The sequence below is a fragment of the Xenorhabdus miraniensis genome (genome assembly GCF_002632615.1).
This window is the reverse complement of sequence record NZ_NITZ01000002.1, coordinates 246,211-361,553: the sequence shown is the minus strand read 5'-3', so window position 1 is coordinate 361,553 and position 115,343 is coordinate 246,211. Positions and strand designations below refer to the sequence as shown.

Here is a 115,343-nt window from a genome sequence, read left to right as displayed (position 1 = left end):
ACGACACGTACCTGCGCCCCGCGATCACGTAATCGGCGTACCAGTTCGGCTGTTTTGTAAGCAGCAATGCCTCCGCTGATACCGAGGACGATTTGTTTACCAGAAAGCTGATTCCCAGAAAGTTGTGTGCCGGAAAATCCTGTCATTTTGATTGTCCAGATGTAAGTTGCAATTCCTTAAGATTCTACCATAAGAAAATATTGAGTTGAGAAGCGGGTCTATTTAGCTACTCGAAAATGATAAGTTTGCGAAGCGCTGCGCAAGCCATGAAAATGAGGCTGGCGATGATTTTTTCATCATGGGATAGTGAATATGTGAATGTGAGTAGGTGAATATTGGATGGATTATTGAGGGGGAGGGGTATATGGATATCATGATGATGGAGAAAAGTGATGAATTGCATTCAAACCTTGCTCCCCGGGAAAAGCTGCTGGCTTATGGTGCGGTTTCTCTAACGGATGCTGAGTTGCTGGCTATCTTTTTGCGTACAGGCGCCAGAGGTGTTCCTGTTGTGCAGATGGCGGATTATCTTTTGAAATCATTCGGCTCGCTTTATCACCTGCTGTCTGCTGATTATGCCGACTTTTGTTCACATAAGGGCATGGGAGCGTGTAAATATGTCCAATTGCAGGCGGTATCTGAACTGGCAAAACGTTTTTTCTCCAGCCAGTTTGTGCATGAAGATATTATGAGCAGTCCTACGATGACTCAAAATTATTTGCAGGACTTGTTGTCCTGGCAAGATCGGGAAGTATTTGTAGTGCTGTTTTTGACGAATCAGAATAAAGTCATCTGTCATGACGAAATGTTTAAAGGAACGATAAACAAAGTTGAAGTTCATCCGCGTGAAATTGTGAAACAGGCGGTTAAAGTTAATGCAGCATCAATCATCCTTGCCCACAATCACCCTTCCGGCAATCCAGAACCGAGTCTGGCAGACAAATTGGTGACAGAAAAAATTATTGAGGCTTGTGACTTAGTTGGCGTTAAAGTTTTGGATCATATCGTTATTGGTAAACAATATTGTGTTTCATTTATGGAAAGAGGTTGGATTTAATACGGTTTTTTCACGATACGATCAGATCTTAGTTGTTCGGGACTTGAGCATAAACGAATGAGGGCGTATACTACGCCACCTTTGAGGATCTTGGGTTTGACGAGAAGAGCCTATCTCAGTAAGTTTTTTACTGAGAAAATGTGAATCTTTTCAGTGCGTTCTTTTCGGTAAAGAGTAAAGGCGTTTTTTTAGTAGCGAAAATGTGCTGAGATGGGCTCCTAAGCCTGACGAGGCGGTCACACCCAATACAAAGCTCGAGCTGATTTGATTTTTGGAGAATAGACATGTCCCGAGTCTGCCAAGTTACTGGCAAACGCCCGGTGAGTGGTAACAACCGCTCCCACGCATTAAATGCGACTAAGCGTCGTTTTCTGCCTAACCTGCACTCTCACCGTTTCTGGGTTGAGTCTGAGAAACGCTTTGTAACTCTGCGTGTATCTGCTAAAGGTATGCGTGTGATTGATAAGAAGGGTATCGACACAGTTCTTGCTGAACTGCGTGCCCGCGGTGAGAAGTACTAAGGAGCTGAAAAATGGCTAAAGGTATTCGCGATAAAATCAAGCTGGTTTCTTCTGCTGGTACTGGTCACTTCTATACCACTACGAAGAACAAGCGTACTATGCCTGAAAAACTGGAAATGAAAAAATTCGATCCAGTTGTTCGTCAGCATGTAATGTACAAAGAAGCTAAAATTAAATAATTTTAGTGGATTAAAAAAACCCAGCATAATGCTGGGTTTTTTTATATCTGTTTGTCGATAGTGCCTCAATAGTCTGATGGAAATCAGGTTATGCGTGGACGCCATACACTGTTCAGTTATACTAACGCGCATTTTTAATTCTTAACCGTCAGGCGTGACTCTAAAATGGCTAAAAAAACCTTGAATATCTTACACACAGAATCATCGTGTGGTTGGGGTGGACAGGAGATTCGTATCCTGACCGAATCTCAGGGCATGATGCAGCGTGGTCACCATGTCGTTATCGTTTGTTGTCCAACTTCAACCCTTTACCGTGAAGCCCACCATTATGGTGTACCTGTCGTTGCGTTGCCGATTGAAAAAAAACGCCTTTCTTGCTTGCGGGTCATGCGTCGTTGGCTAAAGACAGAAGGCCGTCGATTTGATGTAATCAATACGCATAGTTCCACGGATTCCTGGCTGGTAGCTGCGGCATGTGCCACATTAAAAGATACGCCTGCAATAGTTCGAACCCGCCATGTTTCAACCCATGTTTCAACATCTATAGCAACTCGTTGGTTATATTTGGGCTCTTGTCAGCATATTGTGACAACCGGGGAAAAATTGCGTCAATATCTGCATTCTCATAATGCTTATCCACTTTCTCATATGACTTCTGTACCAACAGGGATCGATTTGACGCGTTTTCACCCTGAAAACAAGCAGCAGAGCCGTCAGCGTATTGGCATCAAAGATAAGCCCACGCTTGGTATTGTTGCTACGATGAGAACCTGGAAAGGACATCGTTATTTACTTGATAGTTGGAAAGTCCTGCACCAACGTTACCCAGACTGGCAATTATTGTTGGTGGGAGATGGCCCTCAGAGAAAGAACTTAGAACCCTATGTTCATCAGGAAGGTTTGACTGAGAGTGTTATTTTTCTTGGCAATCGGCAGGATGTTCCTGATTGTTTAAATGCGATGGATATATTTGCCTTGCCTTCTTTCGGCAATGAAGGTGTGCCACAAGGCATCATGCAGGCAATGGCATGTGGATTGCCTGTCGTATCTACGTCAGTGGGGGCGATTGCAGAGGCAGTGATTGATGGGGACACAGGATTTATTATCGAACCCAAAAATGTCGAACAATTAACAGAAAAATTGAATTTTTTAATCAATAATGAAGCGCTGCGCTTACGAATGGGAAATGCGTCATTAAAGCGGGCCACCGACTTATTTAGTATGGATAATATGTTAGAAAAAATGGAGTCTATTTTTTATCGTAGTATGGATAGTAAGTGATGATATTTTGTTTATATTGTATTAGTTAACAATTTGGGTTGTGTATTCGATATTTTTTAACCATATGAAATATATTCAATTTAATTTCATATGGCTGTCACGTTTATTTATCGTCAAATAGAACATCCAATCACTTTGTTGTATAGTGCTTCGTTATACCGTCTTTTTATATAGCGCTTTCAGGCCAATGCTTGAATTGACAACTTAATGTTCATTATTATGCAACCCAAAAATATTTTAATTATAAATATTGCCCGTTTTGGTGATACCTTACTGGTGACGCCCGTCATTCGTGCATTAAAAGCAAAGTGGCCGAAAGCAAACATTGATATATTTGCGCATAAAAAAACAAAAGAAATCCTTGAAAATATACCGGAATTAAATGAATTAAAGGCTTTTTCGAAAGGAAAAGCCAAGTGGAGCGGCTGGTTTTCTCGCCGGAATTATGATTTGGCCTTGGTATATGGCAATGATAAGTCACTGTTACAATACGCCAAACGTAAAGCAAAATTAACGGTGTATTTTTCGCTTATCGCTGAAGCAAAATCCAATGAGTACACTGTGGCGAAACCGCAGGAACTTATGCCAGCACAGCAAGAGCGAGCTTTATTGATTAATGCGCTTGGGGTTGAGGTAACTGATTGGCGTTTGCAGTATTGTATGAGCCTGAGTGAAGAGGAATATGCCAGAGATTTTCTTCGGAGGCAGGGATTAGAACAGCAATTGAAAATTGGTTTTCAGCTACAGAGTTTTCCAGCAAAAGCCTATCGTGACTGGCCTGTAGAACACTTTTACGAATTGGCCCAACGTATTTATCGCGATTATCCGCATGCGCATATTTTACTGTTGGGCAGTAAGGATGGTGAAGAGAGTGCGCAAATACTCGCTGAAAAACTGGGAACAAGCAGGTGTTCATCGTTGGCGGGCAAAACGACAATGCGCCAGAACGCGGCAATAATGAGCCAACTTAATTTATACGTTGGTGTTGATACTGGAACGACTCATCTGGCGGGGGCATTAGGGATACCCATGGTTGCCCTGTACCATAGCTTCCATCCCGGCCGTTTTCTCGCTCCTCAGCAACACCCCAAATTGGCAATAATTGAACATCCGGTAGATTACAATCAGGCAACCCGGAAAGATACAATGTCAGCAATATCAGTGGATCAAGTTTGGCATTCTGTTCAGAACTTGCTGGAAAGCGAATGAAAGGATATTGAATAAAAATGAAAATAGGATTTATCGATGTGACTGTTACCATGTCGTATGGCGGCATTCAAACTGCAGTTTGGGAGTTGGCTAAGGCTTTGACGGATGCTGGGCATGAAATCCATATTTTTGGTGGTACGGGTGATGTTCGCCCAGCATTAGGTGGACGAGATATCCATATTCATACTTTCCCGTTTGTTCCCAGAGAACGCGTGTTTAACATCGGACGTCGTTTTCAACGCATTGTTGAGCGCTATTCTTTTGCCCGCCATGCCCGCGAAGCCGTTATTGCCGAGAATTTTGATTGGGTGATTTTGACCAAACCCTTTGATTTCTTTTGGCCTGGAATGATGCCTAAAACATCCCGCACTAAATTTTGCTATATGAGTGGTGGAACCAGTTTTTTTAAAGGGGATAGGCTATTAGGTAAGAAAATATCTGCATGGGTTGCCTGTAGTCATTTCAATGCCTGGCAAATTCAGCATCACTTTAAGCAATTCCCAGGCGTCATTTATAATGGCGTGGATATCGATAAATTTAATCCTGCTGACTCTGGCGTTCGAACTCGATTAGGCATCAGTGAAGAAACGTTCCTGTTAACGTTTGCTGGCCGGTTGGTGGGCTGGAAAGGAATGAAAGTAGCCATTGATGCAATGGCTTTACTGCGGGATAAGGATATAAAGTTATTGATTATTGGTGCCGGTGACGATTTGAAACTGCTGGAAAAACGAGTTTCTGCATTGCAATTGGAAAAATCTGTCATTTTTCATCCACCTGTTGGCCATGATCAATTACCTGAATTTTACGCTGCGGGGGATGTGGGTATTTTCCCTAGTATTGGCGATGAGGCATTTGGTATCACTATTGCTGAAGCGATGGCATGTGGGCGTCCTGTGATTGCCAGTTATATTGGAGGAATACCTGAGGTAGTGGGTAATGAGAACCAGGCTGGTATTCTGGTCCCCCCTGGCGATGCCTCGGCTATTGCTGATGCGGTTAATCATCTCTTGTCTCTACCGGATAGAGGGCAAGAGATGGGCAAATATGCCCGTCAGAGGATTGAAACGATGTATACTTGGGAACATTCAGCGAATCGCTTATTAAACGCCCTCAAAAAATAATGAAAATCGCGTATATTGATCCTTACCCTGTCCCGGATTATCGGGTTGCATCACTGCAAATTTTGCAGAACGTAGATGCTTTTACTCGTCAGGGCCATAATGTTTGCTTAATTACCCCAAAAGGCCAAAGCCAGGTTGAGGAGATTCTTGGGAGATCATTACCGCCTGCATCAGAGCTAATCGCCTTGCATAATATACGCAGAAAATGGTATTTCCCTTTGAATACCCAGAAACTGTTTTATATTCAGGTTTCTCGCTGGCTCAAAGAGAATCAGGTTGATGCTGTTTTTACCCGCAATATAAAGATGGCGAATTACCTGTTGTGTAATCATCCGAGCATTCCTCATTTCTTTGAAAGCCACGAAGTATTTGCTCAGTCATTCAAAGAGTCCCATGATCTGGTCAGTCGCAGAAACCAGCGTAAATATCAGAAACTGAGAAAAATCGAACAGCAGGTTTATGAATGCTCTACGGCTGTTTTTGTTCTGACTTCACTATTGCGCGAAGATATTTACAGGCAGTATGGTGTCAAAACGCCTATTGTTGTGGCACCTGATGGTGTTGATATGCTGGCGGTTGAATCGACAAAACAGATGCTTTCTGACAGAGAACATAAAACAGGGGCTCCAACTCAGGTGCTTTATTTAGGCAGTTTACATCGCTGGAAGGGGGTTCCTACCGTAATGAAAGCGATGTCTTATCTTGATAATGTTGCGTTGAATATTGCCGGTGGTACTTCTGAACAAATTGAACGATTACGACAAACGGCCGAACAGATTGGCGTAAATGATAAAGTCAATTTCCTTGGTTTTGTCCAACCTAAAAAACGCTTTCAGGTTATCGCTGATAGTGACATTTGTGTTCTGCCACTAACAAAAACCAGTATCGGTAGTCGTTACACCTCCCCTCTCAAACTTTTTGAATATATGTCCATGGGTAAACCAGTGGTTATTTCTGACTTCCCTTCTATTCGCGATGCTGTCGATGAAAAAGCAGTAAATTTTGCTGATAGTGAGAATGCAGAAAGTTTTGCGGAACAAATCCAATGGCTGATTAATCATCCCGCTGAAATGAAAGCAAAAGTTGAGCATTCGCAACGACTGGTTGCGGAACGTTTTAACTGGGATCAACGAGCGAAGTTGATTACCAAAGTGATTGCGGAAAAGTTATTTCAGTGACCACCTAATTGAACTAAGAAACATATAAAACCAGTCCATGCACAACGAATGGTATGGACTGGTATTTTGTTGATTAATTTATTTTTTTTCGATTGTTTTTTTGTTATACAACGCAATCATTAAGCCAAATAAGATACCTATCTCATTGAGATAGGCGTTTTCAAAAGCGCCCCTGACAATGAACAAACTAATGAAAGCGGTTAGAAGGATAAGTGCCGCTTGTCGAGTGACGCCACTGTGTTGACGAATGATCCGGCTTCCCGTCAGTAGTGCTGAAACTGTCATCACGAATGTCGTTATCAGGCCGAGAATGCCTGCGGAGAACCAAAGAGATAAAAAGACATTATGTGGGCCAATTGAATTTCTAAATGTCCAGTCAGGATAGTCTGCCACTCGGCTATTATAAACTTGGTGATAAACTTTATTGCCAAAACCATATCCCTTGACGGGGTTTTCCATGATCAGAGACCATGCAGAACCTTGAGTGCCGTTGCTATAGCGATAACTACTGTCTGTTTGGGTGAGTTTATGGAGCAATAACCGGGTATTTGGGTTAGATGCAGTTACCCAGTGTGTGGCACCAGCCAATAATCCCAAACATATTACAGCGGTGAGAGTGAGTTTCCACTCTTTGTTAATTGTGATGATAAATACAGTCGCTGCCACAATGGCAACCCAGGCCCCACGAGAAAGTGTTCCAAGCAGTAAAAATAGACTAATCGCTGAGGCGATAATCAAGAGTGACCAACTTAGCAGTGAGTGTTTTTTCCATAACGCCCAAGTACATAACAATACAGGGAAATAAAAAATAAACCCGTAGGAAAATTCACGGTGATTGTAATTTATAAAGGGCATTTCCTCCGTTGCGTAGTAGTTGATGATGTATTTCACAATATCTGCCAGCGAAATAGCGATCATCCCGATGATAAATGTAACCAGAATCATCTTCGCAATACGTTCTTTGCTTTCTTGATACAGCACAATCGGGAAAGTAAAACTGAATAGCAGTAATCCATTTAAGATGGGTTTGTTCATTTCTTTGAAACTCAAAGCAGAGTCAATTGAGATTCCAACAGAATAGAACATCGCCAGAACGAACAGTAAAATGGATAAGAATAAATGACCCCGTAGTGAACTCACTACTTGGCGAAAGTCTTTTACCAAATAGTATAGTGCTGTTATACAAATTAGGGTCATAACAAGATTTTTATATCTTGTGATATCAGGTAGATAAACAAGAATAATATACAGCCCAACAATGGATAAATTCCATAAGGACTTCTTGCTGTTAATTATGTCAAAGCTATTTTTTATATTAAGCATAGTGATTAATCTATTTTCTCGACTATCCCAACCAAATTTGGCTGCAAATAATACATGAAAACGGTATTGTAATCTGCTGAGATGCAATGTCGTAGATAATTTATTTAAGGAGCCGGTATGCCGGAGCTACCAGAGGTGGAAACCAGCCGCAGGGGGATTGAACCTCACTTGGTTGGTAATGTAATCCAATATGCCGAAGTCAGAAATTCACGTTTGCGTTGGCCTGTTGCCGAGCAAATCATGAAACTTTCAGATAAGCCCGTGCTCAGTGTTCAGCGTCGGGCAAAGTACTTATTGCTTGAGCTGCCTGAAGGCTGGATTATTATTCATCTGGGTATGTCGGGCAGTTTACGTATTTTGTTGGATGAACTTCCGCCAGAAAAGCATGATCATGTCGATTTGATTATGGCTGATGGCAAAATTCTCCGTTATACCGATCCCCGGCGTTTTGGTGCATGGTTGTGGAGTGACAATCTAAACGCGTGTTCTGTACTGGCTCATTTAGGCCCTGAGCCTCTTTCTGATTTGTTTAATGGTGAATACCTTTACTCTCTTTCGCGTAACAAAAAGACAGCTATCAAACCTTGGCTAATGGATAACAAAGTTGTTGTTGGTGTTGGCAATATTTATGCCAATGAAGCGTTGTTTGTTGCGCGTATCTTGCCTGAGCGCCCCGTAAATTCACTGACGCAGCAAGAGGCCTATTTATTGGCCGATATCATTAAACAAATATTGCAACGTTCGATAGAACAAGGCGGGACGACGTTGAAAGATTTTCTGCAATCTGATGGCAAACCGGGATATTTTGCTCAGGAATTGTTTGTTTACGGCAAGAAAGGCGAACTTTGCCCACGCTGTGGCGGAGAAAGTGGTGAGAAAATTGAAAGTGTAAAATTGGGGCAACGCAGTACGTTTTTCTGTCGCCAATGCCAGCATTAAAGCGGCTTGGCGGCTAAGAAGGGAACTAAAGTGCCTGAGGCACGATCAAAGTTTTTGCTAAAGAAAACAAAATGGTGGGGATCCTCAGGCATATATATAGAAGAACTTTGCTGCTACGTCGATGACTTTTGCCAAAAATTTATCCCTCTCTGGCATCAACAGCTCATTGAAAGTGGATTACTCAAACGGCGCCGCGAACCCACTTTAACCCAGTGATCAAGATGTTTTATATTGGAAATTCACCATTCCAAAGCTCACAGATCAGCCAATAAATGTTGCTTTCGCCACCAGTCAAGCAAAAATAGTTAGAAAAAATGAATAATTATCTATAAAGTACCATCCGTAGTTTAAGGCGCTTTGCATCTCAGCATGAAGATCTTACGATACTAATTGACTACAGGATAACCTATATATGAGTACCCTCAAAGAGCACAAAACAGAGAGATAAGCCGCAGCAACCCTAGTTTTTTCGGTTGTTGCGGCGTCCTCAAGAACCACTCAATTCTATGAGCACGCCGCCAATTCCTTAACTTTAGGAGATGGATTCGTGCACTCAAAAGATTTTTCCTGGCAATATTCTCTTACCGCCACAATATTACTGTTATCACCATTCGATTTACTGGCATCACTGGGTATGGATATGTATCTGCCCGTCGTTCCTCTCATGGCCGATGTACTTGATGCCGGAACAGGGACGATCCAGTTAACATTGACTGCATACCTGATTTTGTTAGGAGCTGGTCAGCTTCTATTTGGCCCGCTATCAGATCGGTTCGGTCGCCGCCCTGTTTTACTCAGCGGTGGGATTGCTTACATTGCGGCTTCATTCGGTCTCTCCATGACTTCATCATCAGAAGTCTTTTTGGGTTTCCGGGTTATTCAAGCCTGTGGGGCTTCGGCATGTCTCGTAGCCATGTTCGCGGCTATACGCGATATCTATTCGGGTCGTAAGGAAAGCAACATCATCTATGGCCTGTTCGGCTCTATGCTTGCCATAGTTCCGGCAGACACCATTATTAGTAGTGAAGAGCATGACTAATAAATCTATATATAGAATGTAAATTTACTAAAATTTTTCTTCACATTATTGACCTTACCCTTAGGGGAAGCTTTATCTTTTTAAAAATAACCTAAGGAGAACCGCATGAAAAAAACGTTAGTTTTTGCATCAATAGTTGCCAGCACACTTATTTTCAGTGCCGTAGCAAATACAAATACCGATACGATGAAAAAGGAACTTAATGCTTCAATGACAAAAATGCATGATGATATGCATAAAAGTATGGTGGCAGATAATGCTGATCAAGCTTTTGCTAAAGGCATGTTGGCGCATCATATCGGAGCGGTTGAGATGGCTGAAATAGAGCTTAAGTATGGCAAAGATCCAGAAATGAGACAGCTTGCAGAAAATATTATCAGAGCACAGGATGCTGAGATTAAACAAATGCAAACATGGTTAGAGAAAAATAAGAAATAATCTTTTATCCCTCTGAATCTTAATCCTAAAAAGCCAGTGGGAAATCTGTTTCTACTGGTTTTTCTTATACCTCTTTCTTCAATTTATTGTCGTTATTAGTACGAATGTGATGAATATTGGCGATAATTCAATTTCATTATTATTAATAATAATGAATCTATTGATATTAAAAAACAATTTATATCGGCGGGGATAAATTCCCCACCCAAATACCAAAAAACAATTACCAATCGCCTGAAGCTCCACCACCGCTACTTCTGCCGCCACCGCCGGAAAAATTATCATCATCATTACGATCAGAACTACAGCCCCCAAGCAAGCCCCCAAAAAGGCTGCCGAACAGGCTTTTCAATAATGACATCACGGACGAGATCAGAAAAAACACCAGAATCACGGGTAACAGGATAATGAGCAGATAAAACTCTGCCGGAATGGAAGAAAATAACCCAATAAAGTTCAGTACATAGGTTCCTACCGCGATAGTCAGAACACTCTTGATAAAACGCTTAAACCAATGCCCTGTACGAAAAACTTTCAGTGGCAGTAAGATTATACTCACCAACCAAAAACCCAGTAGCATAAAGATATCTTTGCCGGATATCTTGCTGAATGCGCCATCGCCTTCTTCAAAAGCCTGAACAATCTTCGCCGTTTCTTTCTGTGCTTCCGCTTGTTCGGATTTTTTCAGCCACGTACCAATTGAATCAATTGCCTTGCTAATTCCCTGATAATAAGCGCCTTCTTTGAAAGCCGGTTTCACATCCTGCAACAAAATGAGTGTAACCTTGCCATCGGATAATTTACGTTCTAAACCGGAGCCAACTGCAATACGCATTTTATGGTCATCAGAAGCGATCACAAACAAGATGCCATCATTGCGTTCTTTATTGCCTAACTTCCATTTATCAAATACACGGGAAGCAAATTCCTCAACAGTATCACTGCCCGTCGTCGGAATAATCAGGACTGCCATCTGTACTTTTTCTTCAGATTGCAACTTTTTCAGTTTTCGGGTCAGGCCCTGACGCTCTTCTTTCGTTAGGACTTCAGAGATATCCGTCACGCGCTTGCTTAATGCAGGAATATCAACGGTTGTTGTTTCTTGTTTTATCTCTCTGGCTGATGCGTTGCTCATGCCAATGAGCAATAAAAACAGTATAAAAAATTGTTTAATTATCAATAAATAACTGCGTTTCGGCTCTGTCATTCGGATACGACAACCATTCTTTGGCCTAGGGGAAATAACTAACATCAAATATCCTTATCTCTTATTTATGGAATTAATCATCACTATTATATGAATATCTCCCTCTGCACATCATGAAAAAACGGCATTATTTTTTCGATAATGCCGTTAATAATAAATTTATTCCCCTACTTTAATTCTTGCTGATTTATACGCAGTCAATAATGCCAATACTGGTGCGATAGAGAAGAGTAGAAATAACCAATGGGAAGAAGAAGCCGCGCCCTCCACGCCACCGGGCTGATAAAATCCAAATATATTGGTGACCATCCCAGCCAGTGCGGAACCGAATGCGGTGGCAAATAGCTGAACAGTAGTAATGGATGAACCCGCAATGTTTTTATCAGCGTCACTGGAAACTTGCAAAATACGGGTTAAAAGATGAGGCCAACCAAAACCGACGCCAAAACCAAACAACCCCAATCCCAAAATGATCGATAATATTATTTGCCACTCACCTGCTGATTGATAGGGCAACATCACAAGCAACAGAAGCATGCCAATCAACATGAAGACAGGGCCACTCACAATTGAAAAACGCATTCTCGCACCATGCCAGCTAGCGCTGAGCATTTCCCCTAGCGTCCAACCCAATGCGGCGGTCGCAACCATATAACCAGACACCAAAGGCGATTGCCCATGCAGTACCTGCAAAAAATAGGGAACGAAAACATCACCCGCCAAACCTATCACCAGAAGTGATAAGGTGGTGAATAAGACCAAGTGGGGAGAGCGCAAACTCAACGCATTTTCGGGCAATAATCTCGCTGAAGTTCTGCGTTCATGGGCAATCAATAAAGATACCAATACCACCGCCGTCACTATGCCGATAATATTGATACGCACATCTTGTGACAAACTTCCTGAGGAAACAGCGAGTACGGAAGCGGATAACAGAATAAGCTGCACAATCGGCAATGCCGTTTTGGTTGTATCCTGTACCCGTTTTTTGGGCAAAATCTGATAAGTGAACAAAGCATACAGTAAGGTAATGGGTAACATAATGCCAAACGCATAACGCCACACGTTCATTTCAGCGAAAATGCCACCCACAGCCGGCCCGATTAAGGTTGCCACGCCCCACACCCCTGAAATCAATGCCATAGCCCGGGGCCAGAGTGATTGTTCAAACACCAGATTAACCATCAAGTAGGAAAGTGCAAATAAAAACCCACCCCCTAATCCCTGAATGGTTCTTCCAACCAGCATGATTTCCATTGTGGGTGCTAAAGTGCAGAATAAACTGCCGGTGAAAAAAACCAAACTCGCAACCAAATAAGCATTTCTTGCGCCTGATGCACTGAGTACTCTCGCGGAAAGAACAGAACCAATAATGGATGCCACAACAAATAATGTCGTATTCCAGGCATAAAGGTTCAATCCGCCAATATCTTTGACGACAGAAGGCAAAATAGTAATCGCGATTAAAGTATTGGTTGCCATTAACCCTACACCCAGTGAAAGTGCCATGGTACTAGGCGCATTTTTGCTGGAAAACAGATCCCTCCAGCGGCTTTCCTCAGTCATTATCATGATTGTTATCCTGAACACAGGTTGAGTTGTGAAAAATCTTACGTTAAATTAAACAAGATAAATCTTGGAATAAATTAATGTCGGGATCAACAATATGTCAACCTCTGACTTGGAAAATAAAATAATTGAGGGGCAAACTGTGAGTGAGAAGTTATTAATGCTTCTTAAAACTCAAGGTGCCTTACAAGCCTCTGATGCCGGCAAGATATTGGGAACAACTGGAGAAGCCGCCCGTCAACAATTTGTGAAACTGGCTAAAGAAGGACTGGTTGAAGCAAGATCCGAGGCAAGGGGAGTTGGGCGTCCTGTTCAGCTTTGGCATCTTACTGAGAAAGGCCATGCCCGATTTCCCGATACCCATGCAGAGCTTACAGCTCATCTGATTACGATTATTCGCAGTCAATTGGGCGAAACAGCCATTGATTTAGTGATCAGAGCCCGCGAAAAAGAGGCTTTTTCCAACTATAAAAAGGCAATGGAAGAGGTAGCAGGGTTGCAGGAAAAAGTTGAGCGTCTGGTAGCCATACGCTGCCAGGAAGGTTATATGGCTCATTATTCTGTCGAAGAAAATGGCGCTATTCTGTTTTTTGAAAATCATTGCCCCATCTGTGCGGCGGCCAAAACATGTCAGGGATTTTGTCGGGCAGAGCTGAAGCTATTCCGGGAAATTCTGCAAGCCAATGTGGAAAGAACCGAATATATTCTCAGCGGCGATCGGCGCTGCACTTATCTTATCACCCCATTAATCTAGTCCAAAAAAACCTACTCAACATCATTTGGGTAGGTTTTTTTGTTGCTTAATTTTTCAGATGATTCAGCCGAAGATAAAATCTGCCAGTTCGCTCTTAGTTGGCGCACCATTGGCACCCGGACGACTGACAACGACGGCGGCAACCCGGTTTCCCAGATCGACCGCATCCCGTAATGGCATTCCCTGAGACAACCCCGCCAGCATACCGCCACAATGTGCATCACCGGCTCCAATCCTATCCTCAACTTTGACCTTGTAAGCAGGCACGTATTCAGGATCACGATCTGGCTGGCATATCCATGCCCCCTCTGCACCTATACGCGCAATAATCGTGAAGCCATGTTCATTGGCATAGCGGCTGGCCTGTATCATTGAATCCCCGATACCACACAGCAAAGCAATCTCATCTTTATTCAAGCTGAGTATTGTTCTGTCTGCGGGCAGCGATTGAATAAATTCAGGGTCGATATCAATCAGGCGGGGGCCAAAATCCAGTACCAAAGTCAGTTCAGTAGGTGAAGCCAACAACCATTCACGCAATTCATCCGCTGTTGGGTTTGCCAATTCATAGCCGCTGGTGTAGACATATCCCTGTTCCGGGAGCGGGATAGTCTCCAATATTTCTCTATTCCAATTATCGTCACAACCGGGAACTGAGACATAAGTACGCTTACCATCAGGTTTCATCATGGCGAAACACCAACTATTGTCTTTTGTTGGATGGCGTAATGTGACTTTTAGCCCAAGTTTTTCCATTTCTGCGGTAACACATTCCCCCCAGATGCCATTACCAACAAATATGCCATTAATAACCGGGGATTGAAGACGACACAGTGCACGTGCAACATTGAATGCACAGCCACCGACTTGCCGATCAATTTCCTCAGCTTCCCAATATTCACTATCATGGGGTAATTCAGGCAATCTGAGAACAATATCCCCTGTCGCTGATCCCACCACCACCACAGGCAGTAAAGGCTCCTTCATTTTTTATACCTATTCAGCATTAAATACAGACCATAACAGATAAAACTGACGAAAAATGACAAGAATAGACCAAGGCTGGAATTCGCGAAAATTCCCACTGCCCACGGGCCACTGATGAAATCATTTTGCGTCACCAGAAAACCAGCCAATGCCCCCAATAGCCAGCACAATATGGGGATCCATTTAATGCCGCCATTCGGGCCAATGTAATTAAACAATTTGTCCGTGCAATAACCCTGATTACGACTGATGACAATATAATCAAGCAGGAATATCGCTTCCCACGAGACTAAAAACACGCCGCAGAATATCAGAAATGCGATAAATGGCCCCATAAAGTCACCGGTAACAAAAAGGGTATAAATCGCGACACTCAGCACAATCATCGAATCAATGGCAACCGCATGAACCCGCTTAACTTTTATCCCCAATGTCAACAAATTCAAGCTGGCAGAATAGAGGCTCATCACTGCCATGATGACTATGCCTGCGATTGCTGTCATTAAGTAAGGGATCAACATCCAATCCGGCAAAATAGAACCAATGTGAGCAATAGGATTCTCGGATTTGGGCAGGTCAGGTAATTGGACGGAAAGCAAAATTCCCGCAAACAAGAGCAGTACCAGAGGGATCATTCCGCCCGCGGTTACCGCTGTGAAAATTTTTACTTTGGAGGCGTTTTCATGCTGATAGCGACTATAATCAGCGCTCGTTGCAGCCCATGCAATGCCACTCCCGGCAGCAACAACAGAAACGGCTGGCAGGAACCCGGTTAACCAACTGCCCGATGGCATGGTCAATACCGCTTCCCATTTTGTTGTAAACAAAATATAGAACACCACAACCAGTGTCATTACACCAAAAATCTGGATAACCCACCGCTGCAAAGCAATGACCATCTCTTTTCCCAGCAAAGTGACACCAATTGACAGACCAGCAAATAAGACCATGCTAACCACCGTCAAAAATGGACTTTCGGGGAGCCCGCAGGCCTGAAATAAAGCGGAAAGTGTCAAAGTGCCGGTGACGATATTGATGGATTCCCACCCCATGGAGATGAACCAGAAGATCACCGTCGGGGCAATATTTCCCTTGATGCCAAAAATAGTGCGGGAAAGGGTGAGGGTTGTGGTTCTTCCCACTTTACCGCTGAAACTGAGGTAACCAACCAGTGCAAAACTGGAGAGACCAAGCAGCGCCGCGAGTACGGATTGCAGGAAAGAGAGCTTAAAGGAAACAATGATGGCACCGTAAACAATGCCGAGAATGCCAATATTGGCGGCTGACCAGACCCAAAACAGATCCAGAGGTGTACCTGTACGTTCTGAAGGAGGAACAATATTTATACCTGTGCGTTCTACCTTCCAAAACCGATGACTATCTTGCTGTGTACTCATTATGTTTTCCATCACTGAAAAACCCTATCTGAGTTGACGTTACTAACCTTATACCATTATCTCAGCAGGGAATATGAAGATACCGGATATCGTCCTGAAAAATGGCTCCGGGCATGGCTTCAATGGTTCTCTTTCCCTAGGTTGGCGCAAATATTTACACGCATGACCGGAGTACCACAAAAAATGACGCCATGACCAGAGCGCAACGTTTCGATTTGATTAACCAAAAGAAAGCGCCAATCAAATCTCTGTCTCTTCATACACAACATGGCAGCAGGACACCTTCCACCACGCTCCCCTAGGGCCGATGTATGACATCGGCCCTGAGATTGAAGAACACATAACGTTCCTATATACCCATCGTCTTTCGAGCTACAGCTTTGTGGGATGTAACCCGAAACATACTGGATATACATTTCTTGCAAATAGGCCGGGTAGTTTCAGAAAAACTCCCGGCTTCTTATATAAGCAAGACTTATACTTTATCGGGCCGTGAAGGCCAATGAAAGTCCAATTTTGTCATTATGTGATGCCAATCTAATTCCAATACACTCTATACCTTGCTGTACAGGCTAATGTACACTTACGCCATCAAATAACTGGGGTTAAAAAATATGCTGAATCACTTTGTTGACTGGATACACGAACAACTTGAAAAGAAAAGCAATAGCCCTCGTTATATACAATTGCAAAAAGCCATCGAAATGGCGATTGAAAAACAATTATTGGCTGTAGATGAGTTTTTACCCCCCGAACGCCGATTAGCAGAACGGCTCAATATATCCCGAGTCACTGTCAGTAAGGCAATGCAGCTTCTGGAAGAAAAAGGGGTGATCATACGCCAGCAAGGAATTGGTACTCAGGTTGCAAAACCGGGGAATTCTTCTCTCAATCAGGCGGTTGGCTTTACTTCCCAAATCATTAAAGAGGGAGGAACGGTATCCAATTATTGGTTATCAAGAAAGATTATCCCCGCGCCGGAAGATATAGCGAAAAAATTATCGATTAACACGGGCGAGTATATTGCCAAACTGCGCCGCATCCGCCTTGCTAACGGCACTCCGGTTTCCCTTGAGAATACCTACATTCCCCAAGCCTACCTGCCTCACCCAGAATTATTGGAAGGTTCCCTGTATGCTCATTGGGAACAACAAAATATTCACCTCACCAACGTGCATCATAAAATCAAGGCCATTGCCTGCCATGCAGAGCTTGCCATATTGCTCAATATCGCCGAAAACTCACCACTGCTGCAAATTCACCAAATCAGCCTGAATAGCCAAAATGATGTCATTGAATTCAGTGAAATTTTGTGTCGTGGTGATATTTATGGGTTGGATTTCAATTCTCCTCAGAATATTGACATCAACTATAAACCATAAAAATCATTAATATATATTATCGTTCATCAAGGTTATTTCCCCTTTTTTTGGGGGATATTTAATCCCTCTTCTATACATCATTTTTTAACCTAACTTATATTCTTATCATTAAAAATATTACTTTTTTGTTAAAAAATAACCTTTACCGAATAAAAAAGGATCAACATACTATTAAATCATAAAAATATTACTTTAGTATTTATAAGAGAAAATCCTTAATAGAAATCGGCCGGCACAAACAAAATAATCAATAAAAACAAAACATTAAAATCAAAGCACTTCTATAACCAATCGATTTCAAATCATTAGGGAGAAATAAAAACAGCAGACAAAGCAGTGCAAGAAACGATAAGGGCCATATCACCTTTTACTCAAGGGATTATTTATGAACGATATTAGCCAATTATATTCAAAACATCCTGAGTTATACGACGCATTTTCAACCCAAAGAGAATTTCTGGCAGAATGCCGCTCCCTTCTTGATCTCTCATCTCCCAGCGATCCCCATGAAATAACCACATTAGAATTACTCGCCGGGCCAGCAAGACATTCACTGACATTTAATCAATTAGGGTGTAAAGCTTATTCACTTGATGGTTCTGAAGGAATGAAATCCTATTCCGTCGCAAAAGGTATACAACGCGAAGAAAACTACTTTGTTTCGAGTTTACCTTCTGATGAGCCGATTATTCCTCCTGATTTGAAATTTAATATTTTCACTTTGCTCAGATATTCTGTTGGTTACTTTACAAAAGAATCCATTCAATGGTTATTAAAATGGTGCCAACGTCACTCCCATAAAAACGGCATACTTTTCATTCAGGTACATAAACCCAGCACATTCACTGCCATTATCGAAAAACATGAAGAAACACGTGTTATCAGTGACACTGAGCTGGGCAAGGTGGAAAGCTATTGGCCAATCACGCCGCCTGAATGGAGCGACACCGCCTGGGAAGCCATAATGACAGTAAAAGTGATTATTAATGGTGAAACTCATTTATATGAGTCCCGAGAAATAATCCACTCTTATGAGGATATTAAGCATCTTGCTGAGTTAATGGGGTGCAGGGCAGAAATCATTCCGCCGCAAAAATTATCTGGATTTACAACCAGCGCCCATATCGTCGCCATATATCTATAAACATATTCCTTCTGCCAGTCTGAATCGCTGACAGAAGGAATAGTATAATGAGGAAGCAACTACAGAAGAAGAAAGTAAAAACGCGGTTACTCCTTACTTGCCGAATTCAACTGCTGGTAAATATAGTGCTTATAACTCTCTACCAACGCGTTGTCCTGACAATCATCCAAAGCACCATCACACAAATGACGCATGGTCATATTGGCCTGATAAAATGGCGGCGCAACCAAGCGGGCCCGCTCCAGTATCATTCCACCCAGGAAAGAAATATCCGTCAGTTTACCCGTCGTGATTGAAGTTCCCTGTTTTAAATTATCCCGTAAGGTAAATTGGGTAATATGCGCGGGATCAGGTAGTGAAGAGTGATAATGATCAAAATGGATGTTCGGTTGATGATCGCCAAAATAGAGGAAAACCGTGGGCTTATCGCGCTTGGCAACAAATTCACTGAAATCCTTGATGGCCGGATCGGAGGCGATAATTTTTTCCATGTAATGACTAAATTTGCCTACTGCTGTCGAATGTTCAACACTGCCAGTCAAACCATAGTCATCATGATGGTTCTCATCATAAGGGCCATGTTCAAACATTGTCAGAGAGAAGATAAAAATTGGCTTATCGGTTTCCTGAGCCAAAATAGTTTTCACATAAGACAACATATCCTGTGTCGAAATCGTCCATAGGTTTTCACCCATACTGGCGGGATAGCCTAACTCTTGTGGCTGGATCACCCGGTCAACGCCTAATGTCTTGTAAGCGTGCCCTGCATGATAAGCAGATTTATTAAATGGCGTCAGCACAACGGTGTAATAACCATTGTCTTTCATCGCACGGAATAAACTGTTTTGCAGATGATCGACAACAAAGTAAAACACGGCATTTTTGCGTGAGCCGAAATCATCCGTATTCAATCCCGTTAAAACAGAGAATTCAGATAACCATGTTCCGCCACCAAAAGTTTGTACCCTTAGCGGGCCTTGGGCGCTGACACCCGCATCGCGCTGGAACATATACAAATCTGGCAACTTAACCTTAGCGGGTAATTGGTAAAGATGGGGATTAACGGTGGATTCTTGCAGTAAAACAACCACATCAGGTTTCACGGCTGACTGTGGTTCAGGCAGGATCACTTTTTTCGCCTGTTGCAAGAAATAATCAGCAGATGTGCCAAACTTCGGTGGCTGATATTCGGCATCCATGGCCGACATCACCATATTAGTCATCGTTCCCCGCCCTTTCGGCAATTCATTCTGCCATTGAGCGTAATAGGCTTTGACCGTTAAATTGATACCCCAAATACTGGCGGCCATCAAAACGATACTGGCAAAGCGCCATTTGATACCTCGTACAGGAGAAGCCGCTTTCCAGCTCAGTATCATATTGAATATCAACCAAATAACCATCGCCACTACCGCAATACCCGCCAGCCAATAATGGCGCAAGGTTTCCTGATTTGAGGGGTCCAGCATGACATTCAAATCGGAAAACATCAGTTGTTCTTTGTAGTAGTGGACTTTTATCTGATTGAGGAACTTGAGGATAATAAATAAGGTTCCCGTTAACACCGCCGAAAATAACCAACGCGCTGAAACTAAGAAAACCAGACCAAAGATGATGCTAAATACGCCGACAGACACCAGTGCAGGATAAATATCTCCGCCCTTTTCAAACACTAATATCAAGGAAGCAATCAACAGCAATCCAAGATAAATCTTCGAGATTATCTTTTTCTTCATACTCTATTGGATTCCACACATGAGTTCATTTTGACATCACTCGCTGAAAATAGCATAGGTTTTCAAATATGCCGTAAATAAAATGCAGAAAATTCGCTCAATGAAGACAACGAAGATTCAAAGGAGTTCAACGGCCATTTTGTGAAATAGATATTTTATGACAAGCAGCTAAAAAACGTCCTCATCCCGTAAAACGTGCAAGTTTGCTTTCCTGCGGGTAAAACCTGTGCGGTCAAAGTACTCAAGAATTTGGATCGCTAATTTCCGGCCGATACCTAACTCATTGCGAAAATCTATCGCGGTAATACCTCCATTAGCCTGATCATATTGACGGATCAAATCAGCAAATTGCTGGATATACCGACGGTGATAATAACGGTCGGGTACGATAGCAATAACAAGCCCCAATTGTGCGGCAGTACGCAAAAGGCGGCGTATGGTTTCTTCCTCTTCCCCCATTTCAGTTGCCAAATCGCGTATCCACCACGCTTCCTCCTTGAAATGCGATTCTGCTTTTGACCACAAATTTGCCTGTTCTGTGGTAAACGCCAACCCATGTTCAGGCAAATGCAGCCCGCCATGCGTTTGCTTTAGCGCTTTCCGCTCAAGTAAGCGATTGATCAAGGTATAAACCAGCGTTTCATCCAATGTTGGCAGCGCCATCCGTTTCAGGCGGGCTTTACCCAAGCCCGGTTGATCGGGGTGCTTTTCGTGATATTCCGCCAAAACCTGCAATAACTTTTGCTCCGCTAACGCCGCATTATGCTGCGATAATGCCCAATCATCCGCAATAACGACCTTTGCTTCTGCCAATAGGCTATTGATCTGGCTTCTTGTCAACTGACGCGCCCAGGCAAAATGGCTAAGAGACAGTGCGCCATTCGGTAAATGCAGCATGAGATGCTCTGCATGACTGACAGCCCGGGCCAATTGTGATAGCCAATTCAGGAATGCAGGCTGGCGTTTTCCCCTGCGCGGAGAATTCAGGTTAATGACCCTTGCACCTGCCAACGTTTTTTTGGCACTGATATCACGCAATATCAGGAGATCATTTTCAACTAACCACAAAGGGCGATCCAACACCAATTCAGCCAATACCGGCGTATCAGCCAGCGAGTTCAGCAATGAAATTCTTCCGGTGATATGGCTGGCGGCATGATGGATATGGAGAGATTGCCAATTTTGCAGTGGTACATCCGCTTCAATTTCCACCAGCACTTTTTCAGACGCGGACAATGACTTTTGTGATGCCCAGATTTTTTGAGAAAATGGCTTTTGCGCTAATAGCCAATCACCACGGGAAATGTGCTCTTTTCTGATATCACCGACAATATTCAATGCAATACGCTGGCCTGCCTGCGCAACCTGGGCAGGTTGATTCTGGGCATGTAAGCCACGAACCCGGACAACTTGGTCACAACCCGTCAGCCATAACGTATCACCGACATGAATACTCCCCGCCAATGCCGTTCCTGTGACCACCAATCCCGCACCTTTAACCGTAAAGACCCGATCGATTGCCAACCGAAAACGTTGATTCAGTTTTTCCTGCTGCGGGTTTTGAAGAAGGGAAGAATGGCGATTTTGATGGACAGACAGTAAGTGTTCTCTCAGCGGGGCAATGCCATCACACGTTGTTGCCGTCGTCACAAACAGAGGCACTGATTGCCAGCCTTGTGATGCCAATAACTGTCTCACCTGCTGCCGGACTTCCTCGATCCTTGCCTGTTCGACACTATCGGCTTTGGTCAGTACAACCGTGATATCAGGCCGCCCGATTAAACGCAGGATCGCCAGATGCTCCTGAGTTTGCGCCATGACTCCGTCATCACAGGCGACAACCAACAGAACATGATCAATGCCCCCCATTCCCGCCAGCATGTTAGACAGGAATTTTTCATGCCCCGGTACATCGACAAAACCTACCGAAGAGCCATCTGGCTGTGGCCAATAGGCATAACCGAGATCGATAGTCATGCCCCGTTTTTTCTCTTCCGGTAAATGGGTCGTATCAACGCCTGTGATTGCACGAATCAGGGTCGTTTTACCGTGATCAACATGTCCCGCTGTGGCAAAAATCATAGTCATCGATCCTATACCTATAACAACGATTCTGAGGAATTTTTATGAAAATAATGCCTGAAATAACGCATTTCCATCTTCAAGGCAACGCAAATCCAGCCATAACCGCCCATCATACAGACGCCCAATCACGGGCTTGTTCAAATTACGCCATTGATGAGCCAATTTCTCCAATGTACTGCCACGCCCATCAATCGCAGTAAAAGTCAGCGCCCAACTGGGCAAGCGATCCACAGGTAAGGAACCACTGCCAATCTGGGAATAGCAAGGTTCATCGCGAACAATGAATTTGTCGCTGTAGTATGCCTGAATGTTGGGCAGTAACTGTTGCGCCATATCATGGATTTCATCTTGCGGACGAGTCAGTAAACGCAGTGTCGGTAACGTTTGACGAAGCTGCTCAGGATGTTGATAAAGACGCAATGTGGCTTCCAATGCAGCCAGTGTCATTTTATCTGCCCGCAATGCACGTTTCAGGGGATGGCGTTGAATGGCATCAATCCACGGTTTCTTACCGACAATTATTCCGGCTTGCGGGCCACCCAACAATTTATCACCGGAGAAAGTGACAAGATCGATGCCGCGGCTCAGATAATCCTGTGGCATCGGTTCCGCCGGCAAACCATATTGCGCCATGTCTGTCATGGAACCACTACCGAGATCGATGGCAGTTGGAATTTGAGATGCGATACCCAGCTTCGCCAGTTCTTCACCCGATACTTCGGCAGTAAAACCTTCAATGCTGTAATTGCTGGTATGCACTTTCATCAATAAACCCGTTTCGGGGTTAATTGCCTGCTGATAATCTTTCAAGTGCGTTCGGTTAGTCGTCCCCACTTCGACCAAACGACAACCCGCTTGCACCATCACATCGGGAACACGAAATGCACCGCCAATTTCCACCAGCTCGCCACGGGAAACGACAACCTCTTTTCCCTGCGCCACAGTTGCCAATACCAGCAAAACCGCAGCAGCGTTATTGTTGACGATACAGGCATCTTCTGCCCCCGTCAGGGTACACAGTAGATCAGCCAGCGCGCGATCACGATGCCCACGAGCGGCACCATCAAGGGAATATTCCAACGTAACCGGCGAACGCATCACCTGTGTCACTGCCTCAATCGCTGACTCTGCCAGCAATGCCCGCCCCAAATTGGTGTGAAGCACCGTGCCACTCAAGTTAAGCACGGGTTTCAACGCTGACATCTGATCCTGTTCCAATCTTTGGCGTAATGGTATGGCCCAATTATCACTCCATTCCGGCAAGATTTGATGTTCCCGAATATTGAACCGCGCCTGCTCCTGCATTTCCCGCAATATATCTACCACTCGCGTCTGCCCATGATGCGCTGTCAACGAGATGATTTCTGGCTCCCGCAGCAATCGATCAATAGCGGGTAATTGACGGTACAGTGAGTTTATTGCTTGTGTCATCGTTTTATCCATCACCATTTATTCATTGGGAACACTTATTCATTGGGCAATAGAAAAGGGTTCAGGCTGCTACGGGCAAAACCTTCCTCTTCCATTTTGGCATCCAAAATCAGCGATGCCAGATCATCCGCCACGGCATCTACATTGGGATCTTTTTCCTGATAAAGAATTTTCAGGTAACTGCCGCAATCACCACAACTTTCCGCCTTGACTGCTGCTTGTTCACTATCCAATGACCAATAATTCAGATCACGAGTCTGCTCACAATTGCTACATTTGATTCGCACAACATGCCACTCGCTTTCACATAAATGACAATGCAAATAGCGCAAGCCTTGGCTTGCGCCGATTTGCACCATACTGACAACGGGCATACTGCCGCAAACCGGACAAAACTGTCGGTGTTCACCATATTCCGCCCGCGCTTTGCCGGGGATCAGGCTGGCCATTTGAGCCCAATAAACAGACAATGCCGCCCAGATAAACACCGCCTGATCGGCACTGACTTTGCTGAATTCTCTGTTAAGCAGCGCACTTGCCATCTCTTCCAGCTCTTGTTCTGAGTTTTTTACCAGATTTTCGATGGCAGGTTTTACATGTTCTGGCACGGTGGGCAACAATTCTGCTATCAGGGAATGCAGGATATTTTGCCAGTGCTGAGTACGGGGCAGGGTTTTACAATCTAGCGGGATGCCATTCTCTTGTCGGGAATGACCGATAATTTCATCCAACGCCACATCCAGCGGATTGTCATACAGGGCTTTTTGCTGGGCCTGTACGATTTCAGCAACAAAATTTAGGTAGTTTGAAAATGGATTGTTTTCTGTCGCCAACGTTCTCAAACGTTCGGCACGACGTTGATACAGATTTTTCAGATTGGCAAACAGCAAGGGAGGAATAAAACCAGCACCTCTTTCATTTAAGCGCTCTTTGCCTAACTGCTCTTTAGGAACAATGCGAATACTCATTACCTTCACCTTCCCATTATGTTTATACGTAAGTATCCAACCATCTTACCTTGCCAAACATTACCTTACCAAACAACGGGTATTACCATGCAAGTTTACTGACATCACCGTAACAATTCAGGTTAGACTATCAGTGCTATAAAAAGGGGGGAAGGGTGGATTTATCTGCATAATCATTAACACTCTTCTGGGTTGGCCTATCAATAAATTGAAGAGATTGATTATGAAACTAACACCTGAAAAATTACGGGCGGCAATAGAAAAATATGCCCAATTACCTGAGAAACAGAGAAATTTAACCCAAAAGCAGATGGATTGGTTTACCAATCCAGAAAACGTATTCCTGCTGATAAGTCTGGTATTAGCCCTGCCCAAAGAAACGATGACCGAGATGGGGGACAGCATTAGCAGTTGGGTTGAAGTTGCCATCGCAGAACTTGCGTTAACGACGAACAAGTTACCAGCAGAAGCAAGACAACAATTTGAAGAGACTATTGAATACATTCTGGCTTATGCCAAAGAAAGCGACGAGATCAACAGTGAGTGTGTGCTGCTTTGTTTATCAATATTGAAGAGACATCAGTTTCACATCAATACTGACATCACTTATTTGCTGGATGCTCCAGAATATGCAGATAGCACCAATATCGCGGCTTTTCCCCAGAAACAGCCCAGATTAAGCCAACTATTTGATCAATTTGAGATCCAATCTGGCATTGAATTCATTGAGTTTTTCGAAACCGGCTTTTCTGTAGTACCTGCTGAAACCTTACCTTATTTACTGTCGGAAGTGGCTCACTGTCCATGGGGCATAGATGCTCTGCTTTTACTGACTCAGTACTTTGAAGAGCCCGTTGCCCTTGCCAGTGCACAAGTGTTGGATAATTGCCCTTCCTCGGCATGGACAAATTTATCCTACTTGCAACTTTTAAACCTGTGTGCACGATTCAATCGCCATCCCTCTATTAAACACTGTTTTAAGCGCTGGAAAAAACGCGCACTGGCACACAATAAGGCCCGGAAGACAGCAGAAATACATGAATTATACGCCTCCCATGTTGATGGCAATGATTGCGCCAGTATGATGACAAAAGTGACACTGGATAATCAGGTATATCAGTTAAACATGATGCTGGATTTCAAATCGGGCATTCGGGAAACCTTACTGAATCTTGATCCTGAACAATCCCTCACTGAGCTGATCGCACAATTAGACCCTCATGTAGACTTTACATCGGTTTCTCCAGACTGGCTGCAACAAGTTTTACCGTGGATCCTTTCAGTACAGTCGAACAAAAACACGCCACTTGATCTCTACTCACTTTATTGGTTATCGCAACTCCCTTTCGAGTGGACACAACCAGAAGCGTTTGATTTTGAATACTGGAGCCAAAAACTGGGCTATCAAGCCAATCGGCAACGCCAGGAACGCAATCGCCTCAGCCTTATGACGGGGTATTCGCCATTAATTATGAGTTGGCTGGCACCAGAAGAATATATATTGGAAGCGAAAACACCTAAGGATTTATTGAAGCGCTATTACTATGCAAACCGGGAGCTGTTTACTGAACGCCTGACTTACTCGGCCGCAGTCGAACGGTATAAACTGCCGCCACAAGCGCAACGTCTGACGAATGATTATTTAGACTTGGCCCATACACTCAGCGATCCCACTTTGAATCGCAAAAAATTTGCACTATTTGATACCTTATCAGAGTTCAGTTTTGAGTACTTTACCAGCGCGATGAACCTTATCGATGCCGAGTTGCCACTACAAGGATTAGTCATCAAAGTCAGCTTACTTGATGCAAGCCCTGCGGTATGGCGCCGGATTCAAGTCAGCAACCAACTCACACTGAGTGAATTTCATGATGTGATACAAAATGCCATGGGATGGGAGAATGCCCACCTGTTCCGTTTTGATATTATGGGAATAGAAATTCCAGAAGAGCATTATGACCAAGTACGTATCGGAGTATTTCTGAATGATATCGACGATTATCTCAGCTACCAATATGACTTTGGCGATGATTGGTTCCATTTGGCGATAGTCGAGAAAGTACTGCAAAAAGATATTACCCTGCCTATAGTTACGGCAGGCAAGGGTATGTGTCCGGCTGAAGATTCTGGCGGTATTTTTAGTTGGAACCATTTACTCAAATTAAGGAAAAAGAAAGTTCTGACTGAAGACGAAGCGGAGCAATTGGATTGGGCGGGATTATCTCCAAGTGAAGAGCTTGAGCCTTTTGATAAGGAGCAGGCTAATCAGAGGCTCAAAAAATTATTCAGTGAATGATTTTTCCTTATTTATGGAGCATCAGCTACTTGAATAAATCAGCTTGGTGCTCTTTATATTTTGGCGGTAATGTCTGACAGGTCTGTAAAAGCGCAAAAGTCTCTAGAATAATCTCTTGCGCTTTCTTATTGTTGGCATATTTCTTAGCATCCTTTTCAAACCGACTTTAGTAAACGAGCGTCAACATTACTTACCAGCCCAAATCACGTCTTAACTCATCAATTGAGGCACGACAGAGAGACGCACCCAATGCTAATTGTCTATTTTCATTACAATTCTGCTAATAACCAAAAGTTAATATTTTTCTCTTTTTGGGGAAATTTTCTTATTGAGTTAATTTTTCCTTTTAGGTGTATTTTTCGCCAGGAGGAGCTAAAATGTTCAATGTGATAACTCACCCAGACGCACTGTTAGAATTAAAACAGTTACCGGACGAACTACGAGGTCGGATGTTCAAATTAATAGAGCGTCTACGAACGAACGGTAATCAGCTAAAAATGCCACATAGCAGAGTTATTGGTGGTGGTCTGTTTGAATTAAGAATAGGAGATAAAAACATTACCAGAACGCTATACGCATTTGAAATAGGCCAGAAAATTTACCTACTGCATGCGTTTGTGAAAAAAACGCAAAAAACCCCTACTGGTGCGATAGAACTCGCCAGAAAACGGCTGAAGGAGCTTAACGAATGAAAGGTATTGAATTTGACCAACTGAAAGCAGAGATGTTAAATACACCAGAGGCCATCCAAGCATACAACGATGCAGATAAAGAATTAGGTATTATTGAGCTACTATACCAAATGCGTGAACATGCTGGGTTATCTAAATCAGAATTGGCTAATAGATTGGGAGTTTCTCCATCTGCCATTACGAGGCTTGAAGGTAACCCAATGGGGGCCAGCATGAAAACGCTCTCCCGCTATGCCAGGGCCTGCGGTGCCAATATCGATATTAAAATGAGTTATTGATAAGAAATGGGTGCGGCCTCAGTCTCACTTCATTTTCAATATGCAAGAAAAAAGCAGGGTACACCAAAATACCCTGCCTCAAATTTACTCTTTTTCCTTCTGTTGCTCTTGCTTCACGATCTCACGATACCAGCGGGGATGATGTTTTTTCGCCCAGCCACGTGTGACCCAGCCTTCCACCATCGCCCGTACTGAGCCTTTCACCCAAAACGCCGCATAAGCGTGGACAATAATGGTCAGAATCAGGCCGATCGCTGACAGTGAGTGCACCAGCAAGGCAATTCTGATCAATGGAATCGAGAAATATTCGGCAAAATAAGGACGCCAGATAATAATGCCGCTGACCAACAAGAAAAACAGACAAACACTTACCGACCAGTAAATGCCTTTCTGACCGAGGTTATACTGCCCGATATCCCCCGCTTCTTCATTACGCAGCACTTTATGGACATTCTTCGCCCATTCAATGTCATCCCTGTCGATCAGGTTATGTTTGAAGTATCTGAAAAACATAAAGATAAACAGGAAGAACATTATCGAACCCGCAAACGGGTGCAGTATCCGTGATAGCTGTGGTGTACCAAAGATATTCATCATCCAGTTCAGGGAAGGAAAGAAAAAACCCAATCCACTGATAGCGGTGAACAAAAAGCAGATCACCACTGCCCAATGATTGACCCGCTCAACCGGAGAATGACGAATAATGATATCGTTACGCTTTTTCATTTCTTCACCTCCTGATCGCTGGAATCAACATCCTTGAGTGCGCTCTCTTCCTCTTCTTTAGAGACACGGTTCGGGCCAATGCCGACGTAATGGAAAATGGAAGCCGCAAAGGTCGCGGCAAAACCGATTGCCGCCAATGGCTTCCAGACACCTTTCCAGAATGTGACCGTCGGGCTGATGGTCGGGTTATCCGGCAGGCCGTGATAAAGCTGAGGTTTATTGGCATGGTGCAGAACATACATCACATGTGTTCCCCCCACACCTTCGGGATCGTACAACCCGGCATTTTCATAACCGCGCCCCTTAAGCTCCTCAACCCTCTCCGCTGCCAGCGCTTTCATATCCTGCTTACTGCCGAAATGAATCGCGCCGGTCGGACAGGTCTTCACACAAGCAGGCTCCTGCCCCACACCAACACGGTCAACACACAGGGTACATTTGTAAGCGCGATTATCCTCTTTGTTGATGCGCGGTACATTGAAAGGACAGCCCGCAATGCAATAGCCGCAACCAATGCAGTGCTCTGACTGAAAATCAACAATACCATTGGCATACTGAATAATCGCCCCTTCTGCCGGACAGGCTTTCAGACAACCCGGATCAGCACAGTGCATACAGCCATCTTTACGGATCAACCATTCCAGTCTGCCATTCTCCTCCACTTCGGAAAATCGCATCACTGTCCATGACTTCGCCGTCAGATCGGCTGGATTATCATAAACACCGACGTTATGCCCAACTTCATCACGAATGTCGTTCCATTCTGAACACGCCACCTGACACGCTTTACAGCCGATGCAGGTCGTCACGTCGATCAACTTTGCCACTTCTTGCTGGTGCTCCCGCACATGAGGTGCGGGAGTCAGTGAATTGGTGGCAGAGCGACGAATAATGTCTTGAGATTGCAATGACATGATTTTTCTCCCCTACACCTTTTCCACATTAACCAGAAATGCCTTGAATTCCGGTGTCTGCGTATTGGCATCACCGACAAACGGCGTCAGGGTATTCGCAAGGAAACCTTTCTTCGCCGCGCCTTCAAAACCCCAGTGAATCGGGATACCGATGGTATCTACTTCACGGCCATGAACATTCAAGGTACGAATACGCTTTGTCACCACCGCCTTGGCTTTGATATAACCACGTTTGGAGCTAACTCTGACAGTATCACCCTGCTTGATGCCTTTCTCTGCCGCCAACCGCTCACCAATTTCCACAAACTGCTCTGGCTGGGCAATAGCATTTAACAACGCATGTTTTGTCCAGAAGTGGAAATGTTCGGTCAGTCGATAAGTGGTTCCCACATAAGGGAATTTATCGGCCTTACCCATCGCTTCAAAATCACTCTTGAATACGCGGGCAGCCGGATTGGAAACCACATTCGGATGCAGCGGGTTAGTTCCCAGCGGCGTTTCGAACGGCTCATAATGTTCAGGGAAGGGGCCTTCAGCCATTTTGTCGATGGCAAACAGGCGTCCCATGCCTTCGGGCTGCATGATAAACGGCCCGACATCCGTACCGGGAGCCGCGTTGCTGTAGTCCGGGATATCTACACCCGCCCATTTATCACCGTTCCAGGCAATCAATTGACGTTTCGGGTCCCACGGCTTGCCCTGTGGATCGGCTGATGCACGGTTATACAGGATCCGACGGTTCAGAGGCCACGCCCATGCCCACCCCAGCGTATTACCGATGCCGGACGGATCTGCGTTATCACGGCGGGCCATCTGGTTGCCTTCCGGTGTCCAGCTTCCGGCGAATATCCAGCAACCACTGGCGGTTGTGCCGTCATCACGCAATTGCGCGAACGATGACAATTGCTGACCTTTTTTCACCAGCACATTGCCGTTGTCATCCAGCAAATCAACCAGAGCACGACCGTTATTTTCCTGCGCTATTTCTTCCGGGGTTGGATTGTCAGGGTCGAGATAATCCCATGTCATACTCAAGACTTGCTCTGGTGCAGCACCGCCTTCTTCGCGGTACAAATCGCGCAGGCGCTTGAAGATACCTGACAGAATTTCACCATCCCCAATGGCTTCACCCGGTGCATCCGCCCCTTTCCAGTGCCATTGCAGCCAGCGGGCTGAATTGACTATTGAGCCATTCTCTTCGGCAAAACAGCAGCATGGCAGGCGGAACACTTCGGTCTGAATGGCAGAAGGATCAACATCGTTAAACTCACCATGATTTTGCCAGAATGAAGACGTTTCGGTACTGAGCGGATCAACCGTGATCAAAAACTTCAGTTTCGACAACGCAGCAACCACTTTGTTCTTGTTCGGGAATGATGCGATGGGGTTGAATCCCTGACAGATATAACCGTTCACTTCCCCTTTCGACATCATTTCGAAATATTGCAGGACATCGTAAGGCTTATCCCACTTCGGCAGCAGATCAAAGCCCCAGTCATTCTCTTTACGGGCATTATCGCCATAGAAGCTCTTCATCAGGCTGACAAAGAACTTCGGATAATTTCCCCAATAATTGACCTGTCCCGGAACAGTGGATTTTGGGGTACTGGCCTGCAAATAAGTTTGCAGGTCGGCCTGTTTCTCCGATGGCAGGGAGAGATAACCCGGCAGGCTCTGCGACAGCAGCCCCAAATCCGTCAGGCCCTGAATATTGGAGTGACCACGCAGTGCATTAATACCGCCGCCCGCCATTCCCATATTGCCGAGCAACAATTGGATCATGGCCATGGTACGAATGTTCTGTGCGCCAATGGAGTGTTGCGTCCAGCCCAGTGCGTACAGGAAAGAAGTGGTTTTGTCTTTCGCACTGGTTTCTGCCAGATATTCACACACCCTGAGAAAATCTTCCTTCGGCGTACCACAAATATCAGTCACAACATCCGGCGTATAACGGCTGACGTGAGATTTCAGCAAATTCCAGACACAACGGGGATGGGACAGGGTTTTGTCACGTTTGGCAAAACCATTCTCATCCAGTTCGTAATTCCATGTCGTTTTGTCATACCTGCGATTTTCCGCATCATAGCCGCTGAACAAACCATCATCGAACGAAAAATCCTCTCGCACAATCAGGCTGGCATTGGTGTAAGCCTCGACATATTCACGATTAATCTTTTCATTGGTCATCAGGTATAAAATCACACCTGACAGGAAGACAATATCCGTACCGGAACGAATAGGCGTGTAAAAATCCGCCACGGATGCCGTACGGGTAAAACGTGGATCGATAACAATCAGCCTGGCATTGTTATGAATTTTGGCTTCCATCGCCCAACGGAAACCCACAGGATGTGCCTCAGCGGCATTCCCGCCCATCACGACAATCAGGTTCGCGTTCTTAATATCCACCCAGTGGTTGGTCATCGCACCGCGACCAAATGTTGGAGCAAGACTTGCTACCGTTGGTCCGTGTCAGACACGCGCCTGATTGTCTACGGCAAGCATGCCGAGAGCGCGACTAAATTTTTGCGATAAAAAACCCGTTTCATTACTGGCTGCGGAAGCACACAACATGCCCGTTGTCAGCCAACGGTTAACCGTAACGCCATCTTGGTTGGTTTTGATGAAATTGGCATCGCGATCTTGTTTCATCAATCTCGCAATACGATCGAAGGCTTCATTCCAGCTTATGCGTTGCCATTGATTGGAGCCGGGGGCGCGATATTCCGGATAGTGCAGGCGATTTTTGCTGTGGATAAAATCAACCAATCCAGCCCCTTTAGGGCACAAGGCACCGCGGTTTACAGGGTGATCCGGGTCCCCTTCGATATGAAAAATAGTGGATTTGGCATTTTTGGCGCCATCACCAAGGCTGTACATCAATAATCCACAGCCGACAGAACAGTATGTGCAGGTATTTCGGGTTTCACGCGCACGCAGCAATTTGTAGTTACGTGTTTGTGCAATCGCGGCGGTCGGGGCAAACCCCAGCGCGGCTGCCGTCGTACCCGCCATACCGCCAGCGCAGATCTTAAAGAACTGCCTTCTGCTGACTTGCATGGGGATCTCCTCACTCACATTGCTCATTAACACCCCCATCACGGGGATCCCGCGGGGGCGCTCGCTTTTTATCAATATATTATTGAGTAACCAGACTACATTGCCAGACTACATTGCCAGACTACATTGAATAACAAAACATCACCTGAATAATAACTTGATGAATGTTTTTTTTGATTTTGGATACCGTCTATTATAAACATTGTCCATTGTGTGATCGGGCTTTTTACCTGATAAATCCACACAAACAGTATTATGAATCAATCTACCGGGGAATTCACTAATGGATGATGCAAGGTCAGAAAATGAGTTAACCATAGAAGGCACTTGCGGCGCTTTTCGCATTAATGTTCAACAAAGAAACGCGAAACAAAACAACCTCCTGAGTCACCCAAAATTGGATTGGGTCGCTGAGGAAGTCCCCGTCGCATTGGTCTATAACGGTATTTCTCATGTCGTGATGATGGCCAGCCCGAAAGATCTTGACCATTTTGCCATCGGTTTTTCATTATCAGAAGGGATCATTACTTCCCCGCAGGAAATTCGGGGTATCGATTCGGTCATCAGTTGTCACGGCGGCATTGAACTGCATATCGAACTCTCCAATCGCCGTTTTGCCGGATTAAAGGAGCGCCGACGCAGTATGGCAGGCAGAACAGGCTGTGGTATCTGCGGCACCGAACAACTGACAGAAATCTTTCGTCCCATTCCTCCCCTGCCTTTCACCCAAACCTTTTCACTCTCTTATCTTGATACTGCACTTGCCCAATTACCCCATGTTCAGGAAATCGGTGCTCTCACCGGCTGTACTCATGCCGCGGGCTGGTTTGATGCTGAGGGGAAATTGCTTGGCGGCTGTGAAGATGTTGGTCGCCATGTTGCGCTGGATAAGTTACTGGGAATGCGGGCAAAAATGGGCTGGCAGCAAGGTGTGGTGTTAGTTTCCAGCCGCGCCAGCTATGAAATGGTGCAAAAAGCCGCCAATTGTGGCGTGGAAATTTTGTTTGCCGTTTCTGCTGCAACCTCACTCGCTATTGAAGTCGCGCAAAAATGCAACCTGACGTTGATCGGGTTTTGCAAACCGGGACGAGCAACGGTGTATACCCATCCACAGCGAATAATGGGTTAATCAAGGCAGGGAAACATCCGTTCCTATCGATTTTCCCCTTATTACCACCATGAAATTTGAGAACCATGGGTTATATAATGATTTAATAATATTCTGTAAAATAGGCGCTCTTATCGTAACTACATGATATTGCAGAATGAAAACTCCAAAAGATAAATTTAAAGAAAAACAAGATGCTATTTTGCATAGTGCTGTCAGTCTTCTTGTTCAAGAAGGAAGCCGTTCTTTTAGTATGAGAGCACTTGCTAACCATTATGGAATAACGCTGGGAAATTTACAGTACTACTTCCCTAATTTGGAATCTTTATTGGAGGCTTTGTTTAATCAAATTATTTTAGATACAACAACAAGATTGCAGCTTGCTGCTCCTGAACTTAACAAGTTTGATGTTCTCATTGATATCATTTTGACTAACTTACAAGACATCTCTTTATGCACATTGGCGTTAGAAGCGTTACTGGCAAGTCGTCGTTCAAAAAGTTTACATAAAACTTTAACCAAGTTTTATCAACACTACATTGAGCAGATAATTACTCTTCTAGATAATTACTGTTCAAATACGCCGGAGAATATCAAGAAAGAAAAAGCGCTAATGTTAGTCTCTTTATTTGAAGGCTTATCCATCTTATATTCCAGCCAAAATAAATCGACTTTTGATTTTGATATGAGTAAGCGTTTACGCTCTACTATCATTGCCATTATAGAATCAGAATAATCTCACCTTCCCAGATAGCATACCCAGATTATCTTATGATAATAAAATAAATGGTATCAAATTTCCGCTATGCAGAAATTTGATACCTACGAAGAAAAATTTATACTTTTTATGTCGCTTTGTAACCTATTGAATCTATAGCTCTTCACTATTTATGCTAAAATTAATACCTTCCGATTTTAACAACACTTTCAGTTTTTCAGCATCCAAGAACATTTCACCTGTTTTTAAAATATCTGGCATATTATTCTGTATATGTTCAGCCAACTGCATCACTAATGCTGCTGCTCCTAGTGAGGTTAAGTGCGTTTGCCCTTTGGGCGCATTGATTTGTAGATATAGATACTTACTATTTCCTTTTTCATCCACACCTCGTATATCAGTCCGAATTTGATGCTGGTGGCCTTTACCCGGATTATATAAAATCTTTCTACGAAGGCGTGTCGAGCACAATTTCCAAATACCTTTTCTGACTAAAAATGCGAGAAGTTGATTACTCTTAGGTTCATCAAAACCAATTCTGGTCGCGACCGTTTTCACATTCATAATTAAAGGTAAAATAAATTGCTCAGGCATATCTATCCGAAAAACTTTATGCTGGCTATTATCACTAAATAAAACTGTTTTTTCGTCAGAAAAAGGGAGGATTTTCTGGTATCGTCCATTTTGTTTTACCGTAAATGGTACTGTTAGCCTATCCATATAATCAACTGAATTTGGGCCTGCTTTATCATTCAAAGCATATAAGACACTCATATCGATACTATCAATACTCGAAAATGATTTACTGATATCATTAATGAGCGTCGCAACAATACTCGCCATCCATGATGATGAAAAAATCATGGAACCTGGTTTTTTATTCCGCATGATTACCGCTTTACTTAATGCGGTTTGCAAACGTTCAGTCCAACGAGTTATGTCCACATACGCAATATGATTCTGATGCGCAAAATCTAATAATTTATCTTGTGGATCATTAACGAGTGCTAAGACGATATCTATCTTTAGATCTTCTGGTAAAGCTGGTTTTTCAATATCAAACGCCAAAGCCTGTGAATTCTGCAAAGTTTGAGATAGTTCTTTTGCCTTACTTATGCTCCTGCCAGCAATAATTAATTCTAAATCAGGGCAATATTGATTGAGAATTTGTGCGACTTGCTGACCAACCACACCATAACCACCAACCAGCAATACCGATATGTTCTTCATTTACCAATCCTCAAAAATAGGTCACATGACCTATTTTTGAGGATCTTTAGATAAATTTCAACAATAATCGCAATGTTATGATATTAAAATCAAATAACCAAAATTATTATACTCAGCAGGTTTCAAGTTGCGACACAGCATCCCATCCATCATCAGGCAACTGATCTAATGAACAAGTGTATTAATAGCACCTTCAAGAGCTGTCCTTTCCTCAGCAGACTGAATAATGGTTTTTGCTTCCATGATAAAGTTCCCATTAAATAGCTTTCCCTTCTCACATTACCGTTTTTTAATATAGAACGTAAAGTCTGTAGTTAACGCCACAGAAAACAACAAGTTAACAATATATTATTATTTCAGGTAAATTCACCTAACATTAAGAAATGAATTACCAATAATAAAAAACAAAGTATAAACAATAACCAATTTAAATTTCATTTATTGGCTTTAATGCTATTATGAAAAAATATAACCATACATAGGAGCCAGTTATCCATGAAATGGTACATTGAGGAAGCCTCGAAAATAAACAACTCCATACCCTACGGTAAACAAATTAATATGAGTGCCGGATTCGGGCCAACAGGGCTGCCCCACATAGGAACACTTTGTGAAATCATTCGCACTAACCTGATCAAAAATGAACTAAACAGACTGGGTAGAGAGGTAAATTTCTATTTAATTTCAGATGACTTAGACTCCTTCAGAAAGATTCCATCCAATGTTCCCAACCCAGAAAAACTAAAACCATACTTAGGGCTGCCTGTAAATAAAGTCCCAGATCCTTTCGGTATTTACTCTTCATTCTCAGAGATGGCCGAAAGCCGGTTATTTGAATTGGCTAAAGAGTATAATGTAGATTGTAATATAGTAAAAAACTCTCAGGCCTATAAAAATGGAGATTATAATTCTCTAATAAAATTATTTCTCGAAAACTTTTCCAGTATAAATAAAATATGTAAAGAATCCACAGGTTTTTTAAGACAAAGAACCTATAATATTATAATGCCGATTTCTGAAAAAACAGGAAAAGTCCTTGAGCATATTATTATAACAAACATAGATATTAATAATGGAGAAATAACTTATTATATACCCTCAAATGAAATAGTTAATAAGCCCGGGCATGAATATGGTGTGGAGCTGCAAGAACTTTATCAAGAAGAGGTTTTAGACAAAGAACAAACTGTTTCAGTATTTAATGGAAAAGCAAAACTTCAGTGGAAAGCGGATTGGAGTATGCGTTTACTCTATAGGAATATTCATTTTGAAATGTATGGTGAGGATCTGACAGATTCAGCGTCTGTTGCCCGACAAATCTTCGCCACACTGCATAAGCCTGCACCACGTCTTTATAGATATGGTCTTTTTCTTGATGCTTCAGGGAAAAAAATATCTAAATCAAAAGGTAATGGCTTCTCTCTGGATGATGCCAAAAATCTTCTTACACACGAAGCCATCCAGACCCACTTATCAAAAGATCCCAAAAAATCCACTAAATTTTATATAGAACAATCTCCTAAATTAAACGATCAAGTAAATATCTCCAATAAAAATAAAAAACGCTTATCTTTTTTTAAAATATCCAGAATATTACAAGCATCAAAACCCACCAATATCTCCTCTGCAAGAAAATTTCTTGATTTATATCGGGAACATGGAGAAACCATATCAGAAAATGAACTTATAATTAGTTACAATTATTATTCAAAGACTAATAAATACAATAACCATGGATTAACAACAACGAGAGAAAAGGATTATTTCTCATTTATTGCCGAATCAATAAAACAAGAAGAAACTTTATCTAAGGAAGATATTTTAAAACTTATATGTTCCTCTTTCACAAAAAATTTCCCTGAACGTGATTCATCACAACTATGGATATTACTTTACAGAGGATTATTTGGTGATATCTGCGGCCCCAGAATTGAAACATGGATAAAAATCAATGATACAAAAGATATCATTGAACACTTCATTAATCCACACATAATAACCTTAGAAAACAAAGAAACTCGCAATGAAATAAAAACAACTGAATCTTCCATGAAGATAAATAAAGATAATGACAACGAAATAAAAATGACAAAATTACTCAACAAGATTGATTTCAATCAAATCAGGGAAAAATGTGACGCTCTGTCGTTACAGTTAAAAGAAAATAGCAATGCCCTGATTGATGCCTTATCAGGATACCAATGTAAAATGGTCACTGAAGATGAAATTTATCGCTCCGTGGATGTCCTGGAAAACATTGGTGAAAACAAAGAATATTTTAACCAGAATATTTATGGTGTCACCTCATTCCTGCCTCTTAACCAACCCATTTATGCGACTGTATGTTTTGGTTTCATTCCCTCTCTCATGGCGGAGAATGTTTGTATCCGTCCTCCTACAGCGATGCACCTTCATTATAAAAAATTTGAGAATATTATTGATCTGTCAAAAATATCTTCATCACTTTCAATTTCCTATGAAAACAAAGAGCTTTTTTTAAGTAAAAGGGTAAATGTAACTGATGCCGTTATATTTACAGGGACGCCAGAAAATGCAATTAAGGTTCGAAAACATTTCAGGAAAAATACCTTGTTTATCTTAAATGGTGCCGGACATAACCCATTAGTCATATCAAAGGATGCAGATATCAATATAGCTATTGAAAGCGCCAAACGGGTTGTTCTCTATAATCAGGGACAAGATTGCGCCGGACCCAATGCTATATTAGTACACAATGATATATATGATTCATTCAGGGATAATTTAATTACCAGTTTGAAAGATATTGAAGATAAAGTAGGCTCTTATTCTGATCAGAATAATATAATAGGCCCTAACAGCGATATAGACCATTGTATAAAGATAGCATCAATGTTTAAAATAAACCGGGATTATTGTACTTATGGCGGAGAAATAAATCCGATAACGGGCATGATAAAACCCACTATCTTTGAAAAATCGCTTTCTATGGGTGGGAATTACAAAGAATTTTTTGCTCCTGTTTTCTTTTTGCAGAAATACCAACAAGATCAAAATTTAGATGATTATTTTTCCAATCCAAGTTATCCTGCCAATGCTATGTATATTTCTTTATTTGGCACAAGCAATTATATCAGTAATGAATTAAATAAAAAGTTACACTTACCAGAAAGCATACTCAATAATACGGATCTCCATTTGGAAGAACGTGGTTATCTTCCATACGGAGGACAAGGGCCAGCAGCATCTTGCCTTTGGTATGATGGTAATAGAATTAATGGGAGCACGTTACCACAAAGGGATATATATCAATATCTGGTCAAACCACAGATATAAGTAACCATGAATAACTATAAGTAAAGAGATAAAAATGACATCCAGCTTTAATCAATCATATATGGTGTCCATCATATTGGGAGCATCTCTCGTAGGGTTAGCTATGGGATATACATTACCCATGGTCAGTTTAAAGCTAGCCGGACAAAAACACACTTCAACACTACTGGGTATCATATCGGCACTACCTGCGGTAGGAATGTTAATTTCTTCCATGGTGACCCCCATACTAGCCCGCCAGTATAGTTTAAATAAGTTATTGGGCTTTAGCTTAGTCCTACTTACGGTTTCAACTTTATTTTCTGTTCAGTTAAACCAAATATATTATCTTGCTATTCCCCGATTTCTGATGGGGTTTGCCTGTGGCGTTATAGTGGTTATCGGAGAATCATGGGTCAGCAGTAATACCAATGACCGACACAAAGGAACACTAATGGGATTGTACACCTCAGCATTCACCGGATGTCAATTGTCAGGGCCATTACTGATTTCGATATTTGGCATAACTTCACTGATTCCTGCAATATTACTGGCCATGCTTGCCCTCTTTTGCATTGCCCTTATATTGATAAATCCTTCTGCGTCAATATCATCACAACCAAAAGAAGAAAACAGCAGATTTCCCGTATTACCATTAATAATGTCTGCCCCCTGCCTTATCATTGGGGTTCTTTGCTTTTCCTCTTTTGATGCAGTGGCACTATCCATGTTTCCATTGTATGGCGTGTCATTAGGGATCCCCGAGGCAACAACCATTACATTAATAACATTAATCTTTCTTGGGGATGCTATTTTTCAGGTTCCTATCGGTTGGCTTGCCGACAGAACCAATTTGAAACAGATTCATATGATTTGCGGAGTAATTTTCACTCTTTCCTTATTAGCATTACCCTTTACAGTAAATTCCATTTTTTTATGGATTGATGTCATCATAATGGGAGCATTTGGTGGAGGTATTTATACCCTATCATTGGTAAGAGCAGGAAAAAAATATTCTGGTCAGATGTTAATTGCCATAAACGCCTTATTTGGTGTCATTTGGGGAATTGGCAGCCTTACCGGTCCCTTAGTAACTGGTGTAGCAATGGATTTATTTAATGAAAAAGGATTTATTATTACCCTTATTTCTATTGGGTTATTGTTTATAGTTTCACACTGGTTTCCCGGAAAACCTATACTTGATAGAAAATCAGGATAAATCCGCTCCCTTCCTCACAGTAAAAAACGATCAACTCTTGATGAGTTATCTTATCCGTTCTATCACACAATCTATCACACAAAAAAAACTTAACAAAATGACAACACATCGTCACTTATGATTCACATAACTATTTACTGAGTGTACTTTATTTCAAACGGAAAGCTAAAGGTATTTTTATGACGGGATAGCAACATATTCTTTATACTCAGTGAGGTTAATAATGAAAAAGATCAACATATTAATCGCTGTGTTAGGTATTTTGGGATTGATAACACAGGTTCAAGCAAAAGTTGGATATGGTATAAGCCAAACAGATACTGACCCACACCTTACAATCGGAGAGAAAAATGGCGAACCCGCCATTGGCATTAGCCTCTATGATAATGGCCAACTCTTCCCTGCTTCCTCTCTGAAAGCGTTCGCTACACGTGACAAGAATGGCGTCTATCGTTTCAAGCTGGAGGGCGGGTCAATTAAAAACCAGTATGCCGATATCGCTCAAGTTCCCAATTCAGAAGTTTACTTCGGTGAGTGGGCGCAAACCACCCCCGATAAATCGGATAAAACTCATACTGTTTTTTATGCAGGTAAAGATGTAACAACGAATATGCCAAAGGGCGGTACTGCAATCTATACGACGACAGGCATTAGCCAATATAACGGTAATAATCCCCTCACCGGAGAATTAACCGCAGACTTTGATCGTCAAAAATTGAAGGGTTCAATAAGCAACCGTTCACGAAAGATAGACATTGATGCCGACATAAATAGCGATGCCGGATTTTCAGGTAATGCCACTGCCGATGGTCATATTAATGGCCGCACCGAGGGAAAATTCTTTGGTGATTCGGCCTCCTCTCTGGCAGGTTATGCCACATTTGATAGCGACAGGAGCAAGGATACTGCTTTCGGCGGTACTAAAAAGTAATTGCCAATTTTACAGATAACAGTGCCTAAAATGGCGCTGTTATTTTCTCTTCCTCATCTGCTTTTCTTGGCCCTGTTTTTTGCCGTCTATATTGCTGTTCCTTTTCAAAAACATGGGCTTTGTGAGGGTATTTTTCTATGACTGACAAGAGAAAATTTCCTATATTGCTACTGGCTTCATTCCTCGCCTTATCAGCTTATGCCGATGAAAATATTAACCACAAACTTTGGAAACAAGCACGGTATAGTCAAAAAAATAATAATCAACAACTTAAAGACATTGGTCAGGCACTATACCTTGCCATTAACTATCAACAGTGGCGAGACGTTAGACGTCTTCAGGTAGCTTATCAAAAACTGCCCGGGTACGACCCGCTACTTGTTGATTTCGCTCAAGGTGGGCTAGCGCGCCTTGAGGGGAATTTGACGCTCGCAGCCTCTTATTACCAAAAGATCCTGCGCCAAAAACCGAATCTCACGCGCATCAAACTGGAACTGGCTCGTGTGTATTTTGAAGATCACAAAAACCGGGAGGCTGAACAGTTATTTGATGGATTAAGTAAACAGCGACAATTACCAAAAACGGTTTTGAAAAACATCGACCGTTATATAAAAGCAATAACCCTAAGAAATGGCTGGCGCAGTTCATTCTCATTAGGCTATGTCTATAACGATAATATAAATATATCTCCAAATCAGGAGCCGATTTGCCTGAAATTCAGGGAAGATACATGCGTATATAAACGGAAAGTACCAAAAGCTATCAAAGAGTGGGGGATCACTTATAACGCTACGTCAAGCCGCCGTTACCAACTTACCGGCCATCACGGTCTTTTTGGTCGCGTACTGATTTATGGTGAAAACTATCACCATTACCACGATGAAAACGAGAATATATTTTCGCTGGTCAGTGGCTACAACTATAAAAGCAGGAACCATGACTTATCCTTTGGTCCCCTATTTGAATATAAACAACAGGCAGGAAGTACCAAATACCATGCCATTGGTGCAAGAATAGAATGGCAGTGGGCTATAACCCCCCAAACCACGCTCAACGTTGAACTTGGACATAAGCAATTGAGTTATCAGCCGATTTACCGCAGTAAAGATGGCGCCCTTTCCTCATCTTATATCAGCCTATCCCATGCCATCAGCGATAGACTGGTTCTGTTTGGTGGCCCTAGCTGGAGCTATCGGAACAATCAACAACCCGCATTACGCTATCAGCAATGGGGAATCACTGCGGGGATAGCCGGACAGCTTTATTCCGGCATTGATGGCGCGTTGTTTGTCACACTGAAAAAGCAACATTTTGGGGCCTACAACGCATTATTGGGTGCCAAACGTCAGGATGATGAACAGATCTATACTGCTTCCATTAAATTCCCTGCCACCAAGATATTAGGTATGACACCATCTTTAATTTTCCGCCACTCACGTAATCACAGCAATGTGGGCTGGATGTACAGCTATGAAAAAAACGAAGTACAGATACAACTAGAGAAATATTTTTAGCTGAGGCGATGAAACACCCACAAATTAGGTTCAATGTAATAGGCCATCTGTTTTTCAACATCCACCACCAATGGCACTAGACCGCCCGGAATGATGTATTCCCCGCTTTGCGGAAATGTCATCCCTGTCCACTCCTGCCACTGTTCCACTGTGCCATAAATATCCATAGAACGGAGGGCTGGCTTGATGATTTTTGCGCCCAAACGGCAATGAGTGCGGATCCACGGGTCAAACGGTTCGCCTTTGTCATTTTTCCATTCACAATATTGTACAAAATCCTGCAAAGGGTATTTGCTTTTCAAACTTGGCCTGACGGGAACAACCAGCCCATCCAATCCTGCCTCACGAGCGGTTTGTTTTACGCTATTGATGAGTAAAGCAGGCACATTCTGGCCTCTGAATTCTGGATCAATCGTTACGGACAGTGCTGACACCATATTGGCTTTTTTCTTTCCCTTTGCTTCTCCACCCGCATAGAGCACAGCATCCCATCCCTCATCGGGCAACTGATCTAATGAACTATATTCCCAGGGAAAAGGGATTGAATCCATCAGACCAATCAGACGCTCTTCCTGCCCCTGTTGCAGGATGGCAAATTTTTGAAAGCGGCTGAAATCCGATTCATATAATTTATGCCAATATTGTTCAGCAACTGCATCATGATTCATAAATTCAGGCCAATTGCTATCAATAAGCGTATTAATAGCATCTCCAAGATCTGTCCTTTCCTCAGCAGACTGAATAATGATTTTTGCTTCCATGATAAAGCTCCTATTAAAACTCTCTTAGCCAGAAAAATAGATAAAAATCATAGAAAAATATATTTAAACTTCTTATCATCAGAAAATAAAATAACAAGTTAACAATATGTCATTACTTTATTCTTTGATATTTAATTTAATCATAGGCGATTATTTTCTACAACAAAGAGCTAATTACCCTTAACAAGAAAAAATAAAATCCAATTTATAAAATTAATTACATGAATATTTATATCAGTAACACTTTATACATAAGTTATTATTTGATTGATAATTATATTGTTAATAACACAATAATATTAGGTGATTAAATCTAACTGTATCACATTTTTAGCAAAAATTTAGATTATTCCCTTCTCACCAAAAAACAAAATAAATAATTAAAATTCAATTAATTGCACAAAAAAATCATCATTAAACCCCACACAAAGCGCCACAAATAGTAATAATTATCATTTACATTATCATCTGAACGGTGTACGTTTTTTTCGCGCAATATCTCAGGCCGTTTTTAAGATTGGGTAACGAGGGATCCCCCATTCCAAACGAGGATAATCATGAAAAAGATAAACGTATTAGTCGCCGCTTTAGGCACATTGGGATTTATGGCACAAGCTCAGGCAGCCGTTGGATTTGGTCAGAGCCAGATAAGCACGCCATCTTACATTACAGTTGGTGAAACCGAACTCGGTTCAGGCCCACACGGCGGCAAAAGTGGTGAACCTGGTATTGGTGTCAGTTCCGTTTATAGTGGTCAAATCACAGGCTTTGCCGGTTTGACTCGCATGGCATCTGCTGACAACAATGGTATTCATAATATCTCAATGGCAGGTGCACCCGGCACTCACAGCGGTATGGGGGTATTCCATTTCAGTAAAGTTGCCAATGCAGATGTTTACTTTGGTGAATGGTCACAGACGGGTGGCGCATCGGATAAAACCCATACGGCTTACTATTCAGGTAAAGACATTACCACCAATATTCCAACCGACGGTACAGCAACTTATACGGTGACAGGTATTAACCAATACAACGGTGACAATGCCCTATCCGGTACATTAACCGCAGATTTTGGTGAGAAAACTTTGATCGGTTCAATGGCAAATGCAGCGATGACGATAAATATTGATGCAGATATCTATGCCGATGCCAAGTTTGAGGGCGACGCCAAGATCGGTGATCTTAAAGGGATAACTGAAGGTCATTTCTTTGGTGACAGTGCCGCCAGTCTGGCCGGATATACCACATTTGATGGTGATCACTCCAAAGATACTGCTTTCGGTGGTTCTAAACAATAATCATTAATTTTTCAGAGAACAGTGCCATTTTTGGCACTGTTCTCTGTTTTATTTTTAATAACGTGAGCTTTTTGGTCTGGTTTCCCGATGTCTGACAATAGAACAACGCCAATATTATCAGTGGCACTGATGGCTCTGTGCCTCTCCCTGCCCGTTTATGCCGATGAAGATACTCCACGAAAAATCTGGCAAGAAGCACAACATAACCAACAGGAAAATGAAACCAATCTGATTACACCTGATCCTGTTTTCATTGGAAATGACGCTTCATTAATTGTGATTAATGGGCAAACATTTCAGGTTGAAAATAATATTGATGATATCGGTCAGGCTTTATTCCTTGCCATTAACCACCAGCAGTGGCCGGACGTCAAACGCTTTCTGGCGGCTTACCAAAAACTACCGGGGTATGATGTTATGTTGGTCAATTTTGCCCAGGGTGGGTTGGCACGCCTTGAGGGAGACTTAGCTCTTGCTGCCTATCATTATCAACAGATTCTGAATCAACAACCCGATTTTCCCCGTATAAAACTGGAACTGGCGCGTGTCTATTTTGAGGATCATAAAAATCGCGAAGCCGAGCAGCTATTTACTGGATTGAATAAAGAAAAGCAGTTACCCGAAGCCGTCTTGAAGAACATTAACAGCTATCTGGAAGCGATAGATCTGAGAAATGGCTGGCGCGGCTCTTTTTCGGCGGGTTATGCCTATAACGATAATGTGAATATGTCCCCTGATCAAGGACCTACCTACCAGAAAGACCCAATTACGAATCAACTCTTTAAACGACAAATACCCAAAGCCATTAAAGCATGGGGCATGTCTTATGACGCAACATTAAGCCGACGCTACCAGCTTGTTGGTCATCATGGCATTTTTGGCCGCGGCCTGATTTATGGCGAAAATTATCGTGATCATCATGATGAGAACGAAAATACGTTCCTGATGGTCAGCGGATACAGCTATAAAAGCAGAAGTCACGATTTCTCCTTTGGTCCTCTGTTCGAATATAAACAACGTGCAGGTGATACCTACTACCATGCCACCGGCGCCAAAACAGAATGGCGATGGATATTCACGCCCCAAACCGCTCTGAATGTTGAACTTGAACATAAAAAACTACGTCATCAGCAGAATCTCCGTCGGAAAGATGGTGCTCTTTCCTCAACTTATCTCACCCTATCCCATGCCCTTAGCAAAGATTTTGTCCTGTTTGGCGGTGGCGACTGGCTATATCGGGACAATAACCAATATCCTGTGGATCGCTATCAGCAATGGGGCGTTCGGGCAGGCATCGCCGGACAGCTCTATCCCGGTATTAATGGTTCGCTATTTGCCACGTTGAAGGAACGGCGTTTTGGGGCCTACTTAGCCTCATGGGATACCAGACGTCAGGATACAGAACAGATCTATACCGCCGTCATTAAAGTCCCTGCCGCTGAAATATGGGGAATGACACCTTCTTTCACTTTCCGCCATCGACGCAATCACAGCAATGTGAGTTGGTTGTACAGCTATAACAAAAACGAAGTGCTGGTAAGGCTGGAAAAGTATTTTTAATCAAAATCTGATGATTTTTATTTTTGATGATAATTGACAAATCGAGGCGAAAGATATCAATGGCATACCGAGTTAAAACACAATTCACCCCTATCACAATTGCATTGTCACTGGCATTTTCACTGGCAGCACCGCCCCTGTTTGCCGAATCCAAACCGACAGTCACAACCTCAAGCGGCAAAACAGATCTGGGCAAGATTCATGTCACGGATAAAAGCGATAAAGATGAAGAGGGTTATAACGCGGTCTATGACAAAGATATCGCCAATATTTATATCGGCAAAAAGGAAATAGAACGCTATAAGGGGACTTCTCCTGCCGATTTAATTAAAGGCGCGGTTGGCGTATACAGCGGCGATGCCCGTAATGGTGGCGCGTTGGATATCAATATCCGGGGTGTTCAGGGACAGGGGCGCATTCCCGTCACCATTGATGGTACAGAACAGGCGATTACCGTAGGGCGGGGTTATCATGGTGCCAATAACCGCAACTACATCGATCCAAACCTGATCAGTAGCATCGAAATCGAAAAAGGCCCCTCTCTGAACCGCAGAGTGAAAGGATCAATCGGTGGTGCAGTCTCCATCAAAACATTGACCATTGATGATGTCGTACCAGAAGGAGAAACCTTCGGTATCAATACCAAACTGGAAACCAGCAGCAACTCCGTGAGAGAACGTACGCCTTCCCTGTCATTGGGGCAGGACTACCGTGATATTCCCGGTTTTATCCACAGCGATGCCGAAACCGATCCTGCATTGAAAATTACCCCGCATTCGTCAAAAGACAATAAGCTGTTTGGCTTCAAAGATAATGCTTTCCGTCTCGCAGTGGGCACACGGCAGGAATATTTTGATTTAATGCTGGCCTATGCTTATCGCCGTCAGGGTAACTATTTTGCCGGCAAGGGAGGTGCTCATCGTTATGATGAACCCATTACAGCCGCTGATGAAAAACTCATGACAGGCGCCTTAAACAGTTTAGATCCTTATCTGCCATTTGCAGCCCGTATTTATCGCCCCGGCAATGAAGTTCCCAATACTTCCAGTGAAATGCGCTCCGTGTTAATAAAAAACACTTGGCATTTTACCGATGACCAAGCCCTGCAACTGGGTTTTCGCAATACGCGAATGGAGTTCGGCGATATTATGCCTTCAAGGCTGGCAATGGTATTTGCTGGAGACAATGTGGTTCCCCAATGGTCATTAGCCAATGCCCGTCAACAAGCCGCCTACCTGACCTATAAATGGCATCCCGCCAATAACCCCTATATCGATTTCGACATGAATCTGTGGACAACCCGCACGACGAGTAACACCAACACCGCAGGTGGATATCCCCGTAGCCCGGTTGACAGAGATTATAAATGGGAACTGGGCACCGCAGGCAGGAATCCCAATATTGATGGCACATTGATAAATACCTCTGTCACCAATGCTCAAAATAACCGTTGGGGACTGGATATCTCAAATAAATTTGAACTTACCCGTCATTTGGATCTGACTTTGATGGGGAATTTCCAACGTGAACGCCTTAACTCTAGTGATGGCTACAATCCCTATAATATGTATTTCTTCCAGTCACCAGCCAGGAAAGGGCAACGTCAGGAAATCAATCTTGCCTTTAACTTTGACTGGCGACCCACTTCATGGCTGGCATTGAGCGCTGGAGCCAAACGTGTTTCCTATTGGTCTAAAGATGATTTTCTCACTGAACGACGCGCCGCAAGAGATGGACGTTACGAAAAACAGAAGGAAATCATTGGGCATCAAATGAGTTACTTTCGAACACCGACAGCAGAAGAAGCTGATTATCTCAAGAAATGGTCGGATGACGACTACTATTCCAAACTCAGCAGGAAAGAAAAAAGAGAAATACGTAATAAAATAAAGGGAATATCCCTTGAAACAGAACGTGGTGGGCAAAAACGTTATATGGCTAAGGAAGGATTCACTTGGAATTACGATCCCAATAACGGCCAGCTCAATAAAAGCGATAACCCCTATTTCAATGGTCAACTGGATATGAATGAAAAGGTTATCGACCCAATAAGCGGTAAAGAAGTCTATAAATATGAATACGGCACAAGGGTTAATGCAAATGGTATATCAGGCCCTGATGTTGACGATCCCTGGGAAGCGCCTTCAAAGCGTAAGGATCACGCTTGGGCTCCAACCTTCTCTGCTACCGCCTATGTCACCGACGATTTCCGTATCTATACCCGTTATGCCGAAGCGGTCAGAATGCCCAGTATTTTTGAAGATACCGTCGGTTTTTCAGGCGCCAAAACTAACCGCGTAGGCCAACAGTTTAAACCTGAACGCGCCAAAACCGCAGAAGTGGGTTTCGTCTATGATTTCAGCCAATTAGTTGAGGCTGAACGCCATGCCGATATTAAACTCTCTTACTACAACACGGTCATTGAGAATGTTTTCGACAGGGATAATACTTATAAATTCTCCCAATTAGATAAACAGAAACTGGCTGGTCTGGAGTTACAGGCGCGTTACGATAATGGCAGTTTCTTCACCGATATGGGATTGGTCTATAACATGAAAAACAAAGTGTGTGACCATAATTCCGTCATGAGAATGGATTCCCAAAATCGCTACGGCATTCCTGAATGTATTGATGGCGGTTTTCCCGGTGGTTATTTACGTACCTCCATCCAGCCTAAATACTCAGCCAATCTGACCCTCGGTGGACGTCTGCTTGATGAAAAACTGGAGTTAGGCAGCCGGATGCTCTACCACAGCAAGGCAGAAAACAAAGATGAAAAATGGCTGATGAATGCTTTGCCGGATGTTTATAAAGGACAGTCCAACAACCCAATGCGCTGGAACCCGGTATTCACCGTTGATGCCTATATTAGCTATCAAATTACGCCAGCCATATCGGTAGAGCTGACGGGCACGAACCTGACCAACCGCTATTATCTCGATCCGTTGACCCGTTCGATGATGCCGGCACCGGGCAGAACCTTTAAACTCAGTCTGACCAGTCAGTTTTAGAGGCTAATTTTAGAGAATAGTATGAACACAGCCATATTGGATAATCCCATCACCTCTTTTCCATTAATGCCAAAAAAGGGCTTACTGGCGGGTATCCTGATCGCCATTTTAGTGCATACCAGTCTGATATGGCTGTTAAACCGACATGCTTCGTATGATGACACTGCTCATCATATCAACAACAACGCTTCTATGACGGAGCTATCCATTACGATGGTGGCCGCCCCATCTCGGGAGAATGAGCCGGAACCGGTTTCTCTCCCATTCCCACTGTTGACGGCACCGGAATCACCGACCAAACCGGCAATCGTGCTGGATAAGGTGGTTCACCCTGAAAATAAAGCGGAGAAACCGCTGGACACCAACAAACCGAAGAAACGCCAAAAACAGCAGAAAGAAAAGCCACAAGAAGTGGCAAAGACGAAGCCTGTTCAATCACCACAAATACAGAAAGATAATCATACAGAGCAACAAACCAATGGCAGTGATCAAATTCATTCAGAAGGCAGTATCAGCCGGGCTACAACTTCACAGCCTTTAGTGGGGCAAGGAAACAGTGTCGTAGATAATTATCACGCAAGACTGCGGCAGGAAATTGAACGCTACAAGGACTATCCCCGTAAAGCCAAAAGGATGAAGCAGGAAGGAGCAGTCACGATCAACTTTACCCTGCTTGATGATGGTACATTAAGCGCTGCCAGCGTGGTGAGTTCTTCCGGTAACAGCACATTAGATAACGCAGCACTCAATGCCATTAATCGTGCCAGTTCAGTTGGCCCCAGACCTGCCGGCATGAAACCGGATGTTACATTAACACTCGATTTTGCGTTGAGATAAATCAATCCTCGCTCCCAAAGGGAACGAGGATTTCGTCATTGTGGCTAACCTTTATGCTCCACATCCATCCCCGCCATCAATCACCAACCCTTGGGCAGTAATCATGGCTGCGTCTGAAGAAATGAAAAACATGACGGTACTGGCAACATCCTCAGGACTGACCAATCGCTTCAGCGGGATCCGTTTTTCGATGCGCCTGAGTAAAGCCGATGTTGAACATCCAAGCAGTTTTGCCTGTGGCGCTAAGCCTTCCAACAACATTGGTGTATCTACCCAAGAAGGTAATACCGCATTTACGGTAATTTGCCTTTCTGCCAAATCCAAAGCCAACGATTTCGTTAACCCAAGTAAAGCATGTTTTGATGCACAATAAGCGCTATTGTGTTTCTTTCCTGCCTTACCAAGAATAGACGAAATAATGACAATTCTGCCTCCAGAAATGATATTGGGCACAACATTCGACAATAGGCGTTGGACTGAATGCAGATTAGTCGCCAATATCGAATCCCAAATATCATTATCACAAATTTCATTGTCATTATCTTTACCATGACTAATCACTATTCCCTGTAATTTGATCTCCTTAAGCAAAGGCATCAATTGATTAGCTATGGCATTTTCATCAACTAAATTAATTTGAATTGTCTCAATTAAACCCGGAGATTGTTCTGCCAGTTTATTTAAGCCTTCGTGATTAATATCAATAGCAATAACTTGATAGCCAGCCGTCAGCAATTTCTGGCAGACCGCATAGCCTATTCCACTGGCAGCCCCCGTTACAATAAACGTCAACATGATATTTTCCTTCATTAACTCAATGCAAGACCACCGTTGACATTAATTACCTCGCCCGTCATGTAATGATTTTCCATCAGGAAATGAACTGCCGAGGTAATTTCGCTGACAACTCCGACACGTTTAAGCAATACTTTGCTATTAATTAACTCCTTGTGTGTTTTTAATAAGTTCTCTGACATCTCTGTTTGAATAATCCCGGGGGCAATTGCATTGACCCGAATATTCTTGGGTGCGACTTCAACGGCAAGCGCCTTTGTCAATGATTCTATTCCACCTTTAGTCGCAGCATAGATTGATTGTCCCTTATTCGGCCGTTGGGCTGAAATGGATGAGATATTGATAATATGCCCATGACGCTGCGGTATCATTGCCTTTAAGACTTCACGGCTACACAGGATATAACTTAATAAGTTGTTGTTTATCAATAACTCAATATCTTTGGTTTCCATCGTTGCCAATAACCCGTCCCTTGTAACCCCGACGTTATTGACCAGAAGGTCAATGCAGCCAAATGCCTCACTCACGGTTTTAATAAATGCGCTGACATCCTCTGCCTTGGCCAGATCCGCTCTTACAGGCAGGACACCGGGAAAATCATGCGTGATCTGGGTAATAAAATCGGCGGTTTGGGGAGTATCATGGCGATAACAGAAAGCGACCCGATATCCCCTCTCCAACAAACTCAAAACCACCGCCCGGCCAATGCCTTTGCTGCCGCCAGTGACAATGGCACAAGGTGCAGCAGATTCCGGCGTGGATGTTATTTTATCCCTGATATTCTCACTCATAAGCTGGAGTTCCCTTTGATTTCAGAGAGGGTAAACCGGTGTTTTCTGGCAAGTGCCATAATGTCGAGAACTTGTCTGGCGGAAATATTCCCGTATGAGAAATTCCCTTTGTACTGTTCCAGTGCCAGTAAAATGGTTTCCGTCATACAGGCATAAAGCTGCCCTTCCCCCAAGTAGGCTCTGACTCTGGGATCAAGACTGTCATGATAAGGTGTCTGGACAATGCCGCCCCGCAGGATTTGGATATCAGGCCGGTTAATTAAATCGTCATCAGACAGGTTATGCGGCACAGAAATATCACAAACAATGCCCCCTGTTTTTATCTTGTCTACCGGAATAAAAGCTTCTGAAGCATTAGCGGCACAGACAATGACGTCACAATGCTCAATATCAGAAATATTCTGGGAAATACGAACGAAGGATTGATCAACATGGTGCTGGTTCAGGTAGTGATCTATCGCCTCACCCACCGGTTTTCCTGTCAGGAAATTCGCGGGCATGGATGAAAGGCAATCCACTACACGTTTTGCCAATCCGCCCATAACAGGCTGAGAATTAACCACAAATTGCTCATGAATGTTTTGATAAATCTGGTATTTCACTTCATTCAGTTTTTTCACTGAACCATGATTATTACTGCCAACCAGTACCATTTCCTGAGATTGCGGCCCCAGAATTTCGGCATAAACACGGCCGATATTTCCCGCGCCCCCAATCACTGCTATGCGCATTTGGCTAATATCCTGATGCAACATGCTCTTTTGTAAGGCTTCAATCCCCATCCCCACAGTCAAAGCATTGCCCGTTGTCACGCTTATCTGGTTATTTTTTACTGACTTACCATTATTAGTAATGATTGAGGTAAACATGCCCAACCCAACCACGGTATTACCGGCCTGCGCAGCCTGAGCAACACGGATATCAATTTCATGCCGCAGCCTCTCTAAATCATTTTGTGCCAGCGCTGACTTGATCATTTTTGAGGTCACAGGGATCGGATACAGCGTAAAACTCACCGATTGACCATTAGCCGAGCGAATACGGGCGGGTTTAAACGGCTTGGTCGCAAGATTAAAGCTGGCATTTTCGACAAATAACGCCATTTCTTCGTCGCTGAACAGAACAAACGAAGGATCAACTTCTTTCAGCCAATCCGCCGAAATCAAATGATTCACAAAAGCGGCCTTATAATCTGCTTCACTGTCATCTTCTTTATCCTCATTTCTGCGGCGATAATCCGCAATCATGGATGGAAGTGGCTTCCCAAGCAAAGGAGCGACAATAAAGCCAGCGTTGGCATGATGAATAGCCAGACAAACGCGGGAAAGTGCTTCAATAAAACGGATAACCTGTGGAAGATCCAAAAATACTGAAGGCTCTACACGGATGACGTTAGCTGCACTACCGGAAGGGGCTACCCGAATATGGCTGCCACACAGTAAATGCCCGCTGATCACATAACCCAAACCACTTTGTACTGAGATATTTTGCAAAATATAGGAATCTGAATTAACCACATCATAAAACTCGATTCCCCAAATCAATCCCTTTCCGCGAACCTCCCGAATCACATCCGGGTATTGTGCTTTTAAATCCTCCAGCCGCGTTTTGAATTCATTTCCCAGTTGGGTGACTTGTGTCAGCAACTTACGCTGATCAGCATGCAGCAGGTTTATATAATCAAGCGCAACCCGACAGGAGAAATCATCTTCTCCAAACGTTGAACTTTGGATTAAATCGAATCCGGGCGTAAAACTTTCCTGACGGATAGCAACCACCCCAATTTTGACATATCCACCCCCCAATGCTTTGGAAAGCACATAATAATCTGCATCAATGCCCGCATCACTCGAAGCGACCAAGAATCCACACCGCCCTGATCCCGCCTGTACTTCATCAGCAATAACCGGACATCCAAGGATTTGTTTTAACCGGTTGATGTCAGCAACTTGTTCTGCATTGAGGGGATAAACGCCGCCTTCTCCCTGAACGGGTTCTACCAGCAATGCCGCAACGGTTCTGACTCTCTTTTTGCTCAAAACAATTTGACCGTTTACTTCCTGCGGCAACCATACCCAACCGTTTAAAATGTCATTGGTTTTTTCCCCCATTTCGACAAATTCCGCCAATTGGGCAGAAGAGAGGAAATGCGTGTTAATTTTCAGCCGCTTCAAATAATCGCGATACATGCCACCATGTGTGCAGTTCGCTGTCACCATCATCTTTCCATGAAAAGCATGTTCAAGAGCGAGAAAGGCGGGCTTTGAATCTAATTGAGCTTGATTGAATACAGACAAAGCCAGCTTGATCTCTTGAGCCGTAGGATTTTCTTCCAGCCGCAATTGCTGTTTCTGCTCTTGTGTCAGGACTATTTCAGCCCCGTTTTCCAGTATGTTGGCAGCCTGAGCCACTTCCTGCCCTAGTGCGAGCAATTGTGCATTACGTGTAAATTCGACACTTTTCAATGCAACTTCCATTGATTCTGCTCCCGTACTGGCAAAGCAGAATACAAAATCGCCACGGGTTGCAGTTTCTTCTTTCAACAACGCATTCAGTCTTTCTGCCAACAACGCAGCGGGCTTTCTGATAGAAAATTGGTTATGAACCGGTATTTCTTCATCAAGATAGCTTTTGATTTTTTCTCTGATAACAGGGGAATTGTGCCCAAGTAATGTTGCACCATATCCTCCCAGAAGATCCAATACCTCAATTTCCTGTCCATCTTCATCTTTGTAATAGAGAAAATTTCCAGAAGCCCGGTGGTAAGTCTTGTTTAAACCAATAGAAGCCAAAGCACGGGTAAGCAGAGGCTTACAAAATGCAGCATAACTTTCCATAGTGAACCCTATTGTTAATTAAAATTTTCAATCAATTCTGTTGAGGACATAACTTCAGCTATGTCATTGATAAAATTCAGTGTTTCGACGGAATAACTTCCTTCATGATACATGCGGCTCAGAGAGGCGATATCGATAATCGGGTAATCTTCCAGTGCTGAACGGGTTAAAATGAAGGTAACGCCAAACTCAACAAACGTTTCAGAAGCATCAGATTGCGGGGCACCGCCAACTCTCCCCATACCGGAAGCCACAACTAACGCATAATCAATGACTCCGTTATTCAGTAATAGCTCCGCTTCTTTAAACGCAGAAAGCAATCCCATATTTCCACGGAGAAACGAGGCACAATCCCCTTGAAGGCCCAGTTCCTGAGAAAGCACGCCCAGCAGGTTATTACTGAGCGACAGGGTGATTAAGAAAGGGTTGACCTGCTCTGATGTCCACATAGTCTGATAAATATCATTTTCACTTCTTATCTCATCGGATTCCCATTCAGGCAGCAGCTCACAAGGCATTGGATGAAGGTAGCCATATTGGGTGGCATACAATCCGAATTTTATTGTGGGATCGTCAATGTCCAGCCCCGCTGACAGTAATAGTTTTCTGGTTGCAATCAGGCACTTCTCCGTCCCGCGGGAATAAAAACGCCTGAGTTTGCTATTTTTAAGCAACGTCCTGTCATCCTTGTCAGAACCCGAACGGTTAAATTGTGGGTGATCACAGTTCAGGTGATAACCAATGAGTCGGATTTTTTTACTTTCCATCATATTCCCCAATAACCAGACACGAATTAATGCCACCGAACCCAAACGAATTTGTTATCGCGTTGCGCACAGGCACAGACCGCCCTTGTTGCGGGACGTAATCCAAATCACAAAGAGGATCAGGGACTTCAAGGTTGATGGTGGGGGGAATGAAATGTTTTTTCACAGTCAAAACCGTTGCAACGGCTTCTACCGCCCCCGCAGCCGCTATCCAATGCCCCAGCATGGATTTGATTGATGATACTAATGGCGGTTGAGTGCCAAAAATGCGTTTGATGACTGACGTTTCCAATTCATCATTCAGAGGAGTGGATGTGCCATGGGCATTGATATAATCAATCTGGTGCAGCTGCAATCCACTATCACTGATAGCCTGCCTGATAGCGCTTTCCGCGCCGATACCATCGGGATGGGGGGCAGTCAGTTTATAGGCATCAAGAGAAGCACCATAACCTTTAATCTCAGCATAAATTCTGGCACCCCTGCGCAGTGCGCTTTCTTCACTCTCAAGCACCAAAAACGCCCCGCCTTCACCCGCAACCAGCCCGCTGCGATGTTTATCAAAGGGGCGGCAAAGCTTGCTTCCCCATTTTTCTGTTACGGCAGTTGCTCCCAATAAATTCAATCCGACTAATGTACGCAGGCTAATGACGGAATCTGCCCCACCCGCCAGCATGATAGAAGCTTCCTGCCTTTTGATGGCCTGACATGCCAACCCAATGGCATGCGTTGCGCCAGCACACGCCGCATTCAAATTGGTAACAGGGCCGGTTAACCCAAACCGGCGGGCAATTGCCATGACCATGCCATCATTACTGCACCTTATGCCGGAATAGGGACTCAGATTATGACGTTGCTGAAACATAGCCTGCATGACCGATCCATCATGATGACGCCCCAGATGCCTGTCATTTTCAGTGATATCAGAGATTCCGCTGCATCCGTAAATCCCCATGCGTTCCTCTGCCAACCATCGTGGTTCCAACTCTGCATCTTCCAATGCCTTCGCTGCGGCAATCACTCCCATCACACCACGTTTGTCTGTAATGCCTGTCTCCGGCAAGTCGCCGGGGTTCCGGGCAAGCAAAGTATCAAAATCAATTTGGGCCGCATATTTAATTGGCAATGTCCCATTATCCGCAAACATTAAGGGCTTAACGGCAGACTCTCCATCACACAGTTTTTTCCAGAAAGCCTCAATATCAGTCCCGAAGGCACTGACGATCCCCATACCTGTTACCACCACACGATGTTCAGAAATCATCACTGTTCTCCTCCGTTAAGCATCCCCATACGAAGTAAAATGGCAGTACATTGATTTTCCAGCCCATGAAGTAGTATCCATGTCAAACCAGAAGAGTGCTGGCTGCGGGCATTTCGATTAACGTTATCGATAACCGTGCCTTTTTTATGTATCTCAATCGCCAGATTAATCGCTACAAAGGGAGCCGCTGCTCCGCAATATCCCAATGCGTTATCAAGATTAAATTGCGCCGCAGACGGGAACGTGTCATAAACCTGCGCGGTAAACCCATCGGTGATTTTCCCGACATGAATGATTTGAGCGGGTGAGCTGTTTTCCCCCGATATCTTTTCCCCCGACATCCAAGCCAGAAGGCGCCCAACATGATCACGATGGTGAAGGAGGGTGCGAAACACCTGAGAAATTTCACTGTCCGCATGATGGCTATCTTCGTGCAACGTAATAAATGAAGCTGCTTCTGCGGGTATCCACGGAACACCGTTAATGAGGTGCTCATATGCAAGGTAATACCATGTGGAGATCTTCTGGCTACCTCCCCCACACAACACAAACTGGCTGCGTTTTTCTTTAATACTGTAATAACCTTCCAAAAGGGCATTTCCCCCGGCATCGACATGAGGAGAAAAGAATCCATTATCTCCGGTGATATCGAGATGCTGAGATAGATGGCTGGCTGTTGAAGTATTTAACAGTGTCAATCCCATCAATGGGGGCGTTTCAATTAATGCCTTTACAACATAATCCTCATCATCTTTTGCATCAAAAGCGATGGGAGTTGAACTATCGTCGGCATCACTGGTTCCCAGTCCAAGGAATAATCCGCGTTGTTCAGGAGAAAACCTGTCGCCGATACTGTTTTCCCAAGTCTTAATTCCCGTATAAAGCACCCATCGGCTTTGTGCATTCGCGACCCGCCGGACAATCTTATCCATACGTGGCATGGCAAAAGCAGTTTCATCAATGTACCGTTCGCCTAAGATATTGGGCAAATGTGAGGGACTGGCTGGCAAATGAACGTCTTGTACTCTGCCATGAATAATGTCATCCACACTCAGGCCATCAGGCAGCAAACTCGTTCCACTGGTAATATAAATAGCCATGATTTATCCCCCAGCCCGTTTCAGGATCAAGCTGCTATTTTCCCCGCCAAAACCAAAGGAATTACTCATGATGTAATTGACGGACATAGCTTTTGCTGAATTGTTGACATTAATCACGCCATCCATTTTTCCTGAATCAGAAAAATTTAAACTGGGAAGAATAAGTCCATTTTTCAGTGTCTCAATGGAAAGTATGGCCTCCAATAACCCACTCACGGCGAGTGAATGCCCCGTCGCTGATTTGGTGGATATGACCGGAGGATTATGGGAGAAAAGCGCATTAATCGCTTTGCTTTCCGCAAGATCATTACTCACTGTGGAAGTGCCGTGAGAATTAATATGGTCTATCTCTTCCGGTAATAACCCCGCCTCTCGTAACGCCGCAGACATACAGGCGAGATAATATTGGCCAGATAAGTCCGTGGATGTCATTTTATACCCCTCAGACAGGCGGGATATTCCTGCAATTTCTCCCAATATTGGCGCTTTTCTGGCAACAGCATGAGAATAGCGCTCTACAACTAAAAACGCAGACGCATCGGCCAGAACACAGCCTGCTCTGTCTTTATCAAAAGCCCGTGAAGATTGATGTAAATCCGCAAATTTACCGTCATAAAGTGCCCTGACTTTTTTAAACAATACCTGCATGATCGGATGAGTGGCTTCTTCTGAGGCACCAACCAATGCGATATCAAGCTTGCCACTTTTGAGATTCTGATATGCGGAGTAAAGCGCACTCATACCTGCAATACAGGCATCACTGTAAACCTTTGGCAAAGCCGAAATATGCAAACGCTTCGCCAGCTCCTCAACAATTTCATAAGGGGGCACTAATGCCCCAACATGTTCAATATCAATATATTTTGATGACCGGGGTTTTTCTTCATTGACGTAATGAGACAAGGATTTACTGTCAAGAAACATCTTATTATTGGCAAAGAATAATTCACAGTTAGCCTGATTCAGTACTTCACCTGTTAATCCTGCCATGCGCAGACTATTTGATGCTGCACTATAGGCCATCAAAAAAACACGATTATTGGATAATTGTCCTGCAAAATTGAATTGACTACGTAACCTATCTATATCTTCCGACGATAACTTGGCACTAGGAATGTTTGTTATTCCATATTCCTTTAATAGCTCATCTTCACAGATAAGTGATTTCCCTTCTGCCAATGAATTAAATAAATCACTTGGGCAATCATGATTACGAACAATCAAACCATAACCGGTTACAACAATTTTATCTGTAGGTACACCAGCCATAGTTATTTCCACCTTAATAACATGCTATTAAAGCCAAACTTTTTCTATTTACGTTCAAAAATAAAACGTTATTTTTTTATACATTCAGAGCTAATCTTATGATTTAACCTGAATATCTGAACAATATTTTTCTATTTCACCAATAATGAGCTCATCGGCAGTTTTTCCATTAGATTCACACACTGCCTGACATAATGAAGCCCAGTTGTATACATTGGTTTCACCAAATACGTCACCCAGCGTATTAATCGTTTCCAACTGCTCTTCTGTATAGCTGTAACAGCTATTAATGAGTAACCCCTTACCTTCTGGTGTGAGGGAATCCCCATTCAATAGCCTTGACAATACACTTTCAGAGAGAATTTCTTGGGCATGAGCAAAAACACTTTTTGTCGGCATCGTTATTTTAAACTTTTTACCCAAATTAAATGACAAATCGATAACATCTAAAGAATCGGCCCCCAACTCGTTAATTAATGGAGAATTTTCTTTAATGTTATTTTCTTCCATAAAAAGAATAGAGGAGAGCTCCTCACATACAGCAGAGATATATTTATTCATACTACACCTGTTCTAAATTAAATTAATTAACAATCAGCACCAAGGAGAATATTAAATTCTCACAAATCGTTTATTTGTGTCAATTAATAAAAATTACTTGCAACAACAAAAATAATTACGCCAGGAATCAATTTTTAAATAATTAAATAAAAAGTGATAATCTGTCTATTGAAGAAGTTCAATCAAACAAAACAATCCCATTTAACTATTTGTTTTTAATAAAAAACACCAACAAAGAATATCACTAAAAGAAAAAATTATTCATCAAAAACATCAATGCCAATTTATTTATAAACGATGATAAACATCCGTAAACAACTTAATTTACCAAGCAAAATGAAAATAATTCATATTCAATGCAACACACATTAATAATAAAAGCCCAAATTACAGACTCACAATTAAACACAATAAGACAAATCCCATAAAAAATAACTAATTGACCTTTTATTAACTAGAATCAATATTGGAACAGGAAGTGTTATATTATTTTATTATTATCAAGTTCTGCTAGTGATTTAAGCTATAATTATAGCCTTTGTCACATATGCCGTATTGGAATGGTTCAATTTCATCTGGTAAAACACTATTGATCTGGTGATCTGGTAAAACACGATTGAACTGGCAAAGGATTATTGGTTACAGTGCGTCTACAAAAAAACCCGCTATTTGAACTAATTGAAGTGAACCCCATATATTGGACACTTTATATGGCGGTTGATGTGGCCTGAACCCGATATTATACCGGACTCAGGTCGTTTAACTTAAGATTGATCCGCTCATTATTGTAGTAATGGATGTATTCTGCTAATACATTTTCTAACGAGCTTATATCGTGGTATTCCTCATTGTGCCAACACTCTGTCTTGAGTAATCCAAAGAAGTTTTCCATCACTGCATTATCGAGGTAATTACCTTTTATGGGACATGCTTTGTTTCACATGACGAGATGTCAGTTTTTCTTGGATTTTGTAGCTCAGTTGAGCTACAGTGTGATTATTAACCAACATAGGAGTTTTAAAATGGCTGCAAATGCATTTGTTCGTGCTCGTATAGACGAAACATTAAAGAACGAGGCGGCTGAAGTACTGGCTAGCATGGGCTTAACCATATCCGATTTAGTGCGTATCACTCTAACTAAGGTGGCAAAAGACAAGGCGTTGCCATTCGATATGCGGATTCCAAATGAACTGACCACTAAAACCATTGCCAACAGTGAAAACGGTGTAGATGTTCATAGTGCAAAAAATGCCGATGATCTCTTTGATAATCTGGGCATCTGATAGACCATGGCGCAACGGAAAATCGAATACTCAGGCCAGTTTCAGAGGGATGTGAAATTGGCCCAGAAACGCCATAAAGATATGGACAAGCTAAAATCGTTAATGAAACTCTTAATTAACGATGAGTTGCCTTTACCTGCCGTATACAAAGATCATTCGTTACAAGGGAATTATAAGGGGTATCGGGATGCTCACATAGAATCAGACTGGATTCTAATCTACAAGATAACTGAAGATATTATTCGATTCGAACGAACAGGCACCCACTCTGACCTGTTCTAATCAAAATGCACATGAGACCGCGGTCCCACTCATTCTTCAGTAATCTCACCCTTTCCCAAACATTTCGGGCATTCCTGTACCACTACAGTGCGGAGACATCACGTATATTCGCACAAAAAAGGGATGTTCAGATAGTAAAGAACAACATGACGTTTAAATTCTAATGTGTATTTTTTCTACTCATTGAAGCATAAAACCCCTAATTGTTGGGCGTCCAACTTTCGGGGTTCATTTCAATTAACGGGCTTTTTTGCAACATTATTTTCCAATACAAAAACTGGAAAAAATCCGCCCTAACAAATCATCAGAAGTAAATTCACCGGTAATTTCGCTCAACGCTTGCTGTGCCAAACGCAATTCTTCTGCCAACAATTCTCCTGAGCGGGCGAAAACCAACTGTTGATGGCCTTCCTGCAAATGTTCTGCCGCGGTATTCAATGCCTGTAAGTGACGACGGCGAGCAAGGAAACCACCCTCAGTATTGCTGTTGAAACCCATCGCTTCTTTCAGATGATCGCGCAATAAATCAACACCTTCTCCGTCACGGGCAGAAAGACGGATTAGTGAGTAGCCACTGACTTCTGATACGCTCGTTGCTTCTCCCGTCATATCCGTCTTATTACGAATAACGGTCACTGGCAGGGATGCGGGTAGTCTGGCCATAAATTCAGGCCAAATTTGTGCAGGTTCAACGGCATCCGTTGTCGTACTGTCTACCATAAACAGCACCCGATCCGCCTGTTCGATTTCCTGCCAGGCTCGCTCGATACCAATGCGTTCCACTTCATCACTCGCTTCGCGCAATCCGGCCGTATCAATCACATGCAGCGGCATACCATCAATATGAATATGTTCACGCAAAACATCGCGCGTTGTGCCCGCAATATCAGTCACAATCGCCGCTTCACGGCCAGCCAGTGCATTGAGCAGGCTGGATTTACCCGCATTCGGGCGACCTGCAATCACGACTTTCATGCCTTCACGCAGCAAGCTACCCTGACGCGCCTGTGAACGGACGTTATCCAGTTCAGCGATCACTTCATCCAACTTGGCCTCTATCTTGCCATCGGAAAGAAAATCAATTTCTTCATCAGGAAAATCAATCGCCGCTTCAACGTAAATGCGCAAGTTAGTCAGCGCATCTACCATTTGATGAACCTGGTTGGAAAACGTTCCTTGCAGGGAATTCATCGCAGAACGAGCAGCCTGTTCAGAACTGGCGTCAATCAGATCCGCAATCGCCTCTGCCTGTGCCAAGTCGAGTTTGTCATTCAGGAAAGCGCGTTCAGAAAACTCGCCCGGATTAGCAATGCGCACACCAGAAATCGTCAAAATACGCTTTAACAGCAAATCAAGAATAACTGGCCCGCCATGCCCCTGAAGCTCCAGCACGTCTTCCCCCGTAAAAGAGTTCGGGCCGGGAAAGTAAAGAGCAATGCCCTGATCAAGTACAGAACCCTCTGCATCACGGAAAGGCAGGTAATCAGCATAACGAGGTTTTGGGAGTTTCCCCAATACCACTTGAGCGACTTCCGCCGCCTTGCGGCCAGAAATACGCAGGATGCCTACACCGCCTCGTCCCGGAGGAGTGGCCTGAGCGACTATCGTATCAGTGGTATTCATGAAGTTCTCTCTTTTGAGTCAGGACTAGGAACGGAAATAATAAAGGCGGCCAATGACCGCCTTCTACTTATTTTTTAACAGACTAATTTTTTAACAGACCTATTTTTTATTAAGGTCTACTTTCTTTTCACGGGTATGTAAACCGCGCTTTTCCAGACCGCGGAAAATAACCTGCTGCTGGATGATAGTCACCAGGTTACTGACGATGTAGTACAGCACCAGACCAGATGGGAACCACAGGAAGAAGACGGTGAACACAACCGGCATGTAAGTCATGATCTTCTGCTGCATCGGATCTGTCACCGTCGTTGGCGACAGTTTCTGGATAACAAACATGGTCACACCCATCAGCAATGGCAGGATGTAGTAGGGATCTTGTGCAGACAAGTCCTTAATCCAGCCAATGAATGGCGCATGACGCAGCTCAACAGAACCCATCAACATGTAGTACAGAGCAAGGAAGATTGGCATCTGAATTATCAGAGGCAAGCAGCCGCCCAACGGGTTCACTTTCTCTGTCTTGTACAGCGCCATCATTTCCTGACTCATGCGCTGACGGTCATCACCAAAACGCTCACGCATTGCCGTAATTTTCGGCTGTAACAGGCGCATTTTCGCCATTGAGGTGTATTGCGCCTTAGTCAGCGGGTACATGATACCGCGCACGATAAAGGTAATCGCAATGATGGAGAAGCCCCAGTTACCGATATATTCATGCAGGAATTTCAGCAACTTGAACAGAGGCTGGGAAATAAACCACAACCAACCGTAATCTACGGTCAAATCCAGATGTGGCGCAACCTCTGCCATTTTGTCCTGAATTTCAGGGCCAACCCACAGGGTAGAAGTGATATTCTGCTGGCTGTTTGGCGCAATATTGAAGTTTTCACCTTTGTACCCGATGATCGCCATTTTCTGGTTTTTCAGGTCAATGGTGTAGAAATTGCTGGTTTTGCCTTCACCCGGAACCCAGGCAGTAGCAAAATATTGCTGGAGCATCGCGACCCAGCCACCTTTTGTGGTTACAGCAAGCGCATTGCTTTCAATCTCATCGAATTTGTACTTTTCGTATTTTGCTTCTTCAGAAGAGTACGCAGCACCACGATAAGTATGCAGGGCAAAGTTGCTGCTACCGGTATCACGGTGTTTTGGCAAATCAACGCTCTGTTTCAACTGACCAAAGAACGCCATTTGCAGCGGTTTATCAGTGACATTATTGATGTTGTAATCAACCGAAACTGCGTAATTACCGCGTTTTAAAATGAAAGTCTTGACATAAACAACGCCATCTGGCGCAGTGTAGGTCATTGGAATACGTAATTCATCCTGACCATCAGCCAAGACGAAGCTATTCTGAGTGGTGTGATAAAGTGGGCGTTCTGCCCGATTATCCAGACCATTGAGACCGGTTAACCCACTTTGAGCCTGATAAGTGAACTCAGGGGTTGTTTCCAGCAGTTTGAACGGTTTTTGGGAACCGAGGGTATCAGGATAGGCCAGCAAATCAGCCTCCTCGATATCACCGCCACGGGTATTAATGTGCAATGAAAGCACATCCGTTTTCACGGTGATCAGTTTGCCTTGCCCACTGCTTGCTTCGCTACTCAGCGTGTTTGCTTGCTGCGTGATCTGGGCCGTTGGTTGTGGGTTCTTATCATTCTCCCACGCTTGCCAGACCAGAAACGAAACAAACAGCAAAGCGATGAGAAGAAGATTGCGTTGCGAATCCATCGTTAATGTTCTCTGTTATCGTTGTTTTTAGGTGGGACAGGATCATCACCACCTTTGTGTAAAGGGTGGCATTTTAATATGCGTTTCACTGTCAACCAACTGCCTTTTATCATTCCAAACCTACGCAATGCCTCTATCCCATAGTGGGAACAGGTAGGGTTGAAACGACAACGGGGCCCCAGTAGTGGACTGATCACTAACTGATAGCCCCTGATTAAGGCAATCAGGAGGCGCGAGCCAAGCGACAGTGACGACGCCATAATTTGCCCAAAGCTTCCGTTAGCTCACGGTTATCAAGCTCAGCGACCCCTTTCCTCACCAAAATCACAAAATCCATTGAAGGCAATTTATGCTGGTTTAAACGAAAACTTTCACGAGCCAATCGCTTGATACGATTACGCTCATGGGCGCGTTTTACATTTTTTTTGGCGATGGTTAGACCGATGCGGGGATGCCCCAGCTCATTCAGGCGTCCAAGGATAGTTATCTCTGCGGAGCTTGCCCGTTGTGGCTGCTGGAAAACATAAGTGAAATGCTCGGGAGTTAACAAACGTAACTCCCTCGGAAAAGCGAGCTTAACCACTTGGTATGGTTAGCTTTGTTACTTAGAAACGGTCAGACGAGCACGGCCTTTCGCACGACGGCGAGCCAGAACCTGACGACCATTTTTAGTGGCCATACGAGCGCGGAAGCCGTGAGTACGGTTACGCTTCAGTACGGATGGTTGAAAAGTGCGTTTCATAGCGATTTCTACCTAGCTTAAAATTTGTTACTGATTCAGCAAATGCGTTGGCGACCAGTGAGAATGAGTAGACACCGATGCCTCAATCGCAACATCAATATATAGAAAGAGGCAGGATTGTAATAAAATGTACCACCCTTAGTCAATCCAAGATGACGCGAGCCTGGTCGTTTTCCTGTCAGATTTTTTACTGCAACCAGACATTCACCAAACATGACCAGACTTTTTGCTACCCGAAGTGCTTACCCCAAATCCTCACCAGACATGACCGGAAAAAAATCGTTGGCATAACACGCAGGGTGCAAGATTATACGGACTGTGTAATAAAGCGCAAGGATCATACACAGATCGTTGTGATTGAATTAGTGATCATCATATTGTTTTCACATTAAATTTTAAACGATAGATAAACGAAGTTTGCTATATGCCATGATTACACTACAGTATCTCTTACGGGCCTTTATATTCAGCCAGTATCAAAGCATGGTGATCACCCTGTGGATAAAAAGCGTCAAAGCTGTGTAAAAGAATGAGGATCTATGTCGTCTTTTGCGTTATGATCGTCGGCCACGATCCCAACCTCTCTAATCTGCGGATCGTTGGGGAGCGATGATATTAAAAATCGCCACAAGGTACATGCTATCTTCCTCAGCATTGAGGAGTAATGCCTTGTGCCCAGTATAACGTATCTATTATTCCGGTTTCTTTTATTGGTCTCGTTTTAGGGGAGTTCGCCGTGTCACTTTCGCTTTGGCAGCAATGTCTTGCCCGATTGCAGGATGAGTTACCTGCCACAGAATTCAGTATGTGGATACGACCCCTTCAGGCAGAACTGAGTGATAACACTTTGGCTCTCTACGCCCCCAACCGTTTTGTGCTGGATTGGGTAAGAGAGAAATATATCAATAATATCAATTTGTTATTAAATGATTTCTGTGGTCCTGAAGTACCGTTGCTGCGTTTTGAAGTAGGAAATAAGCCTGTTTCACCTAACCAGTCTGCATCTCAGAAAATCATTGCCGATATGCCGGTAACTGCTGCGCCGTCCAGTACATCTGTACGCCCAAGCTGGGACACTGCAAAAGCCCAGCCAGAGTTATCCTATCGTTCCAATGTCAATCCCAAACACACATTTGATAACTTTGTTGAAGGTAAATCTAACCAGCTCGCCAGAGCGGCTGCCAGACAAGTTGCTGATAATCCGGGGGGCGCATACAATCCCTTGTTCCTCTATGGCGGGACAGGATTGGGTAAAACCCACCTCCTGCATGCTGTCGGCAATAGCATTATGGCACGCAAAGCCAATGCAAAAGTGGTATACATGCACTCTGAACGCTTTGTTCAGGACATGGTAAAAGCATTGCAAAACAATGCGATAGAAGAGTTTAAACGTTATTACCGTTCAGTGGATGCCCTGCTGATCGATGATATTCAGTTTTTTGCAAATAAAGAACGATCCCAAGAAGAATTCTTTCACACGTTCAATGCCCTGTTGGAAGGTAATCAACAGATTATTCTGACATCAGATCGCTATCCGAAAGAGATCAACGGCGTCGAAGATCGGTTAAAATCCCGCTTTGGTTGGGGATTGACCGTTGCCATAGAACCACCGGAGCTGGAAACCCGCGTCGCTATTCTGATGAAGAAAGCTGACGAGAATCAAATCCAGTTGCCGGGTGAAGTGGCTTTCTTTATTGCCAAACGCCTGCGATCCAATGTTCGTGAACTTGAAGGCGCTTTGAATCGAGTCATCGCCAATGCCAATTTTACAGGCCGTGCGATTACCATTGATTTTGTACGCGAAGCATTACGTGACTTATTGGCTCTACAGGAAAAGCTGGTAACCATTGATAATATTCAGAAAACCGTAGCTGAATATTACAAAATCAAGGTTGCAGACCTGCTTTCCAAGCGCCGCTCACGCTCTGTTGCCCGTCCGAGACAGATGGCAATGGCGCTGGCAAAAGAGCTGACAAATCACAGCTTGCCTGAAATCGGGGATGCCTTTGGTGGACGTGACCATACAACCGTACTTCATGCTTGTCGTAAGATCGAGCAACTGCGTGAAGAGAGTCATGACATCAAAGAAGATTTTTCTAACTTAATCAGAACATTATCTTCCTAGCGCTATGAAATTCATCATTGAACGTGAGCAATTACTCAAACCTTTGCAGCAGGTCAGCAGCCCTTTGGGCGGTCGCCCTACCCTGCCCATTTTAGGCAACTTATTATTGCAGGTCACTGAAGGCTCTCTGCTGCTGACAGGCACCGATTTAGAAATGGAAATGAAGGCACGGGTAACGCTTACCCAGCCTCATGAGCAGGGAGCAACCACCGTCCCTGCACGTAAATTCTTTGATATCTGGCGCGGGCTGCCGGATGGCGCAGAGATCAGCGTAGAATTGGATGGCGATCGCATTCTGGTCCGTTCCGGTCGTAGCCGCTTTTCACTTTCTACCCTGCCCGCTTCAGATTTCCCCAATCTTGATGACTGGCAGAGCGAAGTCGAATTTTCTCTGCCACAGGCCACACTGAAACGTCTGATTGAGTCCACTCAATTTTCCATGGCACATCAGGATGTCCGCTATTACTTGAACGGCATGCTGTTTGAAACCGAAGGGGAAGAACTGCGTACCGTTGCAACAGACGGCCATCGTCTGGCGGTCTGTTCCATGAATATCGGGCAGAATCTGCCGTCCCATTCAGTCATAGTACCTCGTAAGGGTGTCATTGAATTGATGCGTCTGCTGGATGGCGGTGATAATCCACTGCAATTGCAGATTGGCAGCAATAACATCCGCGCCCACGTTGGTGACTTCATCTTCACCTCGAAATTGGTTGATGGCCGTTTTCCTGACTATCGCCGCGTACTGCCAAAGAATCCAGATAAGACACTGGAAGCCAATTGCGACATGCTTAAACAAGCATTTTCACGGGCAGCAATTTTATCCAACGAAAAATTCCGTGGCGTCCGCATCTACTTAAGCGAAAACCAACTCAGAATTACAGCCAATAACCCTGAACAGGAAGAAGCAGAAGAGATCGTCGACGTCAGCTATCGAGGTACAGAAATGGAAATTGGCTTCAATGTCAGCTACGTACTGGATGTTCTGAACGCATTGAAATGCGAGCAGGTGAGTCTCCTGCTGACGGATGCCACATCCAGCGTGAAAATTGAGAACTCAGCCAGTCAGGCCGCGACTTATGTCGTGATGCCGATGCGTCTGTAAAGAATGCGCCTGTAACAGTATTAACTCACGCTTATGATTCTCTCGCGTTTGCTGATCCGCGATTTTCGTAATATCGCGAATGCTGACTTACCGTTGGCGACCGGTTTTAATTTTCTGGTTGGGCCAAACGGTAGTGGCAAAACAAGTATACTGGAAGCCATTTATACATTGGGTCATGGTCGTGCCTTTCGCAGCATTCAAGCCGGAAGGGTTATCCGCCATGATTGCGAGGAATTTATTCTTCATGGGCGGCTTGATCAGCAACCCCATGAACGTTCCTTATCGGTCGGACTGAGCAAAAACCGCCAGGGTGACAGCAAAGTCAGGATCGATGGCAGTGACGGGCATAAAATCGCCGAACTGGCGAAAATGTTACCCATGCAGCTCATCACACCAGAAGGTTTCACCTTGCTAAATGGCGGCCCGAAATATCGCCGGGCTTTTATTGACTGGGGCTGCTTTCACAATGAGCCACGCTTTTTCACTGCCTGGGGCAACCTGAAAAGGTTGCTCAAACAGCGGAATGCGGCATTGCGACAAGTCACCCGCTATAACCAGATCCAACATTGGGATCGTGAACTCGCTCCGCTGGCGACGGAAATAAGTCAATGGCGAGCTGAATACATTGCAGGAATTTCGGAAGATATCGAAAAAACCTGCCAACAATTTTTACCTGAATTCACCCTCAGTATCAGCTTCCAACAAGGCTGGGACAAAGAGAGTGAATATGCAGAACTACTCGCGCGGCAGTTTGAGCGCGACAAATCGCTAACCTACACCGCTTCCGGCCCCCATAAAGCTGATCTGCGGATCAGGGCGGACGGCACACCGGTAGAAGATATGCTTTCCCGTGGTCAGTTGAAGTTACTGATGTGTGCGTTGAGGTTAGCACAGGGTGAATATTTCACCCGACAGAGCGGGCAAAAGTGCCTGTATCTGCTTGATGATTTTGCCTCAGAACTGGATGCCGGCCGTCGTCAGCTATTAGCCGAGCGTCTAAAATCTACGCAAGCCCAAGTGTTTGTCAGTGCAATCACAACCGGGCAAGTTACAGACATGATTGATGTAAATAGCAGGATGTTTCGCGTAGAACATGGCAAAATAGAGGTTCAACCACAGGATTAAGATGAGCGAGAAACGTTGATGTCGAATACATATGACTCCTCAAGTATCAAGGTATTAAAAGGGCTGGATGCTGTCCGTAAACGTCCAGGCATGTATATCGGTGATACCGATGATGGTACTGGCCTGCACCACATGGTCTTCGAGGTTGTTGACAACGCTATCGACGAAGCCCTCGCAGGTCATTGTGACAAGATAGTTGTCACCATCCATGCAGATAACTCCGTTTCTGTACAGGACGATGGCCGCGGTATTCCTACCGGCATACACGAAGAAGAAGGTGTTTCAGCAGCAGAAGTCATCATGACCGTGCTGCATGCGGGGGGTAAATTCGATGACAACTCCTATAAGGTTTCCGGCGGGCTGCATGGCGTAGGGGTTTCTGTTGTTAACGCCTTATCAGAAAAACTGGAACTGACTATCCGTCGTGACGGAAAAGTCCACGAACAAACCTATCATATGGGTGTTCCACAGGCACCGTTGAGAGTTGTCGGTGATACCGAACAAACGGGAACCACTGTCCGTTTCTGGCCAAGCATGGAGACGTTCAAGGTTAACACTGAATTCGAATACGATATTCTGGCAAAGCGTCTGCGTGAATTATCATTCCTGAACTCCGGTGTTTCCATTCGTTTAGTCGACAAGCGCACAAATGCAGAAGATCTCTTTCATTATGAAGGTGGAATTAAGGCGTTTGTTGAATTCCTGAGCCGCAATAAAAACCCAATTCACCCAAATGTTTTCTATTTCTCTACGGAAAAAGACGGGATTGGCGTTGAAATTTCCATGCAATGGAACGATGGTTTTCAGGAAAACATTTACTGCTTCACCAATAACATTCCTCAGCGCGATGGGGGAACTCACTTAGTTGGTTTCCGTACCGCAATGACCCGTACCCTCAATAGCTATATGGATAAAGAGGGCTACAACAAAAAATCCAAAGTCAGCGCTACCGGTGATGATGCCCGTGAAGGTTTGATTGCGGTGATTTCCGTTAAAGTGCCTGATCCTAAATTCTCTTCCCAGACCAAAGACAAACTGGTTTCTTCCGAAGTGAAGACCGCCGTCGAGACCCTGATGAATGAGAAGCTGGTGGAATATCTGCTGGAAAACCCGAACGATGCCAAAACGGTTGTCGGTAAAATCATTGATGCGGCACGTGCCCGGGAAGCAGCACGTAAAGCGCGTGAAATGACCCGCCGTAAAGGTGCACTGGATCTGGCCGGATTGCCGGGCAAACTGGCTGACTGTCAGGAGCGCGATCCTGCCCTGTCCGAACTCTACCTGGTGGAGGGTGATTCTGCGGGTGGTTCGGCAAAACAGGGGCGTAACCGTAAAAATCAGGCGATTCTGCCATTGAAAGGCAAGATCCTGAACGTTGAGAAAGCACGTTTTGACAAAATGCTGTCTTCGCAGGAAGTCGCAACCTTGATCACGGCGTTGGGCTGCGGTATTGGCCGTGATGAGTACAATCCGGACAAGCTGCGTTATCACAGCATCATTATCATGACCGATGCCGATGTTGATGGTTCTCACATCCGTACCCTGCTGTTGACCTTCTTCTATCGCCAGATGCCAGAAATCATTGAGCGTGGCTATGTTTATATCGCTCAGCCACCACTGTACAAAGTGAAGAAAGGCAAACAAGAGCAATACATCAAAGATGACGATGCAATGGAAGCGTACCAGATGTCCATCGCATTGGATGGTGCCGCGCTGTATACCAACCCACATGCACCGGGATTGAAAGGTGAAGCACTGGAAAATCTGGTGACTGAATTTAACGCCACCCAGAAAATCATCCGCCGCATGGAACGCCTGTATCCGCTGGCTCTGCTGAATAACCTGATTTACCATCCAAAACTGACCGAAGATGCACTGAACGATCAGACAAAAGTGGAAGAGTGGGTCAGTGCACTGACTATTCGCCTGAATGACAAAGAGCAGCATGGCAGCACATACAGTTATCACATTCATGAAAACCGTGAACGCCAGGTTTTCGAGCCAATTTTGACCATTCGTACACATGGCGTTGATACCAACTACAATCTGGATTTCGATTTTATCCACGGTGGCGAATATCGCCGCATCACCAAACTGGGTGAATTAATCGGAAACCTGATTGAAGAAGGCGCATATATTGAACGTGGTGAGCGTCGTCAGGCAGTCAACAGCTTTGAACTAGCTCTGGAATGGCTGACCAAAGAATCACGCCGTGGTCTTTCCATCCAACGTTATAAAGGTCTGGGAGAAATGAACCCGGATCAGTTGTGGGAAACCACAATGAACCCTGAAACACGCCGCATGATGCGTGTCACGGTAAAAGATGCCATTGCGACCGATCAACTGTTCACGACCCTGATGGGTGATGCCGTTGAGCCTCGCCGTGCATTTATTGAAGAGAATGCGCTGAAAGCAGCGAATATTGATATTTAATCCTGTTACTTAACTCTAATATCCCAGATAACCTTCGTTATCTGGGATAAAAAAACTCAGATCAGCAAATGATATGAGTTTTTTATTTAGCCAATAACACATATGAAATAATCACATCAATCTTTTCTGGTTTTTCCAACCACTTATTAAACACATTACCCAGCCCTTTTTGTTTATAAGTGGTATCACAGCTTGCATATGTTCCTGCTGGACCTAAGCCATATGTTCCGCCCCCCTCGGCTTTAACCTGACATTTATGCAACTCAGTAAAATCATGATATAACCATTTAGGTTCTATGGTACTGAACTCAATGACGACGCCCGGATTTTTATTAGTCAAGTAGTCTTTTGAATAATCAAAACGAGGTGCAATACCACAAAATGCTTTTGCCTCTGTAACACAAGGAACCTTCTGGTATTTATTGGTATCAAATGCCTTATATTCCTTCATCTGCATTGCTCGATACCAAAACATTGCCTCTTGTGCCTCTTCATCAGCTTTTTTTGCTTTTTTACTGATTAAAGTCACTTTATTCGGCGTTTCGGTCTCAACAACCAATGTTCCATTTTTGTACAACGACATCACTTTCGTATCTTTTAAGCCATTCTTTGTGATTAAATCCTCAATCGCTCTGTCCGCCACACTAAAATGACTCACTCCTAACAAAATAGGCAGAATAAGAAGATAACTTTTTTTATTCAGTCTCATAAAAAAACCTCACAATTAAACTATAAAAATTTATAACGAGTTTATTAATTATATAAACCAACAATAAAAATCTAATTCAACTGTTAACATAAAACAAAAACAAATTAAGGTAGGCACAATTAAAATAAATAATAAAAATTACTCACCATAAAAAATCAAACATAGAACATTTCATGTCATAAATTAAATAAAACTTAACTATTACAACAGTGATTTTATTGCTATGATATATTATCGGTAAGTTTGAAGAGGATGAGAATTTAACAAAAACAAACCCTATACCAATAAAATAACACCACCATATTGATAAGGATTTTCATCATGCTAAGAAGAATAAATTTTGTATCAAAACTTCATGATTCAATCATTAAAGGTGGTTGGCTTGAACACATTAACAATACAGATAACTCAAAAGAAACTCAGAACAACGCATGGTCTTTTTCTTAGCCACAGCGGGTATAGGTTCAAAGGAACTTACTAAAAAAACCCTATTAAGAGGTCTTTATTATGTTTAAAAAAGCTTATTCTTTTAATAAAGAAATTGAAAAAATGCAGTCAAACTCTTTGGCTCGTTCAAAAAATCTATCCACCTCACTACCCGATAATCTATCTAATATAGACATTAATAAACAAATGCTTATACACAAGCTTCCCTTTATCGCATCAATAGAAGTTAGTCTACAAGTAGCAGAAAATGCAATCAATAAACTTCTCAACTCCATTCGCGAAGATAAATGGCTGGACCATATTGAAGATACTGAATATACATGGCGTAATATAGAAGATAAGAAATTAAAAACACCACAAGATTTATGGGATCTGAGATGCTGTATAACTGAACAAACACTAATTTCAATGCGATATGACATCAATGAACATAATCGAAACACTGAAAAGTATTTTTACTTTGTTTGTTATATTCAAACAATACCTATCGGAATAATTCAACTTAAACATTATGATATAGAAAAACAAAATTCTCTGACAGTCAACAACCTTATCACTCATCCAGGAATAAAAAACTGCTCCTATTTATTGATGGAAAAAGCAGTTAACAAATCCTATGAAATGGATTTTAATGGAAAATTACAGCTAATGACAGCAACTGATGAACTGAATAGAGTTTATCATAGAATGGGATTCATTGATAATGATGACTATATGACATTAGATCCAAATGGAAACAATTTTTGGACTTTCTATACAGAAGATGAAGTATACAAATTTAACAATTCTTCTATCCTCTCAATATAAAAAATAAATTCAGATGAAAAAAATAACAAATACCGCCAATTTCTCTATCGAATTGGCGGTATTATCCCAACGGATGCTGAACAGTCACTTCAATAAAAAACTTAACCCTTTTCTACAACAAAATACGCAGCATACGGCGCAAAGGTTCTGCCGCTCCCCACAGCAACTGATCACCGACGGTAAATGCAGAAAGATATTCCGGCCCCATATTCAGTTTACGCAGGCGCCCCACTGGCGTATTCAACGTGCCAGTCACCGCTGCCGGCGTTAATTCACGCATTGTCAGTTCACGATCATTCGGGATCACGCGAACCCAATCATTATGAGAAGACAGCAACGTTTCAATCTCATGAATCGGAATATCTTTTTTCAATTTCAGGGTAAATGCCTGACTATGGCAGCGCAAAGCACCAATGCGGACACACAGACCATCAATCGGGATCACATTATTGCCCGTATTCAATATCTTGTTGGTTTCTGCCTGACCTTTCCACTCTTCGCGGCTCTGCCCATTTTCCAGTTGCTTATCAATCCACGGGATCAGGCTTCCCGCCAAAGGTACGCCAAATTGGTCAACCGGCAATGCACCGCTGCGGGTAAACTCTGTGACACGTTTTTCAATATCCAAAATGGCGGAAGCCGGATCTTGCAACTCATCTGCAACCTGATTATGCAGCATGCCCATTTGTACCAGCAGTTCACGCATATGGCGAGCTCCACCGCCAGAAGCCGCCTGATAACTTGATACCGATGCCCACTCAATCAAATCATTGGCAAACAGACCACCCAATGACATCAACATCAGGCTGACAGTACAGTTACCACCAACAAACGTTTTGATGCCTTTATTCAGGCTGTTCTGAATATGTTGATGGTTAACGGGATCGAGAATAATGATCGCATCGTCATTCATACGCAGTGCGGAAGCAGCATCAATCCAATATCCCTGCCAGCCGGTTGCTCTCAGTTTGGGGTAAATTTCATTGGTATAATCCCCGCCCTGACAACTAATGATTATATCCAGCGCACTCAGCGCCTCGATATTAAAAGCATCCTGTAAGACGCCTGATTTACCTGCAAATTCCGGTGCAGGTAGCCCATGTTGGGAAGTGGTAAAGAAAACCGGATTGATTTCGTCAAAATCCCGCTCTTCCATCATTCTCTGCATTAATACTGAGCCGACCATACCGCGCCAGCCGATAAAACCTACACTCTTCATCATGTTTACCCTGCCTTGAAAGATGTTCGTCAGATACAACTGACATCCTTAAAACTGACAAAATATAACGAAAGGTGCAAGCATATTTATGCACTATAACACCAACATTTCTGCATGGATGCGTTTGCCATTTTTAAACCATACAGAAGTATGTATTCCCATTCGACTGGAACTGCGATTACTTATCGGTTTGCCTGGCACTTTGGGTCTCAAAAAAGGTTTTGGAGTAATAGGATCGACAGTAACTACCCTTGAATAAGCTTCTTTTTCTGCCATAAAAGCAGCTCTGGCATTTTGGTTCCGAGAAAGCTCTGAAAAATGAAGCTGACAAATATGACTTATTCTAAATACTTCTTCATTACGTTGAGTATCTTTATCATGCTCATAACTCAAGGTTTGTGGATTAAAATAATTATTGCGTACCCTAACCGATCCAATATAACCAATCACAATACTGTTTGAACACAACTTAGAAAACTCAGAAGCAAAAGATTCCTCAAAGTCATAGGGAGAGTCTCTATCCTTCTCGCAAGTTGCAGAATTACATACCACCAGATGAATATACCTAAATCTGTCTAATATTATTCCTCCGTTCTTAACTAATTGATCATATAGTTCACTAGGTGTCATGTTTTCTATAGTCAGATTTTCACTCAGGACGGTTAAATATCCCATGGAATAACTTTCATCATATTCACCATGAGAACAAACTGATAAACGAAAATGACCATGATAAATATCTTCAAATGTATAAAAACCACGAAAGACTTTAATATTTTTCATGATAACCATTCCTTATATGCTACTTTTGTTCTTACCATTACCATACCAAGCAGTATGAATGCGACAGCAATTTTGTGGATTACTCATGCAATTAATTACCATTCATTAGTTAGAACGAAATATTGCAGAAAAACAAGCAAATAAATTGACTGCATTAAGGATTGGGCTCTGATTTAATGATCAGAATATCAATGAGATGGAAATAAAGAATAAAAGAAACCTACAGCAAAACTGTAGGCTTTGGATCAACCTTTCTTTTTCTTACCCCGAATAGCCTTAAAAGGAAACATTAAGGTATAAAATAAATGGAAATAATGATAACCGTTATAGTGATTTTCTTCCTGATTATCAGTGGGATAATTGGAGGAGTCAGCCTTTATAACCGTTTAATTCTACTACGCAATAACGTTGATAATGCCTTTGCCAATATCGATGTTATCTTGAAGCAACGTGCTGACCAGATACCGGCTTTAGTGTCTATCGTTTCTAACAAAAAGGTGCTTTGGTAGATATTTTTTGCCTTGATGATCTCATTGCAAGTTTTTTATATGTTAAGTTATTATGGTCTTGATTAAGCCCATAATTTAAATAAAAAACTAGGATGGTAATTTTATGTCATATATGATTTATTTATCTTTAAATGGTAAAAAACAAGGTCTCATATCTGCGGGGTGTTCCACTCCAGATTCGATAGGAAATCGGTATCAAAATGGGCATGAAGATCAAATACAGGTACTCAGCCTGAATCATACAATTACACGACAACAGAATGTCAGTCATCAACCCATACAATTCATTAAACCTATAGATAAATCGTCACCATTATTAGCGATGGCAATAGATTCAAACGAATCTCTAAATGGCGCTTTTATTTTTTACAGAACAAGCCAAGCTGGACAACTGGAATTATTCTATGAAGTAAAAATCACGGAAGCCACTATCACTGACATATCCTGTGTATACCCGCATTCTATAAATGATTTTGATGCCATGCCACATGAAAGGATTTTTCTAAATTACAAATCAATTTCATGGAATCATATAACAGCTGGTACATCAGCCTATAGCATATGGGAAGACAGAACCTATTAAGCAAAAATCCCTTAGGAATGATCACCACCTCCGATAGAGGTGGTATAAAGCTGACAATAAAAACAAGCATGATTATTTGCATAGGGATATATCTTTTACATATTTATTAGGTGCTATCCATGATGATTTAGCACATGTAATGTAGTTTTCATTTTTTAGTTTAAAATCAACATAAAAAGAAAAAAACAAATTAAAAACAAATCCTATTACAGCTAAAAGACCAAAAACACTCCCTATTTTATTATTGAATACCACCTGTTTTTTAGTTAAAAGGTATTTAAATAATAATAAAGAAAAATACATACATAATGGACTAACCCAAATAAACCAAGCACTTTTAGCTGAAAACGTAACAATTTCATCTCTCTTAAGCATTAATTCAATTGCCCTATTTTAAAAACTCCAGGAACATCCTTTATGTTTCCAGCGAAATTTGACAATGGATCAGCTATTGAATAAACTTCATCTCGCAATGATTTAAAGTCACTCTCTAATGTTTTCAAGAAAATTATAGCTTCATCTTGATCTAATAAGGCATGATAATCTATATTTTTATTTAGTTGTCTTTCAAGTTCTTCATATCTTCTATCAAGGAATTGTCTTCGGTTTGCTGCCATGGCAACAAGGCATTTCAACCGAAGGACATATTTTTGGTACCATCGCAGGAGTCGTTTTCTCTTGGCTTACTAAAAAATGGAGCATTACACATCGCTAGTTCAGAAAAACAAAAAATACGGCTATTAGAGGAATCAGAAACCCTTTAGCCGTATATTAAAAAGTTACTTCCAGCGTAATGCCATATCATCTACTGGCTGCCCTATAATTTCTTTATCCTTTTTATAATCGTGTGAAACATACCAATTTGGGCTACGTCCTTGACGAGGAAGACCAAATTCACTACGTTGTACATACCCCGATCGCAACGCACCAAAAATATGCTCATTGGACAATGTTTCATCCGATTGAGCATGTGCTGTTACAACCGTGGCATGGCGACGATCCATCTCGTTTAACAAGCGACATATATATTCTGCTGAGAGATCAACTTTTAATGTCCAGGCATTATTGATATAACCAAACAAATAGGCAAAATTAGGGATATCTTGTATCAACGTCCCCTTATAGAACATTAGGTTATTGCTTTGCTGTTGTTGTCCATCAATTGAAAGCTCAATTCCACCCATCAGTTGTAATTGCAGCCCTGTCGCTGTCACTATGATATCCGCGGGAAGTTCCTTACCAGACTGCAACAAAATACCGTTTTCAGTTATACGTTCAATCTGGTCGGTAACGATAGACGCTCTACCTTCTCTCAATGCTTTAAATAGATTGCTATCGGGGACAAAGCACAACCGTTCATCCCATGGCATATACTTTGGCGTAAGGTGTTTCATGTCAAAATCAGGGCCGACTTTTCTGCGAGCTAAACCCAGCAAAAACGATTTCAATAGCTTAGGAGAATATCGGCTTATCCTATACAACGAACTGAAAAAGAAGATATTGCGACTTCTGCTCAACGCGTAAATCCAACGTTGCGGAATAATCCCTTTTAAAAGCTCAGCGAGCTTATCCCTTCCCGGTATTGAAAAAATGTAGCTTGGGGAGCGCTGAAGCATGGTGATGTGTTCAGTATCATTAGCCATTGATGGAAGTAAAGTGACCGCAGTTGCGCCGCTCCCAATCACAACAACCCGCTTTCCTTTGTAAACCAATGTTTCAGGCCAATGTTGGGGGTGAATGACCGGACCTTTGAATTCTTCAAGACCGGGAAATTTGGGTAAATAAGGATCATCATAGTTATAGTAACCTGTCGCACCGACAAGAAAACGACAGGTAAATTGCCGGGTATCCCCACTGGTTTCGTCAATCGCGGTAATAGTCCATTGGCGAGCTTCATTTGACCAATTAGTTTGGGTGATCTTTAATCCAAACTGGATTTTCTTATCAACGCCATACTCTTCCGCTGCTGAACGGAGATAGCGCCTGATTGAAGGTGCATCTGCAAAAATACTGGTATCTTCCCAAGGACGAAATTTATAGCCATAGCTCATCATATCGGAATCTGTGCGAATACCGGGATAGCGAAATAGATCCCAGGTTCCACCTATATTATGGCGACGTTCTAAGATCCCCACTTTCTTGTTAGGACACTCTCTTGCCAGATGACATGCCATACCAATGCCAGAAACTCCCGCTCCCATGATCAAAACATCATAATGGTTATTCATGTTACCCCTCCTGCAAAAAGACTTTCTAATCAGATAAGTAGCTTGTTCAACATGTCATGTTATTTTTTATTTGCAGGAACAACCATTTGCATTTATGTGGGGGGAGTATCACAGTTATATACTCTTCGTCTTTCAAGTTGCCTCTTTGTTGGCTGTACTCACTCGCGACAATAATTTCCTCTTGAATCGGACAAGATTTAAAGTGAGATTTCTACAATGTTATATGAACCTAAATTTATAGCGATCTAACCATGAGTGAATATCAATATTATCATTTTGAACGACTTGATGGCGCGCTGTCAGCGAAACAAAAAGCCGAGCTGAGAACTATCTCCAGCCGAGCCGAAATAAGCTCAAATCATTTTACTGTTCATTACAACTACAGTGACTTAAAGGCTGAACCCTCTGAATTAATGGCTCAGTATTTTGATGTGGGGATCTATTATGCAAATTGGGGGCAGGTTATTTGCTACCTGAAAGTGCCACAAGATGCGATCCCTTCGGTATTTATGAGCATTGATGATGGGGATTCCGTGATCTGTGAGAAAGGGAAAAACTATCTGTTATTCACCTTTTCCGTGGACGAAAATGATTACTATATGGACGATGACGATGCAAAAGATTATTTAGATCATTTGGTTGAGTTACGTTCTGAGCTCATGGAAGGGGATTATCGCCTGTTATATCTGCCCTGGCTGAAACGTGCATTTGATGGTGATGAGACGTTGGATAAACTGCCTCTGATTAATTTCAATTTTAAACAATTATCCGAAGCTCAATCTGCCTTTGCCGAATTATTCGGTATTCCACCAGAAGCTTACAGGGCCTTGGATATATTGCTTAAATCATCGCAGGCACATACCGCAAAAGTTGAACATCTGACCGCAACAGAGCAAATGAACAGGCTATCTGAATCAGATAAGGATTTGCTATTAAAATCTTTATTTGAGCAAGGACAGCTCACTGCAAATCAGGCTCGTGCGTTGGTTTATAAGCCGTTCACCAGCAATGATTATAAATACTGGCTGAGTCCTGCGTCACTTAATACCTATTTGCAAGCTGCGAATGAGGAAGTAACGCGCGAACGTTTATTGGCTGAACAACAAAGAATCGAACAAGAGCGGCTTGCAACACTCAAGCGGCTCAATGCTGTCTTTTCCTCAAGAGAGGTTCACTGGGAAAATGCGAAGAAATACAGTGAGCAAGGCCATGCCAGCGCTTATGATAAAGCGGCCAGAGAAATGAAAGATCTGTACGATGCTTATCGCGTTAATAACGCACTGGCAGAATTTGTTCCACTCTATCGGATATTTGCCAAACATATAGAAAGAAGGAGATCACTGGTTCAACGATTGGAATCACTCAATCAGGAAATCGGTAAATACCAAGGTAGTATTTGATTTTATCACTAAAGCAAAGCGCCGGATAAAAACCAGCACCTTGTCAATATCTAGAAGGCACTATTGCTAGTGCCTTGGCGCCATTAAGGTTAAAAATGAGCACTGAACGTATCAAAGTTATCGGCTTTGACAAATTTGGCAGCGTTGGGCATCTCTTTGCCACCTTTGTCTTTGCTTAGCGCATTGAAATGCTCAACGCCACACTTGATCTTAGCCTGTTCAGCCTCACGCAGATCATCTGAGAATATACTTGATTTCGTTTCAACCACGAAGTAAAGCTGTTCCCCGGTTCCATCATCTTTGTCAACTAATACCGCCCAGTCAGGATTGTAACTGCCCAGAGGGGTATCAATCTTGAACCAAGATGGCAGCTTGGAATAAATCTTCACTTCTTCAGCTCTTTCTAGCTTTTCGGCGAAGTTAAACTCAGTATCTGAATCGCAAATAACGTAGTCATATACCGACTTTTCAGCTTTCACCATATCCTTGAGGTAGCCAGTCAGCTCTTCTTCTTGGAAAAGCTCTTGGGCATAGTATGCTTCGTCACCAAGACGATGGTATTTAACACCATTTACAATGACAATTCGCATTTGTTTACGGATAGCTTCACCAACTAACTCGATAAAACGCTGAGGATTGTTTTTGAAGGCTTCCAGTTTATCGCCCAAACCCAGCAGAATATCGATAATTGTCTGACGGGTCAGATTGGTTTGATCGGTCAGATAAGTCACGATATCTGGCAACTGGAAGTTACGATTGCGGTAATATTGGATTTTTGTTTTCTCATCATAGGCTTCCAGTTCAGCTTCAGTAACCGCAACTTTAACCTTGGTGTACTGAAATTTGGCACTGGCTACCACCACGTTCGCTCTAATTTCCTTGATACAGTTTTCAACCAGTTCGTTGGTATTAAAGTTAACACGATAAGTCGTTTTGTATTTAATACGCCCCCAAAGAGCTTTAAAGGCCTCACCAAGTACAACCTGCTTACCATTTGTATCTTCACACAAAGCTACAGAGCGCTTCTCTTCGTGTTTTTTCACATTCAAACCTTTTGCCAACTTCTTCAATGTGGCAACGATGGTATTAGTATGCTCAGCGACACTGGAAGGAAGGCTCACCTCGTTATTATTGATGGCAATTTTCAGCGCATTCTGAATCTTACCTTTGCCATCAATATAACCTTGAGACAGAAGGTGCTGGAAGATCTCTTCTGACTTCCTCGCTCCCAAGAAGGTTTTCTGATCCAGTCCGCCAAAAACAATAATGTTGGCAAATTGGTGAGACTCAACAGCACCAAATTTAATGCCTTCTTCCGCTTCAATCTCTTTTTGCAGTTCAGAAACAAAGTCTTCATAAGATTCGTTTGCCATAACGGTCAGCGTATTTACCTCAAAACCGTAAGGCACACGCTCACCCGATTGATCAACAGCTAAACGTAGGCCACGACCGATTTCCTGTCGTTTTTTAGTGATTGAATTGGTTTCATTCAACGTACAGATCTGGAAAACATTCGGGTTGTCCCAGCCTTCTTTCAGTGCTGAATGTGAAAAGATAAAACGCAGCTTCTCATCTATAGATAGAAGCTTTTCTTTGTCTTTCATGATCAGATTATAAGCCGACTCATCGGCCGCGGTTTTCCCTCCTTCGCCTTTAGATGACAGCTTCGAGTCAGCGAACTGAGGGTTGCCAGAGGCATCTTTTTTCTTGTCCTGTGCAAAGTAGCCACCATGCACTGTTTGAGTGAGTTCTTGTAACGCGGCTTCGTTGATGGTGTATTGATCGCCATCTTTATCCCAGATTTTCGGGTACAACGCGCGGTACTTGGGCTTGCTAACCTGCCTGGCAAACTCTTCTTCAAACCACCTAGCAAACTTACCCTGCACAGGAACGCCATTTGTAGAGTAGCCGCGGTAGTTAGCAACCCTATCGATAAAGAACAGACTCAGCACCTTAATCCCTTTCTGGCTTAGGATCTTCGGGTGGTCGAGCTTGTCATAACCCGTTGTTACCTTGTGGTAGAACTTCAGCTCTTTTTCCAGATGCTCTTCGATAGTTTTGGCTATTTGAATGCGCTTAAAGGCCTCTGCATCCACTTCACCAATCGCTTGCCCAAGGCGCACAATTTCATCGCGACTGGTAAAATCAATATACTCATTACCTTCTTCGCAATAAATATCGTTTACGACATAGCCTTCATAAACACTACGCCTACCCGAAAGCTCGAACAAGTCATTGACTTGCCTATCTTTGATGGTGATTACCTTACGTGGTTGCAGCTTGCCAGTGCGCGTTTGAGCGTCAATTTCAATCTTGGCAGAAATGGGGGATGTCTTATTATCAACACTCACTAGCTTAATGTAGGCTTGGTTGTGCCCATCCTTAACATCCAGAGAAGCAACCTCAATTTGCTTAACCAGTTTGCGTTCGTAGGCATCAATAGCGTCAAGTTTATACAGCAAGTGCGGCGCTTCCTTCAATGTGGCTGAATAACGGAATGTACACAGCGGTTTTAAGCTACCAATCGCTTCTTTTCGGTTTTCCGTTGATACCACTGACTGTGGTTCGTCAATAATGACGACTGGACGAGTCGCCTGAATAAATTCAATAGGCTTCATTCCGTTCAATCTGTCATCGGTACGGTGAATCAGATTCGCTGTAGTTTCTTTCGTAGGATCGGTGAATGACTTACTGAACGCATCAATATTGATCACCATGATTTGGATGTAATCATTGGTCGCAAAATTACGGATCTGTTCGCGTCTTGATGAATCATAGACAAAATAGTCATACTGGACGCTTTTATACTGCTCACGGAAATGCTGCTCAGTAATTTGCAGTGATTTATAGACGCCTTCTTTAATCGCAATAGACGGCACTACGATAATAAACTTTGTTAGTCCATGACGCTGATTTAGCTCAAAGATAGAACGCAGGTACACATAGGTTTTACCTGTACCCGTTTCCATCTCAACACTGAAATCCAGACTGGGCAGTTCTTGCTTTGCGTTTTCAACCTGTGGCAAGCCATTCTTTAACTGGACATTACGCGTGTTGGCATAAATTTCATCAGGCAATAAGGTAAGAGCATTTCCGACACCGAGGTCGTTATTTTTACCAAAGATATTTAGTTGCTGATTCGCCAACATATTATCAATAACAGTGAAATTAGATTGAAATGTTTCTTGCCCTGCAAACACACCTAAGACAGCTTCAACCGCATCGATTTGGTGTGATAAATCCGATCTAAATTGAATCTTCATCATCACCACCTTAAATGCTCTTCACATCGTTGATACCATGCTGCTTCAGGATCTGAATCACATTGGTTTTAACTACACTGTCTGCAAAGCCTTGGTCTTTAAAAACGACTTGGGTACTTTCTGGATTGAGTTTTTCTTTCAGTTTAGCGATACCCTCAACCACCTGTTCCGTGATGCCATCGTCCAGGCAAACCATTAAGGTACCTGAGCCAATAACAAAGACTTTTTTGCCCTCTATGATTTTTTCATCTACTTGCGTGGTTAATTCAAGGCCGTATTTAAGTAGGATTTCATAAAGAACGTCTTCTGCCGAGCGATCATCTTTAATTGATTTTAATGCAAGTTTAAGTGCTGGCTCTAAATTATCGAAGTTAACATCCCAAGAGCGGATATTAGTTTCATCAAGCTTAAATACTTTAAATCCATATTTTTGGTTAGGTTCTGTTAGTTTCATCCGTGCCTTTGATACATCAGAAATCCTCTTGTAACCATTTTTCCTTGCAACGCTTTTCTCAGGTGTCATTTCAGGAAGCTGCACACCAATAAAGTGAATATTTGTTCCAATTTTTTCATTTAAATTATTAATTGCACAAAAAGCTGTAGCACTACCAGAGAAAACGTCTAGTACTATATCAGTATCTTTGGTTCCAGAGGCCTTAATCAGATGCTCCATTAATGCCACAGGTTTCGTATAATCGAATACACTCGCACCAAAGACCTTTATAATATCTTGATTTCCTTGGGTCGTGTTACAAATTGAAGAAGTAATTACACTACGGTATGGATAGTTTCTCTCAACCACATTGTTATTATGATCAACCTTTTCATATTGCTTTGAATAAACAGCCCATTCACCATTAGTGCCTTTTTTTATCTCAAGGAATTTACTTTCAATCCCCCAATGATATTTTTTTTTACTCCATCGCCAGTTCCAGTCTGGAGATTTTTCATTTTTCCCTCCTGGCCAAATTTGGCTCCCATCTGGGGCTACAATTGGATAATTAAGTGCTTCGCTGTAATGACTTGGCTTCATACTCCTATCTAGCTTGTTTAGTAGATATTTTCCACGTTCAGAAATAAATTCATCTTGTAGTTTATAATTTGAGTTTTCTATTTCATATCTACCGAAATACACGCTATTTTTATTCTTTGCAAAAACAAGAATATATTCATTCTCACGAACTATATTCTTTTCATCATGGCCACCACCACTTTTTGATTGCCATACCATCTCAGCTACAAAATTCTCTTCACCAAAAACTTCATTACATATTTGGCGCAAATTGTGGATCTCTGCATCATCAATAGAGATGAAAATATTCCCATCTTCTCGCAGTAGGTTTCTCGCTAATTTTAAGCGAGGATAAATCATATTTAGCCAATCAGAATGATATCTGCCCGACGTTTCAGAGTTGGTAGATAGTTTATGACCATCACTATCTACTTGTCCTGTTATCGAAAGATAATTTCTAATGTTATCCTGAAAATTATCTTTATAAACAAAATCCTTACCTGTGTTATAGGGCGGATCGATATAGATCATCTTTACCTTTTTATGGTAAGACTTCTGTAATATTTTAAGTACTTCAAGGTTATCACCTTCAATAAACAGATTTTCAGTAGTATCCCAATTAACACTCTCCTCCTTGCATGGACGTAGCGTACCTGTTGATAGAGTTTGGGCAATTTGACGCGCGCGAGCCTTACCATGCCAAGTGAAGTTATAGCGCTCATCTGAATCATCAACAGCTTCACCAAGAATAGCTTTTAAGGCTTCAAAATCGATTTTTCCTTCAAAAAATGCGTCGGGAAAGAGTTGTTTGAGTTGATAGATGTTTTCTTGAGTGATATCTGTACTTTTGGATTCTGGGTAGTTCAGGGTGATTTTTTCAATTGTCATCAGAGGAATTCCATTTATTGCCAACTGAGCAAAACTCATGCTCGTGGTTCATATTCTTCGTTAAACAGTTAAATCATTGCCTTAATCACAGCAACTTACTGTTTAAGCGTAGTCAAGAATCCCTGATACATCACAATAAATACTGACACTCTTATAACATAAAAATAAAATGTGAAACTAAAACCATCGGATCGCCAACATTCCGCCGAATTGAAAACAGCGCCTGTCTCGACGCCACGAGCCCAATAAAAATCCAGTCAGCTTACGTATAGCTGATGGTATCCCTAAGAATTGTGCAGGAAAAATGAGACAGCACATTGAAATTTAGTTATTCAAAAAATAAACAGCTGTTACTTTATAGCTGCCAATAAATCCTGAATTTTTAAAAACATGGGGATTGTTCCATTGGATGCAGGAATTCTCAATTCAACAAATCCGAGAAGTGTGTAAAATGCAACAGCATCAGGATCAGCATCCAAAAATATTCCCTTAATTGGCATCACATTATGAACTTTAATGACATGCTCTAAAAATTCCCTCATTAAAATATGACCATATCCTTTCTTTTGGTGTTTAACTGATACTCCCAGCACCACCAAACGAACGACAGAAAGGTCACTTGACATCGAGCCGCTTAATACGCCACTGAGCCGAGATTTTGCCAGTGAATAGCCAGTAAAACTACAGACTCCAAGTAATTTCCCAGTTTTGGTGTCAATTAGGACTTTGGCAACACAATTTCCATTGGCGACGTTACTCTTAAGACTATTGCGAACGTAACGATTAATAACATGATTGCCACAATCAAAGGCTTTTTGACCCGGGTATGTCATATCGTTCTGATAGTTTACACAAATGTATTCAACCATGATTTCATTTAGTCGCTTTTCCATCTTTGTTCTTTCTCATCAAAGCACATAAAGCAAGTGTTGGAGAGGCAGGTTCAGCAATCAGTACATTCAAGGTACGCCAGTTTTTTTCATCTAACTCACGCCGTTTTTGGTTTTCTAGAACTTCTTCAGCTCGTTCGAAAGCCGCATTCAAGATAAAAGCACTTAAATCAACACCGGCAACCTGCGCGGCCTGACGTAAGATTTCTTTTAGTTCTGTGCTGGTTTTTAACTCTACACGGGCATTTTTAGCCTCTTTGAGCGTTTTTTCCACTGATATCGTTGCCATTTATAGTTACTCCAGTTTTACTCGTTGGGTGGGTTTTATTGTAGGACTATCCTCTGTGAATGCTTATTTATCGTACTGATGGAAGATAGCATTTGGTGGGATAATAAGCAATTATGTACGGCTTACAGCCGTACATATAATATGAATGATTTAAAAAGTATTCAGTTTTACCATATGCCTATATTAGTGGCACATAATACGGTTACTCCACCGTCACCGATTTCGCCAGATTACGTGGCTGATCCACATCTGTACCTTTGATCAATGCAACGTGGTAAGACAGCAATTGCAGTGGCACGGTATAGAAGATCGGTGCGATCAACTCTTCTACGTGTGGCAGGGAGATGATCTTCATATTTTCACTGTCGGTGAAGCCAGCATCCTGATCGGCGAAGACGTACAGTAACCCGCCACGGGCACGGACTTCTTCGATGTTGGATTTCAGTTTTTCCAACAGTTCGTTGTTCGGTGCGACGATGATCACTGGCATATCCGCGTCAATCAGTGCCAATGGGCCATGTTTCAGTTCACCGGCTGCGTAAGCTTCTGCGTGAATGTAGGAGATCTCTTTCAGTTTCAGCGCACCTTCAACTGCGATCGGGTACTGATCGCCACGGCCAAGGAACAGCGCATGATGTTTTTCAGAGAAATCTTCCGCCAATGCTTCAATGAGTTTGTCTTTCGACAACATGCTTTCAATGCGGCTTGGCAGGGCGTGCAGGGCATGGACAATGTTTTGTTCCAATGCAGTATTAGCATCTTTCAAACGTCCCATGTAAGCCACCAGCATGAGCAGCACAGTTAGCTGCGTGGTAAAAGCTTTGGTGGATGCCACGCCGATTTCTGCGCCAGCTTTGGTCATCAGGGTAAAGTCAGATTCGCGTACCAGAGAGGAACCCGCTACGTTACAGATGGTCAGTGACGTCAGGTAACCCAATTCTTTGGATAAACGCAATGCAGCCAGAGTATCCGCCGTTTCGCCAGATTGGGACAGAGTGATCAGCAGGCTGCCTTTACGGCGCGCGGGTTTGCGGTAACGGAATTCTGAGGCGATTTCCACATCACAGGGAATACCTGCCAGTGATTCGAACCAGTAGCGCGAAACCATTCCCGCATTGTAGGAGGTGCCGCAGGCAACAATTTGGATATGCTCAACCTGGGACAGTAATTCTGCCGCATTAGCGCCCAGTTCTGACAGATTTACCTGACCGTTGCTTAAACGACCTTCCAATGTGCTTTTGATCGCCATTGGCTGTTCGTAAATCTCTTTCTGCATGTAGTGACGGTACACACCTTTGTCACCCGCATCGTATTGAACGTTAGATTCAATTTGTTCGCGCTCAACCGCTTCGCCCTGTACATCAAAGATACGAACGGTACGGCGGGTGATTTCTGCAATGTCACCTTCTTCCAGATAGATAAAGCGACGAGTCACTGGCAGTAATGCCAGTTGGTCAGATGCAAGGAAGTTTTCCCCAACACCCAAACCAATTACCAATGGGCTGCCGGAACGTGCTGCTACCAGTACGTCAGGATGACGGCTGTCCATAATCACGGTGCCATAAGCGCCACGCAATTGTGGGATCACTCGCTGAACCACTTCCAGCAATGAGCCGCCTTGCTGCTGTTCCCAATGAACAAGATGGGCGATAGTTTCTGTATCTGTATCAGAAGAGAAGATGTAACCACGCGCTTTTAACTCTTCGCGCAGTTCTTCGTGGTTTTCAATAATGCCGTTATGCACAACCGCAATATGTTCAGAAAGATGAGGATGGGCATTGCGTTCGTTTGGTTCACCGTGAGTCGCCCAACGAGTATGAGCAATCCCTGTGCCACCAATGACTGGCTGTTTATCTGCTTCATCAGCCAACATTTGTACTTTACCCGCTTCACGCAGGCGGGTCATACAGTTTTCACTGTCAACGACAGCCATACCCGCAGAGTCATAACCTCGGTACTCCAGGCGACGAAGACCTTCGATCAGAATTTCTGCAATATCTCGTTGTGCTACTGCACCAACAATTCCACACATTTTGTTTTATTCCTAAGAACAGGGCAAATAAAGCCCTTTTTATGTCGCCAGCCTGATTGTGTTTCGGCTATTGCCGTCCCCGAGCTTTGTAGAGATGGGGATTATTATTATGGATATATCTTTATTTATTTTTTCTTAACAGGACGTTGCCAGTTCTGAATATGGGTTTGCTTCACGCGGCTGATAACCAATTCGTTCTCAGCAACGTTTTTTGTTACTGTGGTTCCTGCACCAATAGTTGCGCCTTTCGCTACCGTAACCGGTGCAACAAGCTGGGTATCAGAACCAACAAATACATCATCGCCAATGATGGTTTTAAATTTATTGGTACCATCATAGTTGCAGGTAATCGTTCCCGCACCAATATTCACATTATTACCAATTTCAGAATCACCAAGGTAAGTCAGGTGACCCGCCTTGGAACCTTTGCCAAGAGAGGATTTTTTCATTTCGACGAAATTGCCAACATGCGCTTTTTCCGCCAGTTTAGAACCGGGACGTAAACGGGCAAAAGGCCCAACGGTGCACTCAGCAGCAAGTTCAGAATCTTCGATTACGGTATAAGGGCTAATTACCGCGCCATCACCAATAATGCAATTTTTCAGGATACAACCAGAACCGATATGAACATTATTTCCCAGTGTGACATGGCCTTCAATAATCACATTGGTATCAATCACTACATCGCGACCGTGTTCCAATGTTCCACGCAAATCAAAACGGGCAGGATCTAATAACATAACACCCGCCAGCAATAGTTTATCAGCCTGTTCAGACTGGTAAATACGTTCCAGTGCGGAAAGTTGAAGGCGATTATTGACCCCTTCCATTTCACTCAATCGGCTTGGGTGTACTGCCTTTATTTGGCGACCTTCTTTATGTGCGATCGCAATAACATCGGTAAGGTAATATTCGCCCTGTGCGTTGTTGTTTTCCAACTTGGATAGCCAACGTTTCAAATCACCACTATTTGCCACCAAAATACCGGTGTTAATTTCGTTGATTTTACGCTGTTCTTCCGTCGCATCTTTCTGTTCGATAATGCCCGTTACTTCGCCATTTTCGCGGATGATCCGGCCATACCCGGTTGGGTTATCCAAAATAGCCGTTAATAAACCAATACCGCCTTCTGGTTTAACGTCGATCAGACGCTCTAAGGTATCTTTCGCGATCAAAGGGACATCACCATAAAGGATCAGAATATCTTCATCATCTGAAAAATGCGGGGCGGCCTGCTGCATGGCATGACCAGTACCAAGCTGTTCAGCTTGCAGTACCCAGTTTAAATGTTGGTTGGAGAGTGTTTGTTTCATCAGGTCACCACCATGTCCATAAACCAGATGAACATTTTGTGTGCCTAATTCCATTGCGGTATCAATGACATGCTGAACCATCGGTTTACCAGCCAGCAAGTGCAGAACTTTAGGAAGATCAGAATACATGCGCGTTCCTTTACCTGCGGCAAGGATCACAACACTTTTTGCACCGATACTGTTTTCACTGGCACGGTTTTCACTAATAGACATAAGAAACCTAACAATTCCAATTTTAAGTATGAAAGTAAACCTGTTTACGAAATAAATTGCTACATATTTCGCAATGCAAAAAAGCCAGTTAGCTTTCACTAACTGGCTTTTTATCTCACTGCCTATACCCGTTATCTTTCAAGTTGCAGCTCAGTTGGGCGCAATTCAAAATCTATTGGGTATTTATTACATCATTTTTTTTGTCAATTCGATAACGCGAAGTTTCGCGATCGCTTTCGACAATTCAGCAGATGCCTGAGCATAATCAACATCGCCGTGAGAATTACGGATATGTTCTTCTGCCTTGCGCTTGGCTTCAAGCACTTTAGCTTCGTCCAAATCCTTACCACGGATCGCTGTATCAGCCAGTACGATAACGCCGTTTGGCTGAACTTCAAGAATTCCACCTGACAGGTAGATAAATTCTTCTTCACCAAACTGCTTAACAATACGTATCATGCCCGGTTTTATGGCAGTAAGCAGTGGTGTGTGCTGAGGATAGATCCCCAGTTCACCTTCACTGCCTGTCACCTGAATTTTCTGTACCAGTCCTTCAAACATCTGTTTTTCAGCACTGACTACGTTCAGGGAGAACGTCATTGCAGCCATATCAACCTCCCGTCAGCCGTATTAAAGCTTTTTCGCTTTTTCCACAGCTTCGTCGATGGTACCAACCATATAGAACGCCTGCTCTGGCAGGTGGTCATAATCACCGTTCAGGATACCTTTGAAGCCACGGATGGTGTCTTTCAGAGGAACGAATTTACCTGGTGAACCGGTAAAGACTTCTGCAACGAAGAATGGCTGAGACAGGAAGCGCTGGATCTTACGGGCACGTGCCACAACCAGTTTGTCATCTTCAGACAGTTCGTCCATACCCAGAATAGCGATGATGTCTTTCAGTTCCTGATAACGTTGCAGGATAGACTGAACGCCACGGGCAACATCATAGTGCTCCTGACCAACAACCAGTGGATCAAGCTGACGGCTGGTTGAATCCAGTGGGTCAACCGCAGGGTAAATACCCAGAGACGCGATCTGACGGCTCAATACGACAGTTGCATCCAAGTGAGCAAAGGTTGTCGCTGGTGATGGGTCAGTCAAGTCATCCGCAGGTACGTAAACCGCCTGTACGGAGGTGATAGAGCCAGTTTTGGTTGAAGTGATACGCTCTTGCAGAGCACCCATCTCTTCCGCCAGTGTCGGCTGGTAACCTACCGCAGATGGCATACGACCCAGCAGTGCAGATACTTCTGTCCCTGCCAGGGTATAACGGTAAATGTTATCAACGAACAGCAGAACGTCACGGCCTTCATCACGGAATTTTTCCGCCATGGTCAAGCCAGTCAGAGCAACGCGCAGACGGTTTCCTGGTGGCTCATTCATCTGACCGTATACCAGAGATACTTTATCCAGTACGTTTGAATCGGTCATTTCATGATAGAAGTCGTTACCTTCACGGGTACGCTCACCAACACCGGCAAATACGGAGTAACCTGAGTGCTCGATCGCGATGTTACGGATCAGCTCCATCATGTTAACGGTTTTACCTACACCCGCACCACCAAACAGACCCACTTTACCGCCCTTAGCGAATGGGCAGATCAAGTCCATGACTTTGATACCGGTTTCCAGCAGTTCCTGAGAGTTGGACAGCTCTTCATAGGTTGGTGCTGTACGGTGAATTGACCAGCGCTCTTCTTCGCCGATCTCACCTTTCATGTCAATGGGATCACCCAATACGTTCATGATACGGCCCAGTGTAGCTTTACCCACTGGTACTTCGATTGGGTGCCCTAAATCAGTTACATCCAAATGACGGCGCAGGCCATCGGAGGTACCCATTGCGATACAACGAACGATACCACCACCTAACTGCTGCTGAACTTCCAGCACCAATTTTTCTTCACCGTTTTTAACCTCAAGGGCATCGTATACTTTCGGTACGCTGTCCTGAGGGAATTCGACGTCCACTACGGCGCCGATTACCTGGATAATCTTTCCAGTAGCCATCTTGAATCCTCTACGTAATTCGTAAACCTAGCTGTTAAACCGCAGAAGCACCCGAAACGATTTCGGTGAGTTCCTGAGTGATGCTGGCCTGACGAGCCTTGTTGTAAACCAACTGCAACTCTTTGATCAGGTTGCCACCGTTATCGGTCGCGGCTTTCATCGCTACCATTCGTGCGGCCTGTTCACTAGCCAGGTTTTCAACGACGCCCTGATAAACTTGCGATTCTATATAGCGGCGCAGCAGGGTATCCAACAGCGCCTTAGGATCAGGTTCATACAGATAATCCCAGGACTTCTTCTTCAGTGTTTCATCGTCTCCGGCTGGCAGAGGCAATAACTGAGTGATCGTCGGAACCTGAGACATTGTATTCATGAACTTGTTTGTCACTATATACAGTTTATCCAGACGCCCTTCGTCATATGCTTGCATCATGACGTGGACTGGCCCGATCAATTCGGACAATGATGGGTTATCTCCCATCCCTGTTACTTGGGCAACAATGTTGCCGCCAACAGAAGAAAAGAAAGAAACCGCTTTCGATCCAACAAGCGCCAAGTCAACCTGAACGCCTTTATCAGACCAGTCTTTCATTTCTATCAGCAATTTTTTGAACAAGTTAATGTTCAAACCGCCACATAAACCACGGTCGGTCGAAACAACCACATACCCAACACGCTTCACTTCGCGCTCTTCAAGGTATGGATGTTTGTACTCCAGATTACCTAACGCAAGGTGTCCAATCACACTGCGAATGGTCTCTGCATAAGGACGGCTGGCCGCCATGCGATCCTGCGTTTTACGCATTTTGGACGCGGCGACCATTTCCATCGCTTTAGTGATTTTTTGCGTGTTTTGCACACTGGCGATTTTGGTACGTATCTCTTTTGCGCCGGCCATTTCTGCTTCTCCTCATTAACCAGACGGCCCATGTTTTTTATTCATCAACGGAATCAAACAGGGCCGAATAGTGTTACCAGGACTGAGTCGCCTTGAAGGATTCCAACAGAGCTTTCAGCTTAGCTTCAATCTCTCCGTTGTAATCACCAGACTGGTCAATCTCTTTCAGAAGATCAGCATGTTCACGGCTAGCATATGCCAACAACGCAGCTTCGAAACTGACCACTTTCGCGATTTCGACATCTTCCAGATAGCCACGCTCAGCAGCAAACAGGGACAGAGCCTGTTGTGCAATAGACATCGGCAGATACTGTTTCTGTTTCAACAGTTCAGTTACTTTCTGACCATGATCCAACTGCTTACGTGTTGCATCATCCAGATCAGAAGCAAACTGGGAGAATGCAGCCAGTTCACGGTACTGAGCCAGAGCGGTACGGATACCACCAGACAGTTTCTTGATGATCTTAGTCTGAGCAGCACCACCTACACGGGATACGGAAATCCCTGGGTTAACCGCCGGACGGATACCTGCGTTGAACAGGGAAGATTCAAGGAAGATCTGACCATCAGTAATAGAGATAACGTTTGTTGGTACGAACGCAGAAACGTCACCCGCCTGAGTTTCAATGATTGGCAGTGCAGTCAGAGAACCTGTTTGGCCTTTCACTTCGCCATTGGTGAATTTTTCAACATATTCAGCGTTAACACGCGCTGCACGCTCCAACAGACGGGAGTGCAGATAGAAAACGTCACCAGGGAATGCTTCACGTCCAGGTGGACGACGCAGCAACAGGGAAATCTGACGGTATGCAACAGCCTGTTTAGACAGGTCATCGTAAACAATCAGTGCATCTTCACCACGATCACGGAAGTATTCACCCATCGCACAACCAGAGTATGGTGCCAAATATTGCAGAGCCGCTGATTCTGAAGCGGACGCAACAACAACGATGGTATTTTCCAGCGCACCGTGCTCTTCCAGTTTACGAACTACGTTAGCAATGGTAGAGGCTTTCTGACCAATCGCAACATAGATACATTTGATACCAGAATTACGTTGGTTGATGATCGCATCGATAGCCAGAGCAGTTTTACCCGTCTGACGGTCGCCGATTACCAGCTCACGCTGACCACGGCCGATTGGGATCATGGCATCAACAGATTTGTAACCTGTCTGGACAGGCTGGTCAACGGATTGACGATCGATAACGCCCGGCGCAATCACTTCAACAGGTGAGAAGCCATCGTGCTCAACAGCGCCCTTACCGTCGATTGGCTCACCCAGTGTGTTAACAACACGACCAAGCAGACCACGACCAACAGGTACTTCCAAAATACGGCCAGTACATTTGACTTTCATGCCTTCAGCTAAGTCAGCATACGGACCCATGACAACCGCACCTACGGAGTCGCGCTCCAGGTTCAGTGCAATTGCGTAACGGTTGCCAGGCAGAGAGATCATTTCACCCTGCATGACATCGGCTAAACCGTGGATACGAATGATACCGTCGTTAACGGAAACAATCGTACCTTCATTGTGAGCTTCGCTCACGACATTGAACTGAGCAATACGCTGTTTGATCAGTTCGCTGATTTCGGTGGAATTCAGTTGCATATGCTCCAGTCCCCTTAAGACTGCAAGACGTCTGTTAAACGATCCAGACGGCCACGAATACTGCCATCGATCACCATGTCACCTGCGCGGATAATCACACCGGCAATAACAGACTTGTCAATTTTGCAATTCAGCTTCACTTTGCGTGACAGACGTTTTTCCATCGCCGCAGAAATTTTAGCCTGCTGCTGCTCATTCAGTTCGGACGCAGAAATCACTTCAACATCAATGGTTGATTCAAGTGACGCACGCAATTGGATAAATTGCTGGAAGACTTCTGGCAGTACCAGCAAGCGACCATTTTCTGCCATTACACGAATAAAGTTCTGAGCATGCGCATCAACCTGCTCACCACAAATGGTGATGAAGGTTTTGGCTAACGTTTCCGGTGCCAATGAACCGGAAAGCAGCTCACCAACCTGCTCATTGCGAGTGACCTCGGCAGTGAACGCCAGCATATTTTGCCAGTGTTCAAGAGATTGGTGTTCTACAGCAAAGTCAAAAGCTGCTTTGGCGTAGGGGCGAGCTACCGTAGCGAATTCAGACATGCCCCTCCCTCCTTACAGTTCAGCGACCAGTTTATCAACGATGTCGCTGTTAGCAGCTTCATCCACGGAACGTTCGATGATTTTCTCGGCACCTGCGATAGCCAGCATCGCAACTTGTTTACGTAACTCTTCACGAGCGCGCTTGCGTTCAGCTTCAATTTCAGCATGAGCTTGCGCGACAATTTTGTTACGTTCCAGCTCGGCTTCTGCTTTAGCATCATCAATAATTTGGGCTTTTTGTTTATTAGCCTGCTCGATGATAACTTGTGCATCAGCTTTCGCTTTTTTCAGTTGGTCGGACGCATTGGCTTGCGCTAAGTCCAGGTTCTTTTTGGCACGCTCTGCTGAAGCCAAACCGTCAGCAATCTCTTTCTGACGTTTTTCAATGGCCGCCATGATTGGTGGCCATACATACTTCATGCAGAACAAAACAAACAGGACAAACGCGATGGCCTGGCCGAGGATTGTTGCGTTAATATTCACGGCACAATACCTCTATTTCAATTAATGAATTGGCGTAATTTGCAGTTCTGCTATTTTATTGACCACCAACAGCGAACATCATATACAAGCCCAGGCCCACAGCAATCATCGGGATGGCGTCAACCAGACCCATGACGATAAAGAACTGCGTACGCAGCAGAGGAATCAGATCAGGTTGGCGAGCAGCGCCTTCCAAGAATTTACCCCCGAGGATGCCGATACCGATCGCAGCACCGATAGCCGCCAAACCCATCAGAATAGCGGCAGCTATGTACAGCAGATCCATGTTTATATCCATGACAGTCTCCAGTTTGTTTCAGTTAAAACACGATTAATGATTGATAAAAATTAATGCTCTTCAGATGCCATCGAGAGATAAACAATCGTCAGAACCATGAAAATAAAGGCTTGCAACGTAATAATCAGTATGTGGAAAATCGCCCACGGCAGGCTGAGTAACCACTGTGACCAAAACGGTAAGAGAGCCGCAATAAGAATAAAGATCAATTCGCCGGCATACATATTACCAAACAGTCGCAGACCGAGTGATATAGGTTTAGACAGCAAGCTAACCCCTTCCAAAATTAAGTTAATTGGAATAAACAGTGGATGGTTGAAAGGCTGTAATGTCAGCTCCTTCGCAAAACCACGAATTCCTTTCATCTTAACGCTGTAGAACAGAATGAGGACAAAGACGCCCAGAGCCATCGACAAGGTAACACTGACATCTGCTGTTGGAACAATACGCAGAGCAGGTAAGCCGAAGACATGTTCACCGATCAAAGGAATGAAATCGATTGGCAGTAAGTCCAATGCGTTCATCAGTAACACCCAAACAAACACAGTCAAAGCCAGTGGGGCTATCACTTTGCTCTTTCCGTGATACATATCACGAACGGTGTTATCAACGAAACCGATTACCATTTCTACTGCAGTCTGGAATTTACCCGGAACGCCATCAGTAGCACGAACCGCGACTCTTCTGAATACAAATAGAAACAACATCCCTAATACGATAGAGAAAAAAAGCGAGTCAATGTTCAGTGTCCAGAACGTCGCCTCATAACCACTAGCGTGGGGATTGACCAACTCAAAAGTACGCAAGTCCAACTGAAGATGCCTCAGGTGGTGGCTTATATACTCCGAAGTTGAAACTTCTCCTGATGCAGACATGATGCTTTTTACCCTTTTGTTGTTAAAAACGCTAACCGTTCATTACGGCAGGTGCGATGATCTGCACAATCAGCACCGCTAAATAGGCCACACCAAGTGGTGCAAATGCCGCTTTGAACACCCCTAAAGCGACTATCAGCACAGTTATCGTAATGATAACTTTAACCCCTTCGCTAATCGCGAAAAACCATGCAATCCGTACTGGAACACCTTCTTCTTTCGCTTTTTGGAAGCGGATAAGCAGCATGAAAATGACATTTGGTAGCCAACATGCCAACCCACCTGCAAAAGCAGAAGCGCCCCACTCTATACTTTTGGTACAAAAAGCTACACTGAGAATAACAAAAGTCATTAACTGCAAAAGTAACAGTTTCAGTGCCGTTCTACCGCTGTAAAGGGATACAGACATGACTTTTGTTTTCTCCCTGAGGTACACCATCACATATCAGGTCTTGCTGAATGTTGTATAAAACTGGCTTTGCTTAAGAGTGTCAAGTGACAAAAACGTGCAAATTATACGGGCCGCCAAAATGAATTCAATCCATAAGTAGCGAAAAAGTGAATAATTATTTAAATTTCTAACTTTGGTGCTAGATTGCTCACAAATACCCTTTAATATTCTGCAACGATTAATGGGATAAACGCGAAATTAAACGTGATACGTATCACACCAAACAAAATCCATCAATTATTTTTATCATTAAGTATGTGATAAAAATTTTTTATTTTTTTTACTTAAAATCAATCAATTAATATTATACCTATAAAATTTTATCTGATATATCGATGAAAAAGGTTAAATGTTTATTTTGCTCACTTTCTCTAAATTTTATTTATAAAGAAAATCGATAGCTATCATCAGAAAGAAAAATCATATCAATATAAAAATAACGTTGTTTTTCTGTGAACAACCAGTAAATAAAATTAAAACCATGGAAAGGAATAATTAGTAATGCTAGCAACATCTTAAATGTGGTTAGCATCACTAATTATTTATATTTTTATTGACAAATAACAAAGTTAGTTTGACTTAAGAATAACCAGATGACGCTGTTCATCCAACTCTGCAACCTGAAGAGAAATCGCTTTCTCAAGGACGATCCCTGTGGGCAATTGAGCCAACTCATCTTCCGGTAACACACCTTTCAGTGCGTAAAAACGTCCTTCAAGCGGCTTAGGAAGATGATGGCACCATGAGAGCATGTCTTGCAGAGATGCAAATGCACGGCTAATCACACCATCAAAAGGCGGTTCAGGGATAAATTCTTCAACCCGGCTTTGCACAGGTTCGATATTGGCTAAACCTAATTCATGCTGAACCTGACGTAAAAAACGAACACGTTTTCCCAAACTGTCCAATAAAGTGAAATGGGAGTCTGGTCGCACAATAGCCAATGGGATGCCCGGCAAGCCAGGCCCTGTTCCCACATCAATAAATCGCGTTCCCTGAAGAAATGGGTTAACAACAATGCTATCCATGATATGCCGAACCAACATCTGCTTTGGATCACGAACAGAGGTCAAATTGTAGGCCTTATTCCATTTGTTGAGCATATCAACGTAGGCTACAAGCTGCTGTTTCTGTTCCAACGATAACTCAATGCTGGTTGTCGCCAACAGCGATTCCAATTTGTTAAGCAAAATCTTTCCCCTTAGGCGCTACGACGCAATAAACCTTGTTTTTTCAACCATACCAGCAAAATAGAAATGGCCGCTGGTGTAATGCCTGAAATACGTGAAGCTTGACCAATAGAGCTTGGTTTATGGTCATTCAATTTTGCAATAACTTCATTGGAAAGCCCGCTGACTTGCTGGTAATCCAGATCAACCGGCAATGCAGTATTTTCATTACGCAGTTGTTTCTCGATCTCTTCCTGCTGACGAGCGATATAACCTTCGTACTTCACTTGGATCTCAACCTGATCTGCGGCTTGCGGCTCTGTGATCCCAGGCGCAAAACGCGGCAGGGATGTCAGCAATTGGTAATTCATTTCAGGACGACGCAGTAAATCTTCACCATTAGCTTCTTTTGACAGTGCTGTTCTCAAGATCTGGTTGATATCCCCCAAACTATCAGAGTGAGGATGTACCCAGATATTACGCAGACGCTGACGTTCTTGTTCGATCATTTCAACTTTACGGGAATAATGTTCCCAACGGAGATCATCAACTAATCCTAGTTTACGGCCTTGTTCTGTCAAGCGAAGATCAGCATTGTCTTCGCGCAGCATCAAGCGGTATTCCGCGCGGGATGTAAACATACGGTAAGGTTCTTTCGTCCCCAGCGTGCATAAATCATCAACCAGAACGCCGATATAAGCCTGATCACGACGTGGGAACCACCCTTCTTCACCAGCGGCATAGCGTGCAGCATTGAGACCTGCCAGCAATCCCTGTGCTGCGGCTTCTTCGTATCCTGTGGTCCCGTTGATCTGACCTGCAAAGAACAAACCGTGGATAAATTTGCTTTCCAGTGTCTGTTTTAAATCGCGTGGATCGAAGAAGTCATATTCGATCGCGTAACCCGGACGAATGATGCGAGCATTTTCCATCCCTTTCATTGAATGGACGATCTGCATCTGTACATCAAATGGCAGACTGGTTGAGATGCCGTTTGGATAGATTTCGTTACTGGTAAGTCCTTCTGGTTCCAAGAAGATCTGGTGAGCGTTCCGATCGGCAAAACGCATGACTTTATCTTCGATGGAAGGACAGTAACGAGGGCCGATCCCTTCGATGATCCCTGCGTACATCGGGCTGCGATCCAAGTTGTTGCGGATCACTTCATGGGTTTTTTCATTGGTATGAGTGATATAGCATGGAATTTGTCGTGGATGTTGATCCACATTCCCCATGAATGAAAATACAGGTGTCGGATTATCACCTAATTGTTGTTCAAGCTGGCTGAAATCAATGGATCGCGCATCAATGCGAGGTGGCGTACCTGTTTTCAGGCGTGCTACGCGTAGAGGCAGTTCACGCAAGCGGTGAGATAATGAGATCGCAGGAGGATCTCCGGCACGTCCGCCACTGTAGTTTTCCAATCCGATGTGAATTTTTCCATCAAGGAAAGTTCCTACAGTCAGAACGACTGATTTGGCCTTGAATTTTAATCCCATACGAGTAACAACACCTGTAACAGTATCGTTCTCAACAATGAGATCTTCGACCGGCTGCTGGAAGATCATTAAGTTAGGCTGATTTTCCAACGCGGTTCTTACGGCATGTCGGTAAAGTACTCGATCTGCTTGTGCCCGCGTTGCCCGAACAGCAGGGCCTTTGCTGGCATTGAGTGTTCTAAATTGAATACCTGCCTGATCTGTGGCTTTTGCCATCAGACCGCCAAGTGCATCGATCTCTTTTACCAGATGCCCTTTACCGATCCCACCAATGGCTGGATTACATGACATCTGGCCCAAAGTATCAATATTGTGAGTCAGTAGTAAGGTTTGGCGCCCCATACGTGCGGCAGCCATTGCTGCTTCTGTACCGGCATGACCTCCGCCGATAATGATGACGTCAAAGTGCTCTGGATAAAACATGTTCGAACCTTCAATTGTGAGAATGCTTCATATGCATTGGGGAGAGAATTCTACTCAAGTTTGGACCTCAGACCAAGTAGGGAGAGATCATCATTATTTAAAAGAAGATCTTTTTATTTAAAGATCTCTTTATTGGATCTTTTATTAGGATCGCGATCATCTGTGGATAAGTGGATTTTCCATATAAAGATCATGATGCTGTAAAGGATCATTTGCTGTGAATGATCCGTGATCCAAGTCAGTATAAGCTGGGATCTAAATGCGGAGTTATTCACAGCCACTTGATTGAAACTCGATTATCAAATGGATAACTACGGGTTAACCCCTGCTTTTCAGATGAGTTATCCACAGTTGATCGTTATATTTTTAATCGGATCAGAGTAACTTTGACCACTCTTTAACCCATTCTTCGGCTGGATCTTCAGGAATTTCATGTTGCAGAATGTCTATTTCCAGTCGATCCCCGATCCGTTTTGCTCCGTGATCCTCTAATAAGCGTTCAAGTGATCTTATAGCACCACAGAATGTGTCATATTCAGAACTGCCAATTCCGACAGCGCCGAATGTTATATTGCTTAGATCAGGCTGTTGTAGAGTGATCGTATCTGCCAGAGGTTGGAGATTTTCAGGTAAGTCCCCCGCTCCATGTGTTGAAGTAACGACAAGCCACAGGCCTTCAAGAGGAAGATCATCCAATGAAGGACCATGAAGCATCTCTGTTGAAAACCCGTTATTTTCTAAGATCTCAGCCATATGTTCGGCAACGTATTCGGCGCTACCCATTGTACTGCCGCTAATTAAGGTTATCGTGCTCATCATGATCCTTGCTAAATTAAAGAGCAACTATTGTACGCTGTGAGTCTATTGGGATCTACCTGTGGATAATGTGGTTAAGCACTTTTCTGGTTTAAGGTTTTATTGTCCTTGTAATCGGGTTTTGCAAAGAGATCAAAGTTTCTGTTGACTGGATTTCATCAATCGTTTGGATCTTGTTGATAAGTACGTCCTGAAGGGCTTCGATAGATCGGCACATGACCTTAATGAAAATGCTGTAATGGCCTGTGGTGTAATAAACCTCAACAACTTCATCGAGCATATCGAGTTTTTTCAATGCTGCGGGATAATCTTTGGCGCTTTTTAATATAATGCCAATGAAGCAGCACACATCGAACCCCAGTTGCTTGGCACTGATATCAACCCGAGTACCTGTGATAATCCCAGATTGTTTCATTTTTTCTACGCGAACATGGATAGTTCCCGGGCTAACTGCGAATTTTTTTGCTAATTCTGCATAAGGCGTACGTGCGTTTTCCATTAAAGCGTGAAGTATGTCACGGTCTAAATTATCGATCTGATAAATTTCTGCCATTTTTAACCCCCATTTTTAAATGATATTCATTTTTTTAGTGTAAAAATTATCGTTTATTAATCTTATACAATATTTTTATTATCAGATATTGAATTTGTACCTCATTTTGTTGCTTAATCTATATCAACAGGACACAGGGCCACTAAAAAATTTTGAGAACAGCATCATGAAAACATCCTTCATTGAAAAACAGCAGCAGATTAGTTTTGTGAAATCATACTTTTCCCGTCTGCTAGAGAAACAACTTGGTTTAATCGAAGTTCAGGGGCCTATCCTGAGCCGCCTTGGTGACGGTACTCAGGACAACCTGTCCGGCCATGAAAAAGCCGTGCAAGTGAAAGTGAAAACTTTGCCAGATGCAACGTTTGAAGTGGTTCATTCTCTGGCGAAGTGGAAACGCAAAACACTAGGTCGCTTTGGTTTTCAAGCTGAACAAGGGTTATATACCCATATGAAGGCTCTGCGTCCTGATGAAGATCGCTTGACCCCTATCCATTCTGTTTTTGTTGATCAGTGGGATTGGGAGAAAACGATGGGTGAAGGTCAGCGTTCACTAGACTATTTAAAACAGACAGTAGGTAAAATCTACGAAGCAATAAAAGAAACACAACAAGCTGTAAGTAAGGAATTTGGTCTGGCACCGTTCCTGCCAGATCAAATTCACTTTATCCACAGCGAGGAGCTTCTGAAACGTTACCCTGATCTGGATGCTAAAGGTCGTGAGCGTGAGGCCGCTAAAGAGTTTGGTGCAATTTTCCTGATGGGCATTGGTGGCAAGCTGTCTGATGATCAAGCGCATGATGTCCGCGCACCGGATTACGACGATTGGACAACACTGAACAGTGATGGTTTCTTCGGCCTGAACGGTGACATTATTGTCTGGAACCCGGTTTTGCAGGATGCTTTTGAAATTTCTTCAATGGGTATTCGTGTTGATGCGGAAGCGCTGCAACGTCAGCTTGCTCTGACCAGTGATGAAGATCGCTTACAGTTGGACTGGCATCAGGCCCTGATCAAAGGTGATATGCCGCAATCCATTGGTGGTGGCATTGGTCAATCTCGTTTGGTCATGCTGCTGCTGCAAATGGCGCATATTGGTCAGGTTCAGTGTGGGGTTTGGTCACCAGAAATTATCGAATCTGTTGAAGGTGTGCTCTAAAATTTAATTTTGCCATCTTCGCCGTAAACGGCTTGTGATCCCGGTGTCAAAACGCCAGATATGATCAAATATCCGCATGATACCGGGTTTTCCATAGTGGGAAAGGGAGACCGCATGGAAGCGGTGCTGTTGATGCTGTTGCAGATTTTTTATCTGATGGATTAGAGTGTCTGACAAACGTTGGGCAATGAAATCTGAAATGACAACAGTATCAGCATCTTTCCAGATATTCTCTTTCATTTTTTCAACGGTTGCATTCAGGCAGGATGCCAGATCAGTTCCCCCTTTGAACGTTTGTCCCAGAAAATGTACTGCTTGAGTGAGTCCATCCAGTGATGTCAAATCATAGTGAACGAGTTCCGTAGAGAATAATATGATATGGCAGTAACGGTTATCTGCCAGTGCGATACGCATTAACGCCAGACAAAATGCTTTAGCGCACTGTTCATTAAATCCCCCCATTGAACCTGAGGTATCCACGCAAACAATAAAGGGTCCTCGTGGTTGGGCTTCATTATGATGATGAGTAACGGATTTTAGCGCAGTTCTTTGCTGCCAGTTATCTCCTTGCAAGCGATAAGACAGCAGTTTTTTTTCCACCAGCCGTCGATAAAATTCATATTCCAGCTCTTTAATACCCAGCATGGCCATCTCAGCAGGTAACAACCTTAAGATGTCATCACTTTGTCGAATCCCGCTGACCTGCTCTGGCACGGTATCCGGCATTCTTTCAATTTGGGTGAATGGTTCAAGAACATGGCTTTCTTCGGGAATGGGTTTCGCAGTTTGGCTACGGCCAAGCAATTGCGCCAGTTTTTCTAGCTCAGGTTGTTGCCTGAGAAAGTCAGCGTAGAGGGTGAATAGCTGTATATTGTTTGAGTTCAGATGTAGCTGGCTTTTACTCATATCCCATAATCGGCTTGCGGCGCGATCATTGTGATCAAATATCGGATCGAGATTACCGCTGAGAGTTAATTGTTTCTGGATCTCTGCCAGTAACTGTTCTTTTTCTTGTTCTAATAATGCCTTGTTAAATGTTGTTACTTGCAGGATTAGGCTGATTCGCCATCGTTGAAGAAACAGAATTTGCTCTGAGTGGGTGTGTTCAAATAATGCCTTGAACAGTGAGTCGGCCTCATTGGCAAAAGGGGATGAAAGTTGTTGGAGTTTCTCTATGATTTCAGGTAGCCGTTGGTAAAATTCTGTCGTGTTGGCTGTCTGTAAATGTTGGTATAACTGAAATTCTTCAGCCAGTGGGGCTGGAATAAGAGTTTCTTTTATTCTTTGATGCAAGGTTTGCTTCCATGCAGGAAGATCTTTCAGCAATGTATGTTTAAGTCTTGGAAACTTACCAAAGAAAATAGCCAATTGGGGAGTACCCAACAGTGTCAAAATGATCTCTTCGATCAGCTCACCTTCATTGATGGAAAGCAAGAGATCGAGTGTGGCCAGTGTTAACATGTCACTATCCCATTTTTGATCTCAACTGTTGCTGTTTTTCGGTTAATTGAAGAAAACTTTGCTCAATGCTGACAAGCCAATGTTCTTCTATAAATAAACAGGGCTGATGCTGATTAAATAAATTATGTTGCTGTTGAATTTCGTCATTAATGGATATCAGTTTTTCATGCCATTCGTTATTAGTTTTTTCTGTTGTTACCGATTTTTTTCCAGATAGGCAAAGAACGGCGCTATTACGGCTAATATCCAGCACGGTAAGCTGGTTCTTTTCATTGATTTCTGCCGTGATGGTTTGCGGAAAACCAATACCATTTAAGCAGGCAGAGAGTTCTCCTGTATTATTTTTTAAGACATTTTCCAGAGACGTTTTATCTACTTCGATGAAATTGACTTCAAGATCATGCCTGTTTAATGAAGGATGTAAAAACAGAGTCAGCTTTTCATCTGCAATATCTTCGGGCAGTGAATAAAGGGTTTTGCGACCAAACAGAGAGGATTTGGTGACTAATTGTAGGGGATGAAGGTCATTTTTGTCTTGGTTGAATTGTACCCATTGCTGGTATAACTTCTCCATTTTTTGCATAAGGGAACGTTGCAGATAAGCCTGTTCTGTCAATAAGGTATATAAGAATTGGGATAAAAGTTTTAAGGTGTTTAAATCGTGCCATAGGCAATCCTTTAATAGCACTATATCTAACGGAGATATCTCACTTCTCCCACAGAAAAAAGCACTGGCTTGCAATAAACGGATGGATTTTTTCCAGCGACGATCTGAGACGTCAGGTGTATTCCCGGTAGCGTTTATTTGTTGGCGTAGTTGATAAATCAGATCGAAGATATGATCCGGCAGAGATATATGGTTGATCTTGTCTTGCCATTGATGAAACTCGTCATCAGTGATTTGAATATGGGCGGGCACGGGATTGGCATTTTCATTATTCCGGTCAGTCAGCAATGCCCGAAAATTTTTCTTTTCCTGAATCTTATCCAGCCAAATCCGGATCAACATACGATCATAAAGTGCTTCCAAACCGCTATCTGTATCGGGAAGTTCATTGGATGCCGTAACCAGTAAACGCATTGGCAGTTGCTCTTCTTGAGTACCATTTCTGAATTTCTTTTCATTGATGGCAGTCAGTAGTGTATTCAGAATAGCTGGCCCTGCTTTCCAGATTTCATCCAAAAAAACAATCTCAGATTCAGGCAAATAGCCTTCGGTGAGGCGTTGGTAACGTCCTTCGTCTTTGAGGGCTTGAATGGAAAGAGGGCCAAAGATTTCTTCTGGAGTGGAAAAACGGGTCATCAGGTATTCAAAAGCGCGTGCATTTTGAAATGCAAACTTGAGCCGACGGGCGATCAGGCTCTTAGCTATGCCGGGGGGACCAAGGAGAAAAACGCTCTCTCCACATAAAGCGGACAGCAAACAAAGGCGAATGGCTTGTCGTCTTTCGTATAAGCCACTTTCCAGATACTGGCATAACTGAGATATTTTCTCGACCAATTGCATATTATTGACACCATGGCTGGATAGTTACCTTCCTTTATTTATAGGTAAAATTCAATCTATGCAAAGATTTTGAGAGTGATTTATTGAATTTCAGTAGTGCGTTTAAAAAAAACGATTCAGCTTAATTTATTCAATAAGTTGGATTTTTTTATCTATTTGCTTGTTCTCTAAATGTTTCTATGGTGATCACATTTTCTTATTAATCATGTTGTCTTTGATATTTAGCTTTATATTATGGCTCCTTAGCGAAACGTTTCGCTAAGGAGTTAATAAAAAATAAAAATGATGTTTTATTACATTCTGATATTTCAGCTATTATTTCTCGTTTAGGGCATACGGATTAGATCACTATCAGTGATGTGGGATTACCTATCCCGTCGTTTATCCAGCGAATTGATTTAGCGCTAACCTAGGGAATCCCCGATCTATTATCTGTTTTTGATGTTATTAAAGAAGTACAAGTTGAAGTAGCCATTTTGGCCGCTGAAATTATTGAACATAATCCTCAAATACATGAGCAAATCATTAAGCATATTTCTGATCTTGAAACACAGCAGGGAAACGCAATTGCGGTAAAGTATGTCAGTCATAGCATTCTGAAAGAGAAAACAGAGGAAGAGCAAAGCGATTATCCGTACAGGAGAATGTTCTCCTTATACCAATATCCTCCTTTGCTCTGGTGTAACTTTCTGAGGTTATTATGATGGAGCCATTACTGGAGTTAAAGGGGATTGATAAGGCTTTCCCTGGGGTAAAAGCATTGTCTGGAGCCGCACTGCGTGTTTATCCCGGGAAAGTGATGGCGTTAGTCGGCGAGAACGGTGCCGGTAAATCCACAATGATGAAAGTCTTGACCGGTATCTATACAAAAGATGTTGGCACTATTCGTTATCTTGGCAAAGATGTGCTTTTTTCTGGCCCCAAATACTCTCAGAAAGCAGGGATTAGTATTATTCATCAAGAATTAAACCTTATTCCCCAGTTGACGGTCGCTGAAAATATTTTTTTGGGACGTGAATTCGTCAATAAATTGGGCATAATTAATTGGAAAAAAATGTATGCAGAAGCTGATAATTTGCTGAAGCGTTTAAATATTCGCTATAGCAGCTATCGGCTTGTTTCTGAATTATCCATTGGTGAGCAGCAAATGGTAGAAATTGCCAAAGCGCTGAGTTTCCAATCTAAAGTCATCATTATGGATGAACCGACAGATGCCTTGACTGATACCGAAACTGAATCTTTATTCTGTGTCATACGGGAACTGAAAGCGCAAGGGTGTGGCATTGTCTATATTTCCCATCGTTTAAAAGAGCTTTTTGAAATTTGTGATGATGTGACGATATTACGCGATGGGCAGTTTATTGGTGAGCACCCCATTAATGCTCTGGATGAGGAGCGATTGATCGAAATGATGGTGGGACGCAAGCTTGGTGAGCAGTATCCCCGTCTGGTTTTACCGCTTGGTAAAAAGTGGTTGGAGATTAGAAATCTGTCTGGCTCTGGGATCAAAAATGTCAGTTTTTCTCTGTATAGAGGGGAGATTTTGGGAATATCTGGCTTGATGGGCGCAGGTCGTACTGAATTGATGAAGGTTATATACGGGGCATTGCCAAAAACTGAAGGCCAGATCTTGCTGGATGGAAAACCTCTGACTATCCGGAATCCACAAGAAGGTCTGGCTAATGGTATTGTCTATATTTCAGAAGATCGTAAACGTGATGGATTAGTCTTAAGTATGTCGGTTAAAGAGAATATGTCCCTCACCTTTCTGCATTATTTCAGTAAAAATTTCTATCGATTGCATCATTTGGCAGAACAAAAAGCAGTTGCTGATTTCATCAAGTTATTCAATATCAAAACCCCTTCCATGGAACAATCTATTAGTTTGCTTTCTGGTGGTAATCAACAAAAAGAGGCAATTGCCCGTGGGTTGATGACTTGTCCAAAAGTCTTAATCCTTGATGAGCCAACCAGAGGCGTAGATGTAGGGGCGAAGAAAGAGATCTATCAACTTATCAATCAGTTCAAAAAAGAAGGTTTGAGCATTATCTTGGTTTCTTCTGAGATGCTGGAAGTGATGGGAATGAGTGACCGCATTTTAGTGATGCACGAAGGTGGAATAAGTGGAGAATTCAGTGTGGATGATGTTTCTCAGGAAATGCTGATGGCTGCTGCGGTTGGTAAACAATACGGTGCAGCTTAAAAATTAAGGATAATGGATATGAATTTTAATACGGCGCTAACTTCCAAGCGTTGGTTTACCAAAACATGGTTTTTGGAACAAAAATCACTTATTGCGTTATTAACTCTGATTGTGGTTGTTTCTTTCCTTAGCCCCAACTTTTTCACATTGAATAACCTCCTTAACATCCTTCAACAAACATCTGTTAATGCCATTATGGCTGTGGGAATGACATTGGTTATCTTGACTTCGGGGATTGATTTATCTGTTGGTTCTCTGTTGGCGTTGACAGGATCAATAGCGGCATCAATGGTAAGTAGTGATGTTAATGCATTGGTGGCTGTTGCCTATGCCTTAGCATTGGGGGCGGCTATTGGTGCGTGTACTGGCGTGATTGTTGCAAAAGGTAAGGTTCAGGCATTTATCGCAACATTAGTGATGATGTTATTGTTACGTGGAGTGACTCGGGTTTATACCGATGGGAGTCCTATCAATACAGGTTTCAGTGATAATGCTGATCTGTTTGGGTGGTTCGGTATTGGGCGTCTTCTGGGAATACCAACACCAGTGTGGATTATGTTGCTGGTTTTTGCTGCGGCTTGGTTTGTCCTTCATCACACTCGTCTTGGTCGTTACATTTACGCATTAGGCGGAAATGAATCTGCAACACGTTTATCGGGTATCAATGTTGATAAAATAAAAATAATCGTTTATTCCCTATGTGGTCTATTGGCAGCATTGGCAAGCATCATTGAAGTTGCCCGATTATCTTCTGCCCAACCGATGGCAGGAAGTGGTTATGAACTGGATGCCATTGCAGCGGTTGTATTAGGTGGAACCAGTCTGGCTGGAGGTAAAGGGCGGATTGTTGGGACGTTGATAGGTGCGCTGATTTTAGGCTTTCTGAATAATGGATTGAATTTATTAGGTATTTCTTCCAACTATCAAATGATCGTCAAGGCAGTTGTGATTTTACTGGCGATCTTGATTGATAACAAAACAAAAGTAGATAACTAATCTCACCCAATAGGAAAAACACCATGAAAATGAAGAAGCTGGCAACTATTCTCTCCGTCATGGCATTGAGTGCCACTATGAGTGCTAATGCACTGGCGAAAGATAGCATTGCATTGGTTATCTCAACCTTGAATAACCCCTTCTTTGTCACAATGAAAGATAGCGCACAAAAAGAAGCTGATAAACTCGGATATAACCTGATTGTGCTTGATTCTCAGGATAACCCGGCAAAAGAGTTGGCCAATGTACAGGATTTGACAGTTAGTGGCATAAAATTGATGTTAATTAACCCAACTGACTCGGATGCCGTTGGTAATGCGGTGATCATGGCAAATAAGGCGAATATTCCTGTTATTACTCTTGACCGATTAGCAAATAAGGGCAATGTGATCAGCTATATTGCTTCCGACAGCCGTTTAGGTGCAAAAATGGCTGCTGATTTTATCGCTGAAAAATTAGGTAGTAATGTCAAAGTCATTCAACTGGAAGGTATTCCAGGAACTTCAGGTGCGCGTGAACGTGGTGAAGGTTTTGGTCAGGCAGCTCAAAAGCACAAATTCAATATGTTGGCCAGCCAGCCCGCTGACTATGATCGCACAAAGGGGATGAATGTCATGCAGAACCTTCTGACAGCTCATCCATCAGTGCAAGCCGTTTTCGCTCAAAATGATGAAATGGCTCTTGGTGCATTACGAGCGTTGCAGACAGCTGGTAAAGAAGATGTGTTGGTTGTCGGATTCGATGGCACTGACGATGCCCTTAAGGCAGTACAGAATGGTAAATTGGGGGCAACGATCGCACAGCGTCCAGATCAAATTGGTATCATTGGTGTTCAGACCGCGGACAAAGTGTTAAAAGATGAAAAAGTTGACGCCACCATTCCGGTTGAACTGGAATTAGTTGTTAAGAAATAATCAACATTATTCATGCAGGAATAAATGTAATGAGCATGGCAAAACTTGTGGTGATGGGTAGCATCAATGCAGATCACATATTGAATCTCGAATCTTTTCCTCAACCAGGGGAAACAGTGAAAGGAGAACAGTATCAGGTTGCATTCGGAGGCAAAGGCGCAAATCAGGCAGTTGCGGCTGGTCGTTGTGGTGCTGATATTACATTTATTGCTTGCGTTGGTCAGGATGATATTGGAGAACACATTTGCCAACAATTGGTGAAGGATAATGTCAAAACCTCGTCAATTGAAGTTATTGAGGGAGAAACAACAGGCGTTGCCCTAATTTTTGTCAACCAGCAGGGTGAAAACGTTATTGGCATTAACGCAGGGGCAAATGGGGCGTTAACTCCAGATTATTTCCTTCGCTATGAACAGGCGGTCAAAGAGGCAGATGCGTTACTGTTGCAACTCGAAACACCACTGGAAACAGTACAACTAGCCATTGAAACGGCCAAAAATCACCACACTAAAGTAATCCTAAATCCTGCTCCTGCACAGAAAATATCAGCTCAGTTGCTTTCGCTGGTGGATATTATCACACCTAATGAAACCGAAGCGGAATGCTTGACTGGCATTGCCGTAAAAGATGAGGTGGGAGCGAGGAAAGCGGCCCAAGCTTTACATGATAAAGGTATAGAAACAGTCATTATCACATTGGGTAGCCGAGGTGCATGGTTAAGTGAGAAAGGTAAGGAAGGTAGAGTCGTTCCCGGATTTAAAGTGAAAGCGATCAATACGATTGCTGCGGGGGATACATTTAATGGCGCCTTGGTAACAGGATTGCTGGAAGGAAAAGAGATGTTGTCGGCGATCCGCTTTGCTCATGCTGCGGCTGCGATTGCAGTGACACGTCAGGGGGCGCAGCCTGCGGTTCCGTGGCGACATGAAATTGAGGCATTTCTATCTGAACAGGATTAACCATGGCTACCATGAAGGATGTTGCCCGTCTGGCAGGTGTATCAACATCAACTGTTTCTCATGTGATTAATGACAATCGTTATGTTAGTGAGAATGTGAAAAAAAGAGTTAATGCGGCTATTGAAGAGCTGAACTATGTTCCATCCGCATTGGCAAGAAGCCTGAAAATCAAGCAAACAAAAACCATCGGGATGCTGGTTACTGCCAGTGATAACTCATTTTATTCTGAAATTGTCAGGGGAGTTGAACGGAACTGTTATGAACGGGGATACAGCTTAATCCTGTGTAATACCGAAGGTAACGTTACACGTATGCTACACAGTATGGAAACACTACTGCAAAAACGCGTTGATGGCCTTTTAATTATGAGTTCTGAACATAAATTACTACCTAAAGACTTTCTATTGCGATATCCGCTAGTGCCAATAGTGACATTGGATTGGTCTCCTTTTGATGCTTCTAGTGATGTTATTAAAGATAATTCTCTGTTTGGAGGAGAATTAGCCACAACTTATCTGATTAATCGGGGGTTTCGCAAAATTGCCTGTATCGCAGGCTTACAGAATACATCTCTTGCCCGTCAGCGTTTGGCTGGATATCGAAAAGCAATGAGAGATGCTCGGCTTGAGATACCAGATGGTTATGAAATCCACAGTGATTATGAATTTGCAGGGGGATTGTTATCAATGAAAAAACTCCTCCAATTACCTGAAATTCCCGAAGCAGTTTTTGCGGCAAATGATGCTATGGCGATTGGTGTTTATCAGGCCTTATATCAGGCGGGTCTTTCAGTACCGGATGATATTTCTATTATCGGATATGATGATATTGCAATAGCACCTTATCTTATCCCTCCGTTGACGACTATCCATCAGCCAAAAGATGAATTGGGTAAGCTGGCGATTGATAGCTTACTGTATCGAATGGATAACCCGGAAAGCGAGCCCAAGGAACTGGTTCTGATGCCAAAATTGATCGAGCGTAGTTCCGTTTCCAGCCGTTAATCGCTCTATTTCTTAAGTAAGTTATTACCGTCTTCTTTATTCAGTAACAGGAATACAGCAGAAGAAATCAGGGTAATAATGCCCATTGTAATCAAGGTATAGTGGAAATGGCTCACCGTTGAGCCATACTCCATTGACTCATAAAACCGAAGCACTGCCGCACTGATGGTTACTCCAAAACTGATGGATAACTGTTGAGTGACCGCTAGCAGACTATTACCAGCACTTGCATTGTTATCATTCAGACCACCAAGAGTAATCGTATTCATTGCTGTGAATTGTGTAGACATCGCCATTCCCAATATAAATAGAGGGATTATCAAAAATGCGATAGAGATTTCCGGTGTCTGTAGAGAAAACTGTGAAATCATCACACCAATAATAATCGTGGCCCAGATAAGCGTACTTCGATATCCAAATTTAGTCAGTATCTTGGTAACAAATGATTTAGCGAAGATAGAACCAATAGCATTCGGGGCCATAATGATTCCGGCAATCACCGCTGAGTACCCAAACCCGACTTGTAGCATTAACGGAATGATAAATGAGAGCGAACCTGTACTTAAACGAGTCACAATATTGCTGGCGATACCGATTGAAAATGTGTGTGTCTGAAACAATCGGAGGTCGATAAGGGGATCTGGATGTCTTTTGGCGTGAAAAATGTACCCTAATAGCATAATCATACCGCTAGCTAACAATGCTACAGGAATATAGCCAGCGAATGAATTGTTACCAAACAAATCAAAACTGACTGAAATCATCACCAATCCCATACTAAATAATATGAATCCCAGAAAATCGAAAGGACATTTTGGCATGGTCAAATTAGGCATGTGCTTGATGGCATAGATAATGCCTAACAAACCGATGGGTATATTAATGATGAAAATCCAATGCCATGTGGCATAAGTGACTAACAGGCCACCGAACATTGGGCCTAAAATCGGCCCCAGTAACCCTGGCATGGTAACAAAACTCAAAATAGATAATAGTTCACTGCGTGGATATGTTCGCAATAATGCCAGACGTGCAACAGGCATCATCATGGCTCCACCTATCCCTTGAATCACCCGGGAAATGACTAATAAAGAGAGATTGTGGGACAAAGCACAAGCGAGTGAACCTAATGAAAAGAAAGAAACGGCATAAATGAACACTCGTTGAGTGCCAAATCTATCAGCCAGCCAACCGCTGACGGGTATCAACATCGCCACAGTTAAAGTATAACTAACAACGGCAGGTTGCATTGCTAGTGGAGAATGATTGAGGCTCTTAGCAATTGCCGGTAGTGCGGTGTTAAGAATTGTGGCATCCAAAGACTGCATAAAAAAAGCCATGGCTGCAACCCAAGGCAAGCCCGACATATTGCGTGCGGATTTAACCATCAGAGATCCCGTTTTATTCTGTAGTGATCGGTAATTAGTCAATACAAGATATTTTAATACATTAAACTATTCGCTGGTTATTAGTAACCTGTGGCATTCCGCTAAAGCTAATTGGCTATCGCCGTGGATAATTGCATCAACAATCGCTTTATGTGCTTCTAGGCGGAAGGATTTGCCTGAAATGATTTTTTCAAGGTAGTGTTGGTACACGGGTTGCAACAAATTAACAAAAGAGCCAAGAAATGGATTGCCGCAAGACTGATAAATGATGTGATGCAGTTGTTGATCCGCCTTTATCCATTTTTCACGATCAAATTGCTTAGCCAATAAGTACATCTCCTTGATTAAGGAGGACATGATTTGTTTTTGGATATGGGATGCGTTGATGGCGGCATAAAAGCAGGCTTGTGGTTCTATAATCAGACGCAATTGTTGGAAATGTGTCATGACCTCATTAATATTAGAGGGAGTTAGCCACCACCTTAATAAATCTTGATCAAGAAAGTTCCAGTGGCTGGCAGGCATAATGTGTGTACCGATTCTGGGCCGAGATAACAACATTCCTTTAGCGATTAAAATCTTTATTGCTTCCCGTACAGCCGTTCGGCTGACATCAAAGAGTTTGGTCAATTCCATTTCGCCAGGCAGAAGACTTCCAGCGGTATACACACCAGAAAGAATTTGCTGGCCTATTTGTTCAGCCAAAAGATAGGACAGATTCTTTTTTTCCGTATTTTTCTGTTTTTTTAACTGCATAGATGCCATCCCTCCCCTTTATTCAATTCGTTATCCTACTGCATATATTTAATAATTGTTGTCCATTTCACCAGTTTTAGGGCGAAAAAAGAACAAAAACGTCAAATTTGTTGAAAAAAAACACGAACGGAAAAAAAATGCAAAAAAACTATTGTCAGCGCCGTAAAACTCCCTATAATGCGCCACCACTGACCGACGCTGAGCTGAGACACGCCGCTGAGGGAAGTGAGAGAAAAGCGAAAATAAACGCTTGACTCCGGAGGCGAAAAGCGTAAGATACGCAGCCTCGCAACCCGGAAGAAGATTTCCGGTTGCCATGCTCTTTAACAAATTAATCAGACAATCTGTGTGGGCACTCGCAAGACACTATCCACGCCGGAAGGCGAAAAAGATACAAGTCTTGAAGAGTGACTGAACGGTTAATTCATTACGAACTAACCCAGTTGAATTCTTTGAGCATCAAACCTTTAATTGAAGAGTTTGATCATGGCTCAGATTGAACGCTGGCGGCAGGCCTAACACATGCAAGTCGAGCGGCAGCGGGA

The 115,343-nt window shown here is 43.2% G+C and carries 99 protein-coding genes and 4 pseudogenes (1 of these 103 running past the window's edge); 45 read left to right on the top strand and 58 right to left on the bottom strand.

Features of this window, described 5'->3' with window-relative positions; all coding sequences use genetic code 11:
• Window positions 1–146, bottom strand: the beginning of a protein-coding gene (coaBC, locus tag Xmir_RS03525; RefSeq protein WP_099113050.1) for a bifunctional phosphopantothenoylcysteine decarboxylase/phosphopantothenate--cysteine ligase CoaBC. Its footprint begins 1,099 nt before the window's first position; the window shows 146 of its 1,245 coding nt (coding positions 1–146); it begins with the start codon at window positions 144–146; the stop codon falls past the left edge of the window.
• Between the two features lie 218 nt (window positions 147–364).
• On the opposite strand from coaBC, the gene radC reads away from it, so the two are divergent.
• The 7 genes from radC (at window position 365) to Xmir_RS03490 (ending at window position 6,546) form a co-directional block, all read left to right on the top strand.
• Window positions 365–1,057, top strand: a complete 693-nt coding sequence (gene radC / locus Xmir_RS03520; protein ID WP_099113049.1) for a RadC family protein — start codon at window positions 365–367, stop codon at window positions 1,055–1,057.
• Window positions 1,058–1,341: 284 nt separating this feature from the next.
• A complete protein-coding gene (rpmB, locus tag Xmir_RS03515; RefSeq protein WP_038239873.1) occupies window positions 1,342–1,578 on the top strand; it encodes a 50S ribosomal protein L28 in 237 nt (78 codons plus the stop codon).
• Window positions 1,579–1,589: 11 nt separating this feature from the next.
• Window positions 1,590–1,757, top strand: coding sequence for a 50S ribosomal protein L33 (gene rpmG, locus Xmir_RS03510; protein ID WP_010847629.1), 168 nt, complete (start codon window positions 1,590–1,592; stop codon window positions 1,755–1,757).
• A gap of 165 nt (window positions 1,758–1,922) precedes the next feature.
• A complete protein-coding gene (locus Xmir_RS03505; RefSeq protein ID WP_099113048.1) occupies window positions 1,923–3,038 on the top strand; it encodes a glycosyltransferase family 4 protein in 1,116 nt (371 codons plus the stop codon).
• A 219-nt stretch (window positions 3,039–3,257) separates the two neighbouring features.
• The gene (locus tag Xmir_RS03500) at window positions 3,258–4,247 is read left to right on the top strand and encodes a glycosyltransferase family 9 protein (protein WP_099113083.1); all 990 of its coding nucleotides are present in this window, start codon (window positions 3,258–3,260) and stop codon (window positions 4,245–4,247) included.
• 17 nt (window positions 4,248–4,264) lie between these two features.
• Entirely contained in the window at window positions 4,265–5,368 is a 1,104-nt protein-coding gene (locus Xmir_RS03495) for a glycosyltransferase family 4 protein (protein ID WP_099113047.1), read from the top strand.
• Window positions 5,368–6,546 (top strand): glycosyltransferase family 4 protein, encoded by a 1,179-nt coding sequence (locus Xmir_RS03490; RefSeq protein ID WP_099113046.1) that lies wholly within the window; start codon window positions 5,368–5,370, stop codon window positions 6,544–6,546. The genes Xmir_RS03495 and Xmir_RS03490 overlap by 1 nt, the downstream gene beginning before the upstream one ends.
• Before the next feature lie 78 nt (window positions 6,547–6,624).
• Here Xmir_RS03490 and rfaL read toward each other — a convergent pair whose 3' ends face one another.
• Window positions 6,625–7,869, bottom strand: coding sequence for an O-antigen ligase RfaL (gene rfaL / locus Xmir_RS03485; protein WP_099113045.1), 1,245 nt, complete (start codon window positions 7,867–7,869; stop codon window positions 6,625–6,627).
• 117 nt (window positions 7,870–7,986) lie between these two features.
• On the opposite strand from rfaL, the gene mutM reads away from it, so the two are divergent.
• From mutM to copM, 4 genes and pseudogenes are all read left to right on the top strand, one after another.
• Window positions 7,987–8,808 carry a bifunctional DNA-formamidopyrimidine glycosylase/DNA-(apurinic or apyrimidinic site) lyase gene (gene mutM / locus Xmir_RS03480; protein WP_099113044.1) on the top strand — a complete coding sequence of 274 codons (822 nt, stop codon included), beginning with the start codon at window positions 7,987–7,989 and terminating at the stop codon, window positions 8,806–8,808.
• Between the two features lie 90 nt (window positions 8,809–8,898).
• Window positions 8,899–9,018: pseudogene (locus tag Xmir_RS33280) on the top strand (IS982 family transposase); the annotation flags it as partial.
• A 337-nt stretch (window positions 9,019–9,355) separates the two neighbouring features.
• Window positions 9,356–9,814 (top strand): annotated as a pseudogene (locus Xmir_RS03470) (MFS transporter); the annotation flags it as partial.
• A 138-nt stretch (window positions 9,815–9,952) separates the two neighbouring features.
• Window positions 9,953–10,285: a CopM family metallochaperone gene (copM, locus tag Xmir_RS03465; protein WP_099113042.1), complete on the top strand. Its 333-nt coding sequence runs from the start codon at window positions 9,953–9,955 to the stop codon at window positions 10,283–10,285.
• 223 nt (window positions 10,286–10,508) lie between these two features.
• Here the strand turns inward: copM and Xmir_RS03460 are convergent, their stop codons facing one another.
• Both Xmir_RS03460 and Xmir_RS03455 read right to left on the bottom strand, forming a co-directional pair.
• Complete coding sequence (locus Xmir_RS03460) at window positions 10,509–11,537, bottom strand: TPM domain-containing protein (protein WP_099113041.1); 1,029 nt, start codon at window positions 11,535–11,537, stop codon at window positions 10,509–10,511.
• 114 nt (window positions 11,538–11,651) lie between these two features.
• Window positions 11,652–13,064 (bottom strand): MFS transporter, encoded by a 1,413-nt coding sequence (locus tag Xmir_RS03455; protein ID WP_099113040.1) that lies wholly within the window; start codon window positions 13,062–13,064, stop codon window positions 11,652–11,654.
• A gap of 94 nt (window positions 13,065–13,158) precedes the next feature.
• Between Xmir_RS03455 and Xmir_RS03450 the strand changes: the two genes are divergently transcribed.
• On the top strand, window positions 13,159–13,815 hold the full coding sequence (locus Xmir_RS03450) for a helix-turn-helix transcriptional regulator (RefSeq protein WP_099113039.1): 657 nt from the start codon (window positions 13,159–13,161) through the stop codon (window positions 13,813–13,815).
• 63 nt (window positions 13,816–13,878) lie between these two features.
• On the opposite strand, the gene Xmir_RS03445 is transcribed toward Xmir_RS03450, so the two are convergent.
• On the bottom strand, window positions 13,879–14,802 hold the full coding sequence (locus Xmir_RS03445) for a PfkB family carbohydrate kinase (protein WP_099113038.1): 924 nt from the start codon (window positions 14,800–14,802) through the stop codon (window positions 13,879–13,881).
• Complete coding sequence (locus Xmir_RS03440; RefSeq protein WP_099113037.1) at window positions 14,799–16,199, bottom strand: purine-cytosine permease family protein; 1,401 nt, start codon at window positions 16,197–16,199, stop codon at window positions 14,799–14,801. Before Xmir_RS03440 ends, Xmir_RS03445 begins: the two co-directional genes overlap by 4 nt.
• A 614-nt stretch (window positions 16,200–16,813) precedes the next feature.
• Here Xmir_RS03440 and Xmir_RS03435 point away from each other — a divergent pair.
• Window positions 16,814–17,581, top strand: a complete 768-nt coding sequence (locus Xmir_RS03435) for a GntR family transcriptional regulator (protein ID WP_099113036.1) — start codon at window positions 16,814–16,816, stop codon at window positions 17,579–17,581.
• A 385-nt stretch (window positions 17,582–17,966) separates the two neighbouring features.
• Window positions 17,967–18,725, top strand: a complete 759-nt coding sequence (locus Xmir_RS03430; RefSeq protein ID WP_099113035.1) for a hypothetical protein — start codon at window positions 17,967–17,969, stop codon at window positions 18,723–18,725.
• An 86-nt stretch (window positions 18,726–18,811) separates the two neighbouring features.
• On the opposite strand, the gene Xmir_RS03425 is transcribed toward Xmir_RS03430, so the two are convergent.
• The 4 genes from Xmir_RS03425 to fdhE form a co-directional block, all read right to left on the bottom strand.
• Complete coding sequence (locus Xmir_RS03425) at window positions 18,812–20,461, bottom strand: LTA synthase family protein (protein ID WP_099113034.1); 1,650 nt, start codon at window positions 20,459–20,461, stop codon at window positions 18,812–18,814.
• Window positions 20,462–20,629: 168 nt separating this feature from the next.
• Window positions 20,630–22,543 (bottom strand): selenocysteine-specific translation elongation factor, encoded by a 1,914-nt coding sequence (selB, locus tag Xmir_RS03420; RefSeq protein WP_099113033.1) that lies wholly within the window; start codon window positions 22,541–22,543, stop codon window positions 20,630–20,632.
• A 42-nt stretch (window positions 22,544–22,585) separates the two neighbouring features.
• On the bottom strand, window positions 22,586–23,977 hold the full coding sequence (selA, locus tag Xmir_RS03415) for an L-seryl-tRNA(Sec) selenium transferase (RefSeq protein WP_099113032.1): 1,392 nt from the start codon (window positions 23,975–23,977) through the stop codon (window positions 22,586–22,588).
• Window positions 23,978–24,012: 35 nt separating this feature from the next.
• Window positions 24,013–24,945 carry a formate dehydrogenase accessory protein FdhE gene (fdhE, locus tag Xmir_RS03410; protein ID WP_099113031.1) on the bottom strand — a complete coding sequence of 311 codons (933 nt, stop codon included), beginning with the start codon at window positions 24,943–24,945 and terminating at the stop codon, window positions 24,013–24,015.
• Window positions 24,946–25,168: 223 nt separating this feature from the next.
• On the opposite strand from fdhE, the gene Xmir_RS03405 reads away from it, so the two are divergent.
• The 3 genes from Xmir_RS03405 to Xmir_RS03390 all read left to right on the top strand — a co-directional run bounded on the left by Xmir_RS03405 (window position 25,169) and on the right by Xmir_RS03390 (window position 28,211).
• Complete coding sequence (locus Xmir_RS03405) at window positions 25,169–27,241, top strand: plasmid pRiA4b ORF-3 family protein (RefSeq protein WP_099113030.1); 2,073 nt, start codon at window positions 25,169–25,171, stop codon at window positions 27,239–27,241.
• A gap of 377 nt (window positions 27,242–27,618) precedes the next feature.
• The gene (locus tag Xmir_RS03395; protein ID WP_099113029.1) at window positions 27,619–27,933 is read left to right on the top strand and encodes a type II toxin-antitoxin system RelE/ParE family toxin; all 315 of its coding nucleotides are present in this window, start codon (window positions 27,619–27,621) and stop codon (window positions 27,931–27,933) included.
• Window positions 27,930–28,211, top strand: coding sequence for a helix-turn-helix domain-containing protein (locus tag Xmir_RS03390; protein WP_099113028.1), 282 nt, complete (start codon window positions 27,930–27,932; stop codon window positions 28,209–28,211). The genes Xmir_RS03395 and Xmir_RS03390 overlap by 4 nt, the downstream gene beginning before the upstream one ends.
• An 84-nt stretch (window positions 28,212–28,295) precedes the next feature.
• Here Xmir_RS03390 and fdoI read toward each other — a convergent pair whose 3' ends face one another.
• The 3 genes from fdoI to fdnG are packed head-to-tail and all read right to left on the bottom strand — an operon-like array spanning window position 28,296 to window position 32,911.
• Window positions 28,296–28,937 carry a formate dehydrogenase cytochrome b556 subunit gene (gene fdoI, locus Xmir_RS03385; RefSeq protein ID WP_099113027.1) on the bottom strand — a complete coding sequence of 214 codons (642 nt, stop codon included), beginning with the start codon at window positions 28,935–28,937 and terminating at the stop codon, window positions 28,296–28,298.
• Window positions 28,934–29,851: a formate dehydrogenase subunit beta gene (fdxH, locus tag Xmir_RS03380; protein WP_099113026.1), complete on the bottom strand. Its 918-nt coding sequence runs from the start codon at window positions 29,849–29,851 to the stop codon at window positions 28,934–28,936. The genes fdoI and fdxH overlap by 4 nt, the downstream gene beginning before the upstream one ends.
• Before the next feature lie 12 nt (window positions 29,852–29,863).
• The gene (gene fdnG / locus Xmir_RS03375; RefSeq protein ID WP_145956861.1) at window positions 29,864–32,911 is read right to left on the bottom strand and encodes a formate dehydrogenase-N subunit alpha; all 3,048 of its coding nucleotides are present in this window, start codon (window positions 32,909–32,911) and stop codon (window positions 29,864–29,866) included.
• A 283-nt stretch (window positions 32,912–33,194) separates the two neighbouring features.
• On the opposite strand from fdnG, the gene fdhD reads away from it, so the two are divergent.
• Window positions 33,195–34,040 carry a formate dehydrogenase accessory sulfurtransferase FdhD gene (gene fdhD / locus Xmir_RS03365; protein ID WP_099113023.1) on the top strand — a complete coding sequence of 282 codons (846 nt, stop codon included), beginning with the start codon at window positions 33,195–33,197 and terminating at the stop codon, window positions 34,038–34,040.
• A gap of 136 nt (window positions 34,041–34,176) precedes the next feature.
• A complete protein-coding gene (locus tag Xmir_RS03360) occupies window positions 34,177–34,755 on the top strand; it encodes a TetR/AcrR family transcriptional regulator (RefSeq protein ID WP_099113022.1) in 579 nt (192 codons plus the stop codon).
• A 135-nt stretch (window positions 34,756–34,890) separates the two neighbouring features.
• On the opposite strand, the gene Xmir_RS03355 is transcribed toward Xmir_RS03360, so the two are convergent.
• On the bottom strand, window positions 34,891–35,967 hold the full coding sequence (locus Xmir_RS03355) for a saccharopine dehydrogenase family protein (protein ID WP_099113021.1): 1,077 nt from the start codon (window positions 35,965–35,967) through the stop codon (window positions 34,891–34,893).
• Window positions 35,968–36,462: 495 nt separating this feature from the next.
• Between Xmir_RS03355 and Xmir_RS03350 the strand changes: the two genes are divergently transcribed.
• The 4 genes from Xmir_RS03350 to Xmir_RS03335 all read left to right on the top strand — a co-directional run bounded on the left by Xmir_RS03350 (window position 36,463) and on the right by Xmir_RS03335 (window position 42,925).
• Window positions 36,463–39,282, top strand: coding sequence for an aldehyde dehydrogenase family protein (locus Xmir_RS03350; protein WP_099113020.1), 2,820 nt, complete (start codon window positions 36,463–36,465; stop codon window positions 39,280–39,282).
• Window positions 39,283–39,316: 34 nt separating this feature from the next.
• A complete protein-coding gene (locus Xmir_RS03345; protein ID WP_099113019.1) occupies window positions 39,317–40,480 on the top strand; it encodes an MFS transporter in 1,164 nt (387 codons plus the stop codon).
• A gap of 223 nt (window positions 40,481–40,703) precedes the next feature.
• Window positions 40,704–41,411: a Slam-dependent surface lipoprotein gene (locus Xmir_RS03340; protein WP_099113018.1), complete on the top strand. Its 708-nt coding sequence runs from the start codon at window positions 40,704–40,706 to the stop codon at window positions 41,409–41,411.
• Between the two features lie 137 nt (window positions 41,412–41,548).
• A complete protein-coding gene (locus Xmir_RS03335) occupies window positions 41,549–42,925 on the top strand; it encodes a surface lipoprotein assembly modifier (RefSeq protein WP_099113017.1) in 1,377 nt (458 codons plus the stop codon).
• On the opposite strand, the gene Xmir_RS03330 is transcribed toward Xmir_RS03335, so the two are convergent.
• Complete coding sequence (locus Xmir_RS03330) at window positions 42,922–43,686, bottom strand: transferase (RefSeq protein WP_099113016.1); 765 nt, start codon at window positions 43,684–43,686, stop codon at window positions 42,922–42,924. The genes Xmir_RS03335 and Xmir_RS03330 overlap by 4 nt on opposite strands.
• A gap of 557 nt (window positions 43,687–44,243) precedes the next feature.
• Here Xmir_RS03330 and Xmir_RS03325 point away from each other — a divergent pair.
• From Xmir_RS03325 to Xmir_RS03310, 4 genes are all read left to right on the top strand, one after another.
• Window positions 44,244–44,984, top strand: coding sequence for a Slam-dependent surface lipoprotein (locus Xmir_RS03325; RefSeq protein WP_099113015.1), 741 nt, complete (start codon window positions 44,244–44,246; stop codon window positions 44,982–44,984).
• An 87-nt stretch (window positions 44,985–45,071) separates the two neighbouring features.
• Window positions 45,072–46,544, top strand: coding sequence for a porin family protein (locus Xmir_RS03320; protein ID WP_099113014.1), 1,473 nt, complete (start codon window positions 45,072–45,074; stop codon window positions 46,542–46,544).
• Window positions 46,545–46,603: 59 nt separating this feature from the next.
• Window positions 46,604–49,555, top strand: a complete 2,952-nt coding sequence (locus tag Xmir_RS03315; RefSeq protein WP_099113013.1) for a TonB-dependent receptor domain-containing protein — start codon at window positions 46,604–46,606, stop codon at window positions 49,553–49,555.
• 21 nt (window positions 49,556–49,576) lie between these two features.
• Entirely contained in the window at window positions 49,577–50,392 is an 816-nt protein-coding gene (locus tag Xmir_RS03310; RefSeq protein ID WP_099113012.1) for an energy transducer TonB family protein, read from the top strand.
• 51 nt (window positions 50,393–50,443) lie between these two features.
• Here Xmir_RS03310 and Xmir_RS03305 read toward each other — a convergent pair whose 3' ends face one another.
• The 9 genes and pseudogenes from Xmir_RS03305 to Xmir_RS03265 form a co-directional block, all read right to left on the bottom strand.
• A complete protein-coding gene (locus tag Xmir_RS03305) occupies window positions 50,444–51,187 on the bottom strand; it encodes an SDR family NAD(P)-dependent oxidoreductase (protein WP_167385931.1) in 744 nt (247 codons plus the stop codon).
• A 14-nt stretch (window positions 51,188–51,201) separates the two neighbouring features.
• Complete coding sequence (locus Xmir_RS03300; RefSeq protein WP_099113010.1) at window positions 51,202–51,978, bottom strand: SDR family NAD(P)-dependent oxidoreductase; 777 nt, start codon at window positions 51,976–51,978, stop codon at window positions 51,202–51,204.
• Complete coding sequence (locus tag Xmir_RS03295; RefSeq protein ID WP_099113009.1) at window positions 51,975–54,815, bottom strand: aminotransferase class III-fold pyridoxal phosphate-dependent enzyme; 2,841 nt, start codon at window positions 54,813–54,815, stop codon at window positions 51,975–51,977. The genes Xmir_RS03300 and Xmir_RS03295 overlap by 4 nt, the downstream gene beginning before the upstream one ends.
• Before the next feature lie 14 nt (window positions 54,816–54,829).
• Window positions 54,830–55,582 (bottom strand): hypothetical protein, encoded by a 753-nt coding sequence (locus Xmir_RS03290; protein ID WP_099113008.1) that lies wholly within the window; start codon window positions 55,580–55,582, stop codon window positions 54,830–54,832.
• On the bottom strand, window positions 55,572–56,846 hold the full coding sequence (locus Xmir_RS03285; protein ID WP_099113007.1) for a beta-ketoacyl-[acyl-carrier-protein] synthase family protein: 1,275 nt from the start codon (window positions 56,844–56,846) through the stop codon (window positions 55,572–55,574). Before Xmir_RS03285 ends, Xmir_RS03290 begins: the two co-directional genes overlap by 11 nt.
• Window positions 56,846–57,946, bottom strand: a complete 1,101-nt coding sequence (locus Xmir_RS03280) for a hypothetical protein (RefSeq protein ID WP_099113006.1) — start codon at window positions 57,944–57,946, stop codon at window positions 56,846–56,848. The genes Xmir_RS03285 and Xmir_RS03280 overlap by 1 nt, the downstream gene beginning before the upstream one ends.
• Before the next feature lie 3 nt (window positions 57,947–57,949).
• On the bottom strand, window positions 57,950–59,215 hold the full coding sequence (locus Xmir_RS03275) for a beta-ketoacyl-[acyl-carrier-protein] synthase family protein (protein WP_099113005.1): 1,266 nt from the start codon (window positions 59,213–59,215) through the stop codon (window positions 57,950–57,952).
• A 96-nt stretch (window positions 59,216–59,311) separates the two neighbouring features.
• Window positions 59,312–59,776, bottom strand: coding sequence for an acyl carrier protein (locus tag Xmir_RS03270; RefSeq protein WP_099113004.1), 465 nt, complete (start codon window positions 59,774–59,776; stop codon window positions 59,312–59,314).
• 739 nt (window positions 59,777–60,515) lie between these two features.
• Window positions 60,516–60,741: pseudogene (locus Xmir_RS03265) on the bottom strand (IS3 family transposase); the annotation flags it as partial.
• A 57-nt stretch (window positions 60,742–60,798) separates the two neighbouring features.
• Here Xmir_RS03265 and Xmir_RS03260 point away from each other — a divergent pair.
• Together Xmir_RS03260 and Xmir_RS03255 are read left to right on the top strand one after the other, a co-directional pair.
• Window positions 60,799–61,059: a type II toxin-antitoxin system RelB/DinJ family antitoxin gene (locus tag Xmir_RS03260; RefSeq protein ID WP_099113003.1), complete on the top strand. Its 261-nt coding sequence runs from the start codon at window positions 60,799–60,801 to the stop codon at window positions 61,057–61,059.
• 6 nt (window positions 61,060–61,065) lie between these two features.
• Entirely contained in the window at window positions 61,066–61,341 is a 276-nt protein-coding gene (locus Xmir_RS03255; protein ID WP_099113002.1) for a type II toxin-antitoxin system YafQ family toxin, read from the top strand.
• A 258-nt stretch (window positions 61,342–61,599) separates the two neighbouring features.
• On the opposite strand, the gene mnmE is transcribed toward Xmir_RS03255, so the two are convergent.
• The 5 genes from mnmE to rpmH form a co-directional block, all read right to left on the bottom strand.
• Entirely contained in the window at window positions 61,600–62,964 is a 1,365-nt protein-coding gene (gene mnmE / locus Xmir_RS03250) for a tRNA uridine-5-carboxymethylaminomethyl(34) synthesis GTPase MnmE (RefSeq protein ID WP_099113001.1), read from the bottom strand.
• A 99-nt stretch (window positions 62,965–63,063) separates the two neighbouring features.
• Window positions 63,064–64,695 carry a membrane protein insertase YidC gene (yidC, locus tag Xmir_RS03245; protein ID WP_099113000.1) on the bottom strand — a complete coding sequence of 544 codons (1,632 nt, stop codon included), beginning with the start codon at window positions 64,693–64,695 and terminating at the stop codon, window positions 63,064–63,066.
• A gap of 2 nt (window positions 64,696–64,697) precedes the next feature.
• On the bottom strand, window positions 64,698–64,955 hold the full coding sequence (gene yidD / locus Xmir_RS03240; protein WP_072061399.1) for a membrane protein insertion efficiency factor YidD: 258 nt from the start codon (window positions 64,953–64,955) through the stop codon (window positions 64,698–64,700).
• Window positions 64,919–65,278 (bottom strand): ribonuclease P protein component, encoded by a 360-nt coding sequence (gene rnpA, locus Xmir_RS03235; RefSeq protein WP_099112999.1) that lies wholly within the window; start codon window positions 65,276–65,278, stop codon window positions 64,919–64,921. Before rnpA ends, yidD begins: the two co-directional genes overlap by 37 nt.
• Before the next feature lie 18 nt (window positions 65,279–65,296).
• Window positions 65,297–65,437, bottom strand: coding sequence for a 50S ribosomal protein L34 (rpmH, locus tag Xmir_RS03230; RefSeq protein WP_038267117.1), 141 nt, complete (start codon window positions 65,435–65,437; stop codon window positions 65,297–65,299).
• Window positions 65,438–66,173: 736 nt separating this feature from the next.
• On the opposite strand from rpmH, the gene dnaA reads away from it, so the two are divergent.
• Genes dnaA through gyrB form a run of 4 tightly spaced genes read left to right on the top strand, consistent with a single transcriptional unit; the run spans window position 66,174 to window position 72,225 of the window.
• Window positions 66,174–67,562, top strand: coding sequence for a chromosomal replication initiator protein DnaA (dnaA, locus tag Xmir_RS03225; RefSeq protein WP_099113082.1), 1,389 nt, complete (start codon window positions 66,174–66,176; stop codon window positions 67,560–67,562).
• A 4-nt stretch (window positions 67,563–67,566) separates the two neighbouring features.
• On the top strand, window positions 67,567–68,667 hold the full coding sequence (gene dnaN, locus Xmir_RS03220) for a DNA polymerase III subunit beta (protein ID WP_047962545.1): 1,101 nt from the start codon (window positions 67,567–67,569) through the stop codon (window positions 68,665–68,667).
• 33 nt (window positions 68,668–68,700) lie between these two features.
• Window positions 68,701–69,792 carry a DNA replication/repair protein RecF gene (gene recF / locus Xmir_RS03215; RefSeq protein WP_099112998.1) on the top strand — a complete coding sequence of 364 codons (1,092 nt, stop codon included), beginning with the start codon at window positions 68,701–68,703 and terminating at the stop codon, window positions 69,790–69,792.
• Between the two features lie 18 nt (window positions 69,793–69,810).
• A complete protein-coding gene (gene gyrB, locus Xmir_RS03210; protein ID WP_099112997.1) occupies window positions 69,811–72,225 on the top strand; it encodes a DNA topoisomerase (ATP-hydrolyzing) subunit B in 2,415 nt (804 codons plus the stop codon).
• 82 nt (window positions 72,226–72,307) lie between these two features.
• Here gyrB and Xmir_RS03205 read toward each other — a convergent pair whose 3' ends face one another.
• The gene (locus Xmir_RS03205) at window positions 72,308–72,934 is read right to left on the bottom strand and encodes a hypothetical protein (protein ID WP_099112996.1); all 627 of its coding nucleotides are present in this window, start codon (window positions 72,932–72,934) and stop codon (window positions 72,308–72,310) included.
• A gap of 507 nt (window positions 72,935–73,441) precedes the next feature.
• On the opposite strand from Xmir_RS03205, the gene Xmir_RS03200 reads away from it, so the two are divergent.
• Window positions 73,442–74,188: a hypothetical protein gene (locus Xmir_RS03200; RefSeq protein WP_099112995.1), complete on the top strand. Its 747-nt coding sequence runs from the start codon at window positions 73,442–73,444 to the stop codon at window positions 74,186–74,188.
• Between the two features lie 112 nt (window positions 74,189–74,300).
• Here the strand turns inward: Xmir_RS03200 and asd are convergent, their stop codons facing one another.
• Together asd and Xmir_RS03190 are read right to left on the bottom strand one after the other, a co-directional pair.
• On the bottom strand, window positions 74,301–75,407 hold the full coding sequence (gene asd, locus Xmir_RS03195; RefSeq protein WP_099113081.1) for an aspartate-semialdehyde dehydrogenase: 1,107 nt from the start codon (window positions 75,405–75,407) through the stop codon (window positions 74,301–74,303).
• A 93-nt stretch (window positions 75,408–75,500) separates the two neighbouring features.
• Window positions 75,501–76,190, bottom strand: coding sequence for a hypothetical protein (locus Xmir_RS03190; protein ID WP_099112994.1), 690 nt, complete (start codon window positions 76,188–76,190; stop codon window positions 75,501–75,503).
• A 305-nt stretch (window positions 76,191–76,495) separates the two neighbouring features.
• On the opposite strand from Xmir_RS03190, the gene Xmir_RS03185 reads away from it, so the two are divergent.
• Together Xmir_RS03185 and Xmir_RS03180 are read left to right on the top strand one after the other, a co-directional pair.
• On the top strand, window positions 76,496–76,699 hold the full coding sequence (locus tag Xmir_RS03185; RefSeq protein WP_167385930.1) for a LemA family protein: 204 nt from the start codon (window positions 76,496–76,498) through the stop codon (window positions 76,697–76,699).
• A gap of 103 nt (window positions 76,700–76,802) precedes the next feature.
• The gene (locus Xmir_RS03180) at window positions 76,803–77,282 is read left to right on the top strand and encodes an Hcp family type VI secretion system effector (protein WP_099112993.1); all 480 of its coding nucleotides are present in this window, start codon (window positions 76,803–76,805) and stop codon (window positions 77,280–77,282) included.
• 72 nt (window positions 77,283–77,354) lie between these two features.
• Here the strand turns inward: Xmir_RS03180 and Xmir_RS03175 are convergent, their stop codons facing one another.
• Both Xmir_RS03175 and Xmir_RS03170 read right to left on the bottom strand, forming a co-directional pair.
• Entirely contained in the window at window positions 77,355–77,657 is a 303-nt protein-coding gene (locus Xmir_RS03175; protein ID WP_099112992.1) for a DUF1240 domain-containing protein, read from the bottom strand.
• On the bottom strand, window positions 77,657–77,899 hold the full coding sequence (locus Xmir_RS03170; protein WP_099112991.1) for a hypothetical protein: 243 nt from the start codon (window positions 77,897–77,899) through the stop codon (window positions 77,657–77,659). Before Xmir_RS03170 ends, Xmir_RS03175 begins: the two co-directional genes overlap by 1 nt.
• Between Xmir_RS03170 and Xmir_RS31650 the strand changes: the two genes are divergently transcribed.
• Window positions 77,812–77,997 (top strand): rhomboid family intramembrane serine protease, encoded by a 186-nt coding sequence (locus Xmir_RS31650; protein ID WP_099113079.1) that lies wholly within the window; start codon window positions 77,812–77,814, stop codon window positions 77,995–77,997. The two genes, Xmir_RS03170 and Xmir_RS31650, sit on opposite strands and share 88 nt — an antisense overlap.
• A 64-nt stretch (window positions 77,998–78,061) precedes the next feature.
• Here Xmir_RS31650 and Xmir_RS03160 read toward each other — a convergent pair whose 3' ends face one another.
• Window positions 78,062–79,510, bottom strand: a complete 1,449-nt coding sequence (locus Xmir_RS03160) for a flavin-containing monooxygenase (protein WP_099112990.1) — start codon at window positions 79,508–79,510, stop codon at window positions 78,062–78,064.
• Window positions 79,511–79,761: 251 nt separating this feature from the next.
• Here Xmir_RS03160 and Xmir_RS03155 point away from each other — a divergent pair, with 251 nt between their 5' ends.
• Window positions 79,762–80,910: a hypothetical protein gene (locus tag Xmir_RS03155; RefSeq protein ID WP_099112989.1), complete on the top strand. Its 1,149-nt coding sequence runs from the start codon at window positions 79,762–79,764 to the stop codon at window positions 80,908–80,910.
• A gap of 89 nt (window positions 80,911–80,999) precedes the next feature.
• Here Xmir_RS03155 and Xmir_RS03150 read toward each other — a convergent pair whose 3' ends face one another.
• The 19 genes from Xmir_RS03150 to asnC all read right to left on the bottom strand — a co-directional run bounded on the left by Xmir_RS03150 (window position 81,000) and on the right by asnC (window position 102,451).
• Complete coding sequence (locus Xmir_RS03150) at window positions 81,000–84,173, bottom strand: type III restriction-modification system endonuclease (RefSeq protein ID WP_167385929.1); 3,174 nt, start codon at window positions 84,171–84,173, stop codon at window positions 81,000–81,002.
• A 10-nt stretch (window positions 84,174–84,183) separates the two neighbouring features.
• Entirely contained in the window at window positions 84,184–86,073 is a 1,890-nt protein-coding gene (locus Xmir_RS03145; protein WP_099112987.1) for a site-specific DNA-methyltransferase, read from the bottom strand.
• A 350-nt stretch (window positions 86,074–86,423) separates the two neighbouring features.
• Entirely contained in the window at window positions 86,424–86,966 is a 543-nt protein-coding gene (locus tag Xmir_RS03140; protein WP_099112986.1) for a GNAT family N-acetyltransferase, read from the bottom strand.
• On the bottom strand, window positions 86,947–87,252 hold the full coding sequence (locus Xmir_RS03135; RefSeq protein ID WP_099112985.1) for a type II toxin-antitoxin system TacA family antitoxin: 306 nt from the start codon (window positions 87,250–87,252) through the stop codon (window positions 86,947–86,949). The genes Xmir_RS03140 and Xmir_RS03135 overlap by 20 nt, the downstream gene beginning before the upstream one ends.
• A gap of 202 nt (window positions 87,253–87,454) precedes the next feature.
• A complete protein-coding gene (gene glmS / locus Xmir_RS03130) occupies window positions 87,455–89,284 on the bottom strand; it encodes a glutamine--fructose-6-phosphate transaminase (isomerizing) (RefSeq protein WP_099112984.1) in 1,830 nt (609 codons plus the stop codon).
• Window positions 89,285–89,409: 125 nt separating this feature from the next.
• Window positions 89,410–90,810, bottom strand: a complete 1,401-nt coding sequence (glmU, locus tag Xmir_RS03125; RefSeq protein ID WP_099112983.1) for a bifunctional UDP-N-acetylglucosamine diphosphorylase/glucosamine-1-phosphate N-acetyltransferase GlmU — start codon at window positions 90,808–90,810, stop codon at window positions 89,410–89,412.
• A gap of 186 nt (window positions 90,811–90,996) precedes the next feature.
• A complete protein-coding gene (locus tag Xmir_RS03120) occupies window positions 90,997–91,419 on the bottom strand; it encodes a F0F1 ATP synthase subunit epsilon (protein ID WP_045967700.1) in 423 nt (140 codons plus the stop codon).
• A gap of 21 nt (window positions 91,420–91,440) precedes the next feature.
• Entirely contained in the window at window positions 91,441–92,823 is a 1,383-nt protein-coding gene (gene atpD / locus Xmir_RS03115) for a F0F1 ATP synthase subunit beta (RefSeq protein ID WP_099112982.1), read from the bottom strand.
• 34 nt (window positions 92,824–92,857) lie between these two features.
• The gene (atpG, locus tag Xmir_RS03110; RefSeq protein ID WP_099112981.1) at window positions 92,858–93,721 is read right to left on the bottom strand and encodes a F0F1 ATP synthase subunit gamma; all 864 of its coding nucleotides are present in this window, start codon (window positions 93,719–93,721) and stop codon (window positions 92,858–92,860) included.
• A 73-nt stretch (window positions 93,722–93,794) separates the two neighbouring features.
• Window positions 93,795–95,336 (bottom strand): F0F1 ATP synthase subunit alpha, encoded by a 1,542-nt coding sequence (gene atpA, locus Xmir_RS03105; protein WP_099112980.1) that lies wholly within the window; start codon window positions 95,334–95,336, stop codon window positions 93,795–93,797.
• Window positions 95,337–95,350: 14 nt separating this feature from the next.
• Window positions 95,351–95,884 carry a F0F1 ATP synthase subunit delta gene (gene atpH, locus Xmir_RS03100; RefSeq protein ID WP_047962568.1) on the bottom strand — a complete coding sequence of 178 codons (534 nt, stop codon included), beginning with the start codon at window positions 95,882–95,884 and terminating at the stop codon, window positions 95,351–95,353.
• A 12-nt stretch (window positions 95,885–95,896) separates the two neighbouring features.
• On the bottom strand, window positions 95,897–96,367 hold the full coding sequence (gene atpF / locus Xmir_RS03095; RefSeq protein WP_099112979.1) for a F0F1 ATP synthase subunit B: 471 nt from the start codon (window positions 96,365–96,367) through the stop codon (window positions 95,897–95,899).
• Window positions 96,368–96,422: 55 nt separating this feature from the next.
• Window positions 96,423–96,665 carry a F0F1 ATP synthase subunit C gene (gene atpE / locus Xmir_RS03090; RefSeq protein WP_099112978.1) on the bottom strand — a complete coding sequence of 81 codons (243 nt, stop codon included), beginning with the start codon at window positions 96,663–96,665 and terminating at the stop codon, window positions 96,423–96,425.
• A 50-nt stretch (window positions 96,666–96,715) separates the two neighbouring features.
• Window positions 96,716–97,540 (bottom strand): F0F1 ATP synthase subunit A, encoded by an 825-nt coding sequence (gene atpB, locus Xmir_RS03085; RefSeq protein ID WP_099112977.1) that lies wholly within the window; start codon window positions 97,538–97,540, stop codon window positions 96,716–96,718.
• Window positions 97,541–97,571: 31 nt separating this feature from the next.
• Window positions 97,572–97,949 carry a F0F1 ATP synthase subunit I gene (gene atpI / locus Xmir_RS03080; protein ID WP_099112976.1) on the bottom strand — a complete coding sequence of 126 codons (378 nt, stop codon included), beginning with the start codon at window positions 97,947–97,949 and terminating at the stop codon, window positions 97,572–97,574.
• Window positions 97,950–98,560: 611 nt separating this feature from the next.
• The gene (rsmG, locus tag Xmir_RS03075; protein ID WP_099112975.1) at window positions 98,561–99,181 is read right to left on the bottom strand and encodes a 16S rRNA (guanine(527)-N(7))-methyltransferase RsmG; all 621 of its coding nucleotides are present in this window, start codon (window positions 99,179–99,181) and stop codon (window positions 98,561–98,563) included.
• Window positions 99,182–99,192: 11 nt separating this feature from the next.
• On the bottom strand, window positions 99,193–101,082 hold the full coding sequence (gene mnmG / locus Xmir_RS03070) for a tRNA uridine-5-carboxymethylaminomethyl(34) synthesis enzyme MnmG (RefSeq protein WP_099112974.1): 1,890 nt from the start codon (window positions 101,080–101,082) through the stop codon (window positions 99,193–99,195).
• 375 nt (window positions 101,083–101,457) lie between these two features.
• Window positions 101,458–101,898 (bottom strand): FMN-binding protein MioC, encoded by a 441-nt coding sequence (mioC, locus tag Xmir_RS03065; protein ID WP_099112973.1) that lies wholly within the window; start codon window positions 101,896–101,898, stop codon window positions 101,458–101,460.
• Window positions 101,899–101,989: 91 nt separating this feature from the next.
• Window positions 101,990–102,451 carry a transcriptional regulator AsnC gene (gene asnC / locus Xmir_RS03060; protein WP_047964586.1) on the bottom strand — a complete coding sequence of 154 codons (462 nt, stop codon included), beginning with the start codon at window positions 102,449–102,451 and terminating at the stop codon, window positions 101,990–101,992.
• A 166-nt stretch (window positions 102,452–102,617) separates the two neighbouring features.
• Between asnC and asnA the strand changes: the two genes are divergently transcribed.
• Window positions 102,618–103,610: an aspartate--ammonia ligase gene (gene asnA / locus Xmir_RS03055; RefSeq protein ID WP_099112972.1), complete on the top strand. Its 993-nt coding sequence runs from the start codon at window positions 102,618–102,620 to the stop codon at window positions 103,608–103,610.
• A gap of 3 nt (window positions 103,611–103,613) precedes the next feature.
• Here the strand turns inward: asnA and viaA are convergent, their stop codons facing one another.
• The gene (gene viaA / locus Xmir_RS03050; protein WP_099112971.1) at window positions 103,614–105,071 is read right to left on the bottom strand and encodes an ATPase RavA stimulator ViaA; all 1,458 of its coding nucleotides are present in this window, start codon (window positions 105,069–105,071) and stop codon (window positions 103,614–103,616) included.
• Window positions 105,072–105,075: 4 nt separating this feature from the next.
• Complete coding sequence (ravA, locus tag Xmir_RS03045) at window positions 105,076–106,578, bottom strand: ATPase RavA (RefSeq protein WP_099112970.1); 1,503 nt, start codon at window positions 106,576–106,578, stop codon at window positions 105,076–105,078.
• A 344-nt stretch (window positions 106,579–106,922) separates the two neighbouring features.
• On the opposite strand from ravA, the pseudogene rbsD reads away from it, so the two are divergent.
• The 6 genes and pseudogenes from rbsD (at window position 106,923) to rbsR (ending at window position 112,654) form a co-directional block, all read left to right on the top strand.
• Window positions 106,923–107,271 (top strand): annotated as a pseudogene (gene rbsD, locus Xmir_RS24480) (D-ribose pyranase).
• Between the two features lie 10 nt (window positions 107,272–107,281).
• On the top strand, window positions 107,282–108,781 hold the full coding sequence (gene rbsA, locus Xmir_RS03035) for a ribose ABC transporter ATP-binding protein RbsA (protein WP_099112969.1): 1,500 nt from the start codon (window positions 107,282–107,284) through the stop codon (window positions 108,779–108,781).
• Window positions 108,782–108,799: 18 nt separating this feature from the next.
• On the top strand, window positions 108,800–109,777 hold the full coding sequence (gene rbsC, locus Xmir_RS03030; protein ID WP_099112968.1) for a ribose ABC transporter permease: 978 nt from the start codon (window positions 108,800–108,802) through the stop codon (window positions 109,775–109,777).
• Between the two features lie 23 nt (window positions 109,778–109,800).
• Window positions 109,801–110,691 (top strand): ribose ABC transporter substrate-binding protein RbsB, encoded by an 891-nt coding sequence (gene rbsB, locus Xmir_RS03025; RefSeq protein ID WP_099112967.1) that lies wholly within the window; start codon window positions 109,801–109,803, stop codon window positions 110,689–110,691.
• A gap of 29 nt (window positions 110,692–110,720) precedes the next feature.
• Complete coding sequence (gene rbsK / locus Xmir_RS03020) at window positions 110,721–111,650, top strand: ribokinase (protein WP_099112966.1); 930 nt, start codon at window positions 110,721–110,723, stop codon at window positions 111,648–111,650.
• Between the two features lie 2 nt (window positions 111,651–111,652).
• Window positions 111,653–112,654 (top strand): ribose operon transcriptional repressor RbsR, encoded by a 1,002-nt coding sequence (rbsR, locus tag Xmir_RS03015; protein WP_099112965.1) that lies wholly within the window; start codon window positions 111,653–111,655, stop codon window positions 112,652–112,654.
• 5 nt (window positions 112,655–112,659) lie between these two features.
• Here rbsR and Xmir_RS03010 read toward each other — a convergent pair whose 3' ends face one another.
• The gene (locus Xmir_RS03010) at window positions 112,660–114,042 is read right to left on the bottom strand and encodes a DHA2 family efflux MFS transporter permease subunit (protein ID WP_099112964.1); all 1,383 of its coding nucleotides are present in this window, start codon (window positions 114,040–114,042) and stop codon (window positions 112,660–112,662) included.
• A gap of 66 nt (window positions 114,043–114,108) precedes the next feature.
• Window positions 114,109–114,798 (bottom strand): FadR/GntR family transcriptional regulator, encoded by a 690-nt coding sequence (locus Xmir_RS03005; RefSeq protein ID WP_099113078.1) that lies wholly within the window; start codon window positions 114,796–114,798, stop codon window positions 114,109–114,111.
• Between the last annotated feature and the right edge of the window lie 545 nt (window positions 114,799–115,343).

What these genes read in the sequence shown, in the direction of transcription:
- Xmir_RS03405 (WP_099113030.1), top strand. Translation starts at nt 25,169, where the DNA reads ATGAAACTAACACCTGAAAAATTACGGGCGGCAATAGAAAAATATGCC.
- radC (WP_099113049.1), top strand. Translation starts at nt 365, where the DNA reads ATGGATATCATGATGATGGAGAAAAGTGATGAATTGCATTCAAACCTT.
- Xmir_RS03285 (WP_099113007.1), bottom strand. Translation starts at nt 56,846, where the DNA reads ATGATTTCTGAACATCGTGTGGTGGTAACAGGTATGGGGATCGTCAGT.
- Xmir_RS03170 (WP_099112991.1), bottom strand. Translation starts at nt 77,899, where the DNA reads ATGGCAGCAAACCGAAGACAATTCCTTGATAGAAGATATGAAGAACTT.
- Xmir_RS03425 (WP_099113034.1), bottom strand. Translation starts at nt 20,461, where the DNA reads ATGAAGAAAAAGATAATCTCGAAGATTTATCTTGGATTGCTGTTGATT.
- Xmir_RS03345 (WP_099113019.1), top strand. Translation starts at nt 39,317, where the DNA reads ATGACATCCAGCTTTAATCAATCATATATGGTGTCCATCATATTGGGA.
- atpI (WP_099112976.1), bottom strand. Translation starts at nt 97,949, where the DNA reads ATGTCTGTATCCCTTTACAGCGGTAGAACGGCACTGAAACTGTTACTT.
- Xmir_RS03190 (WP_099112994.1), bottom strand. Translation starts at nt 76,190, where the DNA reads ATGAAAAATATTAAAGTCTTTCGTGGTTTTTATACATTTGAAGATATT.
- Xmir_RS03150 (WP_167385929.1), bottom strand. Translation starts at nt 84,173, where the DNA reads ATGAAGATTCAATTTAGATCGGATTTATCACACCAAATCGATGCGGTT.
- Xmir_RS03445 (WP_099113038.1), bottom strand. Translation starts at nt 14,802, where the DNA reads ATGAAGGAGCCTTTACTGCCTGTGGTGGTGGTGGGATCAGCGACAGGG.
- Xmir_RS03390 (WP_099113028.1), top strand. Translation starts at nt 27,930, where the DNA reads ATGAAAGGTATTGAATTTGACCAACTGAAAGCAGAGATGTTAAATACA.
- recF (WP_099112998.1), top strand. Translation starts at nt 68,701, where the DNA reads ATGATTCTCTCGCGTTTGCTGATCCGCGATTTTCGTAATATCGCGAAT.
- Xmir_RS03350 (WP_099113020.1), top strand. Translation starts at nt 36,463, where the DNA reads ATGAAATGGTACATTGAGGAAGCCTCGAAAATAAACAACTCCATACCC.
- glmU (WP_099112983.1), bottom strand. Translation starts at nt 90,810, where the DNA reads ATGTCTATTAGTGAAAACCGTGCCAGTGAAAACAGTATCGGTGCAAAA.
- rpmG (WP_010847629.1), top strand. Translation starts at nt 1,590, where the DNA reads ATGGCTAAAGGTATTCGCGATAAAATCAAGCTGGTTTCTTCTGCTGGT.
- Xmir_RS03295 (WP_099113009.1), bottom strand. Translation starts at nt 54,815, where the DNA reads ATGGAAAGTTATGCTGCATTTTGTAAGCCTCTGCTTACCCGTGCTTTG.
- Xmir_RS03270 (WP_099113004.1), bottom strand. Translation starts at nt 59,776, where the DNA reads ATGAATAAATATATCTCTGCTGTATGTGAGGAGCTCTCCTCTATTCTT.
- Xmir_RS03430 (WP_099113035.1), top strand. Translation starts at nt 17,967, where the DNA reads ATGAACGATATTAGCCAATTATATTCAAAACATCCTGAGTTATACGAC.
- atpD (WP_099112982.1), bottom strand. Translation starts at nt 92,823, where the DNA reads ATGGCTACTGGAAAGATTATCCAGGTAATCGGCGCCGTAGTGGACGTC.
- rfaL (WP_099113045.1), bottom strand. Translation starts at nt 7,869, where the DNA reads ATGCTTAATATAAAAAATAGCTTTGACATAATTAACAGCAAGAAGTCC.
- Xmir_RS03355 (WP_099113021.1), bottom strand. Translation starts at nt 35,967, where the DNA reads ATGAAGAACATATCGGTATTGCTGGTTGGTGGTTATGGTGTGGTTGGT.
- atpA (WP_099112980.1), bottom strand. Translation starts at nt 95,336, where the DNA reads ATGCAACTGAATTCCACCGAAATCAGCGAACTGATCAAACAGCGTATT.
- selB (WP_099113033.1), bottom strand. Translation starts at nt 22,543, where the DNA reads ATGATTTTTGCCACAGCGGGACATGTTGATCACGGTAAAACGACCCTG.
- rbsA (WP_099112969.1), top strand. Translation starts at nt 107,282, where the DNA reads ATGGAGCCATTACTGGAGTTAAAGGGGATTGATAAGGCTTTCCCTGGG.
- asnC (WP_047964586.1), bottom strand. Translation starts at nt 102,451, where the DNA reads ATGGCAGAAATTTATCAGATCGATAATTTAGACCGTGACATACTTCAC.
- Xmir_RS03325 (WP_099113015.1), top strand. Translation starts at nt 44,244, where the DNA reads ATGAAAAAGATAAACGTATTAGTCGCCGCTTTAGGCACATTGGGATTT.
- Xmir_RS03310 (WP_099113012.1), top strand. Translation starts at nt 49,577, where the DNA reads ATGAACACAGCCATATTGGATAATCCCATCACCTCTTTTCCATTAATG.
- Xmir_RS03280 (WP_099113006.1), bottom strand. Translation starts at nt 57,946, where the DNA reads ATGGCTATTTATATTACCAGTGGAACGAGTTTGCTGCCTGATGGCCTG.
- Xmir_RS03495 (WP_099113047.1), top strand. Translation starts at nt 4,265, where the DNA reads ATGAAAATAGGATTTATCGATGTGACTGTTACCATGTCGTATGGCGGC.
- Xmir_RS03335 (WP_099113017.1), top strand. Translation starts at nt 41,549, where the DNA reads ATGACTGACAAGAGAAAATTTCCTATATTGCTACTGGCTTCATTCCTC.
- Xmir_RS03180 (WP_099112993.1), top strand. Translation starts at nt 76,803, where the DNA reads ATGTCATATATGATTTATTTATCTTTAAATGGTAAAAAACAAGGTCTC.
- Xmir_RS03320 (WP_099113014.1), top strand. Translation starts at nt 45,072, where the DNA reads ATGTCTGACAATAGAACAACGCCAATATTATCAGTGGCACTGATGGCT.
- fdhD (WP_099113023.1), top strand. Translation starts at nt 33,195, where the DNA reads ATGGATGATGCAAGGTCAGAAAATGAGTTAACCATAGAAGGCACTTGC.
- Xmir_RS03395 (WP_099113029.1), top strand. Translation starts at nt 27,619, where the DNA reads ATGTTCAATGTGATAACTCACCCAGACGCACTGTTAGAATTAAAACAG.
- rpmB (WP_038239873.1), top strand. Translation starts at nt 1,342, where the DNA reads ATGTCCCGAGTCTGCCAAGTTACTGGCAAACGCCCGGTGAGTGGTAAC.
- Xmir_RS03305 (WP_167385931.1), bottom strand. Translation starts at nt 51,187, where the DNA reads ATGTTGACGTTTATTGTAACGGGGGCTGCCAGTGGAATAGGCTATGCG.
- Xmir_RS03205 (WP_099112996.1), bottom strand. Translation starts at nt 72,934, where the DNA reads ATGAGACTGAATAAAAAAAGTTATCTTCTTATTCTGCCTATTTTGTTA.
- asd (WP_099113081.1), bottom strand. Translation starts at nt 75,407, where the DNA reads ATGAAGAGTGTAGGTTTTATCGGCTGGCGCGGTATGGTCGGCTCAGTA.
- rbsK (WP_099112966.1), top strand. Translation starts at nt 110,721, where the DNA reads ATGAGCATGGCAAAACTTGTGGTGATGGGTAGCATCAATGCAGATCAC.
- mioC (WP_099112973.1), bottom strand. Translation starts at nt 101,898, where the DNA reads ATGAGCACGATAACCTTAATTAGCGGCAGTACAATGGGTAGCGCCGAA.
- Xmir_RS03340 (WP_099113018.1), top strand. Translation starts at nt 40,704, where the DNA reads ATGAAAAAGATCAACATATTAATCGCTGTGTTAGGTATTTTGGGATTG.
- copM (WP_099113042.1), top strand. Translation starts at nt 9,953, where the DNA reads ATGAAAAAAACGTTAGTTTTTGCATCAATAGTTGCCAGCACACTTATT.
- Xmir_RS03200 (WP_099112995.1), top strand. Translation starts at nt 73,442, where the DNA reads ATGTTTAAAAAAGCTTATTCTTTTAATAAAGAAATTGAAAAAATGCAG.
- Xmir_RS03145 (WP_099112987.1), bottom strand. Translation starts at nt 86,073, where the DNA reads ATGACAATTGAAAAAATCACCCTGAACTACCCAGAATCCAAAAGTACA.
- mnmG (WP_099112974.1), bottom strand. Translation starts at nt 101,082, where the DNA reads ATGTTTTATCCAGAGCACTTTGACGTCATCATTATCGGCGGAGGTCAT.
- mnmE (WP_099113001.1), bottom strand. Translation starts at nt 62,964, where the DNA reads ATGAATACCACTGATACGATAGTCGCTCAGGCCACTCCTCCGGGACGA.
- Xmir_RS03260 (WP_099113003.1), top strand. Translation starts at nt 60,799, where the DNA reads ATGGCTGCAAATGCATTTGTTCGTGCTCGTATAGACGAAACATTAAAG.
- fdxH (WP_099113026.1), bottom strand. Translation starts at nt 29,851, where the DNA reads ATGTCATTGCAATCTCAAGACATTATTCGTCGCTCTGCCACCAATTCA.
- gyrB (WP_099112997.1), top strand. Translation starts at nt 69,811, where the DNA reads ATGTCGAATACATATGACTCCTCAAGTATCAAGGTATTAAAAGGGCTG.
- Xmir_RS03490 (WP_099113046.1), top strand. Translation starts at nt 5,368, where the DNA reads ATGAAAATCGCGTATATTGATCCTTACCCTGTCCCGGATTATCGGGTT.
- Xmir_RS03315 (WP_099113013.1), top strand. Translation starts at nt 46,604, where the DNA reads ATGGCATACCGAGTTAAAACACAATTCACCCCTATCACAATTGCATTG.
- mutM (WP_099113044.1), top strand. Translation starts at nt 7,987, where the DNA reads ATGCCGGAGCTACCAGAGGTGGAAACCAGCCGCAGGGGGATTGAACCT.
- Xmir_RS03255 (WP_099113002.1), top strand. Translation starts at nt 61,066, where the DNA reads ATGGCGCAACGGAAAATCGAATACTCAGGCCAGTTTCAGAGGGATGTG.
- Xmir_RS03450 (WP_099113039.1), top strand. Translation starts at nt 13,159, where the DNA reads ATGTCAACCTCTGACTTGGAAAATAAAATAATTGAGGGGCAAACTGTG.
- asnA (WP_099112972.1), top strand. Translation starts at nt 102,618, where the DNA reads ATGAAAACATCCTTCATTGAAAAACAGCAGCAGATTAGTTTTGTGAAA.
- fdhE (WP_099113031.1), bottom strand. Translation starts at nt 24,945, where the DNA reads ATGAGTATTCGCATTGTTCCTAAAGAGCAGTTAGGCAAAGAGCGCTTA.
- Xmir_RS03440 (WP_099113037.1), bottom strand. Translation starts at nt 16,199, where the DNA reads ATGAGTACACAGCAAGATAGTCATCGGTTTTGGAAGGTAGAACGCACA.
- Xmir_RS03360 (WP_099113022.1), top strand. Translation starts at nt 34,177, where the DNA reads ATGAAAACTCCAAAAGATAAATTTAAAGAAAAACAAGATGCTATTTTG.
- glmS (WP_099112984.1), bottom strand. Translation starts at nt 89,284, where the DNA reads ATGTGTGGAATTGTTGGTGCAGTAGCACAACGAGATATTGCAGAAATT.
- Xmir_RS03120 (WP_045967700.1), bottom strand. Translation starts at nt 91,419, where the DNA reads ATGGCTGCAATGACGTTCTCCCTGAACGTAGTCAGTGCTGAAAAACAG.
- rbsC (WP_099112968.1), top strand. Translation starts at nt 108,800, where the DNA reads ATGAATTTTAATACGGCGCTAACTTCCAAGCGTTGGTTTACCAAAACA.
- Xmir_RS03330 (WP_099113016.1), bottom strand. Translation starts at nt 43,686, where the DNA reads ATGGAAGCAAAAATCATTATTCAGTCTGCTGAGGAAAGGACAGATCTT.
- Xmir_RS03435 (WP_099113036.1), top strand. Translation starts at nt 16,814, where the DNA reads ATGCTGAATCACTTTGTTGACTGGATACACGAACAACTTGAAAAGAAA.
- Xmir_RS03005 (WP_099113078.1), bottom strand. Translation starts at nt 114,798, where the DNA reads ATGCAGTTAAAAAAACAGAAAAATACGGAAAAAAAGAATCTGTCCTAT.
- Xmir_RS03155 (WP_099112989.1), top strand. Translation starts at nt 79,762, where the DNA reads ATGAGTGAATATCAATATTATCATTTTGAACGACTTGATGGCGCGCTG.
- Xmir_RS03275 (WP_099113005.1), bottom strand. Translation starts at nt 59,215, where the DNA reads ATGGCTGGTGTACCTACAGATAAAATTGTTGTAACCGGTTATGGTTTG.
- atpH (WP_047962568.1), bottom strand. Translation starts at nt 95,884, where the DNA reads ATGTCTGAATTCGCTACGGTAGCTCGCCCCTACGCCAAAGCAGCTTTT.
- yidC (WP_099113000.1), bottom strand. Translation starts at nt 64,695, where the DNA reads ATGGATTCGCAACGCAATCTTCTTCTCATCGCTTTGCTGTTTGTTTCG.
- selA (WP_099113032.1), bottom strand. Translation starts at nt 23,977, where the DNA reads ATGACACAAGCAATAAACTCACTGTACCGTCAATTACCCGCTATTGAT.
- yidD (WP_072061399.1), bottom strand. Translation starts at nt 64,955, where the DNA reads ATGGCGTCGTCACTGTCGCTTGGCTCGCGCCTCCTGATTGCCTTAATC.
- Xmir_RS03455 (WP_099113040.1), bottom strand. Translation starts at nt 13,064, where the DNA reads ATGATAATGACTGAGGAAAGCCGCTGGAGGGATCTGTTTTCCAGCAAA.
- Xmir_RS03500 (WP_099113083.1), top strand. Translation starts at nt 3,258, where the DNA reads ATGCAACCCAAAAATATTTTAATTATAAATATTGCCCGTTTTGGTGAT.
- Xmir_RS03160 (WP_099112990.1), bottom strand. Translation starts at nt 79,510, where the DNA reads ATGAATAACCATTATGATGTTTTGATCATGGGAGCGGGAGTTTCTGGC.
- rbsB (WP_099112967.1), top strand. Translation starts at nt 109,801, where the DNA reads ATGAAAATGAAGAAGCTGGCAACTATTCTCTCCGTCATGGCATTGAGT.
- Xmir_RS03175 (WP_099112992.1), bottom strand. Translation starts at nt 77,657, where the DNA reads ATGCTTAAGAGAGATGAAATTGTTACGTTTTCAGCTAAAAGTGCTTGG.
- dnaN (WP_047962545.1), top strand. Translation starts at nt 67,567, where the DNA reads ATGAAATTCATCATTGAACGTGAGCAATTACTCAAACCTTTGCAGCAG.
- Xmir_RS03505 (WP_099113048.1), top strand. Translation starts at nt 1,923, where the DNA reads ATGGCTAAAAAAACCTTGAATATCTTACACACAGAATCATCGTGTGGT.
- Xmir_RS03300 (WP_099113010.1), bottom strand. Translation starts at nt 51,978, where the DNA reads ATGAGTGAGAATATCAGGGATAAAATAACATCCACGCCGGAATCTGCT.
- ravA (WP_099112970.1), bottom strand. Translation starts at nt 106,578, where the DNA reads ATGCAATTGGTCGAGAAAATATCTCAGTTATGCCAGTATCTGGAAAGT.
- Xmir_RS03290 (WP_099113008.1), bottom strand. Translation starts at nt 55,582, where the DNA reads ATGGAAAGTAAAAAAATCCGACTCATTGGTTATCACCTGAACTGTGAT.
- rbsR (WP_099112965.1), top strand. Translation starts at nt 111,653, where the DNA reads ATGGCTACCATGAAGGATGTTGCCCGTCTGGCAGGTGTATCAACATCA.
- viaA (WP_099112971.1), bottom strand. Translation starts at nt 105,071, where the DNA reads ATGTTAACACTGGCCACACTCGATCTCTTGCTTTCCATCAATGAAGGT.
- Xmir_RS03185 (WP_167385930.1), top strand. Translation starts at nt 76,496, where the DNA reads ATGGAAATAATGATAACCGTTATAGTGATTTTCTTCCTGATTATCAGT.
- Xmir_RS03135 (WP_099112985.1), bottom strand. Translation starts at nt 87,252, where the DNA reads ATGGCAACGATATCAGTGGAAAAAACGCTCAAAGAGGCTAAAAATGCC.
- rpmH (WP_038267117.1), bottom strand. Translation starts at nt 65,437, where the DNA reads ATGAAACGCACTTTTCAACCATCCGTACTGAAGCGTAACCGTACTCAC.
- Xmir_RS03140 (WP_099112986.1), bottom strand. Translation starts at nt 86,966, where the DNA reads ATGGAAAAGCGACTAAATGAAATCATGGTTGAATACATTTGTGTAAAC.
- fdoI (WP_099113027.1), bottom strand. Translation starts at nt 28,937, where the DNA reads ATGAAAAAGCGTAACGATATCATTATTCGTCATTCTCCGGTTGAGCGG.
- Xmir_RS03010 (WP_099112964.1), bottom strand. Translation starts at nt 114,042, where the DNA reads ATGGTTAAATCCGCACGCAATATGTCGGGCTTGCCTTGGGTTGCAGCC.
- atpE (WP_099112978.1), bottom strand. Translation starts at nt 96,665, where the DNA reads ATGGATATAAACATGGATCTGCTGTACATAGCTGCCGCTATTCTGATG.
- atpG (WP_099112981.1), bottom strand. Translation starts at nt 93,721, where the DNA reads ATGGCCGGCGCAAAAGAGATACGTACCAAAATCGCCAGTGTGCAAAAC.
- Xmir_RS03460 (WP_099113041.1), bottom strand. Translation starts at nt 11,537, where the DNA reads ATGTTAGTTATTTCCCCTAGGCCAAAGAATGGTTGTCGTATCCGAATG.
- atpB (WP_099112977.1), bottom strand. Translation starts at nt 97,540, where the DNA reads ATGTCTGCATCAGGAGAAGTTTCAACTTCGGAGTATATAAGCCACCAC.